Below are 110,958 nucleotides of genomic sequence, written 5' to 3'. Positions count from 1 at the left end.
GAGCAGCACAAGTGCGGGCACAGGCGTACACCCCTTCCGGGTGGGGCATGTCCAAGGTCAGGGGGCGTACGCCCGCTCACCGGTGTGCCCCGGAATAGACGAAGCCCCTGGCGCAATAGCGCAAGGGGCTCTTGCACAAAGATGCTACCCGAGGAAGGACCGAGGTGTCGGATCACGACCAGCTGCTGGTCATCGTCGACCCGGTCGCCCGCCGATGTGACGGCGAGTCCGTGCGGATCGCGAAGGATGTGCTGTGTGCGGGCGCGGAGGCGAAGATCTGCCTGCCGGACGGCCCCGAGGAATTCTGCCGGGCCCTGGCCAGACGCGGTTCCAGGCGCCCCGTGGTGCTCGGCGACGACCGTGCGCTGCTGCGTACGGTGGCGCTCCTGCACCGGGAGCGGGAGCTCGCCGGGGCGACCCTCGCGGTCGTCCCGATCGGCCCGCCGGACGCCCGGGAAGTGGCCCACGCGCTCGGCGTGCCGCACGCCACTCCGGCGGCGGCCCGGGCGGTCCTGGACGGTGCCGTGCGGCGCCTGGACCTGCTGGTCGACGACAGCGACGGGGTGGTCCTGGGCGACCTCCTCGTACCGGCCGTCCCCGCCCTGTCGGCGGCGGCGCCGTCCGTCTGGGGCACCTGCCGCTCCCTCGTCCGTACGCTGGTCCGCCCGGCGCCCACGGCCCTCGCGGTCCGCACCCACCGGCTGCGGGTCGAGGCGGACGGCGTCCTCCTCGCCGACGTGGACGACCCCGTCGAGGGCCTCACGGTCCGCTCGGCCGCCGGTACGGCCGAGGTGACCGTCCATCCGTCCGCCGCGCCGCCGCGGCGCGCCACCGCCCACACCCTCACCGTCTCCGGCCCGGACTTCCGCTACCGCGCCGACGGCCGCGTCACCGGCCCGGTCCGCCGCCGCACCTGGACGGTCCGCCCGGGCGCCTGGGGCCTGACGCTGCCCCGCGACCCGGTCCGGGACCTCCTGCCGCCGGCCTGAGCCGCCGCTCCGTACGACGGCCGGCTCAGGCGCTCCGTACGACGGCCGGCTCAGGCGCTCCGTACGACGGCCGGCTCAGGCGCTCCGTACGACGGCCGGCTCAGGCGCTCCGTACGACGCGGTGGCGGAGGAGGACCGAGCGGCCGTCGAAGATCCGGGTCTCCACGGTCTCCAGCTCGGTCCGGTGCTCGGCGGGGCGGAAGGCCGGGGTGCCGCCGCCGAGGACGACGGGGTGGACGACGACGCGGTACTCGTCGACGGCTCCGTGCGCGCCGAGGTGGGCGGCGAGCTCGGCGCCGCCGAAGAGCACCAGGTTCCTGCCGGTCGCGGCCAGCGCGGTCAGCTCCGCGGCCACGTCGCCGGAGACGACCGTGGTGTTGAAGCCGGGGTCCTCGCCGGCGAGCGTCCGGGAGACGACGACCTTGGGTGCCTCCCGCCAGACCGGTGCGAAGGCCAGGTCGTGCGGGTCCTGCGAGTACTGCTCGGCGTTCGGCCAGTAGCCGGACATCAGGTCCCAGACCTTGCGGCCGTAGAGGAAGACCGTGTCGCCGGCGATCAGCTCGTCGGTGTACGCGGAGAGCTCGGGGCCCATGGCCGGCCAGTCGAACTCGCCGTCGGGCCCGGCGATGAAGCCGTCGAGGGACTGGTGGACGAAGTGGATGATCCGGCCGCTCACGGGGTCCTGCCTTCCGGTGTCGCGGACCGCCCCTGCGGCCCGCTCTCACCCAGGGGTCGGAGCCCCCGGACACCACTCGACATCCACCAGGGGGCATTTTCCGGTCATCTTGTTTCGGCCACTGCCTCGGCGAGGCTTGGCGCGGGCGCCGAGCGGGGCCTAGCGTCAGCGGACATTCAACGGGCGGGGGAACGTGCGATGGCGTGCGCGCTGGACGTCGAGGAGACGGCGGGGGCACTGGAGCGGTACCGGCGGAGGGCCGGGGGGCTGATCGTCGCGGGAGCGGCGGTGCTCCCCCTGGCCGCGGGTGCCGGAGCACTGCTCACGGAACCCTGGCGCGAGGACACGGCCATCCTGCTCTGCGTGGTCGGGATCCTCGCGCTCGGCGCCGGGACCGGCTCGCTGGCCCTCGCGCGGCGGATGCGGCGGACGCTCGCCGCCGGCACCTGGTCGGCGCACCCCGCGGTGGCCCTCGACCGCACCGGGCACGCGACGACCCTGGTCCTGCGCGCCCCGGACGGCACCGAGACGTGGCCGCTGACGGTGATCGCGACCCGGCACCGCTACGAGGCGGTGCGGCCCGGCCCGGACGGCGTGCTCTGGTGGTGCGGCGACCCGCGCGTGGGCGGGGTCCTCGCACCGCCCGGCGGCGGGCCGCTGATCTGGGCGAAGCCGCTCCGGGGCGAGCGCGTGCGCCGCCGGGTCGTCGCGCACGCGGCGGCGGAGGGCCTGGCGCACCGGCCGGTCCCCAAGCAGCCCCAGGCCCAGCCCCCCGAGCCCGTCACCGCGAACGGCCCTGATCCCCTCGCCGCGAACGGCCCTGGCCCCGTCACCGCGAACGGCCCTGGTCCCGTCACGGCGAACCGCCCCGCTCCCTTCCCCGCGAACGGCCCCGAGCCCGTCATCGCGCCGGTCCCGCGCCCCTTCGCCTGGGAGGACCCGCATCCCGTCCTCACGTGCGGCCCGGATCCCTTCGGGACCGACGACCCGGAGGCCGGAAGCGGCCCCGACCCCTTCGCGCCCGGCGGCCCGGACTCCGTGAACCGTCCGGCCACGCGGCGGGACGAGGCGGGGGCCGGGTCCGGGCCGACGTACGCCGTGCTCGTCGCCCACGCCGAGCGGCAGGCGATGCCGCCGGGGAAGGCCCCGCGCCGGGAGGCGGACGTGCGGGAGGTGCGGTGGTGGCGGGTGCGGAGCCTGCGGCGGCTGGCGGGGGTGCAGCGGGTGCTGGTCGCGCTGGCGTTCTGCGCGGCCGTGGGAGCGGTCGCGCTGACCGGGCCGCCGGAGGAGGACGTCCCGAAGCTGTGGTTCGCGGCCGCGCTGCCGCTGGCCGGGCTGGTGTACGCGGGCCACCACGTGCTGACCCGCGGCAGGCACGCGGCGCGGCTGATGGCCCGGGCCGCGACCAGCCACACGCCCGTCCCGCGCCGGTACGTCCTGCTGTACGACCCGCACGGCGGGGCGCCCGTCCTGGTGTTCTTCCCGATGCACGGCGGCCCGGACGACCGGCCCGAGGGGGTGCTGCCGCTCGTGCTGCCGGGTACGCCGAAGCACCCGCGGCGCGGGCTGCCGGAGCGGCCCACGGGCCCCGCGGGGCTGCACGGCTGGCGGGACCGCACCCCGTTCGGCGCGCCGTTCGTCGTGCCGTGGATCGACGGGCGGCCGCTGTGGGCGGCGGGGCCGTACCGGGAGGCGGACGGGAAGGAGTTCCTGGCGCTGCTCGACCGGTTGGCGCCGCCGGTGGAGGCTCAGTCCTCCTGAGGGGTGCCGCGGGCGGCCCGGCGGTCGCGCCAGCGGTCCATGATCCCGGCCATCTCGCCGTGGAGGAACGCGAAGAACTCGGCGGTCTCGGCGGTGCGGCGGCCGGCGGCGGTGTCGGGGCCGAGGGTCTCGGCGCCTTCGTTCAGGACCTTCTCCCAGCGGACGAGGACCTGGTCGCGGCGGGTGAAGGTCTCGTACCAGAGCTCGTTGTGGAGGACGTAGCGGTCGCGGCGGGTGCCGGGGTCGCGCTCGCGGCTGACCATGTCGACCTGGGTGAGGTAGCCGATCGCGCCGGAGACGGCGGCCGGGCTGATCCGGAGCTGTTCGGCGAGTTCGGCCGAGGTCATGGACGCCTTCTCGGAGGCGAGGAGGGCCGCGAAGACGCGGCTCGCCATGCGCTGCATGCCGGCGGCGGTCATCTCGGCGGCGAAGCGCTCCACGAAGCGGGAGACCGCCTCTTCGCGGTCCCCGTCTGTCCTGGTCATCTCGGTCTCACCCATCCCCTGACTTTATACGCTTCCTTAACTTCACAAATTTGTGAAACTACCGTACGTTCTGAAGCATGACGAAGGCAATCAGCGTCGCCGGACTCCACAAGTCCTTCGGGCGCACCCACGCGCTGGACGGCCTCGACCTCGCGGTGGAGACCGGCGAGGTCCACGGCTTCCTCGGCCCCAACGGCGCCGGGAAGTCCACCACCATCCGGGTCCTCCTGGGCCTGCTGCGGCCCGACTCCGGCGGCGCCCGGGTGCTCGGCCGCGACCCCTGGCAGGACGCCGTCGCCCTGCACCGCCGCATCGCGTACGTCCCCGGCGACGTCACCCTCTGGCGCAACCTCTCCGGCGGCGAGGTCATCGACCTGTACGGCAGGCTGCGCGGGGCCGGCGGCCTCGACCGGGCCCGGCGCGCGGAGCTGATCGAGCGCTTCGAGCTCGACCCCACCAAGAAGGGCCGCACCTACTCCAAGGGCAACCGGCAGAAGGTCGCCCTCGTCGCCGCCTTCGCCGCCGACGTCGACCTGCTCGTCCTCGACGAGCCGACCAGCGGCCTCGACCCGCTGATGGAGGAGGTCTTCCGGAGCTGCGTCGAGGAGGCCCGCGACCGGGGCCGGACCGTCCTGCTGTCGAGCCACATCCTCAGCGAGGTCGAGGCGCTCTGCGACCGGGTCAGCATCGTCCGCAAGGGCCGGACCGTCGAGTCGGGTTCGCTGACGGAGCTGCGCCATCTGACCCGTACCAGCGTCACCGCCGAACTCGCCGGACCGCCGAACGGACTCGCCCGCCTGCCCGGCGTCCACGGCTTCGCCCTCCAGGAAGCCGAAGGGGGCCCGGGCGGCCGCGTGACGTTCCAGGTCGACACCGACAAGCTCGACGCCGTCCTGCGGTCCCTGACCGAGTCGGGCGTACGGAGCCTGACCTCGACCCCGCCGACCCTGGAGGAGCTTTTCCTCCGCCACTACACGGACGAGGTGGCGTCATGAGTCTCGCCGGCACCGGCACCCTCACCCGGCTCGCCCTGCGCCGCGACCGGCTGATGATCCCGGTCTGGGCGCTCGTCGTCGGCGGGATGGTCGCGAGCGGCGCCGGCTCCCTCGAAGGGCTGTACGGCACGGCCGCCGAGCGGGCCGAACTCGCCGCCTCCATGACCGCCAACAGCTCGATGCGCGCGCTGTACGGGCCGGTCTTCGGCGACTCCCTCGGCGGGCTCGTCGCCTGGCGCTTCGGCACCTTCGGCGCGGTCCTCGCCGCCGTCGCGAGCCTGATCGTGGTGGTCCGGCACACCCGCGAGGAGGAGGAGACGGGCCGTCAGGAGATGCTGTCCGCCGGGGCGGTGGGCCGCCGCGCCCCGCTGACCGCCGCCCTCCTCGCCGCGCTCGGCCTGAACGCGGCCGTCGCCCTCATCGTCACCGCCGGGCTCGCCGGACAGGGGGCGGCCGGGGCGCTCGCGCTCGGTCTGGCGATCGGCGGCACCGGCATGGTCTTCGCCACCGCCGCCGCGCTCGCCGCCCAGTTCACGGAGAGCGCCCGGCTCGCCAAGGGCCTGACGGCCGCCGCCCTGGGCCTGGCCTTCGTGCTGCGGGCGGCCGGCGACGCGGGGACCTCCGACGGCTCCTCCGTGCTGACCTGGCTCTCCCCCGTCGGCTGGGCCGAGCACGTCCGCGCCTTCGCCGGCGAACGCTGGTGGGTGCCGGCCCTGATCGTCGCGGCCGTCCTGCTCCAGGCGTCGGCCGCGTACGCGCTGGCCGCCCGCAGGGACGTCGGGGCGGGCTTCCTCGCGACCCGGCCGGGCCCGGCGGAGGGACGCCTCGCGACGGCCGGGGCGCTCGCCTGGCGGCTCCAGCGCGGGACGCTCCTCGGCTGGTCGCTCGGCTTCCTGATCGGCGGGCTCGTGTTCGGCGGGATGGTGGAGGGCGCGGCCGACATCGTCGGCAACAACGAGCGGGCCCGCGAGATCTTCGAGCGGATGGGCGGGCAGAGCGCGCTGACGGACGCCTTCCTCGCCACCATGGTGTCCCTCTTCGGGATGATCGCCGCCCTGTACGCGGTCGGCTCGGTGCTGCGGCCGCACGGCGAGGAGACCTCGGGCCGGGCGGAGCCGCTCCTCGCGGGCGCCCTGGGCCGGCTCCGCTGGGCCGCCGGGCACCTGGTGATCGCCTTCGGCGGCTCGGCCCTGATCCTGGCCCTGGCCGGGCTCGGCCTCGCCCTCTCGTACGGCCACGACCTCGGTCCCGTCCTGGGCGCCGCGCTCGTCCAGCTCCCGGCCGTGTGGGCGCTCGCCGGGCTGGCGGTCCTGCTGTGGGGCGCCCTCCCCCGGGCCGCTGCCGCCGCCTGGGGGGCGGCCGGTCTCTGTCTGGCCCTCGGCTGGGTCGGCCCGGCGCTCGGGCTGCCGCAGGCGGTCCTCGACCTCTCCCCGTTCGGGCACCTGCCGAAGCTGCCGGGCCCCGCCGTGGACTGGCCGCCGGTGCTGGTCCTGACCGCCCTGGCGGCGGCCCTGACGGCAGCCGGCCTGGCGGGGCTGCGCCGCCGGGACGTGACCGGCTGACGGCCCGGCGGCTCACACCTCGACGAGCAGCTCCTCGAAGCCCCGGATGACGTACCCCGGTGTCCGCACCGGCTCGGCCGCGAGCCGCATCCCCGGCGCCCGCCTCAGCAACTCGCCGAACACGGCGGTGAGTTCGAGGCGGGCGAGCGGGGCTCCGAGGCAGTAGTGGATGCCGGCGCCGAAGGTGATGTGGGGGTTGTCGGCCCGGGTGAGGTCGAGCGCGTCGGCGGTCGGCCCGAAGCGTGCCGGGTCGCGGTTGGCGGAGCCGAAGAGCAGGGCGACCTCGGAACCGCGCGGGATGAGCCGGCCGCCGAGCTCGATGTCGTCGAGGACCCAGCGCTCGAACATCTGGAGCGGGGTGTCGTACCGGAGAAGTTCTTCCACAGCTGTGGACAACTGTTCGGGATCAGGGCGCACGCCCTCCTTGAGCAGCGTCCACCAGCCGGTGACCGTGGTGTTCACCGTGGCCTCGTGGCCCGCGTTCAGGAGCAGGACGCAGGTGGAGATCATCTCCTGTTCCGTCAGCTCCTCCACCGCGATCAGGGACGAGATCAGGTCCTCCCCCGGCGCCTTCCGCCGCCGTGCGATGAGCTCCCGCAGGTAGTCGGAGAACTCGACCGAGGCCCTGACCGCCCGCCGGGCCGTCTCCTCCGACGGGTTCAGTTCGAACATCCCGCAGATCGCCGCCGACCAGGGCCGCAGCCGCCCCCGCTCCTCGTCGTCCGCCGGGATCCCCAGCATCTCGGCGATCACCGCCACCGGCAGGGGCTCGGCGACCGTGGCGAGCAGGTCGCCGCCGCCCGCCGCCACCAGATCCCCGACGAGCCCGGCGGCCAGCCGCCGTACCGTCGGCGCCAGGTTCTCGACCGTGCGCGGCGTGAAGGCCTTCGACACCAGCCGCCGGATCCGGGTGTGGTCGGCCGCCTCCAGGTCGAGCAGCCCGTGGTCGTTGAGCGTGTGGAACGGCTCGTACGCGGCGTCCGGCGCCTCCCGCCCGAACTCCTCGTGCGTGAAGCGGTGCGTGTACGTCCGGCCGAGCCGCCGGTCGCGGAGCAGCGCCGACACGTCCTCGTAGTGCGGGATCAGCCACTGGCGGGTGGGGGCGTGCCAGTGGGCGCGGCCGGCGGCGCGCAGCTCGGCGTAGGCGGGATACGGGTCGGCGACGAACTCCGGCGACCAGGGGTCGTAAACGGCATCCATGGACGGACGCTACCCCCGTGGACCGGCTCAGCCGCCGACCCGCACCAGTCCCGCCTCGTACGCGAAGACCGCCGCCTGCGTGCGGTCGCGCAGGCCCAGCTTCACCAGGATGCGGCTGACGTGCGTCTTGATCGTGGACTCGGCGACGACGAGGTGCTCGGCGATCTCGGCGTTCGACAGGCCCTGGGCGATGAGGACGAGGACCTCCGTCTCCCGCTCGGTCAGCTCCCCGATCTGCGCCATCGCCGGCGGGCGCGGGGAGGTCCCCGGCGCCTTGGCGAACTCGGTGATCAGCCGCTTGGTGACGGTCGGCGCGAGCAGTGCCTCGCCGGCCGCGACCACCCGCACCCCGTCCGCGAGCTGCCGGGCCGAGGCGTCCTTGAGCAGGAAGCCGGACGCCCCGGCGCGGAGCGCCTGGTACACGTACTCGTCCAGGTCGAAGGTGGTCAGGACGAGCACCTTCGCGTCGGCGTCGGCGGCGACGATCTCCCGGGTGGCGTCGATGCCGTTCAGTTCGGGCATCCGGATGTCCATGAGGACCACGTCCGGGTGGAGGGCGGCGACCTGGGCGATCGCCTCCCGGCCGTTGACGGCCTCGCCGACGACCTCGATGTCCGGCATCGCGCCGAGCAGCACCGAGAAGCCCTCGCGGACCATCATCTGGTCGTCGACGATCAGTACGCGGATCACTGCGGGACCTCCTCGCGGCTCACGGGGACGAAGGCCGTCACCTCGTAGCCGCCGTCGTCGGTGACCTCGGCCGTCATCTCCCCGCCCAGCATCGTCACACGCTCCCGCATGCCGGTGATGCCGTGCCCGGCGCCAATCGAGGGGGGCGGGCGAAGTCCTCCTTGAGGGGCGGTGGCCGGGTGACGGGCGGGATTGACGAGACCCCGTGCCGGGCCGTTGGCGATCCGCAGCCCCAGCCCGCCGAGGACGTAGCTGACCTCGACCTTCGCGGCCGCGCCCGGCGCGTGCCGCAGCACGTTCGACAGGGCCTCCTGGACGATCCGGTAGGCGGAGAGCTCGACGCCCTGGGGCAGCTCGCGCACCGCGCCGGTCACGGTCTTCTCGACGTCGAGGCCGGCCTCAGCGACGTTGCGGATCAGGGCGTCCAGGTCGCCGAGGGTGGGCTGCGGGGCGTCGGGCGCCTCGTAGTCCTCGGCCCGTACGACACCGAGGATGCGGCGCAGCTCGGTGAGCGCGGCGACGGCGTTCTCCCGGATGGTGAGGAAGGCCTGCTCCAGCTCCGGCGGCGGGTTCTCGACGCGGTACGGGGCGGCCTCCGCCTGGATGGCGACCACCGACATGTGGTGGGCGACGACGTCGTGGAGCTCGCGGGCGATGGTGGTGCGCTCCTCCAGGACCGTCCGCTTGGAGATCTCCTGGGCGGTGACGGTCTGCTGCGCGGTGACCTCGCGGTCGGCCTGGCGGCGGACCTGGAAGACGGTGACGGAGAGCAGGACCAGCGCCGCCACGAACAGCATCGGGACGGCGTCGGTGCCGCCGCCCCTGCCGAGGAACACCTCGGCGAAGAGCGCGTAGCCCGCCGTCCCGATCCACATCCACACGGCGGTACGGGGCCGGGTGCGGGCGGCGACCACGCCGAGGACCACCAGGTGGGCTGCGAACGAGTTCGCCGCCCAGGGCCAGCCCGTCCCGAATCCGGCGACGGCCCCGATGAACGGCGTCGTGCCGAGCGAGGCCCAGAAGGAGAGCACCGGCCGGACCAGGGTGAGCAGCACGATCGCGGTCGGCGTGAGGGTGGCGGCGAGCCCGATCGGGCCGATGCCGCCGTGGAACCGTTCGAGACCGATGAAGAAGACGATCACCGCCATGAAGGCGACGACCGCGTGCGGCAGCAGCCCGGCGTACACCCGTATCCGCGCCGGCAGGAAGCGGGTCGGGCCGCTCCCCGTGTCCATGCGCTTCAGCGGCCGGTACGCGAACGCGTCGTGGAAGAGTTCCTGGCGCAGTCCCCCGAGCGCCACCTGCACCAGGCGGAACTCGGGGCTGCGGCTCGTCTCGGAGGACTGTGTCTGGGTCACACGAACCACGGTACGGGGGGCCGCGAGCGGGGTCGTCCGGCTCTGTACGGATCCTTCCGGGTCCCCCCTGAGTACTAGACGGTCCCTAGAAGGCCAGCTGGGCGATCTCCTCCGCGACCACCGCGCAGGCGTCGGCGGCCGGGTCGATCAGGGGGAAGTGGCCGATCTCTTCCAGGAGCGTGAGGCCGACCTGCTCGCCGGCCTTGGCCGCCGCGTCCGCGTAGGCCTCGGCGACGGCGTACGGGACGACGACGTCCTCGCGGCCCTGCACCAGGGTGGTCGCGATGCCCGTCGGAAGGAGGAGGGCGGGGTCCGTGTGCGCCGCGCGCGCCGCGTGGTCGGCCTCGCCGCCGAGGAGTTCGGTGACCGCGCCGCCGCACACCCCGAGCTCGACCGCCCGCGCGAAGTGGGCGATCGGGGCGAGGGAGACGACGCCGCGCAGGGCGGGCGGGGCCGGGAGGCGCCAGGGGGAGCCGGCGGGCAGGACGTGCCGGGCGGCGGCCCAGAGGGCGAGGTGACCGCCGGCGGAGTGGCCGGTGAGGACGATCCGTCCGGTGTCGGCCTGCGGCAGGTGCTCGGCGGCCAGCCCCGGTACGGCGTCGAGGGCGGCGGCCACGTCGTCGAAGGTCTCCGGCCAACGCCCGGCGACCGGGGCCGTGCCTCCCTGGCGGGGGATGTCGCTGCCGCGCCGGTACTCGACGTTCGCCACGGCGAAGCCCCGGCGGGCCAGGAAGTCCACGAAGGGGGTCAGGTGCTGCCGGTCGTACGGTGCCCGCCAGGCGCCGCCGTGCAGGGCGACGACGAGCGGGGCCCGGGTGCGTCCGTCGCGCGGGGCGTAGAAGTCGACCACCTGGTCCGGGTGGTCGCCGTACGCGGCGGAGGCGTCCGGGGGGACGGCCGGGTGCGAGAAGGCCGACGCCTCTTCGGCGGCATCGCGCGCGGCGGGGTCCGGCATGCTGTTCCAACCTCTCGGGTACGGGGCCGAATTGGCCTGACCTGCGGGGACGGTATCAGCACCGGAGCCCCCGCAGATCAGGCGATCATCGGACCTTCGTGCCTCAGGCGGCGAGGTCGGTCAGGACCTCCGCGAGGACCCGGGCCGCCCGCTCCGCGTCCGCGAAGCCGACGTACAGCGGCGTGAAGCCGAACCGCAGCACGTCAGGGCGGCGCAGGTCGCCGACCACACCGCGCCGGATCAGCTCGGCCATCACGGCCGGGGCGTCGGCGCAGCGCAGCGCGACCTGGCTGCCGCGCTCGCCGTGCTCCGCGGGCGTCGCCGACTCGACCCGGCCCTCGGGGGCGTACGCGCGGACGCACTCCAGGAAGAAGTCCGTCAGCGCGAGGGACTTGGCCCGCACGTCCTCGATGTCGACCCCGTCCCACACGTCGAGCGCCGATTCGAGCGCCAGCATGGAGAGGATGTCGGGCGTGCCGACCCGGCCCCGCACGGCGCCCGCGGCCGCCTCGTACCCGGGGGTCATGGCGAACGGGTCGGCGTGCGAGTTCCAGCCGGGCAGCGGCGAGTCGAAGGCGGCCTGGTGGCGCTCGGCGACGTACAGGTACGCGGGCGCGCCGGGGCCGCCGTTCAGGTACTTGTAGGTGCAGCCGACGGCCAGGTCGACGCCGTGCGCGTCGAGTCCGACGGGCAGCGCGCCCGCGCTGTGGCACAGGTCCCAGAGGGCGAGCGCGCCCGCCTCGTGGAGGGCGGCGGTGATGCCGGGCAGGTCCTGGAGGCGTCCGGTCCGGTAGTCGACGTGGTTGACGAGCGCGGCGGCCGTGCGGTCGCTCACCTTGGCCGCCATGTCGGCCGGGTCGCACGCCACGATCTCGTGACCCGTCATCCGCGCCGCCGACTGCGCGATGTACCCGTCCGTGGGAAAGGTCGTCGCGTCGACGAGGATCTCGTCCCGGTCGTCGCCGCCCAGCCGGGCGGCCGCGACGACCGCCTTGAAGACGTTCACGCTCGTCGAGTCGCCGACGACTATCCGCCCGGGGGCGGCGCCGACGATCGGCGCGATGCGGTCGCCGATCCGCTCGGGCGCGGTCCACCAGCCGGACTCGTCCCAGGAGCGGATGCGCAGCTCGCCCCACTCGCGGGTGATGACGTCGGCCATCCGGGCCGGGACGTGCGCGGGCAGCGCGCCGAGCGAGTTGCCGTCGAGGTAGACGGTGGCCTCGTCGAGGGCGAACCTCTCGCGGTGCTTGGCGAGGCCGTCGGCGGCGTCGAGCTCCAGCGCCCTGTTCCTGAGGAGGTCAGACATGGCTGCGGGCCGTCCAGAGCTCGGGGAACACGTTCTTCTGGGCCCGCTTCTCCAGCCAGGCCACGCCCGCCGAGCCGCCGGTGCCGGTCTTCGCGCCCATCGCGCGCCGGGTCGCGACCAGGTGGTCGTTGCGCCAGCGCCAGACGAGTTCGGCGACGTCGCTGAGGGCCTCGCCAAGGCGGACGAGCTCGCCGTTCTGGTCGGCGTCCGCGTAGATCCCGGCCCAGACGGCCTCGACCTCGGGGGACGGCTCGTAGCGCTGCGACAGGTCGCGGGAGAGGACCGACGCCGGGACGGGCAGGCCGCGGCGGGACAGGAACGCGAGGACCTCGTCGTACAGGCTCGGCTCCTGGAGCGCCTTCTCCAGCTCGGCGTGGACGCGGGGCGCGCCCCGGTGCGGCACGAGCATGGAGGCGGCCTTGTCGCCGAGCAGGAACTCCATCCGCCGGTACATCGCCGACTGGAAGCCGGAGCCCTCGCCGAGCGCGGCGCGGTAGGCGTTGAACTGGCCGGGGGTGAGCTGGGCGAGCGGGCGCCAGGAGTGGTTGAGCGCCTCCAGCTCGCGGACCGAGCGCTTGAGGGCGTCCATCGCGACGGGGACGCGGTCCTCGCGCAGGGCGCGGCTCGCGGTCTCCCACTCGTGGACGATCACCGTGAACCACAGCTCCATGACCTGGGTGGTGACCAGGAAGACCATCTCGCCGGGGTCGTCCGAGCGGAGGTGCTGGAGGTGGGTGAGGACGTCCGCCTGGACGTAGTCCTCGTACGGCGTGGTGCCCGCGAAATCGAGGTTCGGCGCGTCGGCGACCGAACCGGTTCCGGAGGCATCGGGGAAGGTGGACATTTCTGTCTCCTCGATACGGGCTACCGGGTAGCGGTCCGCTCCACCGTGTACGCGCTGCGTCGCGCGGCACGGGAGCTCCGGTCCCCTCGGGAGGCGTGCTTCGTCGCGCGCCGTCCCATCCGCATCATGACACGATCGGCCCTGTGATGTAGCTACCGTCTTCGTCATACGGAAAAGCGTTCGATCGACAGCCGTGCAGGCCCTTGATCTGCTGCATCATCGCGGGAGCGAGCCTGCCCGGACCCGGGCAGCCCATGTGGCTGCGGATGCCGATCTCGTGCCCGACCTCGTGGTTGATGATCAGGTGCCGGTACTCCTCCGGCTTCCCCGCGAAGGTCGGCGAGCCCAGCATCCACCGCCTGAGGTTCACCACGACGCCTTCGGAGGTCTCGCAGTTCAGCTCGCCGTGGGTGCGCAGCCCCTGGCGGAGGCAGAGCGCGTCCGCCGTGTCCGGGGTGGCGATCCGGATGACGAAGTCGGCGTTCTCCGACACGAGCTGGAAGCGGCCCCGGCCGTGCGCGGCCCAGCCGCGCGGATGGGCCAGGATGCGCTGGATCTCGGCGGCGGCCTCCTGCGCCGAGATCTCGATGCCGTCCTCGACCTGGACCCGGTAGCGGCGCAGGGTCCCGCCGTCACCGGTCGGCGCCCCGGACGAGCGGGCCGTGGTGAAGGTCCCCGCGCCGGACCGCGGCACGGCGGTGCTCTTCGCGGCGGTCCTCTTCGGGGGGCTGCTCCGCACGGGGGCGGGCGTGGTGGTCCTCGGCCGCGCGGCGGGCGGCGTCGGATCCGGTGCGGCCGGCCGCGTCGGCTCCGACGTCGTGGGCCGGGGGCTCGCGCCGGCCGTCGTCCGTTCCACCACGGGCGCTGCCGCCCCGTCCCGCGGCGTCCCGTCGCGGTCCGCCATGGCGGCCCCGGCCCCGAGCACGACCGTCAGGAGGACCATCGCCGGCAGCCCGAACCGGGGCCCCGCCCGGTGCTTTCTCCTCGCGCTACGGCGTCCCGCGGGTGCGGCGCGTCTCCCCATGACTTCCCCCTAGGGTCCTGCGGTACCGGGGATCGTACCGGCCACGTCGAACGCCCTTTCCTCCGTTTCGGGGGAAAGGGCGTTCGACGAGCAAGGGGAACGTCAGCCGAGGGTCTCGGCCGCCGTCTCCGAGGAGTCCCGCAGGAACGTCGAGCAGCGCTCGTACTCGTCCTTCTCGCCGATGTCGCCGGCCGCGCGGGCCAGGGCGTGCAGCGCCCGCAGGAAACCGCGGTTCGGCTCGTGCTCCCACGGCACCGGACCGTGGCCCTTCCAGCCGTTGCGGCGCAGCGCGTCCAGGCCGCGGTGGTAGCCGGTACGGGCGTAGGCGTACGACTCGACGACCGAGCCGCGCTCGTAGGCGTCGTCGGCGAGCCGGGCCCAGGCGAGCGAGGAGGTCGGGTACTTCGCGGCGACGTCCGCCGGCGCCGTACCGTTCGCGAGCAGCTCGCGCGGACCCGGGTCGTCGGGCAGGTGGGTGGGGGCCGGTCCCCCCAGGAGGTTCTCGTGGATGGCCATGGGCCCAGTCTGCCTCAGGGCGTCGGCCCCGGGCGCTCCCGCTCCCCCGGGTCGGTCGGCCGCTCCCGCTTCCCCGGGTCCAGCGGCGGTGACGTCACCCCGCAGTGCACCCGGCACTCCGGATGGCAGTCGGCCCGCTCGGCCGGCGTGCGCATCGTCGTCCACGCGAGGACCGCACCGGCCACCAGGAGGCCCGCACACATCGGCATGGCCCGCCGGAAGGTCTCGCCGAACTCCGCCGCCGAGAGGTACGCCTCCGGCCCCATCCCGGCGAGCAGCGGCAGCGCGGCCACCGCGAGCAGCCCGGCCGCCCGGGCCGCCGCGTTGTTGATCCCGCTGGCGAGGCCCGCCCTGGCCACGTCCACCGAGGACAGGACGGTCGCGGTCAGCGGGGCGACCAGGACCGTCATGCCGAGCCCGAGGACGACCAGGGCCGGCAGCACGTCCTGCACGTACGAGGCGTCCTCCCCGACCCGCAGCATCAGCAGCATGCCCGCGGCGCACAGCAGCGGCCCCACCGTGAGCGGGATCCGGGGTCCGATCCGCTCCCCCAGCTCGCCGGACTTCGCCGAGAACAGCAGCATCAGCACGGTCGTCGGCAGCAGGGCCGTACCGGCGGCGAGCGCCGAGTACCCGGAGACCACCTGGAGCTGGAGCACCGCCAGGAAGAAGAACCCGCCGAAGGCCGCGTACACGCACAGCGTGACCAGGTTGACGGAGGTGAACAGCCGCGAGCGGAAGATCGACGGCGGCGTCATCGCCGCGTCGCCGCGCCGCCGCTCCACCAGCACGAACGCCACCCCGACCACGACCCCGACCGCCCCGGCCCACCAGGCCGCGCCGATCAGCGCGTACGTGACGAGCGCGAGCGCCGCCGCGCCGAGGAACGCGCCGAGCACGTCGAACCGGCCGTGCGCGGACTCGTCCCGCGACTCCGGCACGTGCCGGAGGGCCACCGGTACGCACAGGGCCGCGAGCGGCACGTTCAGCAGGAACACCCAGCGCCAGCCCGGCCCGTCCACCAGCCAGCCGCCGACGAACGGCCCGATCGCCGCCCCGACCCCGCCGAACCCGGACCACAGACCGACCGCCCTGGCCCGGTCGTCCTCATGGAAACTCGCCTGGATCAGCGCCAGCGAACCGGGCGTGAGCAGCGCCCCGCCCACCCCCTGGAAGGCACGGGCCGCGATCAGCACCCCCGCGTTCGGGGCCAGCCCGCACAGCAGCGACGCGACCGCGAACCACACCACGCCGATCACGAACACCCTGCGCCGGCCGTACCGGTCGCCGAGTGCCCCGCCGAGCAGGATCAGCCCGGCCAGGGTCAGCATGTAGGCGTTGACCGTCCACTGGAGCGCGCCGAGATCGGCGCCCAGGTCCGCGCCGATGTGCGGCAGCGCGACGTTCACGACGGTGGAGTCGAGCAGCGCCATCCCCGACCCGAGCACGGTCGTGAACAAGATCCAGCGGCCCTTTCCGGAACTCAGCCGGATGTCCATGCCTGCATGATCCCGCGAACGCCGAAGCCCCGCCCACCGGAATCCGAGGATCGGTGGACGGGGCTCGCGGTGGCCGGTGCGTCAGCGGGTGACGTTGAAGTACTTCCACCCGCCGTAGACCGTGGTGTTCACGTTGTCGCCGGACTCGGTGTCCACGTACGCCGTGCGGAGCCGGGCACGGACGCCCTCCGCGCCGTTGGCGTCGAGGTTGACGTACGCCATGCCGCCGCTGGTCAGCGAGACGTAGTCCGTGGCGCCGCTGCGCCAGGCACCCGCGTACCAGACCTGGAGCTCGACCTTGGCCTTGCGGCCCGGGTACGGGTTGTTCCACGCGGTGACCAGCACGTCCGTGGACTGGTGGTACGTCTGGTACCAGATCGTGCCGATCTTCGACCACTTGTAGTGCCGGGACAGCGAGGTCGTCAGGCCGGCCTTCGTGTACACCGTGGACCCGGCCTTGGCCCAGCCGGACCGGGTGTCACCGGCGAAGATCGCGGTCACCCAGGTGTCGCGGGTCATCTTGGTCGTCACCGACAGCTTGCCCGCCGAGTCGACCGTGCCCCGCTTGAGCAGCCGCCGCGGCTCCGCCCCGTACGGGTCGGCCCAGATCTCCACCACGCGGTTGCGGTACGTCCAGCCGAGGGAGGCCGTGTACGTCACGCTGGTGCCGTAGTTGACGGTGAGCCTGTTCCGGTCGAGCGTCAGCGCGGTCTTGAACGGGGTCACGTTGACGACCGCCGTGCCGCTCGCGCCGATGTGCGTGGCGTCGCCCGCGTACGTCACCCGGTACGTGACGTTGCCCGCCGCCAGCGGGGTGTCGGCGAACGCGAACGCGCCGTTCGCCCCGAGCGGCCTGGTCCCGAGCGACTTGCCCCTCGGGAACTCGGCGTCGTACCGCGTCACGGTCAGCGGCGTGCCGGCCGGCGGCACCAGGGTCCCCGTGACCGTGCCCGAGACGGTGATCGCCTTGAGGACCGCCACGGTGGACGGGACCTTCACGGTGACCGTGGGCACGGACTTGGTGGGCTCGTCCAGGACGTTCAGGCGGACGCCGTTGCCACTGCTGGCGGCGGTCACCGCGAACAGGCGGCTGCCGCCCGGCTCCCAGGCGAGGGAGCTGGGAGCGAGGCCGTCGCCGCTGCTGTAGGTCCCGGTGTTGGGGAAGTCGTACTGCCGCACGGCGGTCGTCTCGCCCGGCCGGTAGACGAACACGTCCGGGTCGTACGGGGCGTCGGAGCCCGCCGCGACGGTGCCGTCGGCGGCGACGGCCACGGCCGCGCCGTGGTACTCGCTGGCGTAGGCCCCCACCTGGGTGAGGTCGGAGACCTGCCAGACCCGGTGCCGGTTGCCCGCGGTGGCCGTGATCAGACGGCTGCCGTCCTGGGTGTAGGCGAGGTCGCTGACCATGCCGCCACTGCCCGTTTCGGACTCGGGCGAACGCGCGGTGCGGACCGCGGCACCCGTGCTCACGTCGTACGCGCCGATCCGGAACGAGTGGTAGTACGAGGACACGGCGGCGAGGGCGTTCGGGTCCGTGGGCGAGGCCACGAGCCGCGGGGCACCGGAGTAGTCGATCTCCGCGTCCTGGCCCAGGGCCACCACGGGCTGCTCGCCGGAGGTGTCGATCGAGCCGATGTCGCCGTCGTAGTCGGTGCCGTAGCCGAACCAGATCCTGCCGCCCGCGGCTGCCACGAACTTCGGATCGGTGCCCTCGCCGGTGGCGTACCGGGCCTTCTCCGTCACCGCCTCCGCGTCCAGGGCGACGACCGCGTCGGCACCGGGCACCGCGGCGTACAGACTGCCCGAGTCGGCGGAGAGCGCCAGCCCGGTGACCCCGGGCAGGTCGGAGACGGTGCCCAGGACCGTGCCCGCGTAGTCGGTCGCGACGACCTTCCCGAGGAAGGGGTCGCTGATGAAGATCTTCCGGTGGACGCCGTCCACCACCATGTCGCCCACGGACGACATCGGCAGGAGCTTGCTGCTGTCGGCGGCCGCCTGGCCCGCCGCGCCCGCGACCAGCGCCGCGGAACCGACAAGGACCGCGAACGAGGTCGCGGCCGAGAGAGTGCGCTTGCGCACGATGAAGAGACCCCCCAAGAACATGGTCTCCGGCCCCTCGATCATGGGGGCACGGTGCAGGGAAGACTAGACCACGTTCATGACAAGGCGCGCACGCGAAAAAGCCCGGCACCCTGAGGTGCCGGGCTTCAGCTTCGCGCTCACCGCGGTTTCGTGCCTACCGCGGCTTGGTGCTTACTTCAGCTTCGTGCCGGTCGAGCGCAGCGCCGCGCACGCCTCGGTCACGCGGACGGCCATGCCGGCCTCGGCGAGCTTGCCCCAGGTGCGCGGGTCGTAGGTGGACTTCGTGCCGACCTCGCCGTCGACCTTCAGGACACCGTCGTAGTTGCGGAACATGTGGTCCACGACCGGGCGGGTGAAGGCGTACTGGGTGTCGGTGTCGAGGTTCATCTTCACGACGCCGTTCTCGAGCGCCGTGGCGATCTCCTCGGCCGTCGAGCCCGAACCGCCGTGGAAGACGAAGTCGAACGGGGAGGCCTTGCCGAACTTCTCGGCGACGCCCGCCTGGAGGTCCTTGAGGAGCTCGGGACGGAGGACGACGTTGCCCGGCTTGTAGACGCCGTGCACGTTGCCGAAGGACGCGGCGAGCAGGTAGCGGCCCTTCTCGCCCAGGCCCAGGGCCTCGGCGGTGCGGATCGCGTCCTCGACCGTGGTGTACAGCTCGTCGTTGATCTCGTGGCTGACGCCGTCCTCCTCGCCACCGGTCGGGGTGATCTCGACCTCGAGGATGATCTTGGCGGCGACGGCCTTCGCGAGCAGCTCCTGGCCGATGGCCAGGTTGTCCGCGAGGGTCTCGGCGGAGCCGTCCCACATGTGCGACTGGAACAGCGGGTTCAGACCCTTGGCGACGCGCTCGGCGGAGATGTCGAGCAGCGGACGGACGTAGCCGTCCAGCTTGTCCTTCGGGCAGTGGTCGGTGTGCAGAGCGACCGTGATGTCGTACTTCGCGGCGACGATGTGCGCGAACTCGGCCAGGGCAACGGCGCCCGTGACCATGTCCTTGTTGTACTGACCGCCCAGGAACTCGGCTCCGCCGGTCGAGATCTGGATGATGCCGTCGCTCTCGGCCTCCGCGAAGCCGCGCAGCGCAGCGTGCAGGGTCTGGGACGAGGTCACGTTGATGGCCGGGTAGGCGAACTTGCCTGCCTTCGCCCGGTCGAGCATCTCGTTGTAGACCTCGGGGGTTGCGATGGGCATTCGTCCGCTCCTTGTGATGTGCGGGGTGTGTGCAGTGCTGTCCCTGACCTGGGGGCGACGTCATCGTCGACCCCATCCTTTCAGACTCTCGTCCGGGCTCCCACGGGCGCGGCACGACGAGGGGCGGAGTGTTTCACGTGAAACACTCCGCCCCTCGATAAAAGCGCAGGTCAGGGCCCCCATCGCATGGGTCCGGGACCTAAGTCACGACTTCGCGGCGGTTACGCCAGGTCGAGGTCCGCCAGCTGGTAGCCGGTGAGGTACGGCAGGCCCGCCCCGGCGATCGCCTCGGCGGCGCCGCGGTCCACGATCGTGGCCACGGCGACGACCTCGCCGCCGGCCTCGCGGACGGCCTCGACCGCGGTCAGCGGCGAACCGCCGGTGGTCGAGGTGTCCTCGACCACGAGGCAGCGACGGCCCTTGACGTCCGTGCCCTCGATACGGCGCTGCATGCCGTGCGCCTTCTGCGCCTTGCGCACGACGAAGGCGTCGAGGCGCTGCCCGCGCGCGGCGGAGGCGTGCAGCATCGAGGTCGCGACCGGGTCGGCGCCGAGCGTCAGGCCGCCGACGCAGTCGAAGTCCAGGTCGGCCGTGAGGTCGAGCATGACCTGACCGACCAGCGGCGCGGCCTCGCCGTCCAGCGTGATCCGGCGCAGGTCGATGTAGTAGTCGGCTTCCAGACCCGACGAGAGGGTCACCTTGCCGTGCACCACGGCCTTGTCCTTGATCTGCTGGAGCAGCTCAGCGCGTACGTCAGTCATGGTCAGCAGCTTAAGGGGCGTCTTTTACAGCCGCCGCCAGCTCCAGACACTCTCGACCTCCAGGGGGTCGATCGGGGTGACGAGACGCGGGAGGGTGTTGAGGCCGTTCGGCGGCCCCGACTGCGGCTCGACGCAGACGGCCTCGGCCGGCTCGTCGTAGATCACGACCCACTCGGCGCGGCTCGCTACCTTCACCTCCAGCTCCCCTGGCCAGGTCAGGGTCACGTCGACGCCGCCTGGCATGCCGAAGCAGTCGTCCCAGGGGCCCGGGAGGGGGTCGATGCGGCGGCCGGTGGGCAGGTGGTTCTCGCCGCGCTCCTCCTGCCAGGCGGGGGCGAAGCCGAGTTCCACGTCCTGGCCGCCCTGGCCGAGGTTGCGCAGGAACCAGGGGTGCCAGCCGGCCTGGGCGGGGAACGAGTCGGCGTAGGTCTCGACCCCGAAGCGCAGGGTGAGGGAGTCCTCGGCCAGCTCGAAGACCTGGGTGACCCGGCCCTTGTACGGCCACGGGTCACCGAGCTCGCAGGTGAACACGGCCTCGGTGGCGGAGGTCAGGGCGGTCTTCCAGGTCACGTCGCGGACGGTGCCGTGGATGGCGTGCGGGGCCGCGTTGACCGGCAGTTGATGCGTGGTGGCACCGTTGCGGAAGCGGCCGTCCTCGGTCCGCCCGCACCAGGGCACCATCGGGAAGCTGCCGTACCGCTCGCCCTGGCGCAGCACTTCGGTGCCGCCGATGCGCAGGCTCTCGATCCGGCAACCGTGCTCGGGGTTGATGGTCAACTCGGCGGCGCCCGCCGTCAGTCGCGTCTGCATCGTCACGCCCCGACCCTAGCCCCGATTGGACCGTTTCAACGACGGGCGCCGAGCGCGGCTTCAGCGCCTGCGGCGCAAGGCCCGGCCGACGACGACCGCCGAGGCGATGGCGAGGGCCGCGGCGGGGGCGATCCAGCGCAGGGTGGCGCCGGCGCTGCTCGCCTCGGGCGCCGGGACGGGGGCGTACCGGCCGCGCGGCGGGGCGTGGTCGACCTCCTCGGCGCTCCGGCCGATCATGGTCCGGCGGGCGTGGGCGGCTTCGGCGGCGGGCTGCGGCGCGGGGAACGCGATCGGCGTATCGCCGAAGTCCTCGTCCAGGAGCGGGTCGAGGGAGGACGGCGGGACCGGTGCGTCGAAGACGGCGCTCCGGCCGGGCTCCTCGACCCCGTCGTCGACGCCGTCGTCGTCGTCGACGTCGGACTCCCCGGCCGCCGACGGCCCTGCCTCTCCCGTCGAGTCCCCCGCTCCCGTCGGGCTTTCCGCTCCCGTCGGGCTTTCCGCTCCGGACGGACCGTCCGCTCCCGCGGGCTCCTGCGCGAGGGCGGCCAGCGCCTCCACGAACTTGTCGAGGAGCTTGGCGCCGGCCAGGGACCTGGCCCCGTCCGTCGCCTCGGCGAGCCGGCCCTCGGCCGTGAGGGCGCCGGTGAAGCTCAGGCTGGTGCCCTCGGCCACCGGAGTGAGGACGACGGTGAGCGACAGTTCGGCCGAGCCCTTGCCGCGGGCCTCGGTGCCCTGGCCCTCGTAGGTGATGGCACCGTCCCGCTCGACGACCTTCAGGGCGCCTCGGTACGTGATGGTGTTGCCGCCGACGCGGACCTTCAGCCGGCCCGTGAGGGGGCCCGCCGCCTCGTCGGCGTCGCGCTGGAGCCCGGGCACGCAGCGGACCACCCGGGCCGGGTCCGTGAGCGTCGCGCGCAGGGCCTCGGCCGGGACGGGAACGAACACCTCATGCTCCATGGAAGCCGAGCCTACTCAGGCGGGGGCGCGGCGTCGCCTGTTTGACGCGGGGGCGCGCGCCCCCGCCCGCCGCCCGGGGATCCGGCGCCCGCCCGTCGCCCGGTCCTCAGGCGCCGTACCGCGGGTGCACCAGAGTGGACGGGGGCAGTGCGGCGCCCCTGGCGCGTTCGGCGCGGCGGGCCGCGGCGGCCAGGGTGTCCGCGGCGAGCGAGCGGAGCCGGGGCGCGTCGGGGGCGAGTCCGAGGACGGGCGGCCGGTCGCCGGGCACCGCGAGGAGGAAGCCCCAGTCCCACGGGCCCCGGCCCTTGCCGCTGACGCGGTCCGCGCGGTCGGGTCCGGCGGCGAAGCCGGGGGTGCGGCCGCTCGCGCTGTACGGGCGGGTCGCGAAGCCCGCGGCGCGCAGGGTGGCGTCCACCGTCCAGTAGGTGCGGGGTCGGTCGGCGGCGGATCCGGCGTGCACGGCGAACCGTCCGGCGCCGGTGAGGACGCGGGCCACCAGGCCGTAGAACTCCTCCGAGTACAGCTTGGTGCTGGGGGTGATGCCGGGGTCGGGCAGATCGGAGATCACCACGTCGTACCGTTCCTGCACGCGGTCGGCGGCCTCCCTCAGCCAGCCGAACGCGTCCGCGTAGACCACCCGGACGCGCGGGTCCCGGAACGCCTGCGCGTTGAGCGTGGCGAGCGCCGGGTCCGTACGGGCGAGGCGGACGACGCCCGGGTCGATCTCGACGACGGTGACGGCGCGGACCCCCCGGTAGCGCAGGGCCTCGCGGGCGGCCAGGCCGTCCCCGCCGCCGACGATCAGCACGCGCGCGTGCGTGCCCTTCATCGCGGGGTGGACGAGCGCCTCGTGGTAGCGGTGCTCGTCCTGGCCGGCCACCCTGAGGCGGCCGTCGAGGAAGAGGTCCGGCGGTCCCTCCCGGCCGCCCGTCACGACGACCTCCTGGAGGTCGGTGTGGACGGCGACCCGCACCCGGTCCCCGTACACGGCCCGGCGCGCCGCCTGTTCGAAGTCGTCGACGAGGACGGTGGCGGTGGCGAGGACGGCGAGGACGGCGACGTTCACGGCCACGAGCAGGGCCCGGGAGCGGCGGGTCAGGTCGCGGCGGAACACCCAGAGGACGAGCCCGCCGCCCGCCACCGCGTTGACCGCTCCGGTGACGAGCGCGCCGGTGAGCTGGCCGAGCCAGGGCAGCAGCAGGAACGGGAAGGCGAGGCCGCCGACCAGCGCGCCGACGTAGTCGGCGGCGAAGAGGTCGGCGACCGTCCCCGCGGCGTCGTCCTGATCCCCGGCCGGGGCCTGCCGGCCGGCCCGCCCGGACCGGCCCGCCCGCTGTATCAGCGACATGAGGAGGGGGATCTCGGCGCCGATGAGCACGCCGATGGCGAGTGAGAACGCCACGAGCACGTACCGCGACTCGCCGAGCCAGGCGAAGGCCGCGTACAGCACCATCGCCGAGCAGCCGCCGATGAGCGCCAGCCCGGCCTCGACCAGGCCGAAGCCGACGGCGGCGCGGCAGCGCAGCCGCTTGGCGAGCAGCGAGCCGACGCCCATCGCGAAGACCATCACGGAGAGCACGACGGAGGCCTGGGTGACCGAGTCGCCGATCAAGTAGGAGGCGAGCGCGACCAGTTCCAGCTCGTAGACCAGGCCGCACGCGGCGCAGACGAACACCACTGCGAGGACCGGGAACCGCACCGCCTCCCGCGGCCGGACGGGCCGCCGCACGGGCGGCCGTCGCACCCTCTTGGGTGGCATGGTCACGGTCGGCTCGATCATGACCGTAACGCTACGTCACGACTGTCGGACGCTTTGTCACCCACACGAGTGCACCTGGGGCGCCGGGAGGATGTTTCAGAGCGTTGCGGGCATACGGGCGCCGATGCGGGTCCTGGTCACCACCAACTGCCCCTCCTGCGGGTAGGCGTGCCAGGTGCGCCACCGCACCTGGCCTTCGTGACGGTGCGCCAGCATCGCCGTGAAGGCGTGCGGCGAGCCGGGGAAGGTGCCCGCGAGGCCGTTGGGGTGGTCGGCGACGAGGGCGAGCAGCTCCTGCGCGCGCCCGGCGAAGGCGCCCTCCGGGAGCGTCTCGACGCGGGCGGCGAATTCGTACTCCCATTCGCCGACGCGCTTGGAGACGCCGAGCGGGAGCGGGGTGCTGCTGCCCGGCATGCAGGCCACGGTCTCCGAGCAGCTGCCGCCGTCCTCTTCGAGGAGGACCTGATGGGAGGCGCCGAGCAGTCTCAACTGCAGTTTGGCGCCGGAGAGTTCGAGATCGAGCACCGCGAGGGCGGGCAGCGGCTCGCGCCCGAGTGCCCAGGCCAGGTCGGCCGCACGGGTGTCGGTGTAGGTGGTTTTCAGGGTGGTGAGCATGGGTCGGCTCCGCAAACACGGTTTGACGGGTGGGCCGGGGGCGCCCCGGAGAGGGTCCAACGGGAGTGGGGATCGCCGGCTCGGTTCCACACACGGTCCGAGGGCTGTCTCTGTCAGGAGCGAGAGAACCACGGACGCCGGGCGACTCGCAGCGTTTTTACCCAACTTGCTGTGTTTTCCAACCCCTTCGGGGCCCCCACAGTTCAATTGTTCAATCAGAATCGATCGAGATGTCGGCACGGAATGCCAACGTCACGTGCCTCCGGAGCCGACGCGCGCTCAGCTGCCGCCGCCGCAGCCGCCCCCGCAGCCGCCCCCTCCGCCGCAGCTCGAACCGCAGCCCGCGCCCCCGGAGCCGCCCCCGCCGGCCCAGCCGCCGCGCTTGCGGCCCCCGCGCCGCCGGCCGCCGCGCGCCCGGTCCCTGACGGTGGAGATCAGGCCGATGACGACCACGGCCACCAGGATGACGATGAAGATTTCCATCTGTACTACCCCCGTTCTTCTGTGCGAGGGGGATGCCCTCTACGGCCCCCCGTCAAAGCGGACTTGAGCGAATCGAGAGCTTCAGCTGCACGACGACGAGCTGGAGCACGAGGACGACGAGCAGGACGAGCTCGAACACGAGGAGGAGGAACAGGAGGACGACGAGGACGAGGAGCAGGAGGAAGTGGAGGAGGACGACGAGGACGAGGTGGAGGAGGAGCCCGCACCCGCCCACCAGCTGTCACCGCCGCCGCTCGCGCGGTTCGTACCGCTCATCCCTCGCGCGACGAGCCACACCCCGAAGCCGATCACGACCGCGATCCCGAGGATGAAGAATGCGATGTCCATGCCAGGGCGATCCCCTCGCCGCGACCCTGTCAAAGCACACTTGAGCAAGTCCAGAGCTTCCCCCCAGGATGGCCCTCATGACACGACCGCTGCTCAATCGCCGCCTCGCCGAGTTCGGGACGACGATCTTCGCCGAGATGTCCGCGCTCGCCGCCAGGACCGGGTCGATCAACCTCGGTCAGGGCTTCCCCGACACCGACGGCCCGGAGGGGATCCGGGAGGCCGCCGTCCGCGCGCTGCGGGACGGCCGCGGCAACCAGTACCCGCCCGGCCCCGGCGTCCCCGAGCTGCGCACGGCCGTCGCCGACCACCAGCGGGAGCGGTACGGCCTCGTGTACGACCCCGACGCGGAGGTGCTGGTCACCGCGGGCGCCACCGAGGCGATCGCGGCGGCCCTGCTCGCGCTCGTCGAGCCGGGCGACGAGGTGATCGCCCTGGAGCCGTACTACGACTCGTACGCGGCCTGTGTGGCGATGGCCGGCGGCACCCGCGTCCCGGTCACCCTCCGCCCCCACGAGGGCAGCTACGTCCTCGACCTGGACGAGCTGCGGGCCGCCGTCACCGACCGGACCCGGCTGATCCTGCTCAACACCCCGCACAACCCCACCGGCACCGTCCTCACCCGCGCCGAGCTGACCGCGATCGCCGAGCTGGCGGTCGAGCGGGACCTGCTCGTGGTCACCGACGAGGTGTACGAGCACCTGGTCTTCGACGGCACCGAGCACGTGCCGATCGCGACCCTCCCCGGCATGCGGGAGCGCACGGTCACCATCGGTTCGAGCGGCAAGACGTTCTCGTTCACGGGCTGGAAGGTCGGCTGGATCACCGCCTCCCCCGAGCTGACCTCCGCCGTCCGCTCGGCCAAGCAGTTCCTCACGTACGTCTCCGCCGGCCCGTTCCAGTACGCGATCGCCGAGGCGCTCCGCCTCCCGGCCGCCTACTTCGGCTCCCTGCGCGCCGACCTCCAGGCCAAGCGGGACCTGCTGAGCGAGGGCCTCGCGCAGGCCGGCTTCGAGGTCTACCGCCCCGCCGGCACCTACTTCGTCACCACCGACATCCGCCCGCTCGGCGCGACCGACGGCTTCGACTTCTGCCGCTCCCTGCCCGAGCGGGCCGGCGTCGTCGCCATCCCCAACGCCGTCTTCTACGACCACCGCGAGGCCGGCGCCCCCTTCGTCCGCTTCGCCTTCTGCAAGAAGGCCGAGGTCCTGGAGGAGGCGGTCTCCCGCCTCAAGCGGCTCGGCTGAGGCGGCCCGGACGCACGGGAGCCCGGCCCCCTGAAGGGGCCGGGCTCCCGTCGCCGTGTGGCGGGGAGGCTTACGCCTCCTCGTCGCCCGGCGTCTTGTCCTCGGGGGCCTCCAGGCCGAACTGCTCGACGATCCACTTGTCGAACTCGATGGAGGCGCGGACCCAGCTGACCGTGGAGGACACGAAGTGCTCCAGGGCGACGCCGGTGCCGATCAGCATCTGGGCCTCGCCGATGAGGCGGAGGGTGGCGGAGCCGTCCTCCTCCTCGTGCAGGTGGGTGTACACCTTGGGCCACAGGGTGCGGCGGTTCCAGTCGTCGATCGCGTCGAGGACCTTCGCGCGGTCGTCGGCGGAGTGCGGGCGGTCGTAGAACGTCCGCACCGAGAAGACCTGCTGCTCCTCCTCGCCGCGGAACATGAAGTACGTGCGGAATTCCTCCCACGGCGCCGCGAGGTCACCCTCGTCGTCGACGACGTACTTCAGCTCCATCTGCTCGAGGAGCTGCTTGACGAGGTCCTGGTCGGGGACGACGGGGCCCGCCGGTCCTGCGGCCTGAGGCTGGGGCTGGCCCCCGAAATTCGGAATCGAGGACGGGTCGATGCTCACCGTGTATTTCCCTTCGTACGGATGCTCGCCATCCTCCCCCATGCCGGGCGGTACGTGGCAAGCCCCGCTGGTCCGTAAGCGGCGAGATCCGCTGCCAGCTGACATGATCTCGTCCCCATGGGGGACGCGAAGAGGAAATCCCGGTGGTGGATCTGGCTCGCCGTGGGGCTCACGGCGGTCTGCGGGCTGCCGGTCGCGCTGATGGCCTGGGCGGCGTACTCGTTCAGCGAGGCGGGAAGGCCGCAGACGGTGGACTGCGCCGACGCGATGGAGTTCGCGCGCGGACGCCTCCCCGCGGACGCCGAGGACGCCCGGTGCACCGGGATGCACTGGCAGGACTCGTACGTCACCGTCGATTTCCGCATGCCGCGCACCGGTGTGGCCGACTGGCTGGATGCCACCTATCCGGGCGCCGTTCCGGACACCCCCTGCGACGAGGACCTGTGCCGTGAGACCGACTACGGCCAGTCCCTCTACGTCCGCGTGAAGGTGGTGTACGAGGACGGCGGCACCGCCCTCGTACACCTGACGTCCTTCGACGTGTAGGCCCGCCGGGCCCCGCTACCGCGCCGGGCCGACGATCAGACCGTCCTCGAAGCGGTCCACCCGGACCGTGTCGCCGTCGACGACCTCGCCGGCGAGGATCTCCTTGGCGAGCCGGTCGCCGATCGCCGTCTGGATGAGGCGGCGCAGCGGCCGGGCGCCGTACGCGGGGTCGTTGCCCTCCTCGGCGAGCCACTCCAGGGCCGCCGGGGTGACGTCCAGGGTGAGCCTGCGCTCGGCGAGCCGCTTCGCGAGCCGGTCGATCTGGAGCTGCGCGATCCGCCCCAGCTCGGCCCGGTCGAGGGCGGAGAAGACGACCAGGTCGTCGAGCCGGTTGAGGAACTCGGGCTTGAAGCTGGCCCGGACGACGTCCAGGACCTGCTGCTTCTTGACGTCCTCCCCGGTCAGCGGGTCGACGAGGAACTGGCTGCCCAGGTTCGACGTGAGGATCAGGATGGTGTTGCGGAAGTCCACCGTCCGGCCCTGCCCGTCGGTCAGGCGTCCGTCGTCCAGGACCTGGAGCAGGACGTCGAAGACCTCCGGGTGCGCCTTCTCCACCTCGTCGAGCAGCACCACGCTGTACGGGCGGCGGCGGACCGCCTCCGTGAGCTGGCCGCCCTCCTCGTACCCGACGTAGCCGGGGGGCGCGCCGACCAGCCGGGCGACGGAGTGCTTCTCGCCGTACTCCGACATGTCGATGCGGATCATGGCCCGCTCGTCGTCGAAGAGGAAGTCGGCGAGCGCCTTCGCCAGCTCGGTCTTGCCGACGCCGGTCGGGCCGAGGAAGAGGAAGGAGCCGGTGGGCCGGTCGGGGTCGGCGATGCCGGCCCGGGTGCGGCGCACGGCGTCGGAGACGGCCTGTACGGCCTCCGACTGGCCGATCAGCCGCTTGCCGAGCTCGTCCTCCATGCGCAGCAGCTTCTGCGTCTCGCCCTCCAGGAGGCGACCGGCGGGGATGCCGGTCCAGGCGCCGACGACGTCCGCGATGTCGTCCGGGCCCACCTCCTCCTTGACCATGGTGTCCTTCGACGCCTCCTGCTGGGCCTCGGCCTCGCTCGCCGCCTCCAGTTCCCGCTCCAGGGCCGGGATCTCCCCGTAGAGCAGCTTGGACGCGGTGTCGAAGTCGCCGTCGCGCTGGGCGCGCTCGGCTCGGCCGCGGGCCTCGTCGAGGCGCTCCTTCAGCTCACCGACCCGGTTGAGGGACTGCTTCTCCTTCTCCCAGCGGGCGGTCAGGCCGCGCAGCTCCTCCTCGCGGTCGGCGAGGTCGCGGCGCAGCTTCTCCAGGCGCTGCTTGCTCGCCGCGTCCGTCTCGTTCTTCAGGGCCAGCTCCTCCATGCGGAGCCGGTCCACGGAGCGCTGGAGCTCGTCGATCTCGACGGGCGAGGAGTCGATCTCCATGCGGAGCCGGGAGGCGGCCTCGTCGACGAGGTCGATGGCCTTGTCGGGGAGGAAGCGGGAGGTGATGTACCGGTCGGAGAGGGTCGCGGCGGCCACCAGCGCGGAGTCGTTGATCTGCACCTTGTGGTGCGCCTCGTACCGGCCCTTCAGGCCGCGCAGGATGGCGACGGTGTCCTCGACGGTCGGCTCGGCGACCAGGACCTGCTGGAAGCGGCGCTCCAGGGCGGGGTCCTTCTCGATCCGCTCGCGGTACTCGTCGAGGGTGGTCGCGCCGACCATGCGGAGCTCGCCGCGGGCCAGCATCGGCTTCAGCATGTTGCCGGCGTCCATGGCGGAGTCGCCGCCGGCGCCCGTGCCGACGACCGTGTGGAGCTCGTCGATGAAGGTGATGATCTGGCCGTCGCTCTCCTTGATCTCGGAGAGGACGGTCTTCAGGCGCTCCTCGAACTCGCCGCGGTACTTGGCGCCCGCGACCATCGCGCCGAGGTCGAGCGAGACCAGCCGCTTGTTCTTCAGCGACTCGGGCACGTCGCCCTTCACGATCCGCTGGGCGAGGCCCTCGACGACGGCGGTCTTGCCGACGCCGGGCTCGCCGATGAGGACCGGGTTGTTCTTGGTGCGGCGGGACAGCACCTGGACGACGCGCCGGATCTCGTGGTCCCGGCCGATGACCGGGTCGAGCTTGCCTTCGCGTGCGGCGGCCGTGAAGTCCGTGCCGAACTTCTCCAGCGCCTTGTACTGACCCTCCGGGTCCGGTGTGGTCACCCGGCGTCCTCCCCTGCTCTTCTCGAACGCGTCGAGCAGCTTCGATGCGCTCGCGCCCTGCCGGTCGAGGATCTCACCGGCCTGCCCGCCCTTGGCCGCGATGCCGATGAGCAGGTGCTCGGTGGAGAGGTAGTCGTCGCCGAGCTCCTTGGCGCGCTTGTCGGCGTCGGCGATGACGGCGAGGAAGTCGCGGTTGGGCTGCGGGGGCGCGACCGTGGACCCCGTGACGCTCGGCAGGGCGGCCAGCAGCCGCTCCGCGCCCGACCGGACGACGGCCTGGTCGGCCTCGACGGCGGCGAGCAGGTCGGTGATGTTCTCGTTGTCCTGACCGGTGAGCAGCGCCAGCAGCAGATGGGCGGGGGTCAGGTCGGCGTGCCCCTCGGACACGGCGCGGCTGCTCGCCGCGTTGATCGCGTCCCGGCTCCGGTTGGTCAGTTCGGCGTCCACGTGCGGTGTTCCTCCTGGGTTCTCGTGGGTCCTCTCCTTCTATGACTTCTCCAGGGTACACAAAGTTGAGTCGATCCCGCTCAAGGTGTCGGAGGGAGTCACGCCCCGGGTAGTTTCCGGGCATGGCAACGGACCCGAGGAACCCCTCCGACTCGTACGCGGGCTTCTGGCGCGAGTACCACATGAGCACCCTGACCACCCCGCGCCCGGACGGCACCCCGCACGTCGTGGCGGTCGGCGTCACGTACGACCCCGAGAACGGGTACGCGCGCGTGATCACCAACAAGAACAGCCGGAAGGTCGCCAACGTCCTGGCGGCGGGCGCGGACGGCGCGCGGGTCGCGGTCTGCCAGGTCGACAAGGGGCGCTGGGCCACCCTGGAGGGCGTCGCCCACATCCGCACGGAGGCCGAGGTCGTCGCGGACGCCGTCGCCCGCTACGCCGAGCGCTACGGCCGCACGCCGGCCCCGAACCCCGACCGGGTCGTCATCGAGATCGCCCTCACCCGGGCGATGGGCCGCGCCTGAGAAGTGCGCGCGCGCAGCACAGCGGCGCCATCGCGTTTCAGGTCCGCGATGGCGCCGCTGTGTGGGGGAAGTGCCGGAGCGATCTACAACGACGGGGGAATCGCTCAGGCACTGCGGGGGGTGGCGGTGATGGTCTCTGGCTCGATCAGCTGGTGGTCCCGCTGGTCGAGATTGACGAAGATCATGCCGTACCGGATGGCACAGCGGATCGGCTGCGGTGCGCCCCGGGGGCGCCGGAGACAGCGGTAAGCGCGGACGTCCTCGTCCTGCTCACGCGCGACGACGATCGGCTCCCCGAAGAGAGTGACCTTCAGCGAGTCGCCACGGTGGGGGATGGCCGTGGCGAGATCGACGAAGTGCCATCCGGAGCGGTAGGCCGAGGCCATCTCACGCCGGAACCTGGGGTCGTCGGGCGGGACACTCACGCGCCCGCACCCTTGGGAAGGATCTCCCAAGACGGCTCGCCGGGCGACGCGAGCACATCGTGCGCCGGAGTGCTCTCCCACGAGGGCTCGCCCGGCTCCGCCACTACGGAGTGCGCCGGGGTGGTCTCCCATGAGGGCTCGCCGTCGAGTGCGAGCACACCGAGAACAGCCGCCGCAACGGCTATGGCGCTAAGTGCACGAACCATCCTGGTCATGGCCGATCTCCACCTCTTTTGATCACTACCTCCCCCCCGCGAGTTAGACGATGACTTACTCATGACCCGTCCACCAGCCAACCCGGGCATCATGTTCCTGTAATTCATGACCCTGAGGGGGGTGCGAATGAGTCTGGAATGTGACAGAACGGGCCATAACCACAGTCACGGTGAACTATGCGACGTGGGCAAGGAGCTGTACGCGAACGCCCTCCGCACGGGTCGAATCGCCCGCTCCGAGGCCGCCGCCGCCCCGTGCCTGAAGGAGCTCTCGCTCCTTCACCCCGACCCCGACGACAGCCAGTGGCTGCACCCTGTGTCGCCCTCGATCGCCCTCAACCAGCTCATCCACCCCATCGAACAGGAGATACAGGCGCGTCGGCAGCACGCCATCGCGCTCGCCGACGCGTTCGAGCCATTCCTCGCGATCCACACCCCCGACCCCTCGGCCGCACAGGCGATCACCGTCCTCGAAGGCCTCAGCGTCATCAACGCGACGCTGGACCGCGTCATCAACGAGTGCACCGAGGAACTCCTCACCATCCAGCCCGGCAGCGGACGGCGCCCCGAGACCCTCGAAGCGGCCCTGCGGCGGATGGAACCCCTCCTCAACCGCGGCGTCCGGATGCGCACGCTCTACCAGCACACCGCCCGGCACCACCCCGCCACCCTCGCCTACGTCGAGCGGGTCGCCCCCTACGGCCTCGAACTGCGCACCCTCGAAGAGATCATCGACCGGCTGATCATCGTCGACCGCAAGGTCGCCTTCGTGCCCGCGCGCAGCGACCGCCAGGTCGCCCTCGAACTCCGCCACGAAGGCCTCGTCCAGTACCTCGTCGGCGTCTTCGACCAGTTCTGGCTCCACGGCGTGCCCTGGGAGGAGGAGATCCCCTACAGCCCGTCCGTGGACGGCATAGGGGGCGTCCAGCGCTCCATCGCCAAGCTCCTCGTGGAAGGCCACGTCGACGAGGCCATCGCGCGCCGCCTCGGGATGAACGTGCGCACCTGCCGCGCCCACATAGCCAAACTCGCCGCCACGCTCGGCAGCGGGAGCCGGGCCCAGCTCGGCTACCTGATCGCACAGTCCGGCATCCTCGAACGGGACAACTGACCGCCGTGTACGTACAGATCGACCTGGACGGCCCCGCCGGCACGCTCCGGGTCTCCGGCCACGGGCTGCCCGCCGTGGAGCTCGTACGGGCCCCCGGAAGCCGCCCCGACACCCACACCCCGATCGGGACCCGCCGGGCGGAGCTCCTCGCGCTCACCGTCGACGGGGAGCCGGCCGTCATCCGCCCGGCCCGCGGCCGGCTGCTGCGGCGCTCGTACCGCGTCGACGTCCGCACCGACGGGGTCCGCTACCGCCTGGTGCCGAGCGGGCACGACCACAGCCGCTTCACCCGGGACGGCCACCGCGTCGGCGAGCTGCTGTGCTCGGGCGACGGCCGCGTCATCGACACCTGGGAACCCGGCGCGACGCCCCGCGACATCGCCGTCGGCACCGCCCTCGCGGCCGCCTTCGGCACCGGCGCGTCCCCCTGGTACGAGACGGTCGGCGAGATCGTCTCCGAGCTGATCCCCTGAACCGGGACGCACCGAAGCCCTGTCCACAGCTGTGGACAGGGCTTCGGGGACGAACGAAGGGCTACTCGCCGCGCTTGGGGCGCCACACCACCAGGGCGCTCGCCTGCTGCACGTCCTGGTAGGGCACCAGGTCACGCCGGTACGAGGCGTGGACCTGGGCCTCGCGCTGGCGCATCGCCGCCGCCGCGCCGTCGACCGCCGCCGACAGCTCCGCGATCCGGCTCTGCAGCGCCGCGACCTGGTTCTCCAGTTCGATGATGCGCTTGATCCCGGCCAGGTTGATGCCCTCGTCCTGCGACAGCTGCTGCACCTGGCGGAGCAGCTCGATGTCACGGGCCGAGTAGCGCCGCCCCCGGCCGGCCGTACGGTCCGGGGAGACCAGGCCGAGCCGGTCGTACTGCCGCAGGGTCTGCGGGTGCAGACCGGAGAGCTGGGCCGCCACCGAGATGACGTACACCGGCGACTCGTCGGTCAGTTCGTACGGATTGCGTCGGCGTCCGTCCATCGGGTCACGCTCCCTTCGCGGCCTGGAACAGCTCCGCCCGGGGGTCCTCGGAGGCGGTCGCCTCGCGGTAGGTCACCAGGGCCTCGCGTGCCTTGTCGTCCAGTTCCTTGGGCACCGCGACCTCGACCGTGACGAGGAGGTCGCCGCGGGTGCCGTCCTTGCGGACCGCGCCCTTGCCCCGGGCGCGCATGGTCAGACCGTTCGCCGAGCCCGCGGGCAGCTTGAGCGTGACCGCGGGGCCGCCGAGGGTCGGGACCTTGATCTCGCCGCCGAGTGCCGCCTCCGCGAAGGAGACCGGCACCGTGACGGTGAGGTTGGCGTCCTTGCGGCCGAAGACCGGGTGGGCGTCGACGTGCACGACGACGTACAGGTCGCCGTGCTGCCCGCCGCGCTCGCCCGGCGCTCCCTTGCCGCGCAGCCTGATCTTCTGCCCGTCGGAGACTCCCGCCGGGATGCGGACCTGCATGGTGCGGGACGACTTGGCGCGCCCGCTGCCCTTGCAGACCTCGCAGGGGTTCTCGGCGATGAGGCCGCGGCCCTTGCAGTCGACGCAGGGGTCGGTGAGCGAGAAGCCGCCGCCGCTGCCGCGCGAGACCTGACCGGTGCCGACGCAGGTCGGGCACACCCGGGGCGTGCCGTTCTTGTCGCCGGTGCCGGAACAGGCCGTGCACGGCTGCTGGCTGGACATCCGCAGCGGTACGGTCGCGCCCTCGATGGCCTCGGTGAAGCTGAGCGTCACCTCGGACTCGATGTCCTGACCGCGCCGCGGCTGGGTGCGTGTGCCCCCGCCGGCCCCGCGGTTGAACAGGCCGCCGAAGACGTCCCCGATGCCGCCCCCGCCGCCGAAGCCGCCGCCCGCCCCGCCCTGGGCGCCTCCGAAGAGGTCGCCCAGGTCGAAGTTGAACGAGCCGCCGCCGGGGCCGCCGGCCCGGAAGCCGCCGTTCCCGAACAGCGCGCGGGCGTCGTCGTACTCCTTGCGCTTCTTGGGGTCACCGAGGATGTCGTTGGCCTCGGAGATCTCCTTGAAGCGCTCCTCGGCCTTGGTGTCGCCCTTGTTGGCGTCCGGATGGTTCTCGCGGGCGAGCTTCCGGTACGCCTTCTTGATCTCGGCCTCTGTGGCGTCCTTGGGGACGCCGAGAACCTTGTAGTAGTCCTTCTCGACGAAGTCCTTCGTGCTCATCGACGTCCCTCCTCCCGCACGCGGGTACGGCTGTTACTCGCTGTCCTTCTCGGACTTGTCGGGGTCTTCCGACTCCTCCGCCTTCGCCTGCGCGCCCGGCTGGGGCTCGGCGACGGCCACGCGGGCGGGCCGGATGGTCCGCTCGCCGATCCGGTACCCCGGCTGCAGGATCGCCACGCAGGTCGTCTCGGTGACGTCCGGCGCGTACGAGTGCATCAGGGCCTCGTGGATCGTCGGGTCGAAGGGCTCGCCCTCCTTGCCGAACTGCTGCAGACCCATCTTGGCGACGACGGTCTCCAGCGATTCGGCCACCGACTTGAACCCGCCCACGAGCTCGCCGTGGTCCCGGGCCCGGCCGACGTCGTCGAGCACGGGAAGGAGCTCGGACAGGAGGCTCGCGACGGCGATCTCCTTGACCGTGACCCGGTCCCGCTCCACGCGGCGGCGGTAGTTCTGGTACTCGGCCTGGAGCCGCTGGAGGTCCGCGGTGCGCTCGTCGAGCGCGGAACGGACCTGGTCCAGCTGGGCGGTGAGGCCCGCGGTACCGGCCGACTTCTCGTTGCTTGCGTCCCCGGCCGGGGCCGTCGAGTCCTCCTTGGCGGAGTTCTCGACGGCCTCGGCGGCGTCGTCAGGGGTGGCGCCGGAGGGGACGTCGGACTTCTCCTCGAAGCCCGGGGTCTCCTCGGTCACGCCTGGCCGCCCTTCGGCTTCTCGTCGTCGACGATCTCGGCGTCGACGACGTCGTCGTCCTGCGCCTGGGCCTGACCCTCGGCGCCGCCGGCGGCCTGGGCGCCCTGGGCATCGGCGTACAGCGCCTGGCCGAGCTTCTGCGAGACGGCCGCGACCTTCTCGGTGGCGGTGCGGATCTCGGCGGTGTCCTCGCCCTTGAGCTTGTCCTTCAGCTCGACGAGCGCGGCCTCGACCTCGGCCTTCACGTCACCGGGGACCTTGTCCTCGTTGTCCTTGAGGAACTTCTCGGTCTGGTAGACGAGCTGCTCGCCCTGGTTGCGGGACTCGGCGGCCTCGCGGCGACGGTGGTCCTCGTCCGCGTACTGCTCGGCCTCCTGGCGCATCCGGTCGACCTCGTCCTTCGGCAGCGAGGAGCCGCCGGTGACGGTCATCTTCTGCTCCTTGCCCGTGCCCAGGTCCTTCGCGGTCACGTGCATGATGCCGTTGGCGTCGATGTCGAAGGCGACCTCGATCTGCGGGACGCCACGCGGCGCCGGCGGCAGACCGGTCAGCTCGAACATCCCGAGCTTCTTGTTGTACGCCGCGATCTCGCGCTCGCCCTGGTAGACCTGGATCTGCACGGACGGCTGGTTGTCCTCGGCCGTCGTGAAGATCTCGGACCGCTTGGTCGGGATCGTGGTGTTGCGCTCGATGAGCTTGGTCATGATGCCGCCCTTGGTCTCGATGCCGAGGGACAGCGGGGTCACGTCGAGGAGCAGGACGTCCTTGACCTCACCCTTGAGGACACCGGCCTGGAGGGCGGCGCCGATGGCGACGACCTCGTCCGGGTTGACGCCCTTGTTGGCGTCCTGGCCGCCGGTCAGCTCCTTGACGAGCTCGGCGACGGCCGGCATGCGGGTCGAGCCACCGACGAGAACGACGTGGTCGATCTCGGAGAGGTTGATGCCCGCGTCCTTGATGACGTTGTGGAACGGCACCTTGCAGCGGTCGAGCAGGTCCGAGGTGAGCTGCTGGAACTGGGCGCGCGTGAGCTTCTCGTCCAGGTGCAGCGGGCCCTCGGCGGAGGCCGTGATGTACGGCAGGTTGATGGAGGTCTCGGTCGAGGACGAGAGCTCGATCTTCGCCTTCTCCGCGGCCTCGCGGAGACGCTGGAGAGCCATCTTGTCCTTGGCCAGGTCCACGCCGTGGCCGTTCTGGAACTGCTGCACCAGGTAGTCGACGACGCGCTGGTCCCAGTCGTCACCACCGAGGTGGTTGTCACCGTTGGTGGCCTTCACCTCGACGACGCCGTCGCCGATCTCCAGGAGGGACACGTCGAAGGTGCCGCCACCGAGGTCGAAGACGAGGATCGTCTGGTCGTCCTTGTCGAGGCCGTACGCCAGGGCGGCCGCGGTCGGCTCGTTGACGATGCGCAGGACGTTGAGGCCCGCGATCTCACCGGCCTCCTTGGTGGCCTGACGCTCGGAGTCGTTGAAGTACGCCGGGACGGTGATGACCGCGTCGACGACCTTCTCGCCCAGGTAGGCCTCGGCGTCGCGCTTCAGCTTCTGCAGGATGAAGGCGCTCATCTGCTGCGGGTTGAAGTTCTTGCCGTCGATCTCGATCTTCCAGTCGGTGCCCATGTGGCGCTTGACCGACCGGATGGTCCTGTCGACGTTGGTGACGGCCTGACGCTTGGCCACCTCGCCGACGAGCACCTCGCCGTTCTTCGCGAAGGCGACGACGGACGGCGTGGTCCTGGCGCCCTCGGCGTTGGTGATGACGGTGGGCTCGCCGCCTTCCAGAACGCTGACGACGGAGTTAGTCGTGCCCAGGTCGATGCCGACCGCACGTGCCATTTCGATTCCTCCAGCTGACTGACTTGAGTGGAACTGACTCAAGGATGCACGACGACGCGGATCGCGTCAACAGACCTGAGTGGAGGTGGCTCAACTCTTCGCCTGCAGTCTCACTCAAAGGGGGGTCCGGAGCGCGTCGATGCCGGGTCGGACGGGGTGCGGCGTGAGAGAGTCCGGATGCCCGTGGCCGGGCAAAGCAGGCATATCCCACGAATATCCCATGATTCCTTACGGATCTCGCCGGATCACGGAGGCAGGCGCATGACGGCGAAGCGCACGCTCGACCTGACGGGCGGAATCACCCTGCTCGCCCTCCTCTCGCCCCTGGTCGCCGCCGTCGCCCTGTCGGTCGCGCTCGGCTCGGCCACCCCGGGCCGCGGCGTGCTGCGCCGGCGGACGGTGGCCGGCCTGAACGGCCGGAACTTCACGATGCTGACCTTCCGCACGAAGAGCCCGCTGGCCGCGCTGCCCCTGCTGCTGCACGTCGTCACGGGCCGGATGTCACTGGTCGGGCCGTGCCCGCTGACCCCCACCCACCGCGAGTGCGCGGGCGACGGCCGCCGCCGGCTCTCCGTACGTCCGGGGCTCACCGGGCCGTGGCAGATCAGCGGCCGCTCGGAGCTGCCGTGGGAGGAGCGCGAGCTGCTCGATCTCCACTACGTGGACCATCATTGGCTGGGGATGGACCTCGCCATCCTGGCGCGTACGCTTCCAGCAGTCCGCAGGCGTCGCGCGGCAAGGTTTGCCTGAGCGACACATATCACCGCGAGCGCCGCTACAGCGCGGCGCCGTGACCGGGTAATCTCAGCAGGAACTCAATAAGTTACCGCTTAGTAGGCCCGCCCGAGGAGCCCGTCATGCAACTCGCCGCGATCATCGTGTCGATCGCCATCACGGTGGTGGCCGTCGCGCTGTTCGGCCGCGCCACCGTGCAGATCTACCGCTTCGTGCGGCTCGGTCAGCCGGTGCCCGCCGGTACACGCACCGGTGACCCCAAGCAGCGCACCATCACCCTGGTCAAGGAGTTCCTCGGCCACACCAGGATGAACCGCTGGGGCATCGTCGGCTTCGCGCACTGGTTCGTGGCGGTGGGCTTCTTCTCGCTGCTCCTCACCATCGTGAACGCCTTCGGCCAGCTCTTCCAGGCCGACTGGCTGATCCCGATCATCGGCGACTGGCTGCCGTACGAGGTCTTCACCGAGTTCCTCGGCCTGATGACGGTCCTCGGCATCGTGACCCTCATCGTGATCCGCCAGCTCAGCAAGCCGACCAAGGCGGGCCGCAAGTCGCGCTTCGCGGGCTCCAAGACCGGCCAGGCCTACTTCGTCGAGGCCGTCATCCTGATCGTCGGCGTCTGCATCATGACGCTGCGCGCCCTCGAAGGCGTCCAGCACCACGTGACGAGCTGGGAGCCGGGCTTCTTCGCCTCGTACCCGCTGATCGCGCTCCTCGACGGCCTGGACATCAGCACGATCCAGTACCTGACCTACTTCTTCGCGTGCCTCAAGATCGTCACGTCCTTCACCTGGATGATCACGGTCTCGCTCAACACCAACATGGGCGTCGCCTGGCACCGCTTCCTCGGCTTCCCGAACATCTGGTTCAAGCGCAACGCCGACGGCTCCACCGCCCTGGGCGCGCTCCAGCCGATGACGACGGCCGGCAAGGAGATCGACTGGGAGGACCCGGCCGAGGACGCCGTCTTCGGCGTCTCCCAGGTCGAGCAGTTCTCCTGGAAGGGCATCCTCGACTTCTCCACCTGCACCGAGTGCGGACGCTGCCAGTCGCAGTGCCCCGCCTGGAACACCGGCAAGCCCCTCTCGCCGAAGCTCCTCATCATGTCGCTGCGCGACCACGCGCACGCCAAGGCCCCGTACCTGCTCGCCGGCGGCGGCAAGGACATGGAGGGCAACGAGAAGGCATCCGAGGAGCAGCTGAAGGACGTCCCCGCCTCCGCGATCGCCGAGGCCGAGCGCCCCCTCATCGGCACCGCCGAGGAGAACGGCGTCATCGACCCCGACGTCCTGTGGTCCTGCACCACCTGCGGCGCCTGCGTCGAGCAGTGCCCGGTCGACATCGAGCACATCGACCACATCGTCGACATGCGCCGCTACCAGGTGATGATCGAGTCCGCGTTCCCGTCCGAGGCGGGCACGATGCTCAAGAACCTGGAGAAGAAGGGCAACCCCTGGGGCCTGGCGAAGAAGCAGCGCGTCGAGTGGACCAAGGAGGTCGACTTCGAGGTCCCCATCGTCGGCAAGGACGTCGAGGACCTCTCCGAGTTCGACTACCTCTACTGGGTCGGCTGCGCCGGCGCCCTGGAGGACCGCGCCAAGAAGACCACCAAGGCCTTCGCGGAGCTGCTGCACATGGCGGGCGTCAAGTTCGCGATCATGGGCGGCGACGAGAAGTGCACCGGTGACTCCCCCCGCCGCCTGGGCAACGAGCCGCTGTTCCAGCAGCTCGCCCAGGAGAACGTCGCCATGCTGAACATGGCGTTCGGCGAGGACGACGAGGACGAGTCGACCAAGAAGCCGAAGTCGGCGAAGCGGATCGTCTCGACCTGCCCGCACTGCTTCAACACCATCGCCAACGAGTACCCGCAGCTCGGCGGCGAGTACGAGGTCATCCACCACACCCAGCTGCTCCAGCACCTCATCGACGAGGGCAAGCTGGTCCCGGTCACCCCGGTCGAGGGCCTCATCACCTACCACGACCCCTGCTACCTGGGCCGGCACAACAAGGTCTACACGCCGCCGCGCGAGATCATGTCCGCCGTCCCGGGCCTGCGCCAGCAGGAGATGCACCGCCACAAGGAGCGCGGCTTCTGCTGCGGCGCCGGTGGTGCCCGGATGTGGATGGAGGAGCGGATCGGCAAGCGCATCAACAACGAGCGCGTCGACGAGGCCCTCTCCCTCAACCCGGACATCGTCTCCACCGCCTGCCCGTTCTGCCTCGTCATGCTGACCGACTCGGTCAACGGCAAGAAGAACGAGGGCAAGGCCAAGGAGTCCGTCACCGTCGTGGACGTGGCCCAGCTGCTCCTCGAATCGGTGAAGACCCCGGTCGACCCCGACCCCGAGCCCGAGGCCGCGGAGCCCGAGCCGGCTGTCTGAAGCTGACACCCCAAGAGGGCCGTCCCGCGATCACGCGGGGCGGCCCTCTTCGCATCCCTGTTGCGGGTCCCCATTGCGGCGATACGTCGGATTCGTGACAGCCGCCCCGCGCCTCCCCCACGACCGCGTCACCACCAAGGCACCCCCTAGGGGATGTCACAGGTCAGCCGCAAAGGAGCGAGCCCACAGCCGGAGCGGGTACGTTCAATGACGTGGCTGGATTCAGGAACGGACGCGGCCGGGACAACCGCCCCCCGCAGAACCGACAACCGCAGCAGGCGCCGTACGGGTACAACGCGGCCCCGCCGCCGTACCCGCAGCAGCAGTGGCAGCAGCCACCGCAGCAGGGGCAGTCGTACGGGCAGCAGTCGTACGGGCAGCAGGGACACGGGCAGCGGGGGCAGGGGCAACAGCCCTACGGGGAGCCGGAGTACTTCGGCGACCCCCAGCACCAGCAGCAGTACTCGGCGGCGAACAGCCCGGGGCACACCCAGATGTTCAGCGTCGACGACCCGTACGGCCAGGCCGGGGGCCACCAGGCGCCTCCCGCCCCCGTGGGCCCCCGGCTGCCCTGGAAGGCGCTCCTGAGCGGCATCGTGCTGCGCCCGGCGGACACCTTCCTCCGGATGCGCGACCACGCCGTCTGGGGCCCGGCGCTGGTCGTCACCTTCCTCTACGGCCTGCTCGCGATCTTCGGCTTCGACAAGGCCCGCGACGAGGCGATCAACGCGACCCTGTCGACGGCGATCCCGTACGTCCTGATGACCGCCACCGGCTTCGTCCTCGGCGGACTCATCCTCGGCGCGGTCACCCACACCCTCGCCCGCCAGCTGGGCGGCGACGGCACCTGGCAGCCGACCGTCGGCCTCTCCATGCTGATCATGTCGATCACGGACGCGCCCCGCCTCGTCTTCGCCCTCTTCCTCGGCGGCGAGAACGGCCTCGTCCAGATCGTCGGCTGGCTGACCTGGCTGGCCGCCGGAGCCCTCTTCACCCTCATGGTGAGCCGCTCCCACGACCTCCCCTGGCCCAAGGCCCTGGGCGCCTCGGCGATCCAGCTGATCGCCCTCCTGAGCCTCATCAAGCTGGGCACGCTGTGACGGCCTGACGCCGCACGAACCGACCCGCGAAAGGCCCCTCACCGCACGGCGGTGGGGGGCCTCTCCGTCTCCCCGGCCGCCCCGCTCCCCGCACCCCGCCCCGGCCCTCCCAGCCCCTTGTGCCCTGGGGCCTGCCCGGCGGACAGGCCCTAGCCCGGGGCTCCCCCGTCGATGCGCCACCAGTCCTCGGGGCCGGCCGGCCCGTCGGCCCAGAACTCCAGCAGGTCGCCCGGGGCGAGCCCGAGCGCGTGCTCGATCTCGCCGGCGGTGAGGCCGCGCAGCGAGTCCGACAGCGACCTGGTCAGTTCGAACCAGTAGCCGCGGAGCGTCGACTCGCTCACGAAGAGGTCCCGTGCGATCCGGGCGTAGCTCAGTCCGCGGGCACGGCCGTGCAGGATCTGGCGCTGACGCTCGCTCAGCAGGGTGATGCGGTCGCGCCGGACGAGCACTTCGAGGATGCCGACGACCGACTGCGGCACCACGGTGCCGCCCGCGGCGACCTCCAGGAAGAGCGCCTCGGTCCGGTCGCGCGGCACCGCCTTGGAGACGATGCCGCTCGCGCCCGCCGCCATGCACGCCGCGAGCACGAACCGGCGCTCCTCCTGGCTGTAGACGCAGACGCGGTAGCCGTGTCCGGTGAGGGTCCGGACGGCGGCGATGCCCTGGCGGACGTCGGCGCGCCGTTCGGGGCCGGCGAGGTGCAGGTCGAGCAGCACGAGGTCCGCCGCGGGGGCGAGGCGTACCAGCTCCTCCACGGTCTCGACCGCGGCGACGACCTCCAGACCGGGCACGAGCAGGCCGATCGACTCGCGGATCAGCCACGCGTCGTCGACGACCGCCACGGCGGGCCTCACGGCGCGTCCGCGAAGGCGGCCCGCACGGTCGGCCGCTCCTGCCGTACGTCCCCGGCACCGAGGACCCGCCGCTCTCCGGCCGGGCGCGCCGCGTCCGCCGCCCGACCCGGGCGCGCCGCGTCCGCCGCCCGACCCGGGCGCGAACGGACCGTCACCGTCGTCCCCTCGCCCACCGTCGACGCGATCCCGACGCCGAGGCCCCGCCGGCGGAGCTCGCCGACGACCACCTCGCGCAGCCCGACCCCGGCGGTCACCGACGCCGGGTCGAAGCCGACGCCGTCGTCGTGGACGGTCAGCGTCCAGCCCCCGCGCTCCTCCCCCTCCCCGCCCGGGTCCGCGTCGAGGTGCACCACCACCTCGTGCGCGCGGGCGTGCGCCCGTACGTTCAGGAGGAGGCTGCCGAGCGCGCGCTCCAGCGCCTCGGCCTGCGCGACGGGTACCCGCAGGCCGGTGCCGAGGTCGAGGGAGGCGACCACGTCGAGGTCGGCGAAACGGTCGCAGACCCGCGTGATCATCGGGACGAGCCTCACCGCGTGCGCGTCTCCCCCGGCGCCGCCCTCGCCGCCGTCCGGGCCCTGACCGCGCAGGTAGGACCGCATCCGCCGCAGCTCCACCTCGGCCTGGCCGACGAGCCGGGCCCGCGAGGCGTCGTCCCCCTGCTCGGTCAGCAGGCGCATGACGGCGACGCCGTTGTGCATCATCACCCGGGCCCGCCGTTCCTCCTCGCGCCGGGCGAGTTCGGCGGCGCGCGCCCGTGAGGCGTCGGCGTCGTGCGCGATGCGGCGGGTGTAGCCGAAGAACATGCGGGCGACCAGCGCGTACACGACGTAGGTCAGGACGTTGCCGGCGGCGGTGGGGGCCATGTCGCTCCCGACGTCGCCGCCGAGATAGACCAGGTAGCCGGCGGAGACGGCGAGCAGGCCGGCCGCCCAGACGCCGAGGCCGCGCACACCGGCCGCGGTGATGATGACGGACAGCGCGTACCCCGGCTGGAACGCCGTCCAGGTGCCGAAGCGGTCCCACGGCGCGAGCACCAGGGGCCCGAGGACCAGCAGGGCGCAGGCCAGCCCGAAGTCGAGCACGGACGCGGCCGTGCCCAGCGGCCGCCCGCGTACGAGCGTCACGACGCTCACCGCGACCGCCGCCAGGCCGGCGGCGGCCCAGCACGCGAGGTACCCGGCCTCGTACGGCGAGCGCCCCGCCCCGAGCCGCAGGGCGGGGACCATCTGCGCGACCGTCCCGAGCCGGACCCCCGCGGTGAAGTACGAGAAGGCCCGCTCGACACCCGCCCTGGTCGTCGGCAGTTCCGCGACCCGCCACAGCCCGTCACGGCTCCTCATCGTCCTCCTCGGCTCCGGGCGGCGCGGGCCGCCGGAAGGTACGCGGATGTGCCGGGCCTCGACGGCCCCGTGACACGCAACGATGAAGATATGAGCAACACCGGTCAGGAGAGGCCGGATTGCGAGAAGTGCAGGTCGGGTGGATCAGACGTGGTGATCAGACGGGGTGATCAGACGGGGTGATCAGACGGGGTGATCAGACGAGCTTGGCGAGCGCGGCCCAGGTGTACGTGCCCGGGACCCCGTCGACGGGGCCCGTGTAGCCCCCGAGCTGAGCCATCCGCTGGAGGGCCGCGTACGTGCCGGTGCCGGGCGCGCCGTCGATCGGGCCGGTGTAGCCGTAGCCGGCGAGGACCTTCTGCACGCCCTTCCACGACAGCGCGCCGAGCACCCCGTCCGCCGGGCCCGTGTAGCCGCCGAGCTTGGCGAGGCGCTGGAGGGCGGCGTAGGTCTGGGTGCCGGGCGCCCCGTCGATGGGGCCGGTGTACCCGAAGCGGCGCAGGACGGTCTGCACGCCCTTCCACGAGTTGGCGCCCATCACCCCGTCGACCGGCCCGCCGTAGCCGCCCTTCTGTGCCAGTCGCTGGAGGGCCGCGTACGTGCCGGTGCCGGGCGCGCCGTCGATCGGACCGGTGTAGCCGTAGCCCTTCATCACCTGCTGCACGCCGAGCCAGGTCTGCGTGCCGGGCACGCCGTCCAGGGGGCCGGTGTAGCCGCCGGCGCCGGCGATCTTCTGCAGCGTCAGCCCCTCGCCCTGCACGGGCGGCGGCGTGGACCCGAAGGAGAGCGGGTTCACCCGGACGCCGCTCGGGTCGATCACGTGCCAGTGCAGGTGCGGCCCGGTCGAGTTCCCTGCGCCGTCGGCGCCCGCCGCCCCGCCGGAGAGCCCGACGACGGTCCCGGCGCCCACCGAGGCGCCGTTCGCCAGCAGGAACTTCGACAGGTGCATGTACTGGCTGCGGTATCCGCCGCCGTGGTGGATGGTGACGGTGTGTCCGCCGGTCCCGTTGTACGGGATGTTCTCGATCGTCCCGGCCGCGCAGGCGGGCAGCGAGGTCCCCACGGCCATGCCGAAGTCGACGCCGTTGTGGTTCGGCGGGTTCCACGGGCCGGTGACGGCGTACGCGGCGAACGGGTTGTAGATCGCGGGGGCTGCGTACGCGCCGGTGGGCAGGACGAGCCCGCCGACGGCCAGCGCGCCGCCCCCGACCACCGCCCCGCGCAGCAGGGTGCGGCGGCTGACGCCCGCCGGGACGTGCCGGTCGTCCTGGCCGCCGCCACAGCGGTGCCGTGCCTCGTTGTCGGTCAACGCATCTCCTTGTCCGGAAGGGAAGATCGCGAGCCCGCTCATCCCACCCGCCCGCCCCCGCGCCGACAACCCAACGAATCCGCGGAACCACGCCCCGCGCGCACCGGAAAGTCCTCTGGGGCCGCGCCCCGCGCGCGTACCCGAGAACGGCCGGGAGCCACGCCCCGCGCGCGTACCCGGAAACGACCGGGACCCGGTCACCTGAGGAGCTCAGGTGACCGGGTCCGGTGGTCGTGGGGGAGGCTCTCGCCTCAGACGTCTCTCGCCTCAGGCGTCCCTCGCCTCAGGCGTCGAGGACCTGGCCCTCGCGCTTCACGACGGGCGGCTCGACCGACCAGGGGAAGTTGATCCACTCGTCGGTCTTCTTCCACACGTACTCGCACTTCACGAGGGAGTGCGACTTCTCGTAGATGACGGCCGAACGGACCTCGGCGACGTGGTCGACGCAGAAGTCGTGGACGAGCTTGAGCGTCTTGCCGGTGTCGGCGACGTCGTCGGTGATCAGGACCTTCTTGTCGGAGAAGTCGATCGCGTCCGGCACGGGCGCCAGCATGACCGGCATCTCCAGGGTGGTCCCCACGCCGGTGTAGAACTCCACGTTCACGAGGTGGATGTTCTTGCAGTCGAGGGCGTAGGCCAGACCGCCGGCGACGAAGACCCCGCCACGCGCGATGGAGAGCACGATGTCGGGCTCGTACCCGTCGTCGGCGATGGTCTGGGCCAGCTCGCGGACGGCCGTCCCGAAGCCCTCGTACGTCAGGTTCTCCCGTACCTCACTCATGCCTGCGACCGCCTCACACCTGGGTCCGATGGAAGTTCATGAACGAGCGGGAGGCCGTCGGCCCCCGCTGTCCCTGGTAGCGCGAGCCGTACCGCTCGCTCCCGTACGGGAACTCGGCGGGCGAGCTCAGCCGGAACATGCAGAGCTGGCCGATCTTCATCCCCGGCCAGAGCTTGATCGGCAGGGTGGCGAGGTTCGACAGCTCCAGGGTCACGTGCCCCGAGAAACCGGGGTCGATGAACCCGGCGGTCGAGTGCGTCACGAGACCCAGCCGCCCCAGAGAGCTCTTCCCCTCCAGGCGCGACGCGATGTCGTCCGGCAGGGTGATGACCTCGTAGGTCGAGGCGAGCACGAACTCGCCCGGGTGCAGGATGAACGCCTCGTCGCCCTCCGGCTCGACCTCGCGCGTCAGGTCGAGCTGCTCGACGGCGGGGTCGATGTGCGGGTAGCGGTGGTTCTCGAACACCCGGAAGAAGCGGTCAAGCCTCACGTCGATGCTCGAGGGCTGCACCATGGATTCGTCGTACGGGTCGATGCGCACCCGTCCGGCATCGATCTCGGCCCGGATGTCCTTGTCTGAGAGAAGCACGCCCCCACGATACGCAGAGGGCGCGGACCTGCCCCAATCGGCAGCCGCCCGCGCCCCGGCACCCTCGGCTCAGCGCCGCCCGATCTCCACGGGCACCGCATGCCGCAACCGCGCACACCGCGGACACCTGATCAGCCGACCGGGTCCGATCCGCCCCGCCCCGAGCTGCTGAAGCGGAAACGACGCGGTACTGAACACATGCCCCTCGGCACAGCGGACGACGGTGCGCTCCATGGAACCCATCAAGTCCCTTCCCCTACACATGTGGTGGACGAGACAGCCACATTAGGGGATCAACGGGACACCCTCCACGCGGCACTCCGCACCCACCGTCACGTGAACTTCGCCTCAAGTGGCGCATGGGGTACAGTGTGCAACGATGCGGCACGGTTCATCCGGCCGCTATGCGGATGTAGTTTAATGGTAGAACATGAGCTTCCCAAGCTTATAGCGCGGGTTCGATTCCCGTCATCCGCTCCACAGCAAAGCCCCAGGTCAGAGACCTGGGGCTTGTTTGTTGTCTAGACCTATCTGGGGTGGCGTGCCATTCGCGTGCCATAAGTCCCGTAACGGGGCGTCAGATTGAGCCCCGAACCGCCACTCCGCGCGACGAGGGCGCCGAGCAGTCCCGGATACCGAGACCCAGTTCGAGTGACCTGCGCCACACGCCACCTGGTATCCCGCGGCAGCGAGGGCGCCCTTCCCGTTCGGGTGAAGTGCGGCCGGTCCGCGCCGTACCGGTCCGGAAGCGCCCGGCCGGCCCGAGAGCATGGGGCCACCCGCCACGCAGCTGGCACGCACGCACCAAGGGAGGCCGCTTTGAGTGACAACGAGATCCACGTCATTCCCGCCGACGGACAGAGCGCCGAGGAGGTCGCGAAGATCTTCACCGCGATCGCCGCAGAGCAAGGGCTCGAAGGCGACGTGCACGTCGACGGCGAGGAGGTGATCGTCCCCCGCACCCTCACTGTCAGCACGGGGAGCCTCAGCACCTTCCCGCCCTCGACCGATCGGTACGCGCTGGACGAGCCCGTCCGGCTCTCCGGGTCCCCCACGGGCGAACCCGGCCCCGACTTCTACATCGACATCCTCGGCAAGTAGCCGGTCGGGACGGGAAGCGCCAGTCCCGCGCTGTGAGCGATGGCCTCGGCGGCCTGAACGCCCACCCGAACATCGATGGCACCAGACACAGGGGTGCGGGCCCGGCGGTGTGCCGGGCCCGCACCCCTGTGCGTCACCTCCGCCGAGCAGCTCCGGCAGGAGCCGAGAGCGGAGGGACGATCCTGTGGATGGTGGCCTCCGCGACGCCGGCGCCCGATCCCCGGTCCGGCGACGTGCGCTGGCTGCGGACGTGGGCGTCGATGTCGTCGGCGAGCTTGCGCTGGTGCGCCTTGGTGGAGTGCTGATAGATCAGCTGTGCCCGCTCGGACGACTGGCCCGCGCGGACCATGAGGTCCTTGAGCTTGGCGCCGGTGTCGGCGGCGAGCGTGTTGCCGGTGTGGCGCAGGTCGTAGAAACGGAACTCCTTGGGCATGCCGACCGCGTCGCGAGCCTTGCGCCACTTCCGCCCGAAGGTGGTGCCCCGCAGGGCCGCTCCCCTCTCCCCCACGAAGACCAGGCCATCGGGCCCGTCCTGCGCGAACCACTCCAGGTGCCGGCGGACGTCGAGCAGGATGAAGTCGGGCAGCATGATCTCCCGTTTGCCCGCGCGGGACTTGGGGTCTCCGATCACCCGGCGGCCGGTGTTCAGTTCCGGAGCGGCTCGCCGCACGCGTACGGAACCGGTATCGAGGTCGATGTCGGCTCGGCGTAGCTCGGCCAGCTCCTCCGGCCGCATGGAGGCGAAGGCACCCAGGAGGACCATCAGCCGCCAGCGGATCCCGATGGCCTCGGCGAGAGCGAAGACCTCCTCGACGGTGGCCACGGGACGCTCGTCCGCGTCCTCGCGGCCCGCGCCGCGGATGGAGCAGGGGTTCCGGCGGATCAGCTCGTCCTCGACGGCCGTCTGCATGATGGCCTTCAGGAGGCGGTACGACTTCGCCGTCGTGGTGGCACCGGTCGCCTTCCGCCGCTCCGCCCGCCAGGTCCTGACCTTGGCAGGGCTGATGGCGTTGACGTGCTGCTCGCCGAAGGTCGGCTCCAGGTGGAGGCGGAGCAGCCGCCGGTACAGCTCCTCGGTCGTGGGCGCGACACCTCGTTCGTCGATCCAGCGCCTGGCGTACTCGGCGAACGGCACCTCGCCGGCCGTCGGATCGATCCAGTCGCCCCGGGCCTGGTCCGCCTGGATCTGAGCGAGGAACACCTCTGCTTCGCGCTTGGTCTCGTACGTCTGCGGGGCAGCGCGCAGGACGCCTCCCGCGCCGGGATAGCGGGCCTGGTAGCGCCCCGAGGGCAGCTTGCGGATCGCGCCGAAGCTGCGGCGCGGCGACTGCTTGCGGGACCGTGCCATCAGGCCACCAGCCCGAAGCCCGCTCGTCGGCTGCGGACGGGTTCAACCGTCCGCTCCTCTACGTACGCGGTCAGGACGCTCTCGGCGATGCGGACGTGCTTGCCGAGCTTGACGTATCGGATGCGGCGCTCGGAGACGAGGCGGCGGATGAAGCGCACGCCGGTGCCGAGGCGTTCGGCGGCCTCGTCGACCGTGAGCAGGCGGTCATTGTCGTTCACCTCCTTCGCCGGGCGGGGCTGGGTGGAGGCGTGGGGTATCGCCGTCTGGCGCAAGCAGGGTCCTCTCCTGGCCTCGGCTGGTGGGGCGGCAACCCCGGCCGGGCCGGTGTCGTTCAGGGATGGGATGGGCGTGTGGTGCGGGGCCGTGGCCTGGGGTTTGCGGTCCAGGGCGGCCGGAGGAGCGGGCTATGCCTGGGGCGGGGGCCCGAACTGCTCCTGGTTGATCTTCATGGTGTTCTCGGCGATGGCGTTGCTGACCATCACGTCGGCTTCCTTGCGGATGGCCGGGTGTTCGTCGAGGTAGGCGATCAGGTCGTTGTTCGCCCGGCGGTACGCGTGCTGGGCTCTTTGGGCGGCCGCGTTGGCGGCCACGACGGTGTCGATGAGTTCCATGGCGCGGCCGGCGGCGGCCAGGGCGGGCGGGCCGACGAGGTTGGACAGCGAGACGCCGAAGACCTCGGCGAAGCCGATGGCCTCGTCGAGGTTGATGCGGCGCTTGCCGTTCTCGATCCGCCACACCGCCGACGGGTTCATCTCGTAGCCGGCCTCGTTGAGCCGGTCGGAGAGCGTGGTGGTGCTCCAGCCACGCTGCTCGCGCTCGGCCTTGATCCGCTTGGCGGCGTTCTCCTCGCCCTTGAGCAGGACGCCCTCCGGCGCCTCGTCGCGCTCGTCGTCGGGCATCGATTCCTCCTTTCGCAGCGTGCCGCTGCAGTCCGCAGGGCCAGTTAAAACAGTACAGCATCTTCTGCAGCTTGCAAAGCAGCTATGCGTCAGGCATAGTGATAGATGTGCCGGGTCCCTGCGATCCGACATGCAAAAAGCCCCCCGGTGCTTGCGGCACCGAGGGGCTCAAAGCGCAAACCTCACGCCGCCCATCCCTGAACGACTAGCTGCAGAGCCGGGATTGCCGTCCCGTATGGCCTGCAGATTGAGGAGCTCGATGTCCAGTATGGACGAAGCCACCCCGAACACGCCATCGCTTCCCGTCGACTGGCCGCCGACCGCCATACCCGGCCAGCCAGCCGCCCCCGCGCCCACCTCGGACCCCGAGGGCGAGGAGGTCCTGGACCTGCTCCGGGCTGCCATCCGGCGCTACGTCGTGATGCCGAGCGACGAAGCCCTGACCGCCACCACGCTGTGGGCCGCGGCGACCCACCTGCAGACGGTATGGCAGCACGCGCCCCGCCTCGCGGTGGTCGGACCCGCCAAGCGGTGCGGGAAGTCGCGGCTCCTTGAGGTACTGATCGAGGCCGTCCACGAGCCGCTGATCACGGTCAACGCCTCCGCTGCGGCGATCTTCCGGTCGATCGGCGAGGGCGACCCGCCCACGCTCCTCGTGGACGAGGTCGACACCATCTTCGGCAGCGCGAAGGTCGCAGAGAAGAACGAGGAGATGCGCGGCCTGCTCAACGCCGGCCACCAGCGCAACCGGCCCACTCTGCGCGTCACCGGTCCCAACCACGAGGTGGTCAAGTTCGACACCTTCGCCATGGCCGCCCTCGCCGGCATCGGAGACCTCCCCGACACGATCATGGACCGGTCGGTCGTCATCCGCATGCGCCGCCGAGCCGAGACCGAGAAGGTCAGCGCCTGGCGCTACGGACGCGACGACCTCGCCGTACGCGAGCTCCGCACGCGGCTGGCGGCCTGGCTGGCCTCCGTACGCGAGAAGGCACTCGCCCTGGAGCCGAAGATGCCGGTCGAGGACCGTGCCGCCGACACCTGGGCGCCGCTGATCAGCATCGCCGACCTCGCGGGCGGACACTGGCCCGTCCTGGCCCGCACCGCCTGCACGGCCATGACGGACTACGAGGCCGGGCGCGACGAGGACGGCGGGCTGAAGATCCGCATCCTCGCCGACATCCGCCGCGCCTTCGCCTCCGAAGGCGACCAGCCGGCACTCCGCACCGGCCGCCTCCTGGACATCCTCAACGCCGACCCCGAGGCGCCCTGGGCCGAGCACAGCCCCAACGGGCTCACCCCGCGCGGCCTGCAGATCCTGCTCCAGGACTACGGCATCAAGTCGGCCAACCGCCGCTTCCCCGGCGGCCACCAGGCCAAGGGCTTCACCCGCGCCCAGTTCACCGACGCCTGGACCCGCTACTGCCCGCCCGAGGCAGCTCCCACGCTCCTCGTCGAGCCCGGCGCCTGACCCTCCCCGACTCGTCCCACTCGTCCCCGCGCAGGTCAGCGCGGGGACGAGTCACCGACCCGCAACGAGTCGACTCGACATCACCGCCCCACCCGTACCTGCCCTGACCAGCCATGGGACGAGTGGGACGAGTCCCCACCGCCCACAGCCGCCCACGCCACGGCGACCACACGCGGCTCGGCACAAGCTCCGCTTTCCCCCACCCTGGAGAACGCCCCCTTGCACTCCCCTGCCTCGAGCGCCCCGGCAGCCATACGCAGCATCCGCGCCGGCATCGCGCGGCTCACCTCGGCCGCCGAGGACGAAACCCTCAAACAGAACGACGATCCTGACGACGCTCGCCGAGCACCCGCACCCGCACCCGCACCCGCTGGGGGTCGCCGCTTGAACCGCGCGGGACGCTTCATCCTGGTCGTCGGCCTGGTGGCCGTCGTCCTCATGGCCTTCCGGGTCTCGTGGAACGCACTGTCCGACGTGGCCCGCGCCATCGGCGCCGACCCGACCGCCGCCCTGCTCTACCCGATCGTGGTCGACGGGCTGATGGCCCTCGCGCTGATCGCCACGCTCGTGCTGACCGGTGACGACCGGACGTTCGCCCTGAAGATCCTGGCGGCTTACACGATCGCCAGCCTCCTGCTGAACTACGTGCACGGCCTCGTACCGGCCCTGCACACCGACTCGATCCGGTGGGGCCGACTGACCGACCTGGACTACGCGAACTGGGCTCTTGTCCTGCTGGCGACCTCGCTCCCGGTCGGGTCGATCTACTTCGGGTCGGACCTCGTGGCGAAGGTCCTGCACCACAACCCCGAGTCGGCCGACTCCCCCGAAGCGGCCTCTGACCAGTCGGCCGGCGACCAGGCCCCACGGTCGACGGCTGACCGGCCCGAATCGGCCTCCGAGCAGCTGACCGAGTCGGCCCCCACGAAGGTCACGGAGGCACCTGCCACGGGGCCGACCGAGGGAGCCGAAGCGGCCCCCGCCACCCGACCGCCTCAGCCGACCACGGTGGCGGAGTCGACCGGAGCCGCCCCGCGTCGGGCGACCGGTCGGGTCCCCGCCGCCGCCAAGTCGACCGCCGACCGCACCCGCACACCCGCCGAAGTCCTCGACAGGGCCCGACTCCTGACCACCGACTGGAACGACGACCAGCTGACCGCCGAACGTCTCCGCCGCGAACTGCGGATCGGCCTGCCCCGGGCCCGCGCCTTGCGCGACCAGCTTCAAGCCGAGCGCACCGGCCAGGCCCAGCCCTCCACGGACGACGGCTCCAAGGCCGGACCACTCGACGGCCTGAACGAAGCCGCCTCCCCCGTCAGCACCGGCTGACCCTCACAGAGCCCTGACCGCCAGCCGGCGCATCCCGTGTCCCCGTGCAGCCGAGCACGGGGACACGGAGGCCGCTCACGCCCAAGCACCCAGCACTCCACGGAGAACCGATCCATGCACAACCCGAGCCGCGAGCTCCCCACCTCCCAGCAGCAGATGCCCACGACCCCAGCCCCGGGCGGAGCAAGGTATGACGTTGGACCGTCCAAGGGCCGGTCCAACGCAGAAGCCTCCGCCCCAGGGGTGGCGGAGGCAGGTCCCCGGCGCGAGGGCGCACCGGGAACTGGGGTCGTCGTGCGTGCCGCTGACGAGGCCGCGCTGCATCGTGTCGCCCGCCGCCGCGCCCGCCAGGACGTCCAGCGCAAGGAGCGCGTCGACGTCCGCTACAGCGTCGACGAGAAGACCGACATCCTCGCCGAGGCCGGTCGGCTCGGCCTGGCCGGCGCCCACCTCGTCGGCGCCATCGTCATGGGCCACCTGAACGGCGACCTCGCGTTGCCCGACCAGCGCACTGCCACGGACGACCTGATCGACGAGTACGCCGCCCTGCGCGAGCAGGTCTCCAGGATCGGCCGGAACGTGAACCAGATCGCCAAACGCCTCAACTCCGGTGGCGATGCACACCCTGTGGACGCCTCCGTGCTCGCCGAGGCCGGACGGCTCTTGACCCTGGTCCAGGAGACGGTCACGGCGGTCGACGCCGCCGCCCATGTGGCCGCCACGAACCGTTGGGCGGCCTGATTGATCGCGAACATCGTCAAACCCGGCCACAAAACACGGGGCGTCCTCAACTACCTCTACGGGCCGGGCCGCGCCAACGAACACACCGACCCCCACCTCGTCGCCTCCTTCGACGACTTCGCGCCCGACCCCAGCCGCAACCCCAACGCGACCCTCGCCCAACTCGCCGATGTCCTCGATCTGCGGGTCAAGCAGGCCGGCCACAAGGCGCCGAAGAACCACGTCTGGCACTGCTCGATCCGCGCCGCGCCCGAGGACCGCCACCTGACCGACGACGAGTGGGCCACCATCGCCCGCCGCGTGCTCGACGCCACTGGCATCGCGTCGGCCGGCGACCCCGACGCCTGCCGCTGGGTCGCCGTCCGCCACGCAGACGACCACATCCACATCGTCGCCACCAAGGTCCGAGGCGATCTCCGTCCGCCACGGAACTGGAACGACTTCCTGCGCGCCGACAAGGAACTCGTCGCCATCGAGAAGGAGTACGGGCTCCGCCAGCTCCCGCGCGGCGACCGCACCGCCGCCAAGCGGCCGACCCGCGCCGAACAGGAGAAGGCCCAGCGCACCGGCCGCCCCACAACCGCCCGCGAACGCCTGCGCACCACCGCCCGCACCCTCCTCGCAGCAGCCGCCACACCAGAGGAGTTCTTCCGCCTCCTCGACGGCTCCGGGGCACTCGTAGAGATCCAGCGATTCCCCTCCGGCGACATCCGCGGCTACAAGGTCGCCCTCGCCGACGACACCAACATGGACGGCCAGCCCGTCTGGTTCTCCGGCTCCACCCTCGCCCCCGACCTCTCCTACCCCAGGATCAACGAACGCCTCACCGCCACCGACACCCGCCCAGCGGCACCGTCCGAGGCCCATGCCTGGCGAAGCCTCGCCCGGGCAACCGACCGGGTGCCCGAGCTCCTCGACCACAGCGAGAACGAGGCCGGGCAGGCGCACATCGCAGTCCTCGCCGAAACCCTCGACGTCCTGCCCCTCGCCGCCCCTCCGGGTCTGCGGCCCGGACTCCTGCAGGCAGCCACCGCCTTCGAGCGGGCCAGCCGCTCCCGCATCCGCGCCCAGCACCAGCAGGCTCAGGCCACACGCCGGGCGGTCAAGGCGATCCTGCGTGAACCCGCCCCGAAGGACGGAGTCCTCCTCACCGTCCTCATCGACGCCGTTCTGCTGGCGGCCGTGGCCGCGCAGCACTGGCACCGCACCCGCGGCCACAGCCAGCAGGCGGAGGCCGCACGACAGGCAGCCGAGCACCTCCGGGTCGCGTACCAGGCCGCGGCAGCCGAGCCGCTGGCCGTGATCCACCAGCGAGGGACCCAGCTGCCCGAGTGGCTTCGTCGCCAGCAGGCGGCCACCGTGCGCCGAGCGCTCCCAGAACAGGCCGAACAGATCCTCGCCGAGCCCGGCTGGCCCGCCCTCGCAGCCACCCTCGCCCAAGCCGGCGCCGCCGGCCACAACCCAGCCACCCTCCTCACCGAAGCCACCTCCCAACGAGAACTCGACACCGCCACCAGCGTCAGTGAAGTCCTCACCTGGCGGCTGCACCGCCTCGCCGACCTGACCCAAAGCGCCACCAAGAGCACCTCCAAGAGCGCCCCGACACCCCAGTCGGCTCCCTACCGTCCCGTCCGCACCGACCAGCAGCGCCGTACGCGCTGAACCCCACCCCGCCATCCGACAAGGAGCACACCCTGAAGATCCACCCCGTCGCCGACATGTTCCCGATGCTCAGCCAGGACGAGTTGCTCGACCTCGCCGAGTCCATCAAGGCCGAAGGCCAGCACAAGGACATCGTCCTCGACTCCGACGGCGTCCTCATCGACGGCCGCAACCGCCTCGCCGCCTGCGAGATCGCCGGCGTCGAACCCCGCTTCACCACCTACACCGGCAACAACCCCACGGCGCTGATCCTCTCCAGCAACGTGTTCCGCCGGCACATCAGCAAGGGCCAGCAGGCAATGATCACCGCCATGGCTTGTTCCGTTTCGGGACACTCCCTGCGGGACCTGGCCAAGCTCCACGGACTCAGCCGCAGTCGCCTCTCCGCCGCCAACGTCGTCCTCAGGTACTCCCGCGAGCTCGCCGAGCAGGTCCGCATCGGCACCCTCAGCCTCGACAACGCCTACAACACCGTCTCCGAGGGCAAGGCCCGGGCAGGCGCCCGCCAGAAGAAGTACGACCGCCTCCGCGAGCTCGCCCCCGACCTCGCCGAACAGGTCACCGAAAGCCAGATCACCCTCGATGACGCAGCAGCGGCGTTGCACGAGCGGCTGGAGACCGAACGGCTCCGGCAGTACGTGATCGACACCGACGCCGTCCGCCAGGCCGATGGTGACACCACCCCGCCCCTGGCCGAGCTCGTCGAACGGGGAGACATCACCTGGCCCGAGGCACGCCGGCGTGCCGAGGAGTTCGCCGTCCATCGACGGGACACCATCCAGCGATCCAGGCAAGCCCTCCATCTCATAGCCGAGAACTGGACCGCCATCCAGGACCTCGCCGCCCGCCCCGGCACCCGCTACGCGCAGGAGGTCATCGACGGCCTCACCGCCGAAGCCCGCGCCCTGGTCAAGGAATTGACCAGTCGCCGCTGATGACCCGAACACCCTGGGGGCCGGCGCAACCCGCTGGCCCCCAGAACCACCCAAGAGCCGCCAACGTTCCTCCGCGCGGCGGCCGACATCAGGCTGTCGGCATGACCGCCAATCCTCAGTGGGCTGTTCGCCGCACCAGCGCGGGAGCCAGCAGCTCCAGCGCCTCCTCCCACCGGAAGCGGTCCGCTCCTCCGCCCGCCTTCGGCCGGTGCGGCTCGTACGACCCGACCAGCACGCCCATGTCCCGAAGTTGGTCGAGGCTCCGGCCGTAGGCCGGGTGTGCGGCCATGGCGGCGTTCACGTACGGCAGGACGGCGGTCGGGATACCCATCCCGTACGCCTCGCACAGGATGCCCAGGGCGAGTGTGTCGGCGATGCCGGCCGCCCACTTGTTGACCGTGTTAAAGGTGGCCGGGGCAACGGCGATGGCGTCGGCCGGCGGCAGCGGGCGTGGGTCGCCGGGGCTGCGCCAGGCCGAGCGGATCGGGTAGCCCGTCTGGGCCTCGATCGCCTCGGCGTCGAGGAATGCGAGCCCCTGGGGCGTGGCTATCACGCCCACGTCCCAGCCCTGCTTCTGCGCGGCGGTGATCAGCTTGTGGGCGTCGCCCGCGATGCCGGCGGCGCAGACGACGACGTACAGGAACGGCTGTGCGGTCACGCGGGGACTCCCAGTCGGCGGCTGAAGTGGTGGAGCTCGGGCAGGGTACGTCGCCGGTCGCGGGCGGCCATGTCGGCGACCAGGTCGCGGACGGCGGGGCGGCGTACGTCCTGGGCGGCGCAGGTCTCGGCGATCCGCAGGGCCTGGTAGCCCTCGGCGAGGCGGCCCTGCTGGTTGTAGGCGCGGGCTGCTTCGACCCACAGGGCCGCACGACGTTCGGGGACGGGGATGTGGCGGCGCATGAGGGGCGCGGCGGTATTGAGGGCGATGCCGGCGTCACCGAAGGCGACCGCGGCGCTCACCCCATGAAGGGCGACGTTCGTCGGGCTGAAGTTGGCCCAGGCATCGGGCCGGTCGAGCGCGACGTAGCGGGCGACGTCCCGGGCTTCGTCGAGGAATTCGCGGGTGGCGGCGCGGTCGCCGGCGGTGCTGGCGGCCGTGACGCCGCGCAGGAGGAGCAGGCCCACGGCGGCGAGGTAGCGCGGGGAGCGCTGGTCGTAGGCGCCGGCGAGCTGGCCCGCGGTGTGCCGGACGAGGGTGACGGCCTGGGTGGTGTGCTTCTCGCGGGTCAGGACGTGGGCGTGGACGCGGACGCTGGAAGCGAGGACGACGGGGTCGCCGGAGCGTTCGGCTTCGGAAAGGGCACGGCCCACCGCGAGCCAGGCGTTGCCATGGTCCCCTTGCTTGAGCAGCAGGCTGGTCGAGGTCTGGTACGCGGTGGCCAGGAGTCCGGCCATCTCGGCCTCGTTGCGGTGGTCGCCTGCGGCTTCCCGCAAGTCGGCGAGGAGGCCGGGCAAGGTGGCCTCCAGCTCCGCGTAGGCGCAGGTGCAGAACAGACGCCGGGCGGCAGAGACGCGGGTTTCCAGGGAGCCTGTATCCAAGGCGCCGGCCTGGTCGGAGGCCGTCCACGGACCGGGGAGGAGGGCGCGGACGAGGTTGTCGTGGGCGGCCGTGGCGGGGGTGGTGGGGGCCGTGAGGGAGGCGATGCTCGCGGCGAGGAAGGTGCGGCGGCGCATGTCTTCTGTCTCGGGATCGTCGGTCGTTTCTACGGACGGGCCAGGGTCGCTCAGGCCGAGGAGATGGAGGGGGATGTCGAGTTCGGCGGCGACGGCACGTAAGACCCGGGTGTCTTCCGTACCACGCCCGCTCTCCAGACGGCTGAGCTTCGACTGGTGGTAGCCCAGCGCGGTGGCGACGTCCGTCTGCGAGCGGCCGGTGCGCTGTCGGGCGTGCTTGATCGTCTCGCCGATCTTCTCGGCTTCCGTCTTCACGTCTGCCATCCATGCCCTTCCGTCCGCGTCGAGCATGCCCCTGCGGACGAGCGTAGGCGAGCGGTACGGGGGCTTCATGCAGCTTCTGCATAGACGATGCAGGACGGGCACACGGCGTCGCGAACGAGGCTGGCCGAGCGGTTCCTTGGGGTGGTCGATCCGACTCCTGGAGGCCGCTCGTGGAAGCGCACCAGCTCACCTTCACTCTCCCGCCCACGCCGGTCGCCGTGCCCACGGCACGACGCCAGGTGCGGGAGGCCATAGCCGCCTGGCCGACGGTGACAACGGCGTCGGAGGCCATCCAGACGGCCGAGCTGGTCGTCAGTGAGCTCGTCACGAACGCGGTCCGATACGCCGGCCACCAAGCGATCAGCGTCGCCGTCCAGTTCTGCGCCGCGACGTTGCGCGTGGAGGTCAGCGACGCCAGCCGCACTCTGCCCAAGCCGGCGCTGCCGGACGAGGACAGCGAGGGCGGACGCGGTCTCTTCCTCGTCGGCGTCCTCGCAGACCGCTCCGGCACGGCGCCGACGGACTCCGGCAAGTGCTGCTGGGCCGAGATCGACATGGCTGCCCCACCTCCGGCCGGGGCTGCTGCCGCCTTGTCCCTTCCTACGCAGAGGAGTTGTACGTGAGTACCCGCGCCCTCGCCGTCACGTCTCAGGTCATCGTGATCCGGCCCGGCCGACCCCTCGCCGGTGCCGTCACGGTCGACGGTTCGAAGAACGCCGCGCTCCCGCTCGTAGCCGCAGCGGCAGCGCTCCTTCGCCCCGTCCGACTCGACAACGTGCCCGCCAGCTCGGACGTCCGGACCCTGCTGGACCTGCTGCGCCAGTCGGGCTGGAACACCGCCCGTCCGGTCTGCGACGCCCACACCGTCCTCGTCCTTCCCCGCGAGGCGGCCCCGACGCCCGACGGCCTGGGCGAGGCCGCGTCCAGCATCCGGGCCTCGTACTACCTCGTCCCCGCTCTGATCGCCCTGTGCGGCCGTGCCCGCCTCCCCTGGCCGGGCGGATGCCGGATCGGCGACCGCGGCATGGAGCAGCACTTCAAGGTGTACGAAGCCTTCGGCGACCGCGTCCGCGTGGACGACCGCGGGTACGTCGTCGAAGTCGGCAAAGCGGTCCGTGGCACGGTGTCGCTGGTCCTGCCGTTCCGCTCGCGCGGGGCGACGATCGCCGCAGTCCTGCGCGCCGTGGTCGCGGGTACGCCGCTCCGGCTCGGGCAGCCGAACCTCTCTCCCGAGGTCCTCGGCGTCGTGAACGCGCTGACGGCCGTGGGGTACGAGTGCCGTGCCGGCGAGCGCGTCCTCACCCTTGTGCCGCCGTCTTCCCTCTCGGAAGAAGACGTACCCGTCTGGAAGGTGCCGGGAGACAAGATCGAGGCTGGGACCTTGGCCTGTGCCGTGGCCGCAACCGGCGGCACCGCGCGGATCGAGGGCGTCCACGGCCCCGATGTCGCGCCGCTGGTCGGCGCCCTCCTCCGGATGGGCATCCCCACGACCAACGAACCGGGGACCCTGATCGTCCACGGACGGGACACCCAGCCGACCGGCCGCCCCCTGCGAGCCATGGCCACGCTGGCCCCAGGTGGCCTCGACGCCGACTTCGAGCCGCCCCTCCTCGGCCTGGCCCTGGGCTTCCCCGGCACCCACCTGTTCTCGGACCCGATCAACCCCGGCCGCCACAGCAACCTCATCCCGCAGCTCGTCCGCATGGGCGGAGAGATCACCGAACTTTCCTCCACAGAGTGCCGGTTCACCGGCCCCCAGCGACTGACGGGTGCCGGAGTGGAGGCAACCGACATCCGCACGGGTTCAGCGCTGATGGTCGCCGGCCTCACCGCCCGCGGCGTCACGACCCTCGGCGGAGTCGACCAGATTCGCCGCGGCCACGCCGACCTGCCCGGAAAGCTCCTCGCCCTCGGCGCCGACATCTGCGAGGTCACCCCATGACCGCAGCCAGGCGCTTCCAACGGATCATCGCCACCACCGACTTCCACTCGGCCTTCGACGACGCCGTACCGATGCTCGCGCACCTGCACGCCGCAAGGCACGACAGCTTCGTCGTCGACTGCGGGGACTTCTTCGAGGGCACGGGCTACTACCGGCTCGGTCAGGGCGGGATCGAACAGGACATCCTCGCCCGTCTCTACGATGCCGTCGCCCCGGGCAATCACGGCTGGGACCACCACTTCGAACCCGATCTGTACGACATCACCGTGTGCGCGAACGCCATCGACGACGAGACCGGCGAGCTGCTCTTCCACCCGCTCCGCCTGGTGCGCGTCGGCGCCCGGCGTGTCGCCGTCACGGGCATCATCGGACCGCAGGCGTTCAACGCCATCCCGGCCGACCAGCGCGCCGGCCACCGTGTCACTGAGCCGGTCCGGGCGCTGCGCGAGCTGATGCTGGCCCATCACCACCAGGCCGACTCCTGGGTGGTGCTCAGCCACTCCGGGTTCGACGAGGACCTCAAGCTGGCCGAGTCCTGCCCATTCCTGGACGTCGTCTTCGCCGGGCACTGCCACAGCGATCGACCGGAGCCTGCGGTCGTCGGTGACACGCTGGTCCTCAAGGGACGCGAGCTGGCGGCGGGATACGCGCTCGCACGGCCTCTGGGCTCCGGCTGGGCCGCTCAGGTGGCCGGCTTCCCGCCAGCGGCCGGCCTCCCCGACGAGCTCGCGTCGGTACGAGGGGCCATCGAGGCCATCCGCGACCAGATGCGTACACCGCTCGGGCCGCTCCGGCACTCGTACAGGAACGGCCCACTTGACCGTCACGCCGTTCTGCTGGACCTCGCCGACCGCCTCCACAACGGTCTCGGCGCCGAAGCCGTCGTCCTGAACGAGACGGCCCTCCGGTCGCCGCGGCTCAAGACCGTGCTCACGCATGGCGATCTCCTGGCGATCGAGCCCTTCGACAACCAGCTCGTGCACGCCCACGTACCCGAGCACTTCGCCACCGACCCGACGGCCCTCCTCACTCACCTCACCCAGCAAGCCGGCCCGCTCGTGTCGAAGCCCGAGCCCCTGCCCGACCGCCTGCCGACCGTACTGACCACCGGCTACCTCGCCGACACCTACCTCGGAGGTCGTACCCGTCAGGCCGGCATCCGTCTCAGCCAGGCCGTGCAGCACACGCTCACCGATGGAGACTCCCGATGATCCTCACCGGTCCCGAGATCACCCAGGCCGCGGGCGACGGCCGCATCCGTATCTCCCCGTTCGAGCCGACGCAGGTGAACCCGAACAGCTACAACGTCCGTCTCGGCGGGACCCTGCTCACGTACGCCGCCGACACGCTGGACGCCCACCGGCCGAACGCCACCGTGCCGGTCGAGATCGGGCCGGACGGCTTCGAGCTCCAGCCCGGCCAGCTCTACCTCGGGCACACCATCGAGGAGGTCGGCTCCGACACGTTCGTGCCGCTGCTCTTCGGCCGCTCCTCGGTCGGCCGCCTCGGCCTGTTCGTCGAGATCACCGCCCCCATCGGGGACATCGGCTTCCATGGCCAGTGGACGCTCATGCTCTCCCCGATCCGGCCGCTGCGTGTCTATGCGGGCATGCGGATCGGCCAGATCATGTTCTTCGTGTCGGTCGGCCCGGTGGCGCTCTACACGGGCAAGTACCAGTCCTCCGCCGGCCCCCAGTCCTCCGCGTACTGGCGTGACCTCGCCGCCCTCGGGGTGGTGGCCTCGTGATCCTCACCGGCCCCGCCATCGCCGCCGCCCGGGCCGCCGGCGAGATCACCATCGAGCCGTACGAGCCGCGGAGGGTCTCCCCCAACGCCTACGACTGGCGTCTCGGCGACACCCTGCGCTTCCACGACGGCTCCCTGGACGCGGCGACGCCGACCGAGTTCCAGGAGGCGCAGATCCCCGCCACCGGCTACGTGCTGCGGCCGGAGGTCCTCTACCTGGGGACGACGTACGAGCGCACCGGCTCGGAGGCGTACGCGCAGTTCCTCAACGGTGACCGGACGATCGGCGCGCTCGGCATCTGGGTCCACGTCTCCGCTCCCCTCGGGCACCAGGGCCACGCCATCCGCTGGACGCTGGAGATCCGGGCCAGCCGACCGGTCCGGGTCTACCCGCGCATGACGTTCGGCAAGTTGGTTTTCCTCCAGGCCCTCGGTGCCACGGCCAGCTACCAGCACCACGGCCTGAAGTACCGGGCCAGCCAGGGCATCGAGACCTCCCGGCTCTACGAGGAGAACCCGGGAGGCCGCGCGTGAACCCCACCGTCGTCACCGCCCTCGACCTGCCGTTCCCGAGCCCCGGCGGAAGCGTCGAACTCTTCCTCGACCTGTACACCGGCCGCAGTCCCCTCCTGCCCGCACGGGCCTTCATGCTCGCCCCGGAGCACAGGGGCCTGCGGCCGTCCGCGCCGACGGGGCTGGACCTGGTGCAGGCGCCGGGGAAGTGCCTGACCGGATACGCGTTCCGCCGTTACGTCGCCGCACTTCAGCGAGTCCTGGCCGAGGCGGTGGATCCGGGCGACGCCGGAGTCCTGCATCTGCAGCACCTGGCCTTCGGCGCCACGCCGGCCCTGCTCAGAGCCTTCCCCAAGCTCCCTCGGATCGCCCTGGTCCACGGGACCGACCTCCTCTTCGCCGAAACGCACCCGGAACAGTTGGCCACCCTGCGCGAGGCCGCCTGGGCCGCCGACACGATCGTGGTGCCGACCGGCGCAATGGCGGACCGACTGCTCCACCTCGCCCCCGACACCCGACGCCGCAAGATCGAGAAGATCCCCTGGGGCATCCCCGACCACCTCATCGCCACGCCTCCCCCACGACGCCGGAACCAGCCCTCCAGCCACCTGCGGATCCTGTACGCCGGCCGCCTCACCCCCGAGAAGGGCTTCGACACCCTCCTCTCAGCCCTCCCGCTCACTCAGTCCGTCGAGCTGTCCATCGCCGCACCCCGAGCCGAATTCCACGCCCTTCGCCCCCGTCTCCACCAACGCGGGGTACACGTCCACTACCTCGGCTGGCTACGCCGGCCACAGCTATGGAGGACCTTCGCCGACCACGACGTCCTGGTGATGCCCTCCACGACACTGGAGGCCATGGGCCTCGTGGCCCTGGAAGCCCAGGCATGCGGGCTCCCCGTCCTCTACCAGCCGGTTCCCGGCCTCACCGAGGCGTTGGGCGGCACTGGTCTCGCCACCGACTTCGCCGACCCGCACGCCGTCGCCCGCGAACTCGACCGCCTCCGCACCAGCCCTGGCCTCCTTCCCGCCCTTCGCGCGGGCGGCCTCGGCAACGCGGCCCGCTTCCCCCTGAGCGCCACGGCCACGGCCCTCGCCGAGCTCGGCAGGCGACTCGCCTGACCACCGTGGCGCACCGCCAACAAGGCCGGCCGTCTCACTACGATCGGAACACCATGACGCTCGACATCCCGCGCATTGAGCAGCTCCTCCAGGACGGCGTCCGCGACCGGGTCTACCCGGGAGCCGTCTGGGCCGTCGGCGACGCCGCCAGCACGACGGCGAGCGGGGCTGTCGGTCTCCTCGACCCGACCCGCCCCGACGAGCCCATGCGGCTCGACACCGTCTTCGACATCGCCAGCCTCACCAAGATCGTCGCCGTGTGGGCCGTCATCGGCACCCTCGTCGAAGAAGGCAAGCTCCAGCTCCACACCCCGCTCGGCACCTTCTGGCCCGAGGTCACCGGCCACCCGCTCGCCCAGGTCACCACCCACGAGCTCCTGACCCACACCGCCGGCCTGCCTCTGCGCGCCAACCTCAAGAACCTCTACGGCACCGACCCTCAGGACATCCGCGACGGCGTCCTCCACGAGGCCCTCCACCGCGCCCCCAGCGAAGCAGTCGAGTACACGGATCGGGCCGCCCTCATCCTCGGTTACCTGGCCGATTACCTCGATGGGAAGCCCCTCGACAGCCTGGCCGCAAGCCGCATCTGGGAACCCCTCGGCATGACCGAGACCCGCTTCGGCCCCCTCCCCGCGGACGTGGTCACCCGCTGCGCCCCCACCGAACTCGACGAGGAGACCGGCACCCACCTCAAGGGCGCCGCCCACGACTTCTCCGCCCGCCTCCTGGGCGGCACCTGCGGCATCGCCGGCGCCTTCTCCACCCTCGCCGACCTCAGCCGTTTCCTGCGCCACATGCTCGCCCCGACACGGGCCGCCTTCGGCCGATCCTGGATCGCCGACTCCCTCCGCGTCCGCACCGGCGAACTCACGCCAGTCCGCGGCCTCTTCTGGCACCCCGCACCTGACACCGAGCTTCGCGAGGACATCTGGGTCCACTACGGCTTCACCGGCACCGGCATGTGGATCAGCCCGAAGCAGCAACGCTGGGCAATCCTCCTCACCAACAAGCTCTACTTCACCCGCGACCGCGAGCCCCTCACCATCGCCCGCAGCGCATTCCGGGAAATCTCCTTCGCCACGAGCGATCCGCAGACGACTTAAGTGGCTGTTGTCGTTCCGATCTTGGGGGTTGTTAATCGAACGGGCGTTTCGCCCCGGTGGCTGCCGCGCCCCTTGCGTGTGACTGCCTGGCTCACCGGTTCGGGAATGCCGCCGGCCCCGGGGTGCGCGAGCGCCCCTATCCGACGGGCATGTCGGAGGCCCGAGTGGGCGGTGGTGAAGCCGCTGCCGCCGGTGCCGGGCTGGCTACGGGCCGGGGCAGCGAGCCGGAAGCGTACTGCTTGATCTTTACCGGGAGGGTGACGCCCTGGATTGAGGCGACTCCTCCTCGCCGGCTTCCGGCCGTCCGCCGAGCAGCTGCCGCACCCCCCGACGGACGACCCGTGCTAACGACCGAGCCGGTGAGGTCCGGCCGACTCCTGAGGCATCCGGAGCGCAGCTCCGACACCACGCAGCGCGACATCACGCGGCGATAGCGGCGACAAGCGGTTGGCGACCAGGCTGACGATCAGCCGCGCTCACGGCCTCGACCTGGCCCGCTCCTCATCGAATCCTCAGCAAGCCCGGGCAATACTTCCGGCGTCGAGGGGGCGCTCCCGTGGCTCCCCCGGCGCGGGAGCACCCCGTCGACGGTCCGTGCGGTGTCCGGGTGCGCCATCGGGTGGTCGTGCGTGTCCGGCGTCGGCGCTACCGGCTCCGGCCGGGAATGCGGAGGGTGAAGCGGGCGCCGCCGCGCGAGCTGGCGGTGGCGGTGAGCGTGCCGCCATGGGCGTGGGCGATCCAGGAGGCGATGGACAGGCCGAGGCCGCTGGAGCCGCCGCCGCTGCGGAAGCGTTCGAACAGCGAGTCCGCCATCTGTGCGGGTATCCCCGGGCCGGCGTCTTCGACGGTGACGGTGCCGTCGGCCGTCACGGTGATTTCCACGTCGGCCGGCTGGCCGACCGCGTGACCGTGGGTGAGCGCGTTGGCGAGCAGGTTGGTGACCGCCCGGCGCAGCAGGTCCGGGTCGGCCTCCACGACGGCGGGCTCGCTGTGGACGGCCACCCGGTGTCCGTCGGCAGGTGTCTCCTCGACGACCGCTTCGACGAGCTGGTCGAGGCGCAGCGGCTCGCGGGCCACGGTGGCGACGCCGGCAGTCAGGCGGGCGCGGGTGAGCAGGCCGTCGATGAGGTCGCCCATGCCGGCGGCCAGGCGTACGGTGCGTTCCAGTGCGGCGGGGCGTGAGGCGTCGTCGCGCAGCGCAGTCTCGGCGAGCAGTCGCAGCGAGGCGGTGGGGGTGCGCAGGTCGTGGGCGGCGTCGGCGAGGAAGGCCTCCTGCTGCTGGAGTGCGGTCACGGCAGGTTTGATGGCGCGGCCGGACAGCAGGTGGCCGGCGACGGCGGACAGCGAGAGCAGGGCGGCGCAGGCAGCGGCGATCAGGAGGGCGAGTTCGCGGTGCGCGTCCTGGCCGTCGGTCAGATCGTGGGTCGCGACGATCGCACCCTCCGTGGTCTCGCCGTCCGGCCCGGCGAAGACCCCGGCCACGAGGCGCAGCGGGTGCCCGTCGGTGCCACGGGCGTCGGTCGCGACCCTGTCTCCCTGCTGGACCGCTGCGGCAGCGATGGCCTGGATGTCGGCCGGTCGCGCGTGCGCGCACGGATGGCGCGGCGTGAACGCGGGCTTGAGCCCGCTGTTCGTGACGGACAGGACGGTGAGCGCCGGGCAGGAAGTCTCGACGTAGTCGTTCAGCGCTCGGGTGTCGAGCCGGCCGTCCTCGTCGGCGCCGAGCCCGGAGAGGGCCTGGGTGATCTGCAGTTTCAGGTCCGCGTCGGTCTGGTGGCGTCGGGAGACGGCGTCATTGCGCACGGCGAAGCCGGCGAGGCTGATCAGGCCGACGGCGCTGGTCAGCGCGAACAGCCCGGTGAGCCGTCGGCGAAGCCTTCGGGCCTGGGCTTGTGCGGGCGCCGTCCCGGTGCGGCGGCGGGCTCTTCTCACTGTCCTGTGCCGTCGCAGGCCAGGCGGTAGCCCACGCCGCGGACGGTGTGGATCAGCAGCGGCTCGCCGAGCTTGCGGCGCAGCTGGGACATCAGGACGTCCACCACGTTGGAGCTGGGTTCGGCCATCTCGTCCCAGCACCTCGCGATCAGCTCGGCGCGGGGCACCACTTGGTCGGCCCGGGCTGCCAGCACCTCCAGTACGGCGTACTCCTTGCCGGTCAGGACGAGCAGCACGCCGCCCCGGCGCACCTGCCGTCGCGCGGTGTCGATCTCCAGGTCGGCGAGGTGGTGCACGGGCGGGCGGACGGCTCCGGACCGCCGGCACAGGCTGCGCACCCGGGCGATCAGTTCGGGTGCGGCGAAGGGTTTGACCAGGTAGTCGTCACCGCCGGCGGCGAAGCCCTCGACCCGGTCGGCGACGAGGTCGCGGGCGGTCAGGAACAGGACCGGTACCGCGCTGCCCGCGTGGCGCAGCTCCCGCACGTAGCCGACGGCGTCGCCGGCCGGGAGCATCCGGTCGAACACGGCGCAGTCATAGGCGGTGACGAACAGTGCCTGGTCAGCCGCGGGAAGGTCGGCCGCCTCGTCTACGGCCAGGCCGTCGCTGCGCAGGGCTGCGGCCACGGCGAACCGCAGATCGTCATTGTCCTCGACCACCAGTACGCGCACGGGGGCCAAGGATAACCAGCAGCCGTCCGCATCGAATCATCGGGCTTCGTCCGTGATGCCCGGTGCCGGGCGTCGTCAGCGTCCTGTGCCGGCGCCCCCCGTCATCGCATCCTCGGCATTGCTCCGCGAGGATGCGGCCCGGGGGCTCACCGAGGGCGTCTCGGCATGGTGTTCCTCGGGCAGCCGGCCCATCACTGGTCGGGGGCAGAGTCGTCCGGTGATCACCTCACGACCCGGTGCTGCCCGGCCGGACACCCCCTGGGAGACGGTCCTCATCAAAGCCTCAGGTCGGACGGGTCAGACTGGCGGAAACCGATGAGGCGCACTCCTCGCCTTCTGGAGGAGTGCGCCTCATCGGCGCTCGGTCGGCATCTTCTCCGGGGTGGCACCGAGGCGTGCCCAGGCATCGCGCGCCGGATCCGCTGCAGTCCACGCCGGGGCCCTTCCGATTCGAGAGCAGGAGAAATTCACCCGATGACCATCCCTCGTAGCCGCTTCCTGGCCGGCCGCGCCATCGCCGGCCTGCTGGTCGCGGCGCTGCTGAGTGCCGGATGCACGTCCGAGCGCTCCCCGCAGCCGGAGCCGGCCACCTCCTCGGAGCCGACGGCCCCCTCGGCTCTCGAAACTGCGTTCGAGGCCACTCCCTCCTTCGAGGCGGAGCAGAAGCGGCTGGGCACCGAGTTCCACCCGAACGACGCCCAGCCGACCGGGTATTACCTCCCTGCCGACGTGTCCCTCACCGTCACGGTCGACCGCCCCGACGACGGGCCCGTCCCGGAACTGCTGGTCGGCACCTACGGGCTCGACCAGGGCGACACCGACGAGGAGGAGCAACCACGCGCCCACCTCCTCGCGGACGCCACCACCGTGGTCACCGACACGGCCGGTGGGATGCTGTACGTCCGCTACACCAGTGACGACGAGGGAACCGCACCCCCGATCACGCTGCGGTTCGGCGAGACGGCCCGGCCGGTCCCCTTCCATGTCCTGGGCGAGACCCCGGCCCAGGAGTGGCAGGCGCAGCTCGCGGAGGCCGAGGACGTGCCGGTGGCGCAGTTCGTCAGTGAGCACCTGGTGCTCACCGTCCACCTCGACTCCGCCCGCCGCAACGCCGGCCAGGACCCGGACGCCCTGCTGCGAGCGTACGAGCGCATCCTCGCGGTGCAGGACGCGATCAGCGGCCTGGACGGCGAGGACCCGCGCGACCGGCGCAGCCCGCTGCGGTACTTCGTCTCCGAGGGCAAGCCGAACATCAACCCCAACGCGTACTACGACCGGGTCGTCTACCCGGCCGACTCGATCGACGAGGCGCTCAACGTCAGCATGCTGAACGAGAATTGGGGCATGTGGCACGAGCTCGGGCACATGCACCAGCAAGCGTCCTGGGACTGGGACGCGGTGGATGAAGTCACCGTCAACATCTACAGTCTCGCCGTTCAGCGCGACCTCGGACAGCCCACCCGGCTGGCCGAGGACGGCACGCCGGAGAAGGTCCACACATACCTGTCCGCCCCGGACGCCGAGCGCGATTACAACGCCGAGGACGGCGACCTCTTCGTCCGCCTGGCCATGTTCGAGCAGCTCCGCCTCGCCTTCGGCGACGGCTTCTACCCCGAACTGCACAAGCTGACCCGCCGGTCGGAGACGGCCGCCGATCCGGAGCAGTACCTCGTCGTCAGCGCCTCCCAGGCCTCCGGGCACGACCTCGTCGACTTCTTCACCACCTGGGGTGTGCCGGTCACCGACGCGACCCGCGCGGAGGTCGCCGCACTCCAGCTCCCCGCCCCGGACGAGGACCCGGCAACCCTCCCGATCGACTCTGCCGCCTCCTGACGCCCGGACGACGGCTTCATCCCGGTCAGCCCGGTCAGGCCTGCCTGACCGGGCTGACGCCGAGGAGCCAGGCTGAGGTTGCCAGGGACTGTGCGGGTCGGTGAAGTAGACCTGCAGGCCGGTGTCGATACGGAGTTGGGCATGCTGGGCCAGCTCCTTGCCGCGGTCCCAGGTCAGCGATCGGCGCAGTTGCTCGGGCAGCGTGGTGATCGTGGCGGCGATCGCGTCCCTGACGGCCTCGGCGCCCAGGCCGGCCAGCGCCGGCCCGTTCTTCGTCCCGGGCTCGACGCCGAGCGGACCGGCCGCCGCCGCGGTGGCCAGTAGCCGCCCGAAGCCCCGCGACCAGCAGCCTTGCCCCAACCCCACCGGGAAACGAACATCACCGCGCGAACCGCCCCCTCAGACGCAGGGTCGTGCCACAACGTGCCAGTAGGGGCGGTAAACACCGGTCAACAGCAGGCTGGCCAGGACAGCCGGAACGGGGCCATCGATTGGTGTTTCCGCAGGTCAGATGCCATGTGGAGGCGCAAGTGCCGGGTGATTCCCAAGCTTATAGCGCGGGTTCGATTCCCGTCATCCGCTCCACGACAAAGCCCCAGGTCACAGACCTGGGGCTTGTTTGTTGGCGGACGAGCCTCGCCGCCCGCGCGCCCTTCGGTACCGCGAGATGGGGCACGCGAAGGGCGCGAAACCCCCATCGTCTCGCCGGAGGTCCCACATAAGCCCTCTGGCCTGCGCCTATGCCATCATCACCCCCCACTGAAGCCCGATAGAGACCCTGAGCCTGGTGTTCCCTGTATCGGATTCGCCCGGCCGTCTCACCCTCCTGCGGAATAATCAAGGCATGGCAGCCACGCCCAGCGTCCCCGAGCTCCGCCGCACCAGATTCGCCCGGCGGCTTCCCGCCAAGCTCTCGGAGCTCGACGGTCCCACCCACGGCCACGTCGCCCTACCACTGCACCTCGCGTGGTCCGGCCTGTCCCGGTTCGACCTCGACCAGCCTCGACTGCGGATGAGCTGCTACCGGATCGTCCTGGGCGAGGGGCAGCACGATGACCTGGTCCACTATCTGAACCGGGACTTGCTGGTCGCCATGTGGCCCGTTCTGCGCACGCTGATCAGCCGGGACATCCGTGACGTCTGGGAGAACGCCTTCAACGAGCTGACACCCGACGCCCAGGCTGCTGCGTGAATCTCACGGAGCTGCACCGGCGACTCCTCGCGGATCTCCTCGCCGTGGGCGACGTCTACCCGCTCGTGCTCACGGGTGGCTACGCCGTCCAGGCGCACGGACTGGTCAACCGGCTCAGCAAGGACCTCGATGTCGCCACCGAGAGCCCGGAGCCGATGGAGAAGATCGCCGCGACCGTGCGCACCGGGCTCGAACAACGTGGCTGGCAGGTGCGGGGGTTGGAGGTCGACCCGCTGTTCGCGCGACTGATCGTCGCCGAGGCCGCCACCGGTGAGGAGTGCGAGGTCGATGTCCTCAAGGAAGCACTCTGGCGTCCGCCCGTGAAGACTCAGCACGGCTTGGTGCTTTCCCTGGAGGACGTGGTCGGCACAAAGGTCCGCGCACTGGCAGACCGCGGCCTGGCGCGTGACCTGATCGACGTCCGGGCGGCAGCCGACCGCTGGGGTCACACCGAACTCGAAGAACTCGGCCGCCGCCACGCCCGTGAGAGCTTCGACCTCTCCGATCTTCAGGCCCGGCTCGCCGGCGCGGACTGGATCGACGACACCGAATTCGCCGCGTACGAACTCGACGACCACCAGACCCTCGAACTGCGCCAGTGGGCTCAGGAGTGGGCCGATGACATCGCCGAGAGACTCCAGGCGGCGGAAGACCTACTCGACGACTGATCACCGAGCACCGAATACGGCGAGGAAGCGCCGCGTCTCCGAGGAAGCCGGTCGTGCCCCAACCGTGCCCTTCGAGGCGGTGCACAGCGGTCACCACGGGTATCGCCGAGCCAACGAGAAGCGCCGCACCAGGCATCGTTTTCGCAGGTCAGGCGTCAACTGATCAAGCTGGGCGACGGTGATTCCCAAGCTTATAGAGCGAGTTCGATTCCCGTCATCCGCTCTTCTGTGAAGCCCCAGGTCGGCGGCCTGGGGCTTCGTCGTTGTCCGGACCTCTCGGGGTCCAGCAAGCGCCCCCGGCCGACAGTCGTAAAATTGGACATGGATCGAGCACTCTCACGTGCGACGATCCGGAAGGGCGGCCCCGGCGGAGTGAATGCGCCGGGGCCGTTGTGACGACCGCCGCCATGAGGCCCGCGCCACCGTGAGCTGCGGGGAGGGCCCCCGGCCTTCGCCCCGCAGGCACAGATTCCGATGCCCTCGCCGCCACCGCAGTCGGTCGACCGCGTTGCTTCCGAGGCGCTGCGCTCGGAGTACATGAATACCTGCGCTCGCGGCCTGAGAATTTAACGACCATCGCAGAGAGAGTTTTTGCCGGCGACGCACAGGGAGAAATATTCGACGCACACGGGCTGCGGCAACGTGCTACTGTCGAACTCAGTTGCAGTTTTGGTACCCAAAAACTTCAAGCGCCTCTCGTCGGCCGCGTGCCGAACGGAAGCGCTTTGTATTTCCGGTCATTTTCCGGGCAGGGCATCATCGCGGCGACACGGCGTCCGTACGGTACGGACGCCGTCGTACTGCCCCAAGGAGATATGACATGGCTGCTGGCACCGTGAAGTGGTTCAACGCGGAAAAGGGTTTCGGCTTCATCGAGCAGGACGGTGGCGGCCCCGACGTGTTCGCCCACTACTCGAACATCGCCTCCCAGGGCTTCCGCGAGCTCCAGGAGGGCCAGAAGGTCACCTTCGACATCGCGCAGGGCCAGAAGGGCCCGACGGCCGAGAACATCGTCTCCGCCTGACACTGACGCGTCATACGTAGCTGGGGCCCGCATCCTTCGGGGTGCGGGCCCCGGCTGCACTCATTTCTCAGGCCTTTCACTCGAACCTGAGCCACCCACATTTCTTTCGCTCGCCCGCTTGCGCGTCGACAGTCATTCGACCCGGTCAAAGCCGCTTGCTCTTGCATTTCATTCGGCCCGTGCCTGTGATTCCCAAAGCTGTTCATCCGCTGCCGGAATTCCTCGATACGCGCCGTATCAAGGAAGGTTCTGCATGAACCCCACACGCACCAACAACCGTTCCTCCCGCACCCGCCGCAACGGCGGTCACGCGTACGGCTCCACCGCAGGTTCGCCCCGGAGCAGCCGCTTCGCTTCGTCCGCGCCGAGCCGTTCGGGCGCTCCGAGCCGCTCCGGCGGCTACAGCCGTCGGCCTGGAGCGGTGCAGGGAGAATTCGCACCGCCGAAGACGATCACTCCGGCGCTGCCCGCCGTCGAGGCCTTCGCCGACCTGGCTCTGGACCAGCGCCTTCTGGCCGCGCTCACCGCACAGGGCGTGTCCGTCCCGTTCCCGATCCAGGGCGCGACGCTGCCGAACTCCCTGGCCGGCCGTGACGTCCTCGGCCGCGGTCGGACCGGCTCCGGCAAGACCCTCGCCTTCGGTCTCGCCCTGCTGGCCCGCACCGCCGGACAGGCCGCCGAGCCCCGTCAGCCGCTCGCCCTGGTCCTCGTCCCCACCCGGGAACTCGCCCAGCAGGTCACCGACGCCCTCACCCCCTACGCCCGCGCCGTGAAGCTGCGCCTGGCCACCGTCGTCGGCGGCATGCCGATCCGCCGGCAGGCGAACGCGCTGCGCGGGGGCGTCGAAGTCGTCGTGGCCACCCCCGGCCGCCTCAAGGACCTCATCGACCGCGGTGACTGCCGACTGGACCGGGTCTCGATCACCGTCCTGGACGAGGCCGACCAGATGGCCGACATGGGCTTCATGCCGCAGGTCACCGCGCTGCTCGACCAGGTCCGGCCCGAGGGCCAGCGGATGCTGTTCTCCGCGACGCTGGACCGCAACGTCGACCTCCTGGTCCGCCGCTACCTCACCGATCCCGTCGTCCACTCCGTGGACCCCTCACAGGGCGCCGTCAGCACGATGGAGCACCACGTCCTCCATGTGCACGGTGCCGACAAGCACCGGCTGACGACCGAGATCGCGGCGCGCGAGGGCCGGGTGATCATGTTCCTGGACACCAAGCACGCCGTGGACCGCCTCACCCAGGACCTCCTCGACAGCGGTGTCCGGGCAGCCGCCCTCCACGGCGGGAAGTCACAGCCGCAGCGCACCCGCACCCTCGCCCAGTTCAAGACCGGGCACGTCACCGTCCTCGTCGCGACGAACGTCGCCGCGCGCGGCATCCACGTCGACCACCTCGACCTCGTCGTCAACGTCGACCCGCCGACCGACCACAAGGACTACCTCCACCGCGGCGGCCGTACCGCCCGGGCCGGTGAGTCCGGCAGCGTCGTCACCCTGGTCACCGCCAACCAGCGCCGCGACATGACCCGCCTCATGACCACCGCCGGCATCGTGCCCCAGACCACCCAGGTCCGATCGGGCGAGGAGGCGCTCACCCGGATCACCGGCGCGCGGACCCCGTCCGGCATCCCCGTGACGATCACCGCTCCGCCCACCGAGCAGCGCAAGCGCAGCGCGACCTCCCGAGGTCGACGCGGTCCCGCCGCGGCAGCGAGGCGCGCCGGCGCACGGCGTTCCGCCGCCGACGCGGCGGCCTGAGCGCCACGTGATCCGGAAGCCGACCCGTCCCCTCAGGGGCACGTCGTGACGCCGGTCCGGACGCAGCCCCGCCCGACGCGCCCCGCTCCCGCGCACCCGACGGCGGCCGACACCATGGACGTGGCCGGACCGCAGGCCGGCGATGACATGACCGTCGAGGTGGCCCTCTCGGTCATGGCCGGCGCCCGCACCGGACACCTGCTCGTCTGCGACGACGATCTGCGCATCGGCCTCGTCACCCGGGCCCAGCTCACCACCGTCCGCGACAGCCCCGCCCGCACCGACCGGCTACGGCTGCGCGACCTCTCCCGCGACGGCGGGCCGCTCACCTCGGCCACCGCCCCGCCGGGTCGTCGCCCCGTCCGTCGTGGGTGAACAGGACGGCACCCCCGGGCGTCCCCGCGCCCACCCTCGTCCTTGCGTGAACCGCGTCACCACGGCGGGACCACCCCCTTCTGCCGCACCCTTCCCCGGGCCACCGTGCCGTCCGCGGGCTCGACCCGATCCGGCACGCCTCCGCGCTGCTCGGCTCCCCCGCGGCGGCTTGATCGCCACCCACGGGCGAACGTGAGCCGGCACCCGAACAACCGAGAGGGCCCGCCCGGCACACGCCGGTCGGGCCCTCTCGCATATCGGTGGGCGGTTTCCCCCACCGGCGCGAAGCCAATGATCGGAGTGGCTGAAGTCGCCCACGGTCCAAGCGCTGACGTCCACGATCGAGACGCGGTACATCCAGCCTGCCTCCGGGATCCCCACCGTGCCCTGAAGGATCCGCGCCATGGGGAAGTGCAGACAGGCGGGCGGCCCGTCCCCCCGCGTCGTGGCGGTGAAGACGGCGGAGAACCCTCCCAAGCGGGCCGAGTCCGCCAGGACCTCTGACACCCGCTGCCTCCGCACCGCCTCGGGCGCCGGCCGACCGGGTCGCCCCGCCCCTCAACCGGTCCTGCTACCGCAAGAGAAGGGCGGACACCGTCCTCCCACCGGAGGCTCGCCGGGTGACCGCGGTCGACGTGGCGAGTCGGTTGACCGGGGGCCGGCCGAAGCCTCCGGCGCCGACGTCGGGGTCGGGGCGGGGGCGCACATGCGCGGGGCACGGGGACTGTGGTCGTGCACGGCCACCTCGATGCCGTTCGGTGCGCGGTCAGGTCCAGGGGGCAGGTACCGCCGCCGTGGCGCAGGGCGTTGGTGACGAGCTCCGAGACCACCAGGACCACGGTGTCGGCGGCCTCGGACGCGAGCGCCGGCACGAGCCCTTCGAGAAAATGCCGGGCGCTGTCGCGTGCGGCGGCGACGGGTCCGGCAGGGCAGTCTGTCGCGGCGTCGACGCCCATCGTCTCCGTTGGGCCCCCTGATCTCTGGATCGCCCTGCCCGTTCCTTCCCGTCCGCTGCGTCTGCCCCGACATGGGGCGGTCAACCCGATGCGAACGCGCCACACCCCGCCCCCATCACTGTTCGAGGTCGATTACCTCGCCACCCGACGCTCAAAAATCTGCATTGGCCGGAGTAGACATTGGGTGTCGGCGTCGCTATGGTTTCTCTCGTAGCCAGAGAGACAGAAGAGCTCGGCAGAGACGAACTGCCGAGCAGCAGCACCTTTAGTTGCAGTACGCAGGACGGTGCGGCTGTGGAGTTTCGAAGCCAGGTTGGTTGCAGGACGGCGACGGGACTGACGGCCGGACCGGGTGGCCCGCAGTGATCAGGGGCCGCCATGAGCGGGACCGCGGTCATGACAGACGCGGTACCCGTGAGTGCAGTACGCAGTACCCAGCAGTGAAGAGTGAGCAGTACCCCGATGGTAGGAAGTTGATCACCGAGGGAAGAACGGAGGAACGAAGCACCATAAGGATCGCCCGGACGAAACTCTTGAGTCCGGGTACCGCAGGACATCGATAGCGAGGTGGTCTCCGGTCAAGCAACCGCGATCCCCGCACTCCCGACAGCAGCCAGGTCGGGTCTGCGGACACAGAAGGCCGACGCAGTATCAGGGTCGGCACGTGGTGTAGAAGTTCCTTCGGGGCCCTGGTGCCGTACGGCGCCAGGGCCCCTCAACGCGTTCCATGAGAGAGGTGCAAATGACAGCAGACGACTCCTACGGCCGACTCGACGACGACGACTACCCCGCCTACACCATGGGCCGCGCGGCCGAGATGCTCGGCACCAGCCAGAGCTTCCTCCGCGCCATCGGCGAAGCGCGCCTCATCACCCCGCTCCGCTCCGAGGGCGGCCACCGCCGCTACTCCCGCTACCAGCTGCGCATAGCCGCCCGCGCCCGAGAACTCGTCGACCAGGGCACCCCCATCGAGGCCGCCTGCCGCATCATCGTCCTGGAAGACCAGCTCGAAGAAGCCCAGCGCATCAACGCCGAATACCGCCGCGCCGCCGAAACGGCCGACCCGCCGGCCTCGGCCTGAGACGGTGCCCGCCCGCCGTACCTCGGCGGGCCCCCGCACCGAGGCGGGCGTCTCCTCTGGTGCCGGGGTGTCGGACGTGTGCCGCCCCGGTTGACTGCCGCGGTTCGGAAGTTCCCTTGCCCATGCCTTCGGTGTGGGCGTTCTGCTGTGCTGTGCCGCAGGACCGGGGCAATCGCCTCCGCCTCCCGCATGGTGCGGGAGACGTCCATCGACTGGGCGGAACCAGGGGCCCGGGGCTCAAGACGCACGGCTGCTTCGCGCGTTCCGAATCGGGCGCCCCCGGAACGCGCTCACGGCCTTGCCGCCACCGGCCCGGTCGCGGCCGGGGCCGGCCTGTCCGTCCTGCTGGCCGCCGTGCGGTACGACCCTAGCCAGGCCAAGGGCCTGGACGAGACCTTGCACTCGTTCGCCGCCACGCCCGCAGGGCCCGCCCTGCTGATCGCCGCCGCTGTGGGCCTCCCTGATCTGCCGCACGGGCAGGTCGAGCGCAGACGATCGGCTGCGGCGAACACGACGAGGCCGACGATCAGCGGGCAGAACAGTCCTTCGGCGACCGCGCCGATGATGCCCAGCACGATCGCGGCAATGACGACCGTGCCCCGTCCGTGCCCTTCGGAACGGTGAACAGCGGTCGACACGGGTATCGCCGGATCACCGAGAGGAGCCTGCCGTGCCCTGTGCGTCGACGAGGCGCGCGAGTTCCACCCGCGACGAGATGCCGAGGCGGACGTAGATGCCGCGAAGGTGGTGGTCGATCGTGCGGGGACTGAGAACCATCCGGATCGCGATCTCGCGATTCGTCGCTCCGTCCGCCACCATGCTGGCGATCAGGGTCTGCTGCGCGGTGAGCGCGCCAAGGGCCGCCGCTGCCGGGAGGCGGGCGCACCGGGCCGTATCGCCGAGTGCGCGCAGCTCCGCCTCCGCGTGCCGCGCGCCGGGCAGGGCCCCGAACTGCTCGAACGCCTGGAGCGCCGCACGCAGCCGGTCCCGCGCCTCCGCGGTACGCCGCATCCGCCGGAGGGCGATGCCGTACAGCAACTCGGTCCGCGCGCGTTCGAGGTGACGGCCGTCCGCGTCGTGCAGGTCCAGGGCGTCACGGTAGTGGGTGAGGGCCTCCCCGCCGGAGGCGAGCAGCGCCCGGCAGCGGGCCGCGAGGGCCAGATGACCCGGGCTGGCGACGGTGTCCGCCCAGCGTGTGTAGCCGACGGCCGCCGCGGCCGCGGCGGCCGGTTCGCCGGCGCGGACGGCGGCCTCCACGTAGTGCGGGGTGGAGAGCAGCCGAATCGCCGGATGGCCGTGCCCGGGGCCGAGGCGGGCCAGGGTGCGCAGCTGGGAGGCGGCCTCGGCGGGGCGGCCCTGCGTGAGGTCGAGGTAGGCGAGCGCCCAGAGGCTGAGCGCCGTGGCGAGCCCGATGCCGTGCTCCGCCGCGTACGTCCGGGCCTGCCGGGCGCGGTCCCGGCACGTGGTGGTGTCGCCCTGGACCGCGGCCAGCAGGGCGAGGCCGGCCAGGATGTGGCAGGCGACGTTGTCCTGGCCGGTTTCGCGGGCGAGGCGGTGCGCGTCGACCGCGGTGGCCGTCGCGGCGCCGAGGCGCCCGTTCCACGCCTCGGCGTACGCGCGGAACTCCAGCAGCCGGGGCAGGACGGCGTGTTCGCCCTGGGCGCGGGCGGCGGACTCGGCCCGGTGCGCCACGGCCAGGGCGAGGTCGTCGTCGCCGAGGTAGAGCGCGGCCAGCGCCGCATGCACCAGCACGGTGGGGTCGTCGCCGTGCCGGGCGAGGGACACGGCTTCACGGAGCCGGACGGCGGCCTCGGCGTAGCGGCCACGTACGGCGGAGGCGATCCCGGTGAGTCCCGCGAGCAGGGCGCGGGCGGCGGGAGCGGACGGTGGCGGGCTCTTCCGGGCGAGGACCGCGGCCTGGTGGCAGCGGTGCAGGTCGCCGGTGTAGTGGCCGACTTCGGCGGCGTACGCGAGGGCGTACGCGGCGGTCACGGGGGCGACGAAGGCGTAGCCGGCAGGCGTACCGCCGGTCGCCGAACGCCCCGCGCCGGTCACGGGGCACGCCCCCCGCGCGCCGGCGAAAGCCGAGGTCGCCGCCTCGGCGAGGTCGTCGTAGGCATCGGGGGCATGCCCGGAGCGCAAGGTGACCAGGCCGCGCAGCAGCCGCACGCGGGGATCCGTGCCGGGAGCCGTGCGTTCCGCGGCGGCGAGGAGGCAGCGTGCCCGGTCGGGCCGGCCGCCGTGCCAGGCGTAGAGGGCGGCACGGGCGAGGGCGGCGTGGCGGACGGCGGTGTCGGGGCTGAGGAGCGCGGAGCGTTCCGCGTGGTGGGCAGCGGTCGCCGGGTCGGGGGCGGGTGCGTCGGCCAGGGCGCGGGCGAGGCGGCTGCTCGGGCCGAGGGAGGCGCAGGCGCGATGCCAGTTCCACGGGCCGGGCTCGGTCCTCGGGTCGAGGACGAGCGCGAGCGACCGGTGGGCGAGGCGCCGCTCCTCGGGTCCGGCGCTGTCGTACACCACGTCCCGTACCAGCGGGTCGGCGAAGACGAGACCGGCGGCGGTGGGGCGGATGAGGCCGGCCTCCTCGGCGGGTTCGAGGTCCGTGGACTCGTGCCCGGCGGCGACCACCGCGCGGTCGAACGCCCGGCTCTCCACGGGGTGCTGGTCGGCGGCGGCGAGCAGCAGCAGTCGGCGCGTGGCGGCCGGCAGCCGGGCGAGGCGGGCACGGTGCTGTTCCGTGGCCAGCAGTCGGCGGGTCAGCGGATCCGGCAGCGGGTCGAGGCCGGCGCGTTCACGCGCGGTGAGTGCGGCGGTGAACTCGGCCGCCGCGCGCGCGTCGCCGTACACCGCGAGCCGGATGCGAACGCTCACGCCGTCCTGTGACAGCCCGGGGGCGCAGTCACCCGACTGTTGTCCCAGCGCACCCGCGCTGCGTGGCCCAACTGGCATGTCTCGTAACGCTAGAGCTAAGTTACCGGGGTGTAAAGACCGGTGAAACAGCCGATGGCCGTGGCGTCGCGCCACCCTCACTCTGGGGCTCCCCCAACGAGCGAGAGGAACCCCGATGCGACGGTTCACCCGTGCGCTCTCCGCCGCCGCGGCCTGTGCCGCGGCGGCGTCCATCCTGCTGCCGGCGGCCCCGGCCCAGGCGGCGGTGCCCGATCCGGTTCTGTTCGTCCACGGATACAAGGGCGGCGCGTGGAACTTCGACGCGATGGTCTCCGACTTCAAGGCGTCCGGCTGGCCGGCCGACCGGCTGTACGCAATGTCGTACAACCCGTTCCAGTCGAACGAGACGACCGCCGCGCAGATCCGCGATCAGGTCAACGCGCTGCGCGCCCGCACCGGCGCGGCGAAGGTGGACATCGTCACCCACTCGATGGGCGGCCTGGGCTCGCGCTGGTACCTGAAGTTCCTCGGCGGCACTTCGTACGTCGACGACTGGGTGTCCCTGGGCGGCCCGAACCACGGCACGAACGCGGCGCAGGTCTGCGACTGGGCGCTCGCGTCGTGCAAGGAGATGGCGACGGGCAGCACCTTCCTGACCGCGCTCAACAGCGGCGACGAGACGCCCGGGGCCGTCAACTACGGGACCTTCTGGTCCACGTGCGACGAGTTGATCAACCCGGACTCGAGCACGGTCCTGTCCGGCGCGAGCAACACCAACGTGGGGTGTGTGGAGCACGCGTGGCTGCTGGTCAGCGAGAACGTCTCGCAGCTGACGCGGAACTTCGTCAGATGACGCGAGCCGTCACCGACTGAGCCCCGGAGGCGGAGGGCGGTCGCCCCGAGGCCGTCCTCCGCCCGGGTGCCTCGGCCCGGGACCAGGTCCCGGGTCCGTCTCGCGCGGAGGACCGGTGAGCAGGCGACGGCGTCCCGTCGGGCAACCGGTCTCGCGCAACCGACGTCCCCGGCCGGTCCTCCCGTGAGGTCCACTCGGCGGCGCCCCGAGTGAACGGTGATCCGTCACCTCGGGGAACGCCGCCTTCCGTCGCGGAGCACCGTGCTCGGGTCCCGCTTCTCACCGGCACGCGCCGCCCCCTCGGTGCGTCGGGTCGGGTGCGCACAGCCAGCCGTTGACGGCGAAGCGGCTGTCCTCGTGCTGCCTTTCGGGGCACACGACCGGTCGCACCTCGTGCCAGGCGGTGGGAAGGAAGAACACGATGCTGTCGTGCTCGGGCTCCCAGTCCCGCCAGGTACGTTCCTGCCACTCTCCGGTCGTCTCGGTGTGCAGCGGCAGGGCGGCGTCGAAGACGCGCAGCTCGCCGCCCCCGAACGGCCGGGGCGTGCGGTGCAGGTAGTACACGAAGGTGAGCAGACGGCGGGGGGCGTACGCGGCGCTGGTGTCCTGGTGCGGTCCGTAGAAGTCCCCGTCGTTGTGCACGTTGAGACCGTAACTGGGCTCGGTGTAGCGGCAGTCGACTCCCAGGACGTGCTCGACCGCCTCTCGGACGTCGTCGATGGCCGCCAGTAGCTCAGGCGCCTGGAAGTCGGGGCACGACCGGGACTTGCGCAGGTCAGGGGCCAACTCCCGGTCCCGGACCAGGGAGGGTTCGAGCCGGTCGCCGGTGGAGGCGATGGCACGCTCCAGCAGGAGGCCTGCCGTCCGCTCGCCCAGGAACCCGGTGATGCGGCAGACCGTCACCGGCAGCCGCCAGATCGCATCCGTGGACACCGGCGACAGACCCTGCGTCGTCATCGCCCCGCCTCGGACGGAGTGCCGGCCGCGGCCTCGCGCAGCACGGCGACTTCGGCCCTGAGGTCCTCCACCTGGCGTTGGAGCGCCTGGATGCAGACCAAGGACACGCCGAGGCCGTCGACGACGGGGATCCTGGTGTCGTCCCGGTTGAAGCCGAAAGCGGCGTGCCAGTCCTGGGCCATCGGCCCGAGGTGACGGACGCCCTCGGGCTCCCAGAGGTAGCGCCAGGTGCTGACCGGCAGCGCGGCCACGGCGTCCAGGACGGCGAAGCCGTTGACCGCGCCGACCGGGGCCACGCCGATGCTCTCCCGTGGCCCTGCCGCGGCGGGGTCCGGGGCGGCGTCGTCGGCCGCCCGGGCCCGCCTGCCGAGGATCCGCATCGTCACCGGCTCCAGTCGACCGGGACCACGTCCTGCTTGAGCCCGCGGTCACTGCAGAGCGAGCAGGGAGCGCCCGGCACCCCGGGCCCCTGGTCGGTACCGACGGTGATCGCCCCGTGGGCCCCGACGGGAGCGTGCACGCCGTCGCCGACGAGCGCGGCTTCGTAGCCGCCGAGCAGCTCCTGGAGGGTTCCGGGACCCAGGTTCTCCGGGGCGGTGATCGAGGCCACACCGTCGTAGTCGGTGAAGGCGGCCCCCAGCGTCCGGCCGCCGACGGTGGCGAACACGATCTTCGCTCCCCGGATGGGCTCCCCGGTGATGGCGTCGGAGGCCATCGCGTGGATGTTCTCCAGTTGCATCTGGGTGACGTTCAAGGTGGCCTGGCTGGTCGTGAGCCTGACCGGTTTGAGGCTGGGGCATTCCGCGCCGCTGCACGGCGCGGGCGACGAGGGGGTCGCGGTCGCGGCGACACCGCTTCCCGCCCCCAGCGACGCCAGAGCGGCTGCCATCACCGCGACGGTCCTACGACCGACAGAACCCATGTCCACTCCCTGGGAGCCGCTCGGGCGCGCTCCGCACCGGCGTGGAAGGCCGGGACGGTCCTGGCGCATGCGGCACTCGACCGATGCCGCCCCCGTGGGACGACGCGAACGACCGTAGCCACACCCGTCCGGCATGCGCGTCCGATGAACACGAGTACGCACCATCTGATGAATCGCCGACGGCACCGTGACGAACGCGGACGATTCATATCGGCCAGCAAGGGGCCACCCTGACCACCGGGCAACGGTGATTCCCAAGCTTATGGCGCGGGTTCGGTTCCCGTCATCCGCTCCATGACAAAGCCCCAGGTCAGGAACCTGGGGCGGCTCGGCCAGGAGACGCTCGCACGCGTACGGGACCCGGCAGGCCCGGACCGTCTCCCGTCCGAGGTCAGCCTCCGGGAGGTCCGCCACAGGGCCCGTCGCGTGGACTGAACCGCTTTTACCCTCCACTCGGAACGACCTGGTCCTGCGGGGCGGGTAGCTCGGGTCTTCCCTGTGCGGGTACGGATCCCGATCCTGTGGCCCGGCCGGGTGCCGCCTGCCGCATTCCGGTGCGCTGTGCCGCACGGCGCCACAGTCGGGGCAGGAAGGTGTAGAAGCGGTCGGGCAGGAACACGGCGTCCGCGATGATCATCGCGCCGGAGAAGAGCGGCAGCCCCATGAGTACGGCGATGCCGATGTGCATCCCGAGCAGCACGGCAAGAACGGGGTACTTGAGCCGGCCGAAGAGTACGAACGGGAAGGCGACCTGGACGAGCACCGTGAGGTAGCCGGTGATGGCGATCACCATCGGGAAATCGTCCACGAGGTGGGAGAGCGCGGGCCAGGGCTGGAACAGTTCGAGGTTCAGCGCGTAGTGCAGAGCGGTGCCGCCGCCCCAGGTGGAACCCTGGACCTTGTACAGGCCCGCCGATCCGTAGAGGAAGCAGACCTGTGCGGCGATGACGAAGACGCCGCAGTTGTGCACCACGGTGGTCAAGGTGACGCGGGCGTGGCGGAGTTCCTGCGCGTACAAGCCCCGCACCGGCTCCGGCACGTCGCCCGCACGAGCCGACTTGAGCCGGTTGCGGCGTGCGTCCAGGGACCAGCGCCGACCACACGCGGTCAGGACGAGGTACACGGCCATCAGCAGGACCAGGTTGTCGCCCCCGTCCGTCATGAAGATCGACCTCGCGTGGAACGAGATCACCACGACGGCGAAGAGGACGGACATGACGCGGGTCCGCCAGCCCAGGATGAACAGTACGGACGTGACGACGGCCATCGCGTAGCAGAACTCGAAATAGGCGGGGCTGTCGGACAGGATCAGGACGCTGTTCCAGCCCGTCTGCTCGAAGAGCTGTTCCGCCAGCGCAGGCGTCCAAGGGGACTCGGGTCCCCAGATCTCTCCACGGTGCGGGAACTCGCGGAGCAGGAAGACCAGGTAGAGCAGCCCGTAGCCGATGCGCAGCACCGAGGCGGCATACAAGGACACCGGGCGGCCGGTGAGGAGGGCCCACAGAGCGCTGACCTGGCCGAGGAGCCACTGACGGGCGACACCGACGAGCGAAGTCCCCGGACTCTGGGGGCGTTGTGGTGCGGCTGCCGCAGAGGAGGGCCGGGAGGGCTGCTCAATTCCCATGGGGGGTCACCTTCCACCAGGGCAGGAGCCGGTTCTCGGTGGGTACCGGCGGGCGGTTGCCGGCGGCGGTGCCGGGAGCGGCGATGGGCATCGTGACGACCCGAAGCTGAACGAAGTCGAACGTGTCGCCACCGTGGCGGGCGGCGAAGCGGTCCGCGGCGATATTGCGCAGGTACTGCTGCATCATCACCGCCCGTTCCGAACGTGCCGTGTCGCTTCCTCCGTGCGTCTCGACATAGGAGCTCCAAGCGCGGCGCAAAAGGTTCTGAGCCGTGTGGCTTGGAAATGCATTGTGGTCGACTGCGGCATTGTCCACGGCGGCCAGGTCGAACCAGGGGCTCACTCGTACCGATCCGTCGGAGGCCGTTTGTGCAGTTCTCACCAGGACCTTCCGGTTGAAGGAATCGGGGTCCGGTGCGAAAAGTCGCCAATTCTGCTCGAAAAGGGGGTACACCCATCCGTTGACCTGTGGGCTGTACCGCTTCGATACGGTGTTGGAGGGGGCTACGTGAAGGAACACCATGACGACATGGACCAGCGTGGTCACCAGACACAGGGCCACGGCCGTGCGCAGCCCCGCTCTCAGTGCGCGGACCCTCGTGGGCCGTCTGTCCGGCAGGGTCGCTCTGTCGTGTTCTGGTGGCGGGGGGGCCGGATCGGAACCGGACTGCTGAAGTTCCTGCACGGCCGCTGTTTCGATTCCGCTCGACACCGCCCACCCTGTCCTTCGCGTATGCGCTGCTCGCGCCTGAGTCTCTGCGTCTCTCACCGGCGGCGCACGACGGAACCGCTGAGGATTCCGCCGCGCGCCGTCATCTGATGAACGGTCTTATGCGGCCTGCTGCTCAGCCCTCGTGGACCGCGGGCTTGTCGGCGTAGCCGTAGTGCCCGTCAGCCTGCTCACCGTGGTCGCCGTGGTCGCCGTGCTCCGGCTTGCCGGGCCCCTCGTCGTGCCCGTGCTCCGGCCCACCGTGCTCGGGCTTGCCGCCGTGGTCCGGCCCACCGTGGTCCGGCTTGCCGCCGTTCCCGCCGGCGACGTTCCCGCCGGTGATGGAGCCGCCGGTCGTGTTCCCAGCGCTGTTGCCCGACGTGTTACCGCCAGTGGTGTTCCCGGCGGTGTTGCCCACGGTGTTCCCGGAGGTGTTGCCCGCGATGTTCCCCGAGGTGCCGCCGCCCACCAGGTTGACGCTGGGCCCGCCGATGAGGGTGCCGCCGATCAGACCCAGAGTCGTACCCGTCGTCGTACCGGTGGTCCCTCCGGTCGTACCGGTCGTCGCGCCGGTCGTCGTACCGGTCGTCGTACCGGTCGTCGCGCCGGTCGTCGTACCGGTCGTCGTACCGGTCGTCGTACCGCCGGTGGCGCACCCGCCGAGGAAGATCCTGTTGTTGTTGAGCGTCACTTCGCCGTTGCGGGCCAGTGCCCGCCCCTCGACGCTCGCCCCCTGGTTCACGAAGATCGAGGTCAGGGCCATGATGGTGCCCACGAAGGTGGAGGTGGTGCCGAGGGTCGCCGAACTCCCGATCTGCCAGTAGACGTTGCACGGCGAAGCACCGTTGGTGAGGAGGATCCTGCTGTTGGATGCCGTCGTCAGGGCTTCGGGAATCTGGAACACCCAGACCGCGTTGGGGTTTCCCCCGGCGTTCAGGATCAGGTCACCGGTGAGGCCGACACCGGATGTGGCCCTGTGGACGCCGGGAAGCAGCTCCTGCCCCCCGCCGATTCCTGCGGCGAGCGGGAAGTCCGGCGCCTGGCCCGTGAGTTGGCCGGCCGCGTTGTTGTACGCCACGATCAGATCGCTCTTGGCCTGGGCGGCCGCGGCGTCTGCGGGGTGCACAGCGCCGAGTACCAGGCCGGGCGGGAAGCCGGTGATGGCCGGGTTCGGGTGCGTCCCGAGGTCGTGATCGAGCACAGAGTTGCCGGTGTTGGTGACTCCCTGGCCTGCCAGGACGGAGTAGCTGGCAGTCGTGCCCAGAGGAACGGGCGTCGCGATGGCAAGTGCCTGCGTCGACGTGACGGCGACCATGGCGGCGGCAACTGCTGTGGCGAGGGCCGAGGCCAGCCCGCCGGACAGAATGCGGCGCTGAGTCGTTCGAGGGATGTGCAGCTTCATCAAGAGGCCATTTTCTGTGGGGGGCCATGGCACACGCCGGGCCTACGGATCACCCGGGGTGCCTTCTAGCTGTGGCCGCATATTACGCATGAAAATTCGTGCACCCGTACCGGGCGAAACCGAGGAGGGGGGGTGAATATAAAAACATTCAACACCGCGGTGCGTGATGAAAATATGCAATCCCGTGCCACCGACGATTCGGAACATCGCCGGATGAGTGAAATTCGATCAGTTCACACGAAGCGGCACCGCACACCTGTCCTGAAACCGACCCCGATGTGAACACGGATGTACGCCGACTGGGTCGAATCAGGACCGCTGCGGCGTGGGCGTGGCGCGCCCCGGGCGAAAAACGCAAGGAGGCGCGGCATCAGCGGCGGGTTCTTCCCGGTGCCGGCCGCGTGTGGAGGAGCAGCGGTTCCGGGGCATCGTCGCAGCCCGGCGCGTCGCCCTCGGGGTTCAGGACGCGTAGAGCTTGATGGCGTCGGTGATGAAGTGCCGGCTCTGCTCCGGGGCGAGGGCCAGCGCCCGCAGCCGGGCGTGCGTCACGCTGTACTGCTGTACGTCGGACGTCTTCGCCAGGCAGAGGCCGCTGGTGAACCTCTCCAGATACACCACCGCCTCACGGGTGTCGGAGAACTCCAGGATGGAGAACTGTCCCGTCAGCCCTGGGTGAGCGCCTGTGCTGTGAGGGAGTACCTCGACGGTGATGTGCGGCTCGGTGCTGAGCGCGTGCAGGTGCTCCAGTTGCTCGCGCATGATCTCCCGGCTGCCGACGACACGCCGCAGGGCCGATTCGTCCAGGACGACCCACAGATGCAACCGGCGGGCGAGGTCATAGATCCGGTACTGACGGCGGAGTCGCACCTTCAGTCGCGCGGCGGCCTGGTCGACCGTGACGAGGGGGATCGTTTCCTCAATGACCGCGGCGGCGTAGGCGGGGGTCTGCAGCAGGCCGGGGACCACCATGGACTCGTAGGCCCGGATGGACGCGGCGACCGCCTCCAGGTCGAGATAGACGCTGTGGGGGATGTCGCCGTAGGAGTGCCACCAGCCCTGACGGCTCGACTCCCTGGCCAGTGCTGTCAGGTGGTCGACGAGATGCTGGTCGGTGACGCCGTAGAGCACGCAGAGATCGCGTACGTCGCGGGGGCTGACCGCACGGCGACCCGTCTCCATGTGACTGACCTTGGCCTGGGAGATCAGCAGTTCCGCCGCGACTTGCGTGCCGGTCATACCGCGGTCCTCACGGAGCCGGCGCAGCTCCGCCCCCAGTCGTCGTCCTGTGACGGTCGGGTTGTTGTTCGCCGCCATGGGCGGTGTACCTCCGGCTCCAAGCCACTACGTGTCCGAGCAGATTGGCATGGAGCACCGGTTGTTGATCACGCGCCGTGCCGCCGGTGTCGTGCGTCGGTAAAGAATTGACGCGATTCAATCTGCCCGGCGTCGCCCGTACGAACCAGCGCTCCGCGTGGCCCACGGCGCCCTACGGCGCGCAAGCCGGGCCGCGGGGAAGAAACGGCGGCCAGGGTCGTTGGGTGGATCAGTGGGCGAATCGGCGGGCTGTCACGGAGTTCACGCCGAGGTGGAGAACGGCGGCGATGAGCACCCGTACGCCGGTGGAGAGGAGTTACAGCGCACCGCCGAGCGTCGAGCCGGCGATGATCAGCGCCATGAGGGCACCTCGGCTCTGCAGCCGAGGCCCCGTGGCATCGTGCCCCATCCGTGCCCTTCGGAACGGTGAACAGCGGTCAACACGGGTATCGCCGGATCACCGAAAGGAGCCGCGAGAAGGGGCGTTTTCGCAGGTCAGGCACCTTATGATCGGTGCCGGCTCCGGTGATTCCCAAGCTTATAGCGCGGATTCGATTCCCGTCATCCGCTCTTCTACGAAGCCCCAGGTCAGCGGCCTGGGGCTTCGTCGTCGTGTCAGCGCGGCTCTGGCAGTGCGTCCAGTTCGGACAGGGACTCGGCGTCGAGGCGGAGGGAGGCCGCCGCGATGTTGTCCTCCACGTGGGCCACCGACGAGGTGCCGGGGATCGGGAGGACCACCGGGGACCTGGCCATCGTCCAGGCGAGTTTGATCTGGGCCGGAGTGGCTCCGTGTCGGGCGGCTGTCCGGGCGAGTGGCTCGGTCGGCTCGGGACGGCCCAGGGTCTCCAGGGAGAAGAAGGGCACGAACGCGATGCCCTGACGGGTGCAGGCGTCGAGGACGTCCGGGTCCTGGCGGTGGAAGAGGCCGTACATGTTCTGCACCGCTGCCACCGGCGCGATCCGCTGCGCCCGGGCGAGCCCGGCAGCAGTGGTGTTACTGAGGCCGAGGTGGCGGATGAGGCCCTCCTCCCGCAGGGCGGCGAGCGTGCCGAAGCGCTCGACGACGGTCTCGTCGTCCTCGTGGAGGCGCAGGTAGACGAGGTCCAGGTGTTCCCGGCCGAGTTCCCGCAGGGTGCGGTGGACGCCCGCGACGAGTTCGCGGGGGCCGGCCGGGGCGCCCCAGCTGCCGTCGGGGTGCCGGACGGGGCCGACCTTGGCCGCCAGGACCAGGCCCTCGGGGTAGGGGTGCAGGACGCGACGGATCAGGCCGTTGGCCGAGAGCCCGCCGTGGAAGTAGAACCAGGCGGTGTCGATGTGGTTCACCCCGAGCTCGACGGCCCGTCGCAGCACGGCCGCCGATGTCTCCGGATCGTTCGCCGGACCGGCGATCTCGCGGGCGGGCAGCCGCATGGCTCCGAACCCCATGCGGGCGACGGGAAGGTCCCCGCCGAGAAGGAACGTGGAGGCCGGGGTCTCAAGGGGTGTGGTCATGGCCTCGATCCTCGGGATCGCTCGCAACGGAGGCCACTGGCTGGCAACTTGGTGCCATGGCGACGGAAGGCATCGTGACATTGCGCGGGGAGGCCGAGCTGGTACGGCGCGCCGGCGTTCTCCTCGACGGCGCGCGACGAGAGTTCCTCTGTGCCGCCGAGGAGCCCGCCACCTGGTCGGCGGCGGCCCGGAACGCCCGCCGCTCCCCTCCACCGGGCCTGGTGGTACGCAAGTTGTACGGCTCCGGGGTCTTCCGGAGCCCCGGTGGAGGGGAGTTGCTCGCACGGCTCACCGGGGCCGGGGTGGAGGTACGGATCTCGCCTGCCCCTCCGGCTCACGAGGCGATCGTCGTCGACCGGCGCCTCGCCGTACTGGCGGGCCCCCCGTCCGCAGCAGGGGGACCTCGTACGTACACCGTCGTCCAGGAGCCGGACGTCGTAGCCGGCGTGCGCGCCCTGTTCCAGACGGCGTGGGAGACGGCGGCGGACCTCACCGCGTACCGCCGCAACCCCCTCCCCGGCCTCGACGAGGCGGAGCGGGCCGTACTTCGGTCCCTGGCGGCCGGCCACACCGACGAGACGGCCGCCCGCCTGCTCGGAGTCTCCCTGCGCACCTACCGGCGCCGGGTCGCCGCCCTCATGACGGCCCTGGACGCCCGCTCACGGTTCCAGGCCGGGCTGCGGGCCCGCGAGATCCTCGGGCCGCACCCGGGCGCCTGATCACCCCGCCCAAGCTCATGGCGCGGGTTCGATTCCCGTCATCCGCTCGTGAACGAAGGCCCAGGTCAGCGACCTGGGCCTTCGTCGTGGTCTCGACCTCGGTCAGAACTCGAGCACCTCGCGGTCGAGCGGATACCGCGCGCGGTGGGGGCCGTCGTACGGCGAGGGGGTGATCGGCAGGACGCCGGTCGGCTGCAGGCCCAGGTTGTCGTCCCAGAGCCGGGGTTCGACCTGTCCGACGACGCGGAACTCCCGGAAGGTGAACGGCGGGCTGTCGGTCGGGAAGAACTCGGGCGTGGTCATCACCTGGAAGTGCAGGTGCGGCGTGGTCGAGTTGCCGCTGTTGCCGATCAGCCCGAGGACCCGGCCGGGTTCGACGTGGTCGCCTTCCCGGACCTTGAGCGAGCCGGGCTTCAGGTGGGCGTAGAGCAGGTAGCGGCCCGGCGCGACCTCCACGGTGACGTGGTTGCCGACGGTCTGCTCGATCGGCGGGACCGGCGGCGTGACCGGCGGCGCGTTGTCCGGAATCCCGTCCTGGACCTCCACCACCCTGCCGCCGGCCGCGGCCACGACCGGCTGGCGGTAGCTCAGATAGCTGGCGAGCCGCGCGGGGTCGCCCTCCCAGGTCTGTCCCTGCTCGCCGACCCGGTACCAGTCGATCGCGAAGCGCTGCGGTACGTAGAAGCGACCGTTGATCGGGCCGAGGCCGCGCCGGTGGTGGGTGTTGCCGCAGCACGACTCGCTGGAGTACCAGGTGCCGGGGCGGACCGGCGCGTTCAGGTTCAGCGGCGCGGTGCGGCCGGTCGGGGTGATCTGGACCGTCTCCTCGAACGGGGAGGCACCGGAGGCGGTGAGGACGGCGCCCGAGAGGTGGTGTTCGAGAACCTTGGGCACCCGCTGACCGCGGTCGAGGGCCAGGTCGAGCCAGATGACCCACTCCTGGGAGCCCGGGATGACGGTCGGCGTCGGCCCCGGGGGCGCCGGGGTGTACCCGTCCGCACCCGGCAGGGGGTCGCCCACCGGATTGGCTGCATCGGCCAACGCCTGGCCGCTCAGCGAGCCCACCACCCGGTGCGTGCGGGCGTCCCGGACCTCGACGCGGTCGAGCCGCACCCTCGCGCTGCTGGGCAGTGCGTTCGTGGTGAGCAGTTCGTACGAGAGGTGCGTCTTGCCGTCCGTGGCCTCGAACGGCGTCGGTTTCGTCATCACCGCCGCAGTCAGCGGCGTGAACTGCGGGCCGGGCGCCGGCACGGCCGGGCCGGTCCCGTACCCGGGTACCGCTGCGGCCATCAGCATCCCGGCTGCGAACACGGCGGTGGCGAGCCCGCGACGTAGCGGGCTGCGGCCGGTGCGGTTGCGGGGGTCGAGCTCTGCCATGGTGCTCTTCCAGTCGTCGGATCCGGGGCCGTGAAGGGCCTCGGCACGGCCCGCGCCGAGGCGCAGGCCCATGTAATCCGGCGAAGCGCCGCTCCCGGCGGACGGCACCGGAGTCAGGTGCCGAACTACACCCGTCCAGGCGCATCGGCCCGCCAGGCCCCGCCTCGCGGAAACTTCGGGCCGTTGTCGAGCACCGAGTTCCTCGCGTACGGCGCGCACGCGTCGTCGAGGTGGGCGACCTGGGGCTTCGTCGCTGTCTGGACCTGCTCACGCGTCCCGGACCACTGGAGATCACCCGGCCCCTACCGAGCTGCTCGGCGGCCTTCTGGCGAGCGGTCCGCATCGCGCGGCGGCTACGACCGGGTGCCGGTGCGCTCCGAGAAGCGGGTGGACAGCGCCTGGCCGAGGGCCAGCACGCTCAGGCCGAACATCAGGATGCCCAGGGGGACATGGAGCGTCGGCATGTGCGCGACGCCCAGCACCACCTGCGCCGAGGCGAGCACGAGGAAGACGGAGGAGTACAGGATGGGGCGGGGCGAGCCGCCGCCCGGGCGCCAGGCGAGGATCGCGGCGATCACGTAGAGCATGGTGGCGCCGTACATCACCTTCGATCCGGCGTCGTGCAGCACATAGCCGTGGGACGAGGACAGCAGCATTCCGGCGGTGACCGCCTGGAAGAAGAGGGCCAACGTCTGGAGGGCTATCGCGACCTGCGGGAACGTGACCCTGCCCGGTACTGCCGTCGTCTGTGCGGCCATGACTCGGTCCCCTCTTCTGCCTCGCGGCGGTGGATCAGTGGTGTCTCGGTGGTCCGACGACGCAGCTCCTCGAAATGTGAGGCGAATCGAAATCGCCTGCCGGCTGCTCGGCTCGGCGCGAGCGCTGTGTCGGCGCGTGGCTGCCCGAACCGCTGCCCGACCGCACCTCGGCCGCTGAGGCCCCATGATCGGGCTGCCGGGGCGGTGGCGCCGACGACACCCGTGTGGCGTGCCCTGCCTCCGAGGCGCATCCTGGTGGCGAGATCGCCGGTAACGGGCCCGGCTCCCGTGCCCGGCCGGGCCGCGGCGCGGGCGCTGCGCCCCGTCCGCCGCTGCGGAAGGGAGCGGGATGACCGTCGGATCGCCCGGGGATCCGGATCGCTCGGAGAGCTTCGGAGAAGGACTGCTGGGCGGGCTCCTGGACCGGGCCCACGAGCTGCCGCCGCATCTGGTCGGGCCGGCCCTGGCCGATACCGTGGCACGGCTGGGGGGCCGGGATCCGCAGATCCTGCTCCAGGACTACGAGCAGCAGAGACTGGTCCCCCTGCCGGGCGAAGGGCTGGAGGGCGGGGAACCGCAGGTCATCGACGGCTCCGAGGCCGGCCGGTGTTTCCTCACCTCGCGCCCGGTCGAACTCGTGCTGGCCGACGGCGTAAGGATCCTGCTGCCGTTGGTGGACGGGGGCGACCAGGCGGGAGTCCTGGCCGTCACTCTGGACACCGTCGATGACGACGACCGCCGCCTGCTGCGCAGGATCGCCGGTCTGATCGCCGACATGATGCAGACCAAGAACGGCCACACCGACCTCTTCTTCCGCACCCGCCGTCGCGAATCGATGAGCGTCGCCGCCGAGATCCAGTGGTCGTTGCTGCCGCCGGTGTCGATGGTGACGCCGCGCGTCGCCGTCGCCGGCGTTCTGGAGCCCGCTTACGACGTGGCGGGCGACAGCTTCGACTACGCCCTGAACGGGGACACCTTTCACCTCGCCATGATCGACGCGATGGGTCACGGTCTGGACGCGGCCACGATGGCCACGGTGGCCATCGGCGCGTACCGGCACGCCCGCCGGATCAGCATCGAGCTGTCCGAGATCTACTTCTTCATGGACCGGGCCGTGGCCGAGCAGTTCGCCCCCGACCACTTCGTGACCGCGCAGATGATGCGGCTGGACACGAACACCGGCCGCCTCCAGTGGGTCAACGCCGGGCACCCCGCCCCCATGCTGATCCGCAGGCACCGCGTCGTAGGCCGCCTGGACAGCCCCACGACCCTGCCCGTCGGCTTCGGAGGAGCACAGCCTCAGGTCAGCGCCTTGATGCTCGAACCGGGGGACCGCGTCCTCTGCTTCACCGACGGGCTGATCGAGGAACACACAAGCGGACAGGAGGAGTTCGGCGAGGACCAACTGATCGACTGGGTGAACCGACTGGATCGGGCGGACCGTGAGGTCCGCGCGGTGGTACGGGACCTCTCCCACACCCTCAAGCGGGCACGCGGCGAAGCCACTTCGGACGACGCCACGCTGGTCCTGGTCGAGTGGCGCGGATGACGGAGGGCCGTGCCGTGAGGTGCCGTTGAGGCGGCGTGCGGGGCGGCGGGAGCTTCGCCGTACGGATCACGCCGGCTCCGGGCGGTGTGTCGTCTGTTCGGGATGAGGGGCGACGAGGATCTCGGCGGCCTGGGTGACGTTGCCGGCGTCGACCGCGCGGGCCATGGCGGCACGTGCCGCGTCGGGTGTCGTGTCCGGGGGCACCACCAGGAGGGCGAAGTGGTCAGTGTCGCCACGGGTGATGAGGACGGTGTCGTCGCCGACGGGGAAGGAGTCGAGGTGCACGACCCGGTCGTCGACGACCACACGCGTCGGGACCTCCTCCCAGGCGTCCGTGTCCAGGCCGACGCGCGTGACGGGGCCGAGGTGCGCGGTGAGCGCCCGGACCAGGGCGGGCAGCTCGGTCGCGACGTCGCGGGAGCGGGGCCACCAGGCGCCGTCGAGGACGCCTTCGCGGGAGTGGGTCGTCTGCAGCCGGAGCAGGGCCGTGCCGGGTTTCACCGCTCGGTGGATCTCGTCCGGAAGGAGCCGGGGAGGGGTGGGGGCGTCGGATTCGGCCATGGTGGTCCGCCTGACTGCGCGGGGCCGCCGACACCTCATGGCCGGCGAGATACCGCCGTGTTCCTCACGGTACCCCTCGGGCCTGCGGTCATGCCCGCGGCCATCGGCCGGGCGGTGTTCCCGGTGGGAAATCACCTGGTCAGAGTGGCTCGTCCGGCCGCTGGGCGGAGTACGCTGAAAGTACCGGGAGTAAGTCGAGCACCCGCTCCCACGCGGACGTCGTTTCCGGCGATCAAGACACTGGGCCGCCCTGCAGGGCGGCCCGGAGACGGGTCCGCAATCATGACCACCACGCTCGCCCCCCTGCTTTCGGCGCGCCTTTCGCTGACGCCGAAGACCACCCTCGCCGGCCTCTTGGACGGCGCCTGGTGGCCTCGCTCACGTGACCTCACCGCCGAACTTCCGCCCCTGGTCGACGCGCTGGAGGAGCACTTCGGACGGATCACACGCGTCACGGTGAACCCCACCCGCTGGCCCGTCGTCCCGCACAAGGTCGCCGTCGCCGGGCACACCGTGCACGTCGGCTGGTTCACCGAACAGGATCCCGACAAGATGATCCTGCTCTCCTACACCGTCGGCCGCTGCGACCTGCTGGTGATCCCGCCCGAGACCGAACCTTCCGCGGCCGCCCGGCTGATGACCGCCGCCGCCCTCCCCGGCAGCGTCCTGGCCGCCGGAGTCCTGATGTCCGACGAGGCCGCGACCGGCCGCCGTATGCGGGACGCCCGCAGCAGCGAGGACGTCCGGGAGACCGACGGCGGGTCCGCACCGGCGCTTCTCAGGCACCCGGTCGTCGGCGCGCGGATGATCCCCATGCCGGGATTCCCGCGGAGGTGACCCCGTGGAAACCCTGATCACGATCGCCGCGATCGCCCTGCTGATCGCGCTCGGCACGCGCCTGATCCACCGGCTCAACGCCCAGCACGACGCACGCATCGCCGCCCACCACTTCGGCGACCCCTTCCCGGCCATTCGCCGGCCGCCCGGCCACGGCCACCGCACACCGACGGAGCAAGCCGCCCACCGCAGGCGCACGGGCACCTGGCCGTGAGCACCCCTGACCACTCCTCCGACCGAAGGCCGCGGGTGGGGCACCCGACACCCGGGACAACCCACCCGCCGGCTTCTCGCCCTCCCGTGAAGGGACCGCACACCTTGCACCCCACCGACACCGCGATGCCGCCCTCGGCCGGACACGCCGAGATCCGCATCGTCGCCGCCACCCCCGAAGCCGCCCGCGCGGTCGCCCAGGTGATCCGCCGCTCCTTCGCCGGGGCGGAACAGCGCAGCTACCCCGTACCCGAAGGCGGCACACGGCTCCACCTCACCGTCGACACCGCATCCGCCGCGGAACCCGCCCTCTCCTGGCTCGCCACCAGCAGACCGCCCTCCCGCACCGGCACCCACGTCGACGAGGTGTGAGGAGCGTCGGCCGTTCCTCAGACGCATGAAAGGACTCGGTCATGGCGACACTCCGCGAGCGACAGGTCTACCGCGAACGGGTCCTGACCGCCCTCTACGAAGCCACCGAAGGCAACCGTCTCCTCGGAGTCCCGGGACGGAAGCTGCGGAACGACCTGCGCATCCCGGAGGAGGACCTGGCCGCCGCCTGCACCTACCTCGCCGGCGAGGACCTGATCACCATCGACTGGGAACCCGGCAACACCCCCGCGATGGTCTCCCTCACCCACCAGGGAATCCGCCGCATGGAGGCCGAAGAGGAAGAACGCGGGTGAAACGCGTCCGGGGGCGATCGGGTGATTCCCGAGCTCATGACGCGGGTTCGATTCCCGTCATCCGCTCTTCTACCAAGCCCCAGGTCAGTGACCTGGGGCTTCGTCGTCGTCCGGATGACTCGCACGGCGCGGAGCAGCCTCGAACCACCCGGGCCCGCGGAGGAATATCTGTGCCGGCGGGATGAGTTTGTGACGGGCGGCGCGGTAAGAGTTCTTGACGTATGAAAAGAGCGGCGTGAATTCACCCGACGGCGGCTGAATCGGCGTGCTAGTCTCGATTTCAGTTGCAGTTGTGGTTCCCGAAAAACGAGTGCTTCCGGGCGTGCCCTACGGGCCGCCGGGGCGTTTATTCTTCTCCGGTTTCTCCGGCGGGGCGATCATCACGGCGACACGGAATCCGCGCAGTGCGAATTCCGGCGACCCCCCCGAAGGAGAATGACATGAGCAGCGGCACCGTCAAGTGGTTCAACGCGGAAAAGGGCTTCGGCTTCATCGAGCAGGACGGTGGCGGCCCCGACGTGTTCGCCCACTACTCGAACATCGCCGCCCAGGGCTTCCGCGAGCTCCAGGAAGGCCAGAAGGTGACCTTCGACATCGCGCAGGGCCAGAAGGGCCCGACGGCCGAGAACATCGTTCCCGCCTGAAGCTGACGCGCGCGACGCAGACGTGGCTGGGGCCCGCATCCCTCGGGGTGCGGGCCCCAGCCGCATGCTCTCCCCTCCCCGGCACGGGCTCCGGAAAGTTCCCCGAGCCTGCGCGTCCACCGCTTTCGACCGGACGCCGCGCCGGTTGTCGAATCGGATTTCTTTTCTGCCTTCGACACCGCCTCGACGCACTCCCCGCCATTCGTTCGCCGGTTCGCCGGTTTCGCCGGGGAATTCCCGGATGCGCACCGCCCCGAGGAAGGACTCGCTTGAACAGCACGTACCTGACGGATCGTCTGCCGGAGATCCGCGACGGCGAGGCGGATCCGCACGTCTGGGCCGACATGACCGTCGAGGTGGCCCTGGCGGTCATGAGCGGGGCCGGCACCAGGCGCCTCGTCGTCCGTGACGACGACGGCCGGCCCACCGGCCTGGTCACCCTGTCCCAGCTCACCGGCTTCCGCGCGACCCCCGCCTACACCGATCGGGCACGGCTGCGCGACCTGCGCCCCGCGAACCCTCCATTCCACCCCTGAGCCCCACACCCTGCCGTACCGACCTATCCCGTCTCCTTCTCTGTGAGGTCCTATGCGCTGCGTCATCGCCCGCTTCCCGTTCGATCTGACGAAGAACGGTGTCCTGGAAACGATGCAGGACGTCAAGCCCGAGCCCGTCACCAGCGAGTCCGTGGTCATCGGACGCCGCGAGTACCCCGCCATGCAGGTCGGCGCCGTCATCACCCGCCAGGACCGCCGCGACTTCAGCTCCGGCGAGGTCGTCCGGGCCATGACCCGGCTCGGCTTCACCTGCCGTACCCGCCCCGCGGCCACCGCCGGCCCGTTCGGGCGGTCGTCCGCCCCGATCGACCCGTCCAAGGTGATCTGACCAGCGGACGGGAGCGCCTCGCGCGCCCATGGCAGGGGCCCGACCGGTACGCACCGGTCGGGCCCTCGTCACGTCCCGTACGGATGCACGGCACGGCCCCGTGGTTCCTGTGGTGCGGATGGGAGCATTACCCTCGGTGAAGGCGTCGGATCCCCGGCGCGCACCGGAAGGTGGGGCGGAGGGTCTGAGAATGACAGCGGACGATGCGCTCGGCCGTCTCGATGATGACGACTACCCCGCCTACACCATGGGCCGGGCCGCCGAAATGATCGGCACGACCGCCGGGTTCCTCCGCGCCCTCGGGGAAGCCCGCCTGATCACGCCGCTGCGTTCCGAGGGCGGCCACCGGCGCTACTCCCGTTACCAGCTGCGCGTCGCCGCCCGCGCCCGGGAACTCGTCGACCAGGGCACTCCCATCGAGGCCGCCTGCCGCATCATCATCCTCGAGGACCAGCTCGAGGAAGCCCAGCGCATCAACGCCGAATACCGCCGCGCGGCGGCCGAGGGCCGGCCGCCCGCCTCGGACTGAGCGGAAGCGGGGCCGCGTGCTGAGGGCGCCTCGTCCGCTCTCGAACGAAGGCCCTGGCCGGAGACCGGGGCCTTCGTCGTCGTCACCTCGCTCCTCCGGGCCCGACGCACCCGGCGCCGGCGGGCTTCACCGCTACGGTGTCGCCGGAACGGAGGCCCACCACGTCGAAGGTGCCGCGACGGTGTAGCCCAGGGACTCGTACAGCGGCCTGCCCAGTTTCGAAGCGGTGAGGGTGACCGGCAGGTCGGCCACGTGGGCGAGGGCGCCGAGCATGACGGCCCGCCCCACGCCACGCGACCGGAAGGCCGGGGACGTACCGACCCAGTAGTGGCTGCCGACTCCGTCGTCGACGACGCTGACGCAGGCTCCCGCGGCCACGCCGTCGTGCAGGGCGACGAACACGTCCACGCCCGGCTGCTCGATGAACGACATCGGGAACAGCTCGCCGGGGCGGTAGGGCTCGAACCCGGTCAGCTCGAAGCCGTCGATCACGATCCGCTCCGCCGCCTGGAGGTCCTCGGGCCGCCGGACCTTGATCACCTCCAGCGCCGGTTCGCCGACGGGCCCGGGCCGGCGCAGCATGACCGGCATCTGCCAGCTGCGCATGCCCAGGTGGCTCAGGTCGGTCGAGCCGAACGGATCCTCGACGTTCACCGGGCCCGCGGCCCCGCGGACCAGCTCGCCCAACTCGGCCAGTTCGCCCGCGTCGAGGTCGGACTCCTGGATCAGGACCCGCAGGCCGGCGCGCTCGTCGCCGTCGGCAGCGACGAATCCGCGACGCCGGACGACCTCATGCCCCCGGCTTCGGCCGGTCGCGATCCAAAGGGCGGCGGAGTTACGGGCCTGGCGCATCGGCGCCTCGGCCGATGCCAGGGACGCGGGCCCGTCGGCCGAAGTGGATCTCGTTGTCATGAGGCCTACGGTAGTGCGCAGTTGATCCCTCACACGGGCCAATTCCAGGCGGGCCGACTGGGCCACTTGCCGGGGACGTACCGGTCCTTGGCGACCCTCACCGGCGAGACCCCCGCGTACGCCCGCCGGTCGCCCGCGAGCCCGTCGGCACGACACTCGCCTGACGCACGGTCGGATCAGTGCTCACGGCGTCGTCGTGCGGCGGCCCTGGGGATCGCACCGGAGGGGGCGGCCGGGGTGGTCGTGGGTGAAGTCCTCGGCGATGTCCGCGGCGGTCTCCTCCATGGTGGAGGCGGAGATGCGGATCTGGCCGGAGAAGGGCCGGTCGATGTCGGCGATGAGGAGCAGCGAGCCGGTGAGGAGTGCGGCGAGGACGAGGAGCAGGGCGCGTGTGCTCTCGGGGAGCCGCTCCGGGAGGCTGACCTCCTGCGGGCGGTTCGGGTCGTAGACGACGTCGAGGCGGCCGCCGACCTGGACGGGCGGGAAGACGTAGGGGCCGACGGTGCACTGCCGACAGGGGCCGCCCGGGGCCGACAGGGCACAAGGGCGGACCCCCGCACGGGGCCGGTGGGACGGGGGCGGAGCGGCAGTGGAGCCGTAGCCGTAGCCGTCGGTCAGCTGTCGATGTAGTCGGTCGGTTGTCTATGCGGTCGGTCAGTTGTCGATGTAGCTGACGTCTCCCACGGTCCAGGCGCTCACGTCCGCGATCGCCACGCGGTACATGCCGCCGGTCTCCGGGATGCCGACGGTGCCCTGGAGGATGCGGGCGAGGTGGAAGTGAAGGTGGGTGGGGGGTTCCTTGCCGTGTTCGGTGGGACCGAAGACGGCGGAGAACTCGCCCAGGCGGGCCGAGTCCGTCAGGACCTCCGACACCCGCTGTCTCCACAGCGCTTCCGGGGCCAACCGACCGGTGAGGACCGCACCCCCCGTGACCACGGTGAGGGACATCTGATTGCTCCGCCCGGACTCCACCGTGGCGGCGATGTCAACGAGCAGCTCGTCAGGCTTCGACATGGAAGCCGATTCTAGGGCGCCCCGTCGCCCTGTGCGCGGGTGCCCCGGGCAGGACGCCTCCGCGTGACACCCCCGGGTGCGCGACGGACCTGGACCCGGACCCGGCCCCGGGCCTAGGCCGTCTCTTCCGGATCTTGCCGGGCGGCGCGGGTCGGGCAAGATCCGGAAGAGACGGCCTAGAGCGGCGCCGTGTCGTCGGCGGGGAAGGCCGGGCCGTGGCCGGGGACGATGACGTCGGTGGCGGCGAGGACGCGGATGCGCGAGTCGCGCTGGATCGCGTGGTCCGGGGCGACCGGGTCCTCGACCGGGCCGTTGGGGCGCCACCAGAGGTCGCCGACGAAGGCGACGACGCCGTCGGCGGTGCCGGCGAGCAGCGTGATGTCCTCGGCGCTGTGACCGGGCGTGCGGATGAGGCGCAGGGACGGGGTGAGTTCGTGGCCCTCGGCGTCGCGGTCGGTCCACTGGTCGTTCTCGTAGATCGCCTTGTGGTCGTGGACGCGGGCGTGGCCGAAGAGGCCGACGTTCATGGTGTTGTCGGGGTGGTGGTGGCTGAGGACCACGTCGGTGATGTCCTCGGGGCCCAGGCCGAGTTCGGCGAGCGGGCCGAGGATCCGGTCGCGGCCGGCCACCATGCCGGGGTCGACGATGACGTGCCGGTCGCCGTCGTGGACGTACGACACGGTGGCGGCGACCCCCGGGCCGGTGGAGAGGGTGTAGCCGGTGGTCAGGATCGTGTAGGTCGCGGTGCGGGAGCCGGGGGCGTCGCCGCTGTTCTTCGTCGTCGTCATGCCCCAAGTCTTCTGCGCCCGGCGCCCCTTCACGAGTGGCCGCACTGCCACTGATCGCGCGAATCGTGCCACACTCCCCGCATGCCGCCGTTCACCACCGTCGCCGCCTACGCCCCGGCCGGTGTCGGCATGCTCGGGGCCGGGATCGTCTCCGAGGTGTTCGACGCGCGCGGCCAGGGCCTGCCGCTGTTCGACTTCGCGCTGTGCACGGACCGGCCGGGGCGGGTCCGTACGGACGTCGGGCTGCCGCTGGTCGTCGAGCACGGTCTCGAACGGCTGGCCGCCGCCGACCTGGTGATCGCCCTGCCGTGGGCCGGGTTCCGTACGCCCCCGGCGCCCGCCGTCCTCGACGCGCTGGCCGCCGCGCACGCACGGGGTGCGCTGGTCGCGGCCCACTGCGTCGGCGCGTTCGCGCTCGCGGCGGCCGGGCTGCTCGACGGGCGCCGCGCCACGACGCACTGGCGGTTCGCCGGGCTGCTCGCCGAGCGCCATCCGGACGTCGCCGTCGAGCCGGACGCGCTCTACGTCGACCAGGGCCGTGTCGTCACCGGCGCGGGCGCCGCCGCCGGCTTCGACCTGTGCCTGCACCTGCTGCGGCGGGAGCACGGGGCGGCCACGGCCAACGCCATCGCCCGGGACCTGGTGCTCCCGTCCCACCGCGACGGCGGCCAGGCCCAGTACCTGGCCACCCCCGTCCCCGAGGACAGCCGCGACGAACGGCTCACCGAGGTGCTCGCCTGGGCCCGGGAGCACCTGCACGAGCCGCTGCCCGTCGCGGAGCTGGCCCGCCGGGCGCTGATGAGCCGGCGGTCCTTCGCCCGCCGGTTCGCCGCCTCGACCGGCACCACCCCTCACGCCTGGCTGCTCGGGCTGCGTCTCAGCCGCGCCGAGGAGCTCCTGGAGACCACGGACCTCCCCGTCGAGGAGGTGGCCCGCGCGGTGGGTTTCGGCAGCGCGGCGGTGCTCCGCACCCAGTTCGTACGCCGCCGGGGCGTGCCGCCGCGCTCGTACCGGCGCTCCTTCACACGGACGCCCTGACGGGAGCGGCCTGACGGGAGCGGCCCGTCGAGAGCCCTGACGCGAACGGCCTCAGGCGGACGCCCTGACGCGTGCGGCCCGTCGAGAGCCCTGACGCGAGCGGTCTGACGCGGATGCCTCGGCGCGAGCCGCCCCCGCCCACGCCCCCCACCCGTGCGGCCTCGCGCGGACGGGTCCCGCCCCCACCCGTGCGGCCTCGCGCGGACGGGTCCCGCCCTCACCCGTACGGCCCCCTCCGGTTGCCCGGTGTCGTGGGTCCGCCGAGCGTGGGGGGAATCGCGCGACCCCCAGGGAGGGCCCATGAGCAGTCTCGACACACCGGCCGAGGTCCCGCGGCCACGGGCGGCCGCGACGCCGGCGCCCACCACCCTCACGTGGGTGACGCTGGCCCTGATGACGACCGCGTCGGTGGCGAGTCTGCGGGCCGCGCCCACGATGGCCGTCTACGGCCTGGCCTGCGTGTTCCTCTATCTGGTCCCGGCGGTGGTGTTCCTGCTGCCGACGGCCCTGGTCTCCGCGGAGCTCGCCTCGGGATGGAACGGCGGCGTGTACCGCTGGGTCTCGGAGGGGCTGTCGAAGCCGCTCGGATTCCTGGCCGTGTGGTGCCAGTTCGCGATGACGATCTTCTACTATCCGAGCCTCCTCGGGTTCGTCGCGTCCACCATCGCGTACATCATCGATCCGGCCCTCGCCTCCAACGGCCCGTACACCGCGATCGTCATCGTCGTCCTCTACTGGACGGGCGTGTGGATCTCCTCGCGCGGGACGAAGGCGCTGGCCGGACTGGCCAGTTGGGGCCTGATCATCGGCACCCTGATCCCCGGCACCCTGCTGGTGGTCCTCGGCATGGTCTTCCTCGGCCAGGGCAACCCCTCGGCGGCCCCGATGGACGCCTCGCACCTGCTCCCGCAGTGGACGGGTCTGGCGAGCCTCGTCCTGATCGTCAACAACTTCCTGTCGTACTCCGGCATGGAGATGAACGCCGTCCACGTCTCCTCGCTGAAGGACCCGGCGAAGGAGTACCCGAAGTCGATGTTCCTGGCCATGGGCCTGGTGCTGCTGATCTTCATCCTGCCCGCGCTGGCCATCAGCTGGGTCGTCCCCGCCGACCAGCTCAGCCTCACGGCGGGCGTGATGCAGGCGTTCGACGCCTTCTTCTCGTACTTCGGCATCGGCTGGCTCACCCCGATCGCCGCCGTCGCACTGATCTCCGCGTCCCTCGGCGGCATGCTGACCTGGCTGGCCGGACCGTCCAAGGGCCTGCTGGAGATCTCCCGCCAGGAGGGCTACCTGCCGCCGTTCCTGCAGAAGCTGAACAGGTACGGCATCCAGCAGAACATCCTGGTCACCCAGGGCGTCGTGACCACGGTCATCGCTCTGGGGTACGCGCTGATCCCGAACGTCTCCAGCGCCTACTGGATCTTCTCGGTCATCACGACGCAGGTGTACCTGATCGTCTACCTGCTGATGTTCGCCGCGGCGATCCGGCTGCGGAAGACCCAGCCCGACCACCCCCGCGGCTACCGGGCGCCCGCGCTGGGCGTCCTGTGCGTCGTCGGCCTGCTCGCCTCGCTCGCCGCGCTGTGCATCGGCTTCGTCCCCAGCTCCCAGTTCGGCAGCGGCAGCGTCTGGGCGTACGTCGCCATCGTCGGTGGCGGCCTGCTCATCCTGGGCTTCGTGATCCCGTGGGCCTTCCTGCATTTCCGCAAGCCGAGCTGGCGCACCGCCGCCGCCGTCCCGAGCGAGGGAGAGCAGGCATGAGTCCCACCCGCTTCGCCTCCGAGCACAAGTGGATCTACTGGGGCGCGATCGTGATCCTGGTCGGTCTCGCGATCACCGGTGTCATCCGCTACGCGTACGTGACGACGAACGCCAAGACGCAGTCCAAGGCCAACCAGCTCCAGCAGGAGCTGGTCAAGGCCGGCTACCCCTCTCCCGACACCGACACCGTCGAGCGGCTGCTCGGCACCGACGGCGGGCAGGTCTGCGAGGAACCGGGCAACGCCCTGAAGACGGCGCTGTGGAAGATCCAGCAGTCCAACGGCGCCGCCGGTCCCGGCCAGCGGCCCGTCATCTCCGACACCAGGGCCGTCGAGGCCGAGCGGATCGTCCTCCAGGTCTACTGCCCGGACGAGCTCGACGACTTCGACGAAGCCCTGGACGACCTCAAGACCGACGACACCGTCCGCCGGTGAGGGACGGGGCGTGACTCCCCGGACCACCGACGGCGATCCCGGTCCCAATCGCGGTTCCGGTCGCGGTTCCGGTCCCGGTCGCGGTTCCGGTCCCGATCCCGGTTCCGGTCGCGGTTCTGGTCCCGATCCCGGTTCCGGTCCCGATCCCGGTTCCTCTCGTGGGACCGATCCGGCCCACGATCCCGATCCGGCCCACGAGCGCGAACAGCCCGGCGTCCTCCTCCACGACTTCCTGCGTGAACTCACCCGGTTCATGCTGAAGTTCAGCGGGGAGGGCGCCGAAGGCGTCGACCGGGCCGTCCGCGGCCTCGCCCGGACGTACGGCGGGCGGGCGGAGACGGTGCTCGTCGCGGACGGCGCCGTGCTCTCCGTGACCGTGGGGAGCCGCACCCTGACCTCGACGGTCACCGCCTTCCCCGACGTCGCCCGGCTCGACCGGGCCGTCGCCCTGAAGGGGTTCGTCGAGCACGTACGGGACACCCGGCCGCCCCTGTCCGAGGCGGCGGCCGGCCTGCGGCGGGTGGAGAACCTGCCCTCGAAGGTGCCCCGATGGGCGCGGGGCGCCGGCATCGTGCTGTTCTCGGTCGGGTTCGCGCCCGCCGTCCAGCCGACCTGGTACGAGATCGGCACGACCGCGCTCCTCTCCGCCCTGGTCGCGACGCTCACGGTCCTCGCGGACCGGCGGCCGCGCCTGGCCCGCGTCCTGCCGCTGCTCGCCGCCACCCTGGTCTCCCTGGTGACCCTGGGGCTGCTCCAGCCGGGCCTCGGCCACGGCGGACCTGTGATGATCATGCTTCCGGCGCTGTTCTTCTTCGTGCCCGGCGACCTGCTGAGCGCGGCCACCGCCGAACTCGTCGGCGGATTCCTGTCGACCGGCGCCGTCCGGCTCGTCTACGCCGTGGTCCTGCTCCTCCAGCTGTACGTGGGCGTGCTCATCGGCGTGGCCGTCACCGGTACGCCGACCCGCGCGCTCTTCGACAGCGCGCAGGACGCGGACCTGTCCCGATGGGTGATCGTGGGGAGCTGGGCCGTGTTCACGGTGGGCCTGGTCCTCGCGTTCGAGGTGCCGTGGCGGGTCGCGGGCTGGGTGACCGGCCTCGTCTATCTGACGCTCGGCGTGCAGGCGGCGGGTACGGCTCTGATCGGCGAGGCCGCGGGGACGTTCGTCGCCGCCACGGCCCTCGCGGTGGCGGCGGACCTGCTCGCCCGCCCGGCCGGGCGCCCACCGCGGCTCGTCCTGTTCCTCGGCGGCTTCTTCACCCTCACCGTCGGCTCCCTCGGCCTGCGGGCGCTCACCTCCCTCGCGGGCGGCCACGTCCTGCACGGCTTCCACGACCTGATGGACCTCGTCACGATCGTCACGACGATCGCGGTCGGTCTCCTCGCGGGCTCGGCGCTCGCGCCGGCCCGAGTGGAGAAGGAGTTCCCGGCCCCCTGAGGGGTGAACCGGCCCGCCAGGCCCGGGAGGTATCCGGCCCACCAGGCCCGGGAGGTGTCCGGCCCGCTAGGTCTGTGGGGTGGGGGCGCTCGGGCTCGGAGGCTGCGGAGGCTTCGGGGGCTGCGGGGTGGTGGGCTTCTCGGCGGGGGGCTGTTCGGCGGGCTCCTCCGCCAGGAAGGCCACTACCGCCAGGGCGAAGAGCAGGGCGAGGGCGAGGCCCACGACGACCGCGCCGGTGGGGTAGGACCAGAAGACGAGGGCTGCGGCCGCGCCGGCGACGAGGATCCAGGTGATCCAGGTGCGGTACCGGCGGACGAACGGGCCCACCGGGCCCAGCCGCATGCCCGCGTGGTCGGCGGTGGACCGGGTCGCGCTGATGCCGGAGTGCCAGAGGCCCCTGCCGAGGACGGCGGGGCGGCTCGGGCCGGAGAGCCAGGCGGCGAGGGCGATCAGGATGCCGAGGGTCGCGAACACCCGGACCGAGGTGCGCAGGAAGCGGATCAGGGTGTCGTAGACGGAGCCGGCGGCGGCCGGGGAGACGGTGGCCGGCAGGGCGTTCAGGTAGACCGTGCGGAAGACGGTGAGGGCGACGCCGAGGACGATCGCCGCGAAGGCGACACCGAGGGCGGCGGCGACCAGCGTGCGGCGACGCTTCACGGCGAGCAGCACACCCCCGACGACGAGCAGGACGGCGATCACCGGCAGCCACGCGCCCATCGCCTGGAGCAGCGAGAACGCCGTCTTCACCTTGCCGATGTCGTCGGACCTGACCACCGTGAAGTCCGTGTGGATCTCGGGGATCTTGGCCGCGACGTCGAGACCGGACTCGACGAGCCGCGCCTTCACCCGCTCGATCACCGGCGCCAGGTCGATGGTGACCGTGTCCGTCTCGATCTTCACCGCGCCTTCGTCGCTGCCGGTCAGGGCCCGGTCGAGGGAGGTGTGGATGGCCCGGTTGGCGTCGGTCCAGATGGTCTTGAACGCCGGCGAGGCGACGATGTCCTGTGTCCGGTCGTGGACGAAGCTTCTGAGCGCGCTCTCCAGGGAGCCGCCCAGCTTGCCGAGGGCCTTCTCCGCCAGGGGCCGTTCCTCGGGCGCGAGGCCCTCCAGGAGCGCGGGCAGGTCGATGTGCTCCATGACGACGTTCGTCACCCGGGTCGCGACGGCGGCCTGGACGTCGGGGTCGGAGGCGAGCGGGGTGACCGTCTGCACGTAGCGGTCGGTGTCGCCGACGATGTCCGCCGTCCAGGAGGCGACGATGCCGAGCGGGACGAGCACGCAGCCGATGACGATCAGCAGGGCGGAGAAGAAGGAGCGGACGCGGTGGTGGGGCTGACGCGGGACCTGCTTCTCCGCTTCCAGCGCGGCCACCCTGGCCCGGAGGACGGCAAGTTCGTCGGCACTGTCACCCGCAGCCATGACACCCACTCCTCATTAAGGGCAATTCAGGGCAATTCTGTGAGACGTGGTGACGGCTGTCGCCCTGGGCGGCGCATACGGGCGTAAGCGATCATGGAGTCATGAAGCTGCGCTGCGCCGTACTCGACGACTACCAGGGCGTCGCCCTCACCTCCGCCGACTGGAGCCCGCTCGCCGACCGCGTCGACGTCCGGGTGCTCCGCGAGCACCTCGTCGACCGGGACGCGGTCGTCGCCGCCGTCGAGGACTGCGAGATCGTCGTGATCATGCGGGAACGGACCCCGTTCGACGCGGAGCTCCTCGCCCGTCTCCCCCGGCTCCGGCTCCTCGTCACGTCCGGGCCGCGCAACGCCTCCATCGACGTCGCCGCCGCCCGCGCCCGCGGGGTCGTCGTCTGCGGCACCGCCAGCAGCCCCGAGCCGCCCACCGAACTGACCTGGGCCCTGCTGCTCGGCCTCGCCCGCCACGTACGGACCGAGGCGCAGGCGCTGCGCGACGGCGGACCCTGGCAGTCCACCGTCGGCACGGACCTGGCCGGCCGCACCCTCGGCGTCGTCGGGCTCGGCAAGATCGGCGCCCGGGTCGCCGCGATCGGCCGCGCCTTCGGCATGGAGGTCGTCGCGTGGAGCCCGAACCTGACGGAGGAGCGGGCCGCCGAACACGGCGCTCGGCTCGCCAAGGACAAGACCGACCTCTTCGCGTCCGCCGACTTCGTCTCGCTCCACCTGGTCCTCTCCGACCGCAGCCGCGGCGTGGTCGGGGAGCCCGAACTGCGCGCGATGCGCCCCTCCGCGTACCTCGTCAACACCTCCCGGGCGGGCCTGGTCGACGGCGAGGCGCTCGTCCGGGCGCTGCGCGAGGGCTGGATCGCGGGCGCCGGCCTCGACGTGTACGACACCGAGCCCCTCCCGGCCGACGACCCGGTCCGCACCCTGCCGAACGTCCTCGCCCTGCCCCACCTCGGCTACGTGACGGAGGCCAACTACGCCCTCTACTTCGGCGAGGCCGTCGAGGACATCGAGGCCTTCCTGGCGGGCACCCCGATCCGCGAGCTGCCCTGACGGGCTGCCGCCGGGGACCGTCCGAGGCTCGTACGGACTCCTGACGGGGGCTGTCCGAGGCTCGTACGCGCTCCCGCCGGGGGCTTGTCCGAGCCTCGGCCGGACTCCTGACGGGGACCGTCCGAGGCTCGTACGCGCTCCCGCCGGGCTATCCGAGGCTCGTACGGGCGAGCTCCACGAACTCCTCGTCGCTGAGGCCCAGTTCGCGGGCCTCCGCCGCCGCCTCGCGCAGTCGGGAGACGAGGCGGGCGCGGTCGGGGGCCGTGGCGCCGGGGACGATGAGGGCGCCCCGGCCGCGCCGGAGCTCGATGAGGCCCTCCTCGCGGAGGCGCTGGTAGCCGCGGAGGACGGTGTGGACGTTGACGCCGAGGGAGTCGGCGAGCTCGCGGGCGGCCGGGAGCCGTTCGCCGGGGGCGGCCGAGCCGTCGGCTAGGGCGCCCCGGACGCAGGCGGCGATCTGGTCGCCGAGGGGGACGGAGGAGGCCGGGTCGACACGGAAGAGCACGGTCAGACCTTCCCATGCCGTTCGGCGAGCGTGTTGAGGAGGGCGGCCGCGGTCTCCGCGTCGGGCACGGTCACCGCGAACTCCCGCCCGCCGTCCCGCCGTACGACGAGGGCCTCGCCGGAACGCAGCACCACGCCCGTCCGGTGGGCCCGGACGCGGTAGCCCCAGCCGCCGAACTCGGCGAGGGCGTGGACGTCCCGGGCGTCCGCTCCCGCGATCTCGTCCAGTGGGATCCGGACGCGGGGCTTGGGGAAGACCCCGGAGCGGACGGTGAGGCCGTGCCGGTCGACGGTGACCCGGACCCGGGCGAGCGCGAGCCCCGGGACGCCGATGACGAGGCCGAGGAGCCCGAACAGCGCGTCCGGCCAGCTGAGGACGAGCAGGACGACGGGGGCGGCGGCGAGGGCGAGGGCCGCGAGGACGGTCAGCGCCCGGGAGCCGGTGGAGCGGGACCAGCCGGCGACCTCGCTCGCGCCGAGCGCGAGCCGCGGGCCGTCGGGCGCCCCTGACCGGACGGCCGGCTCCTCCTCCGGGACGAGCGAGGTCAGCGCCCAGCCCGCCAGCGCGGCGGCGACGGCCGCCGTTCCGGCCACGGCGAGGTCGACGGCGGGCTCCGAGACCTGCACCTCGAACTCGTCGACGAGGTTGTTGCGGAGCAGTTGGACCAGAAGTCCGCCGGTGAAGCCCGCGGTGGCCCAGGCGCCCCACAGGGCCCGGCGCCGGACGAGCGCGGTCCAGGCGGCCGCGAGGCCGGCGATCAGGGCCGTGCTGATGAGGACGTAACCCGCCCGGCCCGTCCAGCCGTCGGCCTCGCCACCGTCTCCGAGGGAGTAGTGCGTGGCGAGTTCGGCGGGCAGCTCGTCCCGCCAGCGGGCGAAGAGCAGCAGGTGGACGGCGAGGGCGAGGACGAAGGGGAGCGCGGCGAGCGCGCGGAGACGAGGTGTGGCACGGTTCATGAAAACCTCCATTGTTTGCACTCTACTAGAACAATGAGGAGTGCGGGAGAAGGTTCCTCGAGATACGGGCGGCCCTATGCGGGCGGCCCTGACCGGTTGTTCACGGGGTCGAACGCAGACGAACGGGGAGATCTTCATGCGTCGCCGGCCCGTCACCCTTGCCGCCTTCACCGCGTTCGCCGCCCTCACGGCGGAGCTCGTCACCGGCTGCGGCGACGACGAGCCCGACCCGCCGCGCGACCGGCAGTGGGCGCTCGACGCGCTCGCCGGCCTCCCCGCACGTCTCCGCCGTCGCCGCCCTCCCGCACCACCAGGACCTCGACCCCGCCGCCATCATGCAGACCATCCGCGACACGGCCGCCGACCCGCCCCGGGCACCCGGACTCGGACCCGGACTCGGCAACGCCGACGCGGCGGCGGCCGTGAACGCCGCGAAGGCCAGGTGACGGCACCTCCCCCGCTCCAGCGGGGAGTACGGGCGGGAGCCCCTGCGGTACTTCGGGTACCGCGGCAGGTACTACTCCGCGCCGCAGTCGTGGTCGGCGGGGTCGACGACGACGCGGTCCAACAGGCCGCGCAGGACGGCCTGTTCGGCGTCGGTGAGGTCGCCGAAGAGCTCCCGCTCGGCCTCGCCGACGGCCTCGTCGACGCGCTCGAGGGCAGCGGTTCCGGCGGAGGTGATCTCGACGATGTGGCGGCGCCGGTCGGCCGGGTCGCGGCGGCGCTCGGCGAGCCCCGAGGACTCCAACTCGTTCAGGATCGCGACCAGTTGGCTCGGGTCGAGCTCCATCGCGACGGCGAGCTCGCGCTGACTCGTGGCCCCCCGGGCGAGCTGCATCAGGGTCATGGCATTGCGCGGGTGCAGCCCGGCGACACCCAGGGCGGCACGGATGCGCGCGCCGGTGAGCTCGCCACGGAAGGAGAGGAGGAAGCCGAGGCGGTCGGTCGGATGAGCTGCCATGTCGCCCACGGTAACAACAACACGATTGTGGAGCGAGGTAAATCGTTGTTACTCTTCAACGGTTGTCGTCCCCATACCGTTGGAGCGCGTCCATGTTCATCGCGTACGCCGCCGTCGCCACCCTGCTCGCCCTCGCCTGCGCCGGCTCCGCCTTCATGACCTTCACCCGGAACCCGCAGGTCGTCGGCAACATGACCAAGGTGGGCTTCCCGGAGAACCGGCTCCCCCTGCTCGCGACCGCGAAGGCGGCGGGCGCGCTCGGCCTGCTCGCCGGCCTCTTCGTCCCGGCGCTCGGCGCGGCCGCGGCCGTGGGCCTCGTCCTCTACTTCGCCGGCGCCGTCATCGCCCACCTGCGCGTGAAGGACTTCGAACTGGCCCCGGCGGCGGTGCTCACCCTGATCGCGGGGGCCGCGCTGGTCCTACGCATAGCCTCCGCCTGAAGCCTTCAACAATACGAGACGTTTCGTCTTGCCAGAACTCCGCACATGCCGTACGGTCATCCTCACGAGACGGTACGTCTCGCGACCGTGTCCCCGACGGCAGGAGTTCGCCCTTGTTCCATGCCCGACTCACCGACGTCACCCACCGGTACGACGACCGGCACGCCCCCCGCCGAACCGTCCTCGACCGCGCCTCCCTCACCGTCCGCTCCGGCGAACGCCTCGGCGTCGTCGGCGACAACGGCTCCGGCAAATCCACCCTCCTCCGGCTCCTCGCCGGCCTGGAGACCCCCGACAACGGCACGGTGACCGTCGAATCCCCCGGCGGCATCGGCCACCTCGCCCAGACCCTCGACCTCCCCCCGCACGCCACCGTCGGCGACGCCGTCGACCACGCGCTCGCGGACCTCCGAGACCTGGAAGCCGCCATCCGCACCGCCGAGGCGGCCCTGTCCGCCGCCGACAGCACGGACGGGACCGACGACGGCGAGACCGGCAGTGGTGGCACCCGCAGCGGCATCGGGCTGGGCGGTGCCCTCGCCTCGTACGCGGAACTGCTCGCCACCTACGAGGCACGAGGCGGCGCCGGGGCCGACCGGCGGGTCGAGACGATCCTCCGACGGCTCGGCGAACCCGGACCGCTCGACCGCCGACGCCCGCTCGGCACGCTCTCCGGCGGACAGCGAGCCCGGCTCGCCCTCGCGGGCGTCCTCGCCGCCGATCCCGAACTGCTGCTGCTCGACGAGCCGACGAACGACCTCGACGACGAAGCCGTGGAATGGCTGGAAGAGCGACTGCGCACCCACCGGGGGACCGTCGTCGCCGTCTCGCACGACCGGGTGTTCCTCGACCGGGTCGCCACCGCCGTCCTGGAAGTCGACGAAGACCGCCACACCCTGCGGCGGTACGGCGACGGCTACCACGGCTACCTCGCCGGACGCGCCGCCGAACGGGCCCGCAGGCAGCGGGAACACGAAGAATGGAAAGAGGAACTCGCCCGGTACCGGTCCCTGGCCGACACCAACATCGACCGCTTCTCCGCCATCCCCCGCAAAGCCCCGGCCGCGTTCAGCGGCGCGGGCGCCTTCCGGGCGCGATCACGCGCGCACGGCGCGATGAGCAGGATCCGCGCCGCCCGCGAACGGCTCACCCGGCTCACCGAACACCCCGTACCCGCACCGCCCCGACCACTCCGGTTCCACGCGGAACTCGACGGCGAGGGCGGCCGCGTCGACCTCACCGGCATACGCGTCGACGGACGACTCCACCTCGACGCCCTCCACCTCGACGCGGGCGCCCGCCTCCTCGTCACCGGGCCCAACGGCGCCGGCAAGACCACCCTCCTCCGGGTCCTGGCGGGCGAACTCGCCCCGGACGCCGGCACGGTCACAGCGCCCGCCCGGGTCGGGCTGCTCCGCCAGGACACGACCCCGCCCCTCGACCCCCGTACGGTGGGCGAGGCCTTCGGAGAAGGCCGCGAAGACGAACTGCTCGCCCTCGGGCTCTTCGCGGAACGGGACCTCTCGACCCCCGTCCGCCTGCTCTCGACCGGCCAGCGCCGCAAACTCGAACTGGCCCGGCTCGTGACGTCCCCCGTCGACCTGCTCCTCCTCGACGAGCCCACGAACCATCTGGCGCCGGGGTTCGTGGAGGAGCTGGAAGCGGCGCTCGCGCTCTATCGCGGCACGCTCGTCGTAGTCACCCACGACCGCCACCTCCGCCATTCCTTCCCCACCCCCCACCTCCACCTCCCCACCCCCGTCGTGCCCAATCGCCCCGCCGGGGCGCCCCCCACCCCCGCGCCTGCGCCCCACGTTGTGGGCAATCGTTCCGCTGGGGCGGAACGGGTGGGCACAACGGACGGCGCCCCTTGCCGGGCCTAGGCTTCCGCGCCCGAAACCGCACCGGCTGTGCGACGCCGTATCGGTGCGGGTCAGGGCGCAGGGGGCGGAGGCGCCGCCAAGGGGCGCCGTCCCGTGTGCCCACCCGTCCCGCCCCAGCGGGACGATTGCCCACACGGAGGTGCGGCATGGCAGCCCA

At 71.7% G+C, this 110,958-nt stretch carries 112 protein-coding genes, 1 tRNA gene and 3 pseudogenes (1 of these 116 only partly in view); 53 read left to right on the top strand and 63 right to left on the bottom strand.

What is annotated here, in order from left to right; translation table 11 throughout:
- A protein-coding gene (locus tag OO54_RS09345; protein ID WP_033202370.1) for an adenylosuccinate synthase crosses the window boundary here: on the bottom strand, positions 1-21 show its start. 1,263 nt of this gene lie to the left of the window's left edge; 21 of the gene's 1,284 nt are visible here — the first part of the coding sequence; the start codon lies at positions 19-21; its stop codon lies off the left edge, out of view.
- Positions 22-164: 143 nt separating this feature from the next.
- Here OO54_RS09345 and OO54_RS09340 point away from each other — a divergent pair, with 143 nt between their 5' ends.
- Entirely contained in the window at positions 165-989 is an 825-nt protein-coding gene (locus OO54_RS09340; protein WP_033202369.1) for a diacylglycerol kinase, read from the top strand.
- Positions 990-1,089: 100 nt separating this feature from the next.
- On the opposite strand, the gene OO54_RS09335 is transcribed toward OO54_RS09340, so the two are convergent.
- Complete coding sequence (locus OO54_RS09335; RefSeq protein WP_033202368.1) at positions 1,090-1,665, bottom strand: dihydrofolate reductase family protein; 576 nt, start codon at positions 1,663-1,665, stop codon at positions 1,090-1,092.
- 198 nt (positions 1,666-1,863) lie between these two features.
- Between OO54_RS09335 and OO54_RS09330 the strand changes: the two genes are divergently transcribed.
- Positions 1,864-3,426, top strand: coding sequence for a hypothetical protein (locus OO54_RS09330; protein ID WP_033202367.1), 1,563 nt, complete (start codon positions 1,864-1,866; stop codon positions 3,424-3,426).
- On the opposite strand, the gene OO54_RS09325 is transcribed toward OO54_RS09330, so the two are convergent.
- Positions 3,414-3,926 (bottom strand): GbsR/MarR family transcriptional regulator, encoded by a 513-nt coding sequence (locus tag OO54_RS09325; RefSeq protein ID WP_051786806.1) that lies wholly within the window; start codon positions 3,924-3,926, stop codon positions 3,414-3,416. The two genes, OO54_RS09330 and OO54_RS09325, sit on opposite strands and share 13 nt — an antisense overlap.
- Before the next feature lie 62 nt (positions 3,927-3,988).
- Between OO54_RS09325 and OO54_RS09320 the strand changes: the two genes are divergently transcribed.
- Positions 3,989-4,906: an ABC transporter ATP-binding protein gene (locus OO54_RS09320; protein WP_033202366.1), complete on the top strand. Its 918-nt coding sequence runs from the start codon at positions 3,989-3,991 to the stop codon at positions 4,904-4,906.
- The gene (locus OO54_RS09315) at positions 4,903-6,468 is read left to right on the top strand and encodes an ABC transporter permease (RefSeq protein WP_033202365.1); all 1,566 of its coding nucleotides are present in this window, start codon (positions 4,903-4,905) and stop codon (positions 6,466-6,468) included. The genes OO54_RS09320 and OO54_RS09315 overlap by 4 nt, the downstream gene beginning before the upstream one ends.
- A gap of 12 nt (positions 6,469-6,480) precedes the next feature.
- On the opposite strand, the gene OO54_RS09310 is transcribed toward OO54_RS09315, so the two are convergent.
- The 18 genes from OO54_RS09310 to OO54_RS46350 all read right to left on the bottom strand — a co-directional run bounded on the left by OO54_RS09310 (position 6,481) and on the right by OO54_RS46350 (position 24,756).
- On the bottom strand, positions 6,481-7,668 hold the full coding sequence (locus tag OO54_RS09310; RefSeq protein WP_033202364.1) for a cytochrome P450: 1,188 nt from the start codon (positions 7,666-7,668) through the stop codon (positions 6,481-6,483).
- A 27-nt stretch (positions 7,669-7,695) separates the two neighbouring features.
- Positions 7,696-8,358: a response regulator gene (locus tag OO54_RS09305; RefSeq protein WP_017240191.1), complete on the bottom strand. Its 663-nt coding sequence runs from the start codon at positions 8,356-8,358 to the stop codon at positions 7,696-7,698.
- Positions 8,355-9,725, bottom strand: coding sequence for a sensor histidine kinase (locus OO54_RS09300; protein ID WP_033202363.1), 1,371 nt, complete (start codon positions 9,723-9,725; stop codon positions 8,355-8,357). The genes OO54_RS09305 and OO54_RS09300 overlap by 4 nt, the downstream gene beginning before the upstream one ends.
- Before the next feature lie 76 nt (positions 9,726-9,801).
- Complete coding sequence (locus OO54_RS09295) at positions 9,802-10,671, bottom strand: alpha/beta hydrolase (RefSeq protein WP_033202362.1); 870 nt, start codon at positions 10,669-10,671, stop codon at positions 9,802-9,804.
- Positions 10,672-10,774: 103 nt separating this feature from the next.
- Complete coding sequence (gene kynU / locus OO54_RS09290) at positions 10,775-11,977, bottom strand: kynureninase (protein WP_033202361.1); 1,203 nt, start codon at positions 11,975-11,977, stop codon at positions 10,775-10,777.
- Complete coding sequence (locus tag OO54_RS09285) at positions 11,970-12,821, bottom strand: tryptophan 2,3-dioxygenase family protein (protein ID WP_033202360.1); 852 nt, start codon at positions 12,819-12,821, stop codon at positions 11,970-11,972. Before OO54_RS09285 ends, kynU begins: the two co-directional genes overlap by 8 nt.
- Positions 12,822-12,945: 124 nt before the next feature.
- Entirely contained in the window at positions 12,946-13,845 is a 900-nt protein-coding gene (locus OO54_RS09280; RefSeq protein ID WP_033202359.1) for a DUF3152 domain-containing protein, read from the bottom strand.
- Between the two features lie 102 nt (positions 13,846-13,947).
- The gene (locus tag OO54_RS09275; protein WP_017240197.1) at positions 13,948-14,361 is read right to left on the bottom strand and encodes a DUF3151 domain-containing protein; all 414 of its coding nucleotides are present in this window, start codon (positions 14,359-14,361) and stop codon (positions 13,948-13,950) included.
- 14 nt (positions 14,362-14,375) lie between these two features.
- The gene (locus OO54_RS09270; RefSeq protein ID WP_033202358.1) at positions 14,376-15,860 is read right to left on the bottom strand and encodes an MFS transporter; all 1,485 of its coding nucleotides are present in this window, start codon (positions 15,858-15,860) and stop codon (positions 14,376-14,378) included.
- An 81-nt stretch (positions 15,861-15,941) separates the two neighbouring features.
- Complete coding sequence (locus OO54_RS09265; RefSeq protein WP_234439210.1) at positions 15,942-17,984, bottom strand: Ig-like domain-containing protein; 2,043 nt, start codon at positions 17,982-17,984, stop codon at positions 15,942-15,944.
- 129 nt (positions 17,985-18,113) lie between these two features.
- Positions 18,114-19,136, bottom strand: coding sequence for a class II fructose-bisphosphate aldolase (gene fbaA, locus OO54_RS09260; RefSeq protein ID WP_033202357.1), 1,023 nt, complete (start codon positions 19,134-19,136; stop codon positions 18,114-18,116).
- Positions 19,137-19,357: 221 nt separating this feature from the next.
- Positions 19,358-19,897, bottom strand: a complete 540-nt coding sequence (gene pyrE, locus OO54_RS09255) for an orotate phosphoribosyltransferase (protein ID WP_033202356.1) — start codon at positions 19,895-19,897, stop codon at positions 19,358-19,360.
- Between the two features lie 24 nt (positions 19,898-19,921).
- Positions 19,922-20,707, bottom strand: a complete 786-nt coding sequence (locus tag OO54_RS09250; RefSeq protein ID WP_033202423.1) for an aldose epimerase family protein — start codon at positions 20,705-20,707, stop codon at positions 19,922-19,924.
- A 60-nt stretch (positions 20,708-20,767) separates the two neighbouring features.
- The gene (locus tag OO54_RS09245; protein ID WP_033202355.1) at positions 20,768-21,664 is read right to left on the bottom strand and encodes an SRPBCC family protein; all 897 of its coding nucleotides are present in this window, start codon (positions 21,662-21,664) and stop codon (positions 20,768-20,770) included.
- A gap of 106 nt (positions 21,665-21,770) precedes the next feature.
- Positions 21,771-23,444 carry a polyamine aminopropyltransferase gene (locus tag OO54_RS09240; RefSeq protein WP_033202354.1) on the bottom strand — a complete coding sequence of 558 codons (1,674 nt, stop codon included), beginning with the start codon at positions 23,442-23,444 and terminating at the stop codon, positions 21,771-21,773.
- Between the two features lie 75 nt (positions 23,445-23,519).
- Positions 23,520-24,038 (bottom strand): DUF2617 family protein, encoded by a 519-nt coding sequence (locus tag OO54_RS09235; protein WP_033202353.1) that lies wholly within the window; start codon positions 24,036-24,038, stop codon positions 23,520-23,522.
- Between the two features lie 279 nt (positions 24,039-24,317).
- Positions 24,318-24,521, bottom strand: coding sequence for a hypothetical protein (locus tag OO54_RS45765; protein ID WP_033202352.1), 204 nt, complete (start codon positions 24,519-24,521; stop codon positions 24,318-24,320).
- Positions 24,522-24,573: 52 nt separating this feature from the next.
- Positions 24,574-24,756 carry a hypothetical protein gene (locus OO54_RS46350; protein ID WP_051786805.1) on the bottom strand — a complete coding sequence of 61 codons (183 nt, stop codon included), beginning with the start codon at positions 24,754-24,756 and terminating at the stop codon, positions 24,574-24,576.
- A 181-nt stretch (positions 24,757-24,937) separates the two neighbouring features.
- On the opposite strand from OO54_RS46350, the gene OO54_RS09220 reads away from it, so the two are divergent.
- Positions 24,938-26,116: a pyridoxal phosphate-dependent aminotransferase gene (locus tag OO54_RS09220; protein ID WP_033202351.1), complete on the top strand. Its 1,179-nt coding sequence runs from the start codon at positions 24,938-24,940 to the stop codon at positions 26,114-26,116.
- 70 nt (positions 26,117-26,186) lie between these two features.
- Here OO54_RS09220 and OO54_RS09215 read toward each other — a convergent pair whose 3' ends face one another.
- Positions 26,187-26,723 (bottom strand): type III secretion system chaperone family protein, encoded by a 537-nt coding sequence (locus tag OO54_RS09215; RefSeq protein ID WP_026058375.1) that lies wholly within the window; start codon positions 26,721-26,723, stop codon positions 26,187-26,189.
- A gap of 117 nt (positions 26,724-26,840) precedes the next feature.
- Here OO54_RS09215 and OO54_RS42310 point away from each other — a divergent pair, with 117 nt between their 5' ends.
- Entirely contained in the window at positions 26,841-27,269 is a 429-nt protein-coding gene (locus OO54_RS42310) for a hypothetical protein (RefSeq protein ID WP_051786804.1), read from the top strand.
- 15 nt (positions 27,270-27,284) lie between these two features.
- On the opposite strand, the gene clpB is transcribed toward OO54_RS42310, so the two are convergent.
- Positions 27,285-29,876, bottom strand: coding sequence for an ATP-dependent chaperone ClpB (clpB, locus tag OO54_RS09205; protein ID WP_033202350.1), 2,592 nt, complete (start codon positions 29,874-29,876; stop codon positions 27,285-27,287).
- A 122-nt stretch (positions 29,877-29,998) separates the two neighbouring features.
- On the opposite strand from clpB, the gene OO54_RS09200 reads away from it, so the two are divergent.
- Positions 29,999-30,403, top strand: coding sequence for a pyridoxamine 5'-phosphate oxidase family protein (locus tag OO54_RS09200; protein ID WP_017240212.1), 405 nt, complete (start codon positions 29,999-30,001; stop codon positions 30,401-30,403).
- Between the two features lie 104 nt (positions 30,404-30,507).
- Here the strand turns inward: OO54_RS09200 and OO54_RS09195 are convergent, their stop codons facing one another.
- Positions 30,508-30,828, bottom strand: a complete 321-nt coding sequence (locus OO54_RS09195; protein ID WP_026058376.1) for a Rieske (2Fe-2S) protein — start codon at positions 30,826-30,828, stop codon at positions 30,508-30,510.
- Positions 30,825-31,043, bottom strand: a complete 219-nt coding sequence (locus OO54_RS46750) for a hypothetical protein (RefSeq protein ID WP_017240214.1) — start codon at positions 31,041-31,043, stop codon at positions 30,825-30,827. The genes OO54_RS09195 and OO54_RS46750 overlap by 4 nt, the downstream gene beginning before the upstream one ends.
- A 106-nt stretch (positions 31,044-31,149) precedes the next feature.
- Between OO54_RS46750 and OO54_RS09185 the strand changes: the two genes are divergently transcribed.
- Positions 31,150-32,154 (top strand): helix-turn-helix transcriptional regulator, encoded by a 1,005-nt coding sequence (locus OO54_RS09185; RefSeq protein WP_200146574.1) that lies wholly within the window; start codon positions 31,150-31,152, stop codon positions 32,152-32,154.
- Between the two features lie 5 nt (positions 32,155-32,159).
- Positions 32,160-32,627 (top strand): hypothetical protein, encoded by a 468-nt coding sequence (locus tag OO54_RS09180; RefSeq protein ID WP_033202349.1) that lies wholly within the window; start codon positions 32,160-32,162, stop codon positions 32,625-32,627.
- 61 nt (positions 32,628-32,688) lie between these two features.
- Here OO54_RS09180 and OO54_RS09175 read toward each other — a convergent pair whose 3' ends face one another.
- From OO54_RS09175 to dnaK, 4 genes are read right to left on the bottom strand one after another with little or no spacing between them, the layout of a single operon-like run.
- Positions 32,689-33,132: a heat shock protein transcriptional repressor HspR gene (locus tag OO54_RS09175; protein WP_015034631.1), complete on the bottom strand. Its 444-nt coding sequence runs from the start codon at positions 33,130-33,132 to the stop codon at positions 32,689-32,691.
- 4 nt (positions 33,133-33,136) lie between these two features.
- Positions 33,137-34,312 (bottom strand): molecular chaperone DnaJ, encoded by a 1,176-nt coding sequence (dnaJ, locus tag OO54_RS09170; protein ID WP_033202348.1) that lies wholly within the window; start codon positions 34,310-34,312, stop codon positions 33,137-33,139.
- A gap of 33 nt (positions 34,313-34,345) precedes the next feature.
- Positions 34,346-35,002, bottom strand: a complete 657-nt coding sequence (gene grpE, locus OO54_RS09165; RefSeq protein ID WP_033202347.1) for a nucleotide exchange factor GrpE — start codon at positions 35,000-35,002, stop codon at positions 34,346-34,348.
- Complete coding sequence (dnaK, locus tag OO54_RS09160; protein WP_033202346.1) at positions 34,999-36,840, bottom strand: molecular chaperone DnaK; 1,842 nt, start codon at positions 36,838-36,840, stop codon at positions 34,999-35,001. Before dnaK ends, grpE begins: the two co-directional genes overlap by 4 nt.
- Positions 36,841-37,101: 261 nt before the next feature.
- Between dnaK and OO54_RS09155 the strand changes: the two genes are divergently transcribed.
- From OO54_RS09155 to OO54_RS09145, 3 genes are all read left to right on the top strand, one after another.
- Entirely contained in the window at positions 37,102-37,590 is a 489-nt protein-coding gene (locus OO54_RS09155) for a sugar transferase (RefSeq protein WP_033202345.1), read from the top strand.
- Between the two features lie 107 nt (positions 37,591-37,697).
- Positions 37,698-39,956 carry a (Fe-S)-binding protein gene (locus OO54_RS09150; RefSeq protein ID WP_033202344.1) on the top strand — a complete coding sequence of 753 codons (2,259 nt, stop codon included), beginning with the start codon at positions 37,698-37,700 and terminating at the stop codon, positions 39,954-39,956.
- A 212-nt stretch (positions 39,957-40,168) separates the two neighbouring features.
- Entirely contained in the window at positions 40,169-41,056 is an 888-nt protein-coding gene (locus OO54_RS09145) for a Yip1 family protein (protein ID WP_033202343.1), read from the top strand.
- 149 nt (positions 41,057-41,205) lie between these two features.
- Here OO54_RS09145 and OO54_RS09140 read toward each other — a convergent pair whose 3' ends face one another.
- The 5 genes from OO54_RS09140 to dcd (OO54_RS09120) form a co-directional block, all read right to left on the bottom strand.
- Positions 41,206-41,910, bottom strand: a complete 705-nt coding sequence (locus OO54_RS09140; protein WP_033202342.1) for a response regulator transcription factor — start codon at positions 41,908-41,910, stop codon at positions 41,206-41,208.
- Entirely contained in the window at positions 41,907-43,250 is a 1,344-nt protein-coding gene (locus tag OO54_RS09135; RefSeq protein WP_200146573.1) for a sensor histidine kinase, read from the bottom strand. The genes OO54_RS09140 and OO54_RS09135 overlap by 4 nt, the downstream gene beginning before the upstream one ends.
- A 196-nt stretch (positions 43,251-43,446) precedes the next feature.
- Entirely contained in the window at positions 43,447-44,559 is a 1,113-nt protein-coding gene (locus OO54_RS09130; protein ID WP_063738261.1) for a peptidoglycan DD-metalloendopeptidase family protein, read from the bottom strand.
- A 283-nt stretch (positions 44,560-44,842) separates the two neighbouring features.
- The gene (locus tag OO54_RS09125) at positions 44,843-45,340 is read right to left on the bottom strand and encodes a phosphoribosyltransferase (protein WP_024755952.1); all 498 of its coding nucleotides are present in this window, start codon (positions 45,338-45,340) and stop codon (positions 44,843-44,845) included.
- Positions 45,341-45,353: 13 nt separating this feature from the next.
- Positions 45,354-45,929: a dCTP deaminase gene (dcd, locus tag OO54_RS09120; protein ID WP_017240230.1), complete on the bottom strand. Its 576-nt coding sequence runs from the start codon at positions 45,927-45,929 to the stop codon at positions 45,354-45,356.
- A gap of 406 nt (positions 45,930-46,335) precedes the next feature.
- Between dcd (OO54_RS09120) and OO54_RS09115 the strand changes: the two genes are divergently transcribed.
- Both OO54_RS09115 and OO54_RS09110 read left to right on the top strand, forming a co-directional pair.
- Positions 46,336-46,409: transfer RNA gene (locus OO54_RS09115), tRNA-Gly, on the top strand.
- A gap of 339 nt (positions 46,410-46,748) precedes the next feature.
- Positions 46,749-47,030 carry a hypothetical protein gene (locus OO54_RS09110; RefSeq protein ID WP_033202341.1) on the top strand — a complete coding sequence of 94 codons (282 nt, stop codon included), beginning with the start codon at positions 46,749-46,751 and terminating at the stop codon, positions 47,028-47,030.
- A 133-nt stretch (positions 47,031-47,163) separates the two neighbouring features.
- Here the strand turns inward: OO54_RS09110 and OO54_RS09105 are convergent, their stop codons facing one another.
- From OO54_RS09105 to OO54_RS09095, 3 genes are all read right to left on the bottom strand, one after another.
- Positions 47,164-48,378, bottom strand: a complete 1,215-nt coding sequence (locus tag OO54_RS09105) for a tyrosine-type recombinase/integrase (protein ID WP_051786802.1) — start codon at positions 48,376-48,378, stop codon at positions 47,164-47,166.
- Positions 48,378-48,596 carry an excisionase family DNA-binding protein gene (locus OO54_RS09100; RefSeq protein ID WP_033202416.1) on the bottom strand — a complete coding sequence of 73 codons (219 nt, stop codon included), beginning with the start codon at positions 48,594-48,596 and terminating at the stop codon, positions 48,378-48,380. The genes OO54_RS09105 and OO54_RS09100 overlap by 1 nt, the downstream gene beginning before the upstream one ends.
- A 186-nt stretch (positions 48,597-48,782) precedes the next feature.
- Positions 48,783-49,277 carry a helix-turn-helix domain-containing protein gene (locus tag OO54_RS09095; protein WP_033202340.1) on the bottom strand — a complete coding sequence of 165 codons (495 nt, stop codon included), beginning with the start codon at positions 49,275-49,277 and terminating at the stop codon, positions 48,783-48,785.
- 268 nt (positions 49,278-49,545) lie between these two features.
- On the opposite strand from OO54_RS09095, the gene OO54_RS09090 reads away from it, so the two are divergent.
- The 5 genes from OO54_RS09090 (at position 49,546) to OO54_RS09070 (ending at position 55,415) form a co-directional block, all read left to right on the top strand.
- Positions 49,546-50,748 carry a DUF3631 domain-containing protein gene (locus tag OO54_RS09090; RefSeq protein ID WP_033202339.1) on the top strand — a complete coding sequence of 401 codons (1,203 nt, stop codon included), beginning with the start codon at positions 49,546-49,548 and terminating at the stop codon, positions 50,746-50,748.
- Between the two features lie 384 nt (positions 50,749-51,132).
- Positions 51,133-52,077, top strand: coding sequence for a DUF2637 domain-containing protein (locus tag OO54_RS09085; RefSeq protein ID WP_033202338.1), 945 nt, complete (start codon positions 51,133-51,135; stop codon positions 52,075-52,077).
- Positions 52,078-52,371: 294 nt separating this feature from the next.
- Positions 52,372-52,818, top strand: coding sequence for a plasmid mobilization relaxosome protein MobC (mobC, locus tag OO54_RS09080; protein WP_324611627.1), 447 nt, complete (start codon positions 52,372-52,374; stop codon positions 52,816-52,818).
- Complete coding sequence (locus OO54_RS46745) at positions 52,819-54,480, top strand: relaxase/mobilization nuclease domain-containing protein (RefSeq protein ID WP_033202336.1); 1,662 nt, start codon at positions 52,819-52,821, stop codon at positions 54,478-54,480.
- A gap of 56 nt (positions 54,481-54,536) precedes the next feature.
- On the top strand, positions 54,537-55,415 hold the full coding sequence (locus tag OO54_RS09070; RefSeq protein WP_051786801.1) for a ParB/RepB/Spo0J family partition protein: 879 nt from the start codon (positions 54,537-54,539) through the stop codon (positions 55,413-55,415).
- A 115-nt stretch (positions 55,416-55,530) separates the two neighbouring features.
- Here the strand turns inward: OO54_RS09070 and OO54_RS09065 are convergent, their stop codons facing one another.
- Together OO54_RS09065 and OO54_RS09060 are read right to left on the bottom strand one after the other, a co-directional pair.
- Complete coding sequence (locus OO54_RS09065) at positions 55,531-56,073, bottom strand: flavoprotein (protein WP_033202335.1); 543 nt, start codon at positions 56,071-56,073, stop codon at positions 55,531-55,533.
- Positions 56,070-57,353 carry a helix-turn-helix domain-containing protein gene (locus OO54_RS09060; RefSeq protein WP_033202334.1) on the bottom strand — a complete coding sequence of 428 codons (1,284 nt, stop codon included), beginning with the start codon at positions 57,351-57,353 and terminating at the stop codon, positions 56,070-56,072. The genes OO54_RS09065 and OO54_RS09060 overlap by 4 nt, the downstream gene beginning before the upstream one ends.
- A gap of 170 nt (positions 57,354-57,523) precedes the next feature.
- Here OO54_RS09060 and OO54_RS09055 point away from each other — a divergent pair, with 170 nt between their 5' ends.
- Genes OO54_RS09055 through OO54_RS09025 form a run of 7 tightly spaced genes read left to right on the top strand, consistent with a single transcriptional unit; the run spans position 57,524 to position 63,781 of the window.
- Positions 57,524-57,976 carry an ATP-binding protein gene (locus OO54_RS09055; RefSeq protein ID WP_033202333.1) on the top strand — a complete coding sequence of 151 codons (453 nt, stop codon included), beginning with the start codon at positions 57,524-57,526 and terminating at the stop codon, positions 57,974-57,976.
- On the top strand, positions 57,973-59,295 hold the full coding sequence (locus OO54_RS09050) for a UDP-N-acetylglucosamine 1-carboxyvinyltransferase (RefSeq protein WP_033202332.1): 1,323 nt from the start codon (positions 57,973-57,975) through the stop codon (positions 59,293-59,295). The genes OO54_RS09055 and OO54_RS09050 overlap by 4 nt, the downstream gene beginning before the upstream one ends.
- Positions 59,292-60,506, top strand: coding sequence for a metallophosphoesterase (locus OO54_RS09045; RefSeq protein ID WP_033202331.1), 1,215 nt, complete (start codon positions 59,292-59,294; stop codon positions 60,504-60,506). Before OO54_RS09050 ends, OO54_RS09045 begins: the two co-directional genes overlap by 4 nt.
- Positions 60,503-61,042 carry a dCTP deaminase gene (gene dcd / locus OO54_RS09040; protein WP_033202330.1) on the top strand — a complete coding sequence of 180 codons (540 nt, stop codon included), beginning with the start codon at positions 60,503-60,505 and terminating at the stop codon, positions 61,040-61,042. The genes OO54_RS09045 and dcd (OO54_RS09040) overlap by 4 nt, the downstream gene beginning before the upstream one ends.
- Complete coding sequence (locus OO54_RS09035; RefSeq protein ID WP_033202329.1) at positions 61,039-61,575, top strand: dCTP deaminase; 537 nt, start codon at positions 61,039-61,041, stop codon at positions 61,573-61,575. Before dcd (OO54_RS09040) ends, OO54_RS09035 begins: the two co-directional genes overlap by 4 nt.
- A complete protein-coding gene (locus OO54_RS09030; protein ID WP_033202328.1) occupies positions 61,572-62,675 on the top strand; it encodes a glycosyltransferase family 4 protein in 1,104 nt (367 codons plus the stop codon). Before OO54_RS09035 ends, OO54_RS09030 begins: the two co-directional genes overlap by 4 nt.
- 53 nt (positions 62,676-62,728) lie before the next feature.
- Positions 62,729-63,781 (top strand): serine hydrolase domain-containing protein, encoded by a 1,053-nt coding sequence (locus OO54_RS09025; protein WP_033202327.1) that lies wholly within the window; start codon positions 62,729-62,731, stop codon positions 63,779-63,781.
- Between the two features lie 645 nt (positions 63,782-64,426).
- On the opposite strand, the gene OO54_RS09020 is transcribed toward OO54_RS09025, so the two are convergent.
- Both OO54_RS09020 and OO54_RS09015 read right to left on the bottom strand, forming a co-directional pair.
- Positions 64,427-65,713 carry a sensor histidine kinase gene (locus OO54_RS09020; protein ID WP_063738260.1) on the bottom strand — a complete coding sequence of 429 codons (1,287 nt, stop codon included), beginning with the start codon at positions 65,711-65,713 and terminating at the stop codon, positions 64,427-64,429.
- Positions 65,710-66,384: a response regulator transcription factor gene (locus tag OO54_RS09015; RefSeq protein ID WP_033202326.1), complete on the bottom strand. Its 675-nt coding sequence runs from the start codon at positions 66,382-66,384 to the stop codon at positions 65,710-65,712. The genes OO54_RS09020 and OO54_RS09015 overlap by 4 nt, the downstream gene beginning before the upstream one ends.
- A 474-nt stretch (positions 66,385-66,858) precedes the next feature.
- Between OO54_RS09015 and OO54_RS09010 the strand changes: the two genes are divergently transcribed.
- The gene (locus OO54_RS09010) at positions 66,859-68,217 is read left to right on the top strand and encodes a M60 family metallopeptidase (RefSeq protein WP_033202325.1); all 1,359 of its coding nucleotides are present in this window, start codon (positions 66,859-66,861) and stop codon (positions 68,215-68,217) included.
- Positions 68,218-68,295: 78 nt separating this feature from the next.
- On the opposite strand, the pseudogene OO54_RS43395 reads toward OO54_RS09010, so the two are convergent.
- A pseudogene (locus OO54_RS43395) lies at positions 68,296-68,508 on the bottom strand (transposase); the annotation flags it as partial.
- 553 nt (positions 68,509-69,061) lie between these two features.
- Here OO54_RS43395 and OO54_RS09000 point away from each other — a divergent pair.
- The 5 genes from OO54_RS09000 (at position 69,062) to OO54_RS08980 (ending at position 73,241) form a co-directional block, all read left to right on the top strand.
- Positions 69,062-69,409: a hypothetical protein gene (locus tag OO54_RS09000; RefSeq protein ID WP_033202323.1), complete on the top strand. Its 348-nt coding sequence runs from the start codon at positions 69,062-69,064 to the stop codon at positions 69,407-69,409.
- Positions 69,406-70,077 carry a nucleotidyl transferase AbiEii/AbiGii toxin family protein gene (locus tag OO54_RS08995; RefSeq protein WP_033202322.1) on the top strand — a complete coding sequence of 224 codons (672 nt, stop codon included), beginning with the start codon at positions 69,406-69,408 and terminating at the stop codon, positions 70,075-70,077. Before OO54_RS09000 ends, OO54_RS08995 begins: the two co-directional genes overlap by 4 nt.
- Before the next feature lie 820 nt (positions 70,078-70,897).
- Positions 70,898-71,101, top strand: coding sequence for a cold-shock protein (locus OO54_RS08990; protein WP_033202321.1), 204 nt, complete (start codon positions 70,898-70,900; stop codon positions 71,099-71,101).
- Between the two features lie 253 nt (positions 71,102-71,354).
- The gene (locus OO54_RS08985; RefSeq protein ID WP_033202320.1) at positions 71,355-72,866 is read left to right on the top strand and encodes a DEAD/DEAH box helicase; all 1,512 of its coding nucleotides are present in this window, start codon (positions 71,355-71,357) and stop codon (positions 72,864-72,866) included.
- Between the two features lie 45 nt (positions 72,867-72,911).
- Positions 72,912-73,241, top strand: coding sequence for a CBS domain-containing protein (locus tag OO54_RS08980; protein WP_051786800.1), 330 nt, complete (start codon positions 72,912-72,914; stop codon positions 73,239-73,241).
- Positions 73,242-73,532: 291 nt separating this feature from the next.
- Here OO54_RS08980 and OO54_RS47225 read toward each other — a convergent pair.
- Both OO54_RS47225 and OO54_RS47220 read right to left on the bottom strand, forming a co-directional pair.
- Positions 73,533-73,763 (bottom strand): annotated as a pseudogene (locus tag OO54_RS47225) (hypothetical protein); the annotation flags it as partial.
- A gap of 49 nt (positions 73,764-73,812) precedes the next feature.
- Positions 73,813-74,197, bottom strand: a pseudogene (locus OO54_RS47220) (ATP-binding protein).
- 742 nt (positions 74,198-74,939) lie between these two features.
- On the opposite strand from OO54_RS47220, the gene OO54_RS08975 reads away from it, so the two are divergent.
- Together OO54_RS08975 and OO54_RS08970 are read left to right on the top strand one after the other, a co-directional pair.
- On the top strand, positions 74,940-75,278 hold the full coding sequence (locus OO54_RS08975) for a MerR family transcriptional regulator (RefSeq protein WP_033202319.1): 339 nt from the start codon (positions 74,940-74,942) through the stop codon (positions 75,276-75,278).
- 189 nt (positions 75,279-75,467) lie between these two features.
- Complete coding sequence (locus OO54_RS08970) at positions 75,468-75,902, top strand: DUF1206 domain-containing protein (RefSeq protein WP_033202318.1); 435 nt, start codon at positions 75,468-75,470, stop codon at positions 75,900-75,902.
- A gap of 27 nt (positions 75,903-75,929) precedes the next feature.
- On the opposite strand, the gene OO54_RS08965 is transcribed toward OO54_RS08970, so the two are convergent.
- A complete protein-coding gene (locus OO54_RS08965; RefSeq protein ID WP_033202317.1) occupies positions 75,930-78,143 on the bottom strand; it encodes a helix-turn-helix transcriptional regulator in 2,214 nt (737 codons plus the stop codon).
- Between the two features lie 193 nt (positions 78,144-78,336).
- Here OO54_RS08965 and OO54_RS08960 point away from each other — a divergent pair, with 193 nt between their 5' ends.
- Positions 78,337-79,014 (top strand): esterase/lipase family protein, encoded by a 678-nt coding sequence (locus tag OO54_RS08960; protein WP_033202316.1) that lies wholly within the window; start codon positions 78,337-78,339, stop codon positions 79,012-79,014.
- A gap of 279 nt (positions 79,015-79,293) precedes the next feature.
- Here the strand turns inward: OO54_RS08960 and OO54_RS08955 are convergent, their stop codons facing one another.
- From OO54_RS08955 to OO54_RS08945, 3 genes are read right to left on the bottom strand one after another with little or no spacing between them, the layout of a single operon-like run.
- Complete coding sequence (locus tag OO54_RS08955) at positions 79,294-79,971, bottom strand: 2OG-Fe(II) oxygenase (RefSeq protein WP_078905109.1); 678 nt, start codon at positions 79,969-79,971, stop codon at positions 79,294-79,296.
- The gene (locus OO54_RS08950; RefSeq protein ID WP_033202315.1) at positions 79,968-80,351 is read right to left on the bottom strand and encodes a tail fiber domain-containing protein; all 384 of its coding nucleotides are present in this window, start codon (positions 80,349-80,351) and stop codon (positions 79,968-79,970) included. Before OO54_RS08950 ends, OO54_RS08955 begins: the two co-directional genes overlap by 4 nt.
- Before the next feature lie 2 nt (positions 80,352-80,353).
- A complete protein-coding gene (locus tag OO54_RS08945) occupies positions 80,354-80,860 on the bottom strand; it encodes a hypothetical protein (RefSeq protein ID WP_234439208.1) in 507 nt (168 codons plus the stop codon).
- A 327-nt stretch (positions 80,861-81,187) separates the two neighbouring features.
- Between OO54_RS08945 and OO54_RS44970 the strand changes: the two genes are divergently transcribed.
- Complete coding sequence (locus tag OO54_RS44970; RefSeq protein ID WP_200146571.1) at positions 81,188-81,328, top strand: hypothetical protein; 141 nt, start codon at positions 81,188-81,190, stop codon at positions 81,326-81,328.
- A gap of 7 nt (positions 81,329-81,335) precedes the next feature.
- On the opposite strand, the gene OO54_RS08940 is transcribed toward OO54_RS44970, so the two are convergent.
- The 5 genes from OO54_RS08940 to OO54_RS08920 form a co-directional block, all read right to left on the bottom strand.
- On the bottom strand, positions 81,336-82,517 hold the full coding sequence (locus OO54_RS08940) for an HTTM domain-containing protein (protein WP_106969993.1): 1,182 nt from the start codon (positions 82,515-82,517) through the stop codon (positions 81,336-81,338).
- Positions 82,507-83,202 (bottom strand): DUF5819 family protein, encoded by a 696-nt coding sequence (locus tag OO54_RS08935; protein ID WP_399522331.1) that lies wholly within the window; start codon positions 83,200-83,202, stop codon positions 82,507-82,509. Before OO54_RS08935 ends, OO54_RS08940 begins: the two co-directional genes overlap by 11 nt.
- A gap of 160 nt (positions 83,203-83,362) precedes the next feature.
- Entirely contained in the window at positions 83,363-84,628 is a 1,266-nt protein-coding gene (locus OO54_RS08930) for an ice-binding family protein (RefSeq protein WP_033202313.1), read from the bottom strand.
- 459 nt (positions 84,629-85,087) lie between these two features.
- Complete coding sequence (locus OO54_RS08925; RefSeq protein ID WP_033202312.1) at positions 85,088-85,942, bottom strand: helix-turn-helix domain-containing protein; 855 nt, start codon at positions 85,940-85,942, stop codon at positions 85,088-85,090.
- Positions 85,943-86,557: 615 nt separating this feature from the next.
- Positions 86,558-87,433 carry an aldo/keto reductase gene (locus OO54_RS08920; RefSeq protein ID WP_033202311.1) on the bottom strand — a complete coding sequence of 292 codons (876 nt, stop codon included), beginning with the start codon at positions 87,431-87,433 and terminating at the stop codon, positions 86,558-86,560.
- A 56-nt stretch (positions 87,434-87,489) separates the two neighbouring features.
- Here OO54_RS08920 and OO54_RS44965 point away from each other — a divergent pair, with 56 nt between their 5' ends.
- Positions 87,490-88,152: a helix-turn-helix transcriptional regulator gene (locus OO54_RS44965; RefSeq protein ID WP_033202310.1), complete on the top strand. Its 663-nt coding sequence runs from the start codon at positions 87,490-87,492 to the stop codon at positions 88,150-88,152.
- Positions 88,153-88,254: 102 nt separating this feature from the next.
- On the opposite strand, the gene OO54_RS08910 is transcribed toward OO54_RS44965, so the two are convergent.
- Both OO54_RS08910 and OO54_RS08905 read right to left on the bottom strand, forming a co-directional pair.
- A complete protein-coding gene (locus OO54_RS08910; protein WP_078905114.1) occupies positions 88,255-89,529 on the bottom strand; it encodes a M23 family metallopeptidase in 1,275 nt (424 codons plus the stop codon).
- A gap of 353 nt (positions 89,530-89,882) precedes the next feature.
- A complete protein-coding gene (locus OO54_RS08905) occupies positions 89,883-90,287 on the bottom strand; it encodes a hypothetical protein (RefSeq protein ID WP_033202309.1) in 405 nt (134 codons plus the stop codon).
- 349 nt (positions 90,288-90,636) lie between these two features.
- Here OO54_RS08905 and OO54_RS08900 point away from each other — a divergent pair, with 349 nt between their 5' ends.
- A complete protein-coding gene (locus tag OO54_RS08900; RefSeq protein WP_033202308.1) occupies positions 90,637-91,836 on the top strand; it encodes a PP2C family protein-serine/threonine phosphatase in 1,200 nt (399 codons plus the stop codon).
- Between the two features lie 66 nt (positions 91,837-91,902).
- Here the strand turns inward: OO54_RS08900 and OO54_RS08895 are convergent, their stop codons facing one another.
- Positions 91,903-92,397, bottom strand: coding sequence for a DUF5994 family protein (locus OO54_RS08895; RefSeq protein WP_033202307.1), 495 nt, complete (start codon positions 92,395-92,397; stop codon positions 91,903-91,905).
- A 282-nt stretch (positions 92,398-92,679) separates the two neighbouring features.
- Between OO54_RS08895 and OO54_RS08890 the strand changes: the two genes are divergently transcribed.
- From OO54_RS08890 to OO54_RS08855, 8 genes are all read left to right on the top strand, one after another.
- Entirely contained in the window at positions 92,680-93,234 is a 555-nt protein-coding gene (locus OO54_RS08890) for a DUF5994 family protein (RefSeq protein ID WP_033202306.1), read from the top strand.
- 4 nt (positions 93,235-93,238) lie between these two features.
- Positions 93,239-93,448: a hypothetical protein gene (locus OO54_RS08885; protein WP_033202305.1), complete on the top strand. Its 210-nt coding sequence runs from the start codon at positions 93,239-93,241 to the stop codon at positions 93,446-93,448.
- Between the two features lie 125 nt (positions 93,449-93,573).
- On the top strand, positions 93,574-93,819 hold the full coding sequence (locus OO54_RS08880) for a hypothetical protein (RefSeq protein ID WP_033202408.1): 246 nt from the start codon (positions 93,574-93,576) through the stop codon (positions 93,817-93,819).
- A gap of 41 nt (positions 93,820-93,860) precedes the next feature.
- Positions 93,861-94,133 carry a hypothetical protein gene (locus tag OO54_RS08875; RefSeq protein WP_033202304.1) on the top strand — a complete coding sequence of 91 codons (273 nt, stop codon included), beginning with the start codon at positions 93,861-93,863 and terminating at the stop codon, positions 94,131-94,133.
- 440 nt (positions 94,134-94,573) lie between these two features.
- Complete coding sequence (locus tag OO54_RS08870; RefSeq protein ID WP_017240241.1) at positions 94,574-94,777, top strand: cold-shock protein; 204 nt, start codon at positions 94,574-94,576, stop codon at positions 94,775-94,777.
- A gap of 269 nt (positions 94,778-95,046) precedes the next feature.
- Entirely contained in the window at positions 95,047-95,313 is a 267-nt protein-coding gene (locus tag OO54_RS08865) for a CBS domain-containing protein (RefSeq protein ID WP_033202303.1), read from the top strand.
- A 52-nt stretch (positions 95,314-95,365) separates the two neighbouring features.
- Complete coding sequence (locus OO54_RS08860; protein WP_033202302.1) at positions 95,366-95,662, top strand: SCO5918 family protein; 297 nt, start codon at positions 95,366-95,368, stop codon at positions 95,660-95,662.
- Positions 95,663-95,852: 190 nt separating this feature from the next.
- Positions 95,853-96,191 carry a MerR family transcriptional regulator gene (locus OO54_RS08855; protein ID WP_033202301.1) on the top strand — a complete coding sequence of 113 codons (339 nt, stop codon included), beginning with the start codon at positions 95,853-95,855 and terminating at the stop codon, positions 96,189-96,191.
- A 132-nt stretch (positions 96,192-96,323) separates the two neighbouring features.
- On the opposite strand, the gene OO54_RS08850 is transcribed toward OO54_RS08855, so the two are convergent.
- The 3 genes from OO54_RS08850 to OO54_RS08840 all read right to left on the bottom strand — a co-directional run bounded on the left by OO54_RS08850 (position 96,324) and on the right by OO54_RS08840 (position 98,905).
- Positions 96,324-97,103 carry a GNAT family N-acetyltransferase gene (locus OO54_RS08850; protein ID WP_033202300.1) on the bottom strand — a complete coding sequence of 260 codons (780 nt, stop codon included), beginning with the start codon at positions 97,101-97,103 and terminating at the stop codon, positions 96,324-96,326.
- A gap of 654 nt (positions 97,104-97,757) precedes the next feature.
- A complete protein-coding gene (locus tag OO54_RS08845; protein ID WP_033202299.1) occupies positions 97,758-98,117 on the bottom strand; it encodes a hypothetical protein in 360 nt (119 codons plus the stop codon).
- Between the two features lie 176 nt (positions 98,118-98,293).
- Entirely contained in the window at positions 98,294-98,905 is a 612-nt protein-coding gene (locus OO54_RS08840; protein WP_033202298.1) for an MBL fold metallo-hydrolase, read from the bottom strand.
- An 81-nt stretch (positions 98,906-98,986) separates the two neighbouring features.
- Between OO54_RS08840 and OO54_RS08835 the strand changes: the two genes are divergently transcribed.
- The 4 genes from OO54_RS08835 to OO54_RS08820 all read left to right on the top strand — a co-directional run bounded on the left by OO54_RS08835 (position 98,987) and on the right by OO54_RS08820 (position 103,576).
- Positions 98,987-99,943 (top strand): GlxA family transcriptional regulator, encoded by a 957-nt coding sequence (locus OO54_RS08835; protein WP_033202297.1) that lies wholly within the window; start codon positions 98,987-98,989, stop codon positions 99,941-99,943.
- A 300-nt stretch (positions 99,944-100,243) separates the two neighbouring features.
- On the top strand, positions 100,244-101,704 hold the full coding sequence (gene gadC, locus OO54_RS08830) for a glutamate/gamma-aminobutyrate antiporter GadC (RefSeq protein WP_033202296.1): 1,461 nt from the start codon (positions 100,244-100,246) through the stop codon (positions 101,702-101,704).
- Positions 101,701-102,138, top strand: a complete 438-nt coding sequence (locus OO54_RS08825) for a hypothetical protein (RefSeq protein ID WP_033202295.1) — start codon at positions 101,701-101,703, stop codon at positions 102,136-102,138. Before gadC ends, OO54_RS08825 begins: the two co-directional genes overlap by 4 nt.
- 232 nt (positions 102,139-102,370) lie before the next feature.
- Positions 102,371-103,576 (top strand): threonine/serine exporter family protein, encoded by a 1,206-nt coding sequence (locus OO54_RS08820; RefSeq protein ID WP_051786809.1) that lies wholly within the window; start codon positions 102,371-102,373, stop codon positions 103,574-103,576.
- 66 nt (positions 103,577-103,642) lie between these two features.
- Here the strand turns inward: OO54_RS08820 and OO54_RS41415 are convergent, their stop codons facing one another.
- On the bottom strand, positions 103,643-104,995 hold the full coding sequence (locus OO54_RS41415) for a hypothetical protein (RefSeq protein WP_051786798.1): 1,353 nt from the start codon (positions 104,993-104,995) through the stop codon (positions 103,643-103,645).
- A gap of 101 nt (positions 104,996-105,096) precedes the next feature.
- Here OO54_RS41415 and OO54_RS08810 point away from each other — a divergent pair, with 101 nt between their 5' ends.
- Positions 105,097-106,056: a D-2-hydroxyacid dehydrogenase family protein gene (locus OO54_RS08810; protein ID WP_033202294.1), complete on the top strand. Its 960-nt coding sequence runs from the start codon at positions 105,097-105,099 to the stop codon at positions 106,054-106,056.
- Between the two features lie 148 nt (positions 106,057-106,204).
- On the opposite strand, the gene OO54_RS08805 is transcribed toward OO54_RS08810, so the two are convergent.
- The 3 genes from OO54_RS08805 to OO54_RS08790 form a co-directional block, all read right to left on the bottom strand.
- Positions 106,205-106,561, bottom strand: a complete 357-nt coding sequence (locus OO54_RS08805) for a GntR family transcriptional regulator (RefSeq protein ID WP_017240254.1) — start codon at positions 106,559-106,561, stop codon at positions 106,205-106,207.
- 2 nt (positions 106,562-106,563) lie between these two features.
- Positions 106,564-107,517 (bottom strand): hypothetical protein, encoded by a 954-nt coding sequence (locus tag OO54_RS08800; protein WP_033202293.1) that lies wholly within the window; start codon positions 107,515-107,517, stop codon positions 106,564-106,566.
- Between the two features lie 517 nt (positions 107,518-108,034).
- Positions 108,035-108,478, bottom strand: a complete 444-nt coding sequence (locus OO54_RS08790) for a MarR family winged helix-turn-helix transcriptional regulator (RefSeq protein WP_234439206.1) — start codon at positions 108,476-108,478, stop codon at positions 108,035-108,037.
- A gap of 92 nt (positions 108,479-108,570) precedes the next feature.
- On the opposite strand from OO54_RS08790, the gene OO54_RS08785 reads away from it, so the two are divergent.
- Together OO54_RS08785 and OO54_RS08780 are read left to right on the top strand one after the other, a co-directional pair.
- Positions 108,571-108,918 carry a DoxX family protein gene (locus tag OO54_RS08785; RefSeq protein ID WP_033202290.1) on the top strand — a complete coding sequence of 116 codons (348 nt, stop codon included), beginning with the start codon at positions 108,571-108,573 and terminating at the stop codon, positions 108,916-108,918.
- A gap of 113 nt (positions 108,919-109,031) precedes the next feature.
- Positions 109,032-110,801, top strand: a complete 1,770-nt coding sequence (locus OO54_RS08780) for an ABC-F family ATP-binding cassette domain-containing protein (protein ID WP_078905107.1) — start codon at positions 109,032-109,034, stop codon at positions 110,799-110,801.
- Positions 110,802-110,958: the final 157 nt, after the last annotated feature.

This window comes from Streptomyces wedmorensis (assembly GCF_000716445.1).
GTDB lineage: Bacteria > Actinomycetota > Actinomycetes > Streptomycetales > Streptomycetaceae > Streptomyces > Streptomyces wedmorensis.
The sequence above is the reverse complement of the archived record's forward strand: the minus strand, read 5'-3'. Positions and strand labels throughout refer to the sequence as shown.

Excerpts from the sequence above, each read along its gene's own strand:
- OO54_RS09330 (WP_033202367.1), top strand. The coding sequence starts at position 1,864 with ATGGCGTGCGCGCTGGACGTCGAGGAGACGGCGGGGGCACTGGAGCGG.
- OO54_RS09325 (WP_051786806.1), bottom strand. The coding sequence starts at position 3,926 with ATGGGTGAGACCGAGATGACCAGGACAGACGGGGACCGCGAAGAGGCG.
- OO54_RS09320 (WP_033202366.1), top strand. The coding sequence starts at position 3,989 with ATGACGAAGGCAATCAGCGTCGCCGGACTCCACAAGTCCTTCGGGCGC.
- OO54_RS09315 (WP_033202365.1), top strand. The coding sequence starts at position 4,903 with ATGAGTCTCGCCGGCACCGGCACCCTCACCCGGCTCGCCCTGCGCCGC.
- OO54_RS09310 (WP_033202364.1), bottom strand. The coding sequence starts at position 7,668 with ATGGATGCCGTTTACGACCCCTGGTCGCCGGAGTTCGTCGCCGACCCG.
- OO54_RS09295 (WP_033202362.1), bottom strand. The coding sequence starts at position 10,671 with ATGCCGGACCCCGCCGCGCGCGATGCCGCCGAAGAGGCGTCGGCCTTC.
- kynU (WP_033202361.1), bottom strand. The coding sequence starts at position 11,977 with ATGTCTGACCTCCTCAGGAACAGGGCGCTGGAGCTCGACGCCGCCGAC.
- OO54_RS09285 (WP_033202360.1), bottom strand. The coding sequence starts at position 12,821 with ATGTCCACCTTCCCCGATGCCTCCGGAACCGGTTCGGTCGCCGACGCG.
- OO54_RS09280 (WP_033202359.1), bottom strand. The coding sequence starts at position 13,845 with ATGGGGAGACGCGCCGCACCCGCGGGACGCCGTAGCGCGAGGAGAAAG.
- OO54_RS09275 (WP_017240197.1), bottom strand. The coding sequence starts at position 14,361 with ATGGCCATCCACGAGAACCTCCTGGGGGGACCGGCCCCCACCCACCTG.
- OO54_RS09270 (WP_033202358.1), bottom strand. The coding sequence starts at position 15,860 with ATGGACATCCGGCTGAGTTCCGGAAAGGGCCGCTGGATCTTGTTCACG.
- OO54_RS09265 (WP_234439210.1), bottom strand. The coding sequence starts at position 17,984 with ATGATCGAGGGGCCGGAGACCATGTTCTTGGGGGGTCTCTTCATCGTG.
- fbaA (WP_033202357.1), bottom strand. The coding sequence starts at position 19,136 with ATGCCCATCGCAACCCCCGAGGTCTACAACGAGATGCTCGACCGGGCG.
- pyrE (WP_033202356.1), bottom strand. The coding sequence starts at position 19,897 with ATGACTGACGTACGCGCTGAGCTGCTCCAGCAGATCAAGGACAAGGCC.
- OO54_RS09250 (WP_033202423.1), bottom strand. The coding sequence starts at position 20,707 with ATGCAGACGCGACTGACGGCGGGCGCCGCCGAGTTGACCATCAACCCC.
- OO54_RS09245 (WP_033202355.1), bottom strand. The coding sequence starts at position 21,664 with ATGGAGCATGAGGTGTTCGTTCCCGTCCCGGCCGAGGCCCTGCGCGCG.
- OO54_RS09240 (WP_033202354.1), bottom strand. The coding sequence starts at position 23,444 with ATGATCGAGCCGACCGTGACCATGCCACCCAAGAGGGTGCGACGGCCG.
- OO54_RS09235 (WP_033202353.1), bottom strand. The coding sequence starts at position 24,038 with ATGCTCACCACCCTGAAAACCACCTACACCGACACCCGTGCGGCCGAC.
- OO54_RS45765 (WP_033202352.1), bottom strand. The coding sequence starts at position 24,521 with ATGGAAATCTTCATCGTCATCCTGGTGGCCGTGGTCGTCATCGGCCTG.
- OO54_RS09220 (WP_033202351.1), top strand. The coding sequence starts at position 24,938 with ATGGCCCTCATGACACGACCGCTGCTCAATCGCCGCCTCGCCGAGTTC.
- OO54_RS42310 (WP_051786804.1), top strand. The coding sequence starts at position 26,841 with ATGGGGGACGCGAAGAGGAAATCCCGGTGGTGGATCTGGCTCGCCGTG.
- OO54_RS09200 (WP_017240212.1), top strand. The coding sequence starts at position 29,999 with ATGGCAACGGACCCGAGGAACCCCTCCGACTCGTACGCGGGCTTCTGG.
- OO54_RS46750 (WP_017240214.1), bottom strand. The coding sequence starts at position 31,043 with ATGACCAGGATGGTTCGTGCACTTAGCGCCATAGCCGTTGCGGCGGCT.
- OO54_RS09185 (WP_200146574.1), top strand. The coding sequence starts at position 31,150 with ATGACCCTGAGGGGGGTGCGAATGAGTCTGGAATGTGACAGAACGGGC.
- OO54_RS09175 (WP_015034631.1), bottom strand. The coding sequence starts at position 33,132 with ATGGACGGACGCCGACGCAATCCGTACGAACTGACCGACGAGTCGCCG.
- dnaJ (WP_033202348.1), bottom strand. The coding sequence starts at position 34,312 with ATGAGCACGAAGGACTTCGTCGAGAAGGACTACTACAAGGTTCTCGGC.
- dnaK (WP_033202346.1), bottom strand. The coding sequence starts at position 36,840 with ATGGCACGTGCGGTCGGCATCGACCTGGGCACGACTAACTCCGTCGTC.
- OO54_RS09155 (WP_033202345.1), top strand. The coding sequence starts at position 37,102 with ATGACGGCGAAGCGCACGCTCGACCTGACGGGCGGAATCACCCTGCTC.
- OO54_RS09150 (WP_033202344.1), top strand. The coding sequence starts at position 37,698 with ATGCAACTCGCCGCGATCATCGTGTCGATCGCCATCACGGTGGTGGCC.
- OO54_RS09135 (WP_200146573.1), bottom strand. The coding sequence starts at position 43,250 with ATGAGGAGCCGTGACGGGCTGTGGCGGGTCGCGGAACTGCCGACGACC.
- OO54_RS09125 (WP_024755952.1), bottom strand. The coding sequence starts at position 45,340 with ATGAGTGAGGTACGGGAGAACCTGACGTACGAGGGCTTCGGGACGGCC.
- OO54_RS09105 (WP_051786802.1), bottom strand. The coding sequence starts at position 48,378 with ATGGCACGGTCCCGCAAGCAGTCGCCGCGCCGCAGCTTCGGCGCGATC.
- OO54_RS09095 (WP_033202340.1), bottom strand. The coding sequence starts at position 49,277 with ATGCCCGACGACGAGCGCGACGAGGCGCCGGAGGGCGTCCTGCTCAAG.
- OO54_RS09090 (WP_033202339.1), top strand. The coding sequence starts at position 49,546 with ATGGACGAAGCCACCCCGAACACGCCATCGCTTCCCGTCGACTGGCCG.
- OO54_RS09070 (WP_051786801.1), top strand. The coding sequence starts at position 54,537 with ATGTTCCCGATGCTCAGCCAGGACGAGTTGCTCGACCTCGCCGAGTCC.
- OO54_RS09060 (WP_033202334.1), bottom strand. The coding sequence starts at position 57,353 with ATGGCAGACGTGAAGACGGAAGCCGAGAAGATCGGCGAGACGATCAAG.
- OO54_RS09045 (WP_033202331.1), top strand. The coding sequence starts at position 59,292 with ATGACCGCAGCCAGGCGCTTCCAACGGATCATCGCCACCACCGACTTC.
- dcd (WP_033202330.1), top strand. The coding sequence starts at position 60,503 with ATGATCCTCACCGGTCCCGAGATCACCCAGGCCGCGGGCGACGGCCGC.
- OO54_RS09025 (WP_033202327.1), top strand. The coding sequence starts at position 62,729 with ATGACGCTCGACATCCCGCGCATTGAGCAGCTCCTCCAGGACGGCGTC.
- OO54_RS09010 (WP_033202325.1), top strand. The coding sequence starts at position 66,859 with ATGACCATCCCTCGTAGCCGCTTCCTGGCCGGCCGCGCCATCGCCGGC.
- OO54_RS09000 (WP_033202323.1), top strand. The coding sequence starts at position 69,062 with ATGGCAGCCACGCCCAGCGTCCCCGAGCTCCGCCGCACCAGATTCGCC.
- OO54_RS08990 (WP_033202321.1), top strand. The coding sequence starts at position 70,898 with ATGGCTGCTGGCACCGTGAAGTGGTTCAACGCGGAAAAGGGTTTCGGC.
- OO54_RS08985 (WP_033202320.1), top strand. The coding sequence starts at position 71,355 with ATGAACCCCACACGCACCAACAACCGTTCCTCCCGCACCCGCCGCAAC.
- OO54_RS08975 (WP_033202319.1), top strand. The coding sequence starts at position 74,940 with ATGACAGCAGACGACTCCTACGGCCGACTCGACGACGACGACTACCCC.
- OO54_RS08970 (WP_033202318.1), top strand. The coding sequence starts at position 75,468 with ATGGTGCGGGAGACGTCCATCGACTGGGCGGAACCAGGGGCCCGGGGC.
- OO54_RS08960 (WP_033202316.1), top strand. The coding sequence starts at position 78,337 with ATGCGACGGTTCACCCGTGCGCTCTCCGCCGCCGCGGCCTGTGCCGCG.
- OO54_RS08955 (WP_078905109.1), bottom strand. The coding sequence starts at position 79,971 with ATGACGACGCAGGGTCTGTCGCCGGTGTCCACGGATGCGATCTGGCGG.
- OO54_RS08950 (WP_033202315.1), bottom strand. The coding sequence starts at position 80,351 with ATGCGGATCCTCGGCAGGCGGGCCCGGGCGGCCGACGACGCCGCCCCG.
- OO54_RS08945 (WP_234439208.1), bottom strand. The coding sequence starts at position 80,860 with ATGGCAGCCGCTCTGGCGTCGCTGGGGGCGGGAAGCGGTGTCGCCGCG.
- OO54_RS44970 (WP_200146571.1), top strand. The coding sequence starts at position 81,188 with ATGACAAAGCCCCAGGTCAGGAACCTGGGGCGGCTCGGCCAGGAGACG.
- OO54_RS08940 (WP_106969993.1), bottom strand. The coding sequence starts at position 82,517 with ATGGGAATTGAGCAGCCCTCCCGGCCCTCCTCTGCGGCAGCCGCACCA.
- OO54_RS08930 (WP_033202313.1), bottom strand. The coding sequence starts at position 84,628 with ATGAAGCTGCACATCCCTCGAACGACTCAGCGCCGCATTCTGTCCGGC.
- OO54_RS08925 (WP_033202312.1), bottom strand. The coding sequence starts at position 85,942 with ATGGCGGCGAACAACAACCCGACCGTCACAGGACGACGACTGGGGGCG.
- OO54_RS08920 (WP_033202311.1), bottom strand. The coding sequence starts at position 87,433 with ATGACCACACCCCTTGAGACCCCGGCCTCCACGTTCCTTCTCGGCGGG.
- OO54_RS44965 (WP_033202310.1), top strand. The coding sequence starts at position 87,490 with ATGGCGACGGAAGGCATCGTGACATTGCGCGGGGAGGCCGAGCTGGTA.
- OO54_RS08910 (WP_078905114.1), bottom strand. The coding sequence starts at position 89,529 with ATGGCAGAGCTCGACCCCCGCAACCGCACCGGCCGCAGCCCGCTACGT.
- OO54_RS08905 (WP_033202309.1), bottom strand. The coding sequence starts at position 90,287 with ATGGCCGCACAGACGACGGCAGTACCGGGCAGGGTCACGTTCCCGCAG.
- OO54_RS08900 (WP_033202308.1), top strand. The coding sequence starts at position 90,637 with ATGACCGTCGGATCGCCCGGGGATCCGGATCGCTCGGAGAGCTTCGGA.
- OO54_RS08895 (WP_033202307.1), bottom strand. The coding sequence starts at position 92,397 with ATGGCCGAATCCGACGCCCCCACCCCTCCCCGGCTCCTTCCGGACGAG.
- OO54_RS08890 (WP_033202306.1), top strand. The coding sequence starts at position 92,680 with ATGACCACCACGCTCGCCCCCCTGCTTTCGGCGCGCCTTTCGCTGACG.
- OO54_RS08880 (WP_033202408.1), top strand. The coding sequence starts at position 93,574 with ATGCCGCCCTCGGCCGGACACGCCGAGATCCGCATCGTCGCCGCCACC.
- OO54_RS08875 (WP_033202304.1), top strand. The coding sequence starts at position 93,861 with ATGGCGACACTCCGCGAGCGACAGGTCTACCGCGAACGGGTCCTGACC.
- OO54_RS08870 (WP_017240241.1), top strand. The coding sequence starts at position 94,574 with ATGAGCAGCGGCACCGTCAAGTGGTTCAACGCGGAAAAGGGCTTCGGC.
- OO54_RS08860 (WP_033202302.1), top strand. The coding sequence starts at position 95,366 with ATGCGCTGCGTCATCGCCCGCTTCCCGTTCGATCTGACGAAGAACGGT.
- OO54_RS08855 (WP_033202301.1), top strand. The coding sequence starts at position 95,853 with ATGACAGCGGACGATGCGCTCGGCCGTCTCGATGATGACGACTACCCC.
- OO54_RS08850 (WP_033202300.1), bottom strand. The coding sequence starts at position 97,103 with ATGACAACGAGATCCACTTCGGCCGACGGGCCCGCGTCCCTGGCATCG.
- OO54_RS08845 (WP_033202299.1), bottom strand. The coding sequence starts at position 98,117 with ATGTCGAAGCCTGACGAGCTGCTCGTTGACATCGCCGCCACGGTGGAG.
- OO54_RS08840 (WP_033202298.1), bottom strand. The coding sequence starts at position 98,905 with ATGACGACGACGAAGAACAGCGGCGACGCCCCCGGCTCCCGCACCGCG.
- OO54_RS08835 (WP_033202297.1), top strand. The coding sequence starts at position 98,987 with ATGCCGCCGTTCACCACCGTCGCCGCCTACGCCCCGGCCGGTGTCGGC.
- gadC (WP_033202296.1), top strand. The coding sequence starts at position 100,244 with ATGAGCAGTCTCGACACACCGGCCGAGGTCCCGCGGCCACGGGCGGCC.
- OO54_RS08825 (WP_033202295.1), top strand. The coding sequence starts at position 101,701 with ATGAGTCCCACCCGCTTCGCCTCCGAGCACAAGTGGATCTACTGGGGC.
- OO54_RS41415 (WP_051786798.1), bottom strand. The coding sequence starts at position 104,995 with ATGGCTGCGGGTGACAGTGCCGACGAACTTGCCGTCCTCCGGGCCAGG.
- OO54_RS08810 (WP_033202294.1), top strand. The coding sequence starts at position 105,097 with ATGAAGCTGCGCTGCGCCGTACTCGACGACTACCAGGGCGTCGCCCTC.
- OO54_RS08800 (WP_033202293.1), bottom strand. The coding sequence starts at position 107,517 with ATGAACCGTGCCACACCTCGTCTCCGCGCGCTCGCCGCGCTCCCCTTC.
- OO54_RS08790 (WP_234439206.1), bottom strand. The coding sequence starts at position 108,478 with ATGGCAGCTCATCCGACCGACCGCCTCGGCTTCCTCCTCTCCTTCCGT.
- OO54_RS08785 (WP_033202290.1), top strand. The coding sequence starts at position 108,571 with ATGTTCATCGCGTACGCCGCCGTCGCCACCCTGCTCGCCCTCGCCTGC.